The following is a 115,343-nucleotide window of genomic DNA, read 5'->3' as shown; positions in this document are numbered from 1 at the left end:
TTGCGCAGATATTGCCAAAGGTCGTTCAAGCGCTGCTGCTGCGCTGCCGCAGCGTGCGGTGCCTGATCTTTGCGAATTATCTGTTGTTGCCAATGCCACCGGTTTTGGCCCGGACATAGCCGAGCTTCATGCGCCCATAGCTCGGATCAGCGAAGTGCCAAGCATGCTTTGTGAAAAGGCTGATGGCGGTATCCTCTCGGGCACGCGCAAGCTTGATGTATTCCACTGTCTGCGTGATCCGGATGAAATTAGCTTTGCTGGCGGTGTATTTGTCGTTGTTCGATGTGAGGACGCTGTAACTTGGCGATTGTTAGAGGAAAAAGGTCACATTCTCAGCCGCAATGGTAAAGTCGCGATGATCTATCTGCCCCGTCACTTGCTGGGGCTTGAGGCTGCAACGAGTGTGTTATCAGCAGGCATCCATAATGTGAGCACGGGCGGCCTCAAGGCGGCGCATCACGTTGATCTGGTTGCCTATGCGGACCGGGATTTTGCAGAAGGCGAAGTGCTGACAATGGGGGGCCATCACCACAATATTGAAGGTGTCTCAGCGCGCATTATACAAGGAAGTGCTTTGAGTGACGAACGGCCAGCACCGTTTTATCTCGCATCAAACCAAAAACTAAAGCGCGCGGTTAAGGCTGGCAGCTATATTCTCATGGGTGATCTGGAGCACGCGACGAATGGGGAGCTGATTGCCTTGCGTGAAAAACAAGATCGTCATTTCTATCCAGCTTGATTGAAACGGGCGCTAAAGCGAACCCTATTAATTGCGGGCGCCGTCACGACGCCCGCTTTCAATGGCTAAAGAGCAGCGTTTAGCAGATCCAGTGCAGCTTGTTTGGTAAGTTGAATTGGGTTGCCGCCAGCGGTGGGATCGACGATTGCCATTTCAGCAATCAGGTTTTTGCGATCCTGATCCAATTCAAGACCTTTGATTAATTCGCTCAGTGAATTGGGCACGCCGACTTCGCTTCGCAGAGCCATGATCGCTGCAATAAACCCATCAAATCCGCCTGCAATGCCGAGATAATCTGCAAGTCGTTCAATGCGTTGCTCGATCGCTATGCGATTATGTTCAAGCACATAGGGCATAAATACCGCATTGGTCATGCCGTGATGGCTGTTGTAAAGTGCACCGATCGGATGTGAGAGCGAATGGATCGCACCCAGTCCTTTTTGAAAAGCGGTTGCGCCCATTGCGGCAGCGGCCATCATATTTGCACGCGCTTCAATATCGTCACCATTGGCATAAGCTTTTGGTAAATTTTCGAATACGAGCCTAATACCTTCAATAGCGATACCATCGGCCATTGGGTGATAGCCCGGGGCACAATAGGCTTCCAGGCAATGGGCGAGTGCATCCATGCCAGTTCCGGCTGTGATGAGCGGGGGCATACCGGTGGTAAGTTCTGGATCGGCAATAACCGTTACTGGTAGCATTTTGGGGTGAAAAATCACCTTCTTGGTTTGGGTCTCTTCATTGGTCAGCACGCCAGCGCGACCAACTTCTGAACCCGTTCCCGCTGTTGTTGGAACGGCAATGATAGGAGCAATGGCATTGCTATTGGCGCGTGTCCACCAATCGCCAATATCTTCAAAATCCCAGACAGGCCGGGTTTGTCCCGCTTGAAACGCGATTAATTTTCCCAGATCAAGCGCCGAGCCGCCGCCAAAAGCGATGACGCCATCATGCTCCCCAAAATTGAAAATTGCAACACCGGCATAAAGATTGCTTTCAACCGGATTGGGTGTGACATCGGAAAACACTGCATATTGAACGCCTGCCTTATCAAGCAGATCAAGGGTTGAAGCGACAACAGGCAGTCCGGCAAGGCCCGGATCGGTTACGAAAAGCGGCTTTTCAATACCGGCTGCTTTCAACACTTCAGGCAGTTCTTTGATGCGGCCGGGGCCAAAAAGCACAGTGGTTGGAAAATTCCATTTTGCGGACAATGTGGTCATATTGCTAGCTTCCAATTCAGATCAGATCTTTTCACGCAGGTGGAAGGATTTTGGCCGGGTAAGATTTCCATAACCAATGGTGGAAAGAGCGGCACCTTTGCCTGTGTCCTTAACGCCGGTCCATACCAGTGCCGGATCGAGATAATCGCAGCGGTTCATGAATACAGTCCCGGTTTCGAGCTGCTCACCTAAAGCAGCAGCATGATCGACATTGCTGGTCCACAGCGAAGCGGTCAGTCCGTAAATACTGTCATTCATCAGCGCTAAAGCTTCTTTGTCATCGCGTACTTTCATAATGCCGACAATGGGGCCAAAACTTTCCTCGCGCATCACGCTCATCTGATGGTCGACATTGGTGAGGACTTCGGGCGCAATATAGGGAGAGCCAGCCACATCTTCGCCGACACTCATATTGATATGCGCTTTGGCACCTTTGCGAAGCGCTTCGGATTTCTGCTCACGGATAAGATCCGCAAAACGCGCCTGCGCCATAGGCCCGAGGGTCGTCGTCTCATCTAGTGGATTTCCGACCACATATTGTCTGGTAAGATCGACAAATCCGTCCACAAAACGGTCATATATGGCTTCATGAACATAGATGCGTTCAATGCCGCAGCAGCATTGGCCTGAGTTGAAAAATGCACCGTCCACCAGATTGGCAATCGCATGGTCGAGATTGGCATCAGGCAACACATAGGCGGGATCTTTACCGCCCAGCTCCAGCCCCAGCGTCATAAAAGTTCCGGCGGCGGCTTTCTCGATTGCGCGTCCGCCGCTAACGGAACCGGTAAAGTTCACATGATCAATCCGGCCCGATGCAAGCAGTTTTTCCGTCGAACTATGGTCGAGCACAATATTTTGAAACACGCCTTTAGGAAGACCGGCCTTTGCGAAAGCCTGAGCAAAACGTTCACCGGTCAAAAGCGTTTGTGTTGCGTGTTTGAGGATCACACTGTTACCAGCCATTAATGCCGGGATAATAGTGTTTACAGCGGTCAGATAGGGGTAGTTCCATGGTGCAATCACCATGACAACCCCAAGCGGTACATGCTTTACATAGCGGCTAAACCCGTCCTTTCCTTCGGGAATATAGGGCTTTAAGGCAGTCTCCGCGATGTCGATCATATATTGACCGCGTTCCTGAACGCCGCCATTTTCGCCGCCATAACGTGTGGGCCGGCCCATCTGCCAGGCAATTTCAGGAATGATTTCATCCTGCATGGAAGCCAATGCATCAAGTGCGGCTCGACAATAATTTGCGCGCTCTGGGATCGACAGTTGGGCCCACTCCCTCTGCGCTTGCCGTGATGTCGAGACCGCCGCATTGATTTCGGCTTCGTCCGCATATGGACGCTCCGCATAGATCGAACCATCAATGGGAGAAATGATCTTTGCCGTGGCGCTCATCAGTTTTTCCTTTGCATGAAATCAGCCTGTCTTAGTAGCGCTCGAACCCGCGATGCAGTTCCCAATCGGTTACGCGGCGGTCATATTCAATCTGTTCCCAATGGGCGGTGTGAACATAATGGTTGACCACATCGTCCCCGAACGCTTCTCGCAGAAAAGCGGATTCTTTGAGCGTCACCGTTGCCTCGCGAAGCGTATAAGGAATGTCTTTTAGCTGCACATCAGCATAGGCATCGCCTTCAAAAGGCTCTTCCAGTTCAAGATTGTCGTCGATACCTTTCAGGCCAGCGGCAATTAATGCTGCGAAAGCGAGGTAGGGATTGAGGTCGGCCCCGCCGATGCGGCATTCAATACGGATGGCCTTGGTGCCTTCGCCGCAAAGTCTAAAGCCGGCAGTGCGGTTATCTTGGCTCCACATGATTTTGGTCGGCGCGAATGTGCCGGCCTGGAAACGCTTATAGGAATTGATATAGGGTGCGAGAAAATAGGTATAATCAGCGGCATATTTCAGCTGACCTGCCACCCATGAGCGCATTAGCGGGGTCATGGTATATGGGGCTTCCGGATCGAAAAAGAGTGATTTTTTGCCGTCTGCACTCCATAGCGAATTATGCACATGGCTGGAACTTCCGGCTTTGGTGTAATCATATTTTGCCATGAAAGTGATGGATTTGCCGTGTGCCTCGGCAATTTCTTTCATAGCGTTTTTCATGATCACATGACGGTCCGCCATTTCCAGCGCTTCAGCGTAACGCACATTGAGTTCTTGCTGCCCTGGACCCCATTCGCCTTTGGAATTTTCAACCGGAATTCCAGCTTTTGCCAGATGATTGCGCATGGCGCGCAATACTTGCTCTTCCTTGGTGGTGAGATGGATCACATAATCCTGAATATAAGGCGAGGAAGTTTCAAGATCTTGCCAATGTTTGGCGCGGGCGCTTTTATAGGTTTCATCAAATATATAAAACTCAAGTTCGGAAGCAAAATAGGCGCGGTATCCGCGCTCGGTCAGCCGTGCAAGCTGCTTTTTCAAGATAGCCCGTGGCGAATGGGAAAGATCTTTGTGATCACTATGATCGAGCACATCACAGAGTACGATGGCTGTTTTTTCCAGCCACGGCGTATAGCGCAAAGTGCTCAGGTCCGGTTTTATGACAAAATCGCCATAGCCCTTGTCCCAGCTTGCAGCTTCATAGCCTGCTACCGGCTCCATATCGATATCATCGGTTAGCAGATAGCTGCACCCATGCGTTTCTTCATAGCCCGATTCCACAAAGAATGGTGCATAGAAACGTTTACCTATCAGACGGCCCTGCATGTCGACAAAACATGCGAGAACAGTATCAATTTCGTCGTTTGCGACGGCCTTTTTCAATTTATCGAAAGTCAACGGTTCGGCCATGTAATGCTTCGCTCCTCACGGGAAGAAAACTGAGGGGCGCCGCGCAGCTTGGCGCGGCGCTGTTTCGTCAGGCGTAGCGGTAAGGTGCGCCAGCGTCGCGCATGGTTTGTTGATATTTTTTCAGAATTTCTACCACACGCGCATTGCGTTCGCTTTGCTGGGCAATTTCGTCCCAGAATTCCATGGCAGCGTCTTCAACCTGTTTCCATTCAGCTTCCGGAATGGTGGTGAGTTCCAGCTTACCGCCAGTTGTGCGGTAATGGGCTTCACCCCACCAATACCAATGCTGGCGATAATAATGCGAGGAATCCATGGCCAGTTTGAACAAGGTTTTAAGATGTTCGGGAACAGCTTCCCATTTTTCGGTATTGGCGAAATAAGAACCCGCCCAGGCGCCATTGATATTATTGGTGAGATAGTACTTGTTGATGTCAGCCCAACCGACCGTATAGACCTCGGTCGCGCCACACCAAGATACCCCGTCGATCTCGCCGGTCTGGATGGCAACTTCGATGTCTTCCCAAGGCAGAGTAACAGGAACAACACCAAATTTAGTCAGAAAACGCCCGCCGGTAGGGAAGGTGAAAACTCGTAGCCCCTGCAAATCCGCAACACTGCGGATCGGCTTGGTTGTAACGAAGTTACATGGGTCCCACGCTCCAGCGCTTAGCCAGGTAACGCCCGGAATTTCGCTATAGGCTTCTTCCCAGATTTCGTTAAGTCCATACCAGTTGAAAAGAACGGGCACATCGAGACTATAGCGTGATGCGAAGGGGAAATACGCTCCAAAGACCGCGACATCAACCGGTGAAGCCATGGAATCATCGTCGCTCTGAGCAGCGTCGATGGTTCCCGTCTGCACCGCACGGAACAATTCGCCCTGCGGCACGAGCTGATCGGCGGTGTAAAGCTCGATTTCCATTTCGCCATTGGCGGCTTTGTTAAAAGCGTCAATCGACGGCTTAATGACATGCTCGGCCAATGCTGGTCCGGCATAAGTTTGCAGACGCCATTTGATTGGGCTTTGCGCTTTGACATAGGGCGCCGCAAGTGTGGTGGCACCCAGTGCTCCAACCCCAGTCAGGCCAGCTTTTTTGAGGAATTCGCGTTTATTAAGCTTTATTTTCTGGCTCATGCTCATTCTCCCGTTTGATTTAGAGTTCCCTTTTGCATTGATGCTTGGTCTGGCCGTTATCGGCTCTTGTGACCCGTTTGTTATGCTCCCTCATCGTCCGCTGTACCAATTAGGGAGCCACATCGCGATTTGGGGGAAAATCATCAAAATGATTATGGTCAGCACCATCAGCAGGAAAAATGGCACGATAGATCGGTAAATATCGCCCAGCGTGACTTCCTTGGGTGCTAACGCTCGCATTATGAAGAGATTATAACCAAATGGCGGTGTGATATACGCGATCTGGCAAGTGATCGTGTAAAGAATACCAAACCAGATTGCATTGAAACCGAGGCTTTTGACCAGAGGTATGTAAAGCGGCGCGACAATGACCAGCATGGCGGTGTCGTCCAAAAACATTCCCAACACAATGAAGGACAAAAGCATCAGGATCAAAATTGTCCAAGGCGACAGATCGAAAGTGCCAAGCAAGATTTTTTCAATCGCCTTCACTGCGCCCAACCCGTCATAGACCGACGAAAAACATAGTGCCGCAAGAATGATCCAAAGAAACATGCAGGTAACAGTCAGCGTATTGCGCGTTGTTGTCTCCCACACATTTTTGGTAAGCCGACCTGTGCAAAGCGCCGCCAATGTTGCCAGCAAAGCGCCTACGGCAGAACTTTCGACTAGGCTGGTAACGCCGGTCAAAAACAGACCCATCATCGTGCCGAAAACCAAAAGCGGCAAAAGGCCCATCCGCAACAGCGAAAAGCGCTGTCGCCATGTGATTTGCTCTAGCTCTTCTTGTGGCAAACTAGGCCCGAGCTCTGGCCGCAGACGGCAGCGTATATAAATATAAAGGGCGAAAAGGCTGGCCATGAGAATGCCGGGGCCTATTCCTGCCAGCCATAATTGCAGCACAGGCTGGCGCGCAATCATTGCATAAAGCACCAGCACGACGCTGGGCGGGATCAGAATGCCCAGCGAGCTGCCAGCCTGAATGACGCCCGTCACCATAACTTTATTATAGCCGCGCTTGAGCAATTCCGGCAGGGCGACCGTGGCCCCAATAGCCATGCCCGCAACGCTCAGCCCGTTCATACTAGAAATCAGCACCATCAGGCCGATTGTACCAAGCGCCAACCCACCCCGAATTCCGCCAAACCAGACATGAAACATACGGTAAAGATTGCCCGCAATGCCGGATTCAGACAGCATGTAGCCCATGAAAACAAAGAAAGGCACGGTGATGAGCGGATACCAATTCAAGACCTGAAAAGTGGCATTGAAGGGCATTTCAAATGAGCCTTTGCCCCAGAGGAGCAGGGCGGCAAGTGATCCGACAAAGCCGATGACGCCAAACACCCGCTGTCCGGTCATCAGCAGCACCATCATGGTGGCGAACATGAAAAGGGTGATGAATTCCGAACTCATACGTGATGCCCCTCTTCAATAGCAGGGCCAGCAATGGTGTTGATTGGTCGTCCGCGTAATGTCGCCCAATCTTTGAAGAAATTTGAAACGCATTGAAGCAGAAGCAGGATAATTCCCACTGTCATAATCGTCTTGATCGGCCAGAGTAGTGGTGCCCAAGCGGTGTAATTTTTCTGATTATAAACAATGGCATAATTGGTCGATGATATGCCTCCTGCCACCATCACGCCGAGATAAAAGATGATGAACAGGATTGTGATCATATCGGTGATCACCTTTTTGCGTGGGTTGAGGCGATCAAAAAACAGATCCATGCGCACATGCGCACCCTGCTGCATGGCATAGGCACCCCCCAGAAGATAATAGGCAGAGAGAATGAATTGCGACATTTCCAACACCCAATTCACGGGTGCGCCAAGCGCTACACGGGAAAAGGTGGAGTAGAGCAGACATGCGCCAAGCGCGAAAAATAGATACATCGCGAAACGTCCGATGTAATAATTCATTGCGTCGACATATTTGACAAATAGTCTGATCGGCTTCGGCATATTCCGCTCCTTCAGCCTTTCTGTCCGGTGGGATCGTGAGAAGAGCTTTCCTCATCTTGCGATGCGATAGATGGCTCTAGCTTTTGAAAAATTGTTGCAAGCCTATCGGCCCAGTCTTTTTGCTGTGCGGCAGAGGCGATTTCATCATTGCGCAGCTCCACCATGACGCAAGGCGCATTACGGGGGCGTGCGTGGCGCTCCAATGTGTAATAAACTCGGTCGGCCGGTGAATAGGGTTGGTTTACGCCGACATTGATTGATTTATCCTGCTTTAAAGCCTCAATAAGTGGCCGCGCAATGCGATCATCCTCGTCATGGATAATGCCTATTTCCCAAGGACGTTGAGTGCCAAGATATGCGGGAGTGAACGAATGGATTGTGACAATCCATGATGGTTGCCCTTGCGCACTCCGCTTCGTGATAATCTGCTCAATACAGGCGTGAAATGGCGCATGAGATAGCTCAATCCGCTCTGCTCTCTCAGAGGAGCTGAGCGCCTGATTTCCGGGAATCAAAGTTGCTTCACTGGTTTCAGGGATCAGATCCGGAGCCTCAAGTGACCGGTTGCAGTCAATCAGCAGGCGCGAAAGCTCTGCTTCAATTACGCAAGCATTAAGCGAATCGCCCATTTGCCGTGCAACTTCCACAGCGCCCGGATCCCACGCTATATGCGCGGTCAACTCGTGCTCGTTAAGGCCCAGCTTGTCGAACCTGTCGGGTATAAAATGGGAAGCATGTTCACATACAAAGAGATAGGGACTTATTCCGCCCTCATTCGTAACGGTGACAGCTTTTGGCCATAAAAGATTATCTGCACGATCATCTCGATCATCCACCATTTTGTTGTTCCCCGCGCTGTAACTTATGTTACGTTTTTTCACTTTATGCGCTAATATGGATTATTTGATACGCATAGAATAACTTTGTCAAACAGAATTTAATTGAAAGTCGAAAGAGCGGGCTGAATGGAAAAACCAGTATCGGTAAAGTCCGGCGTGGCGGAACTCATCAATGAGATGATAGACACGATGCCCGCGGGCGAACGCAGCGCGGCGCAGACGCTGATTGCCAATTATCCCATGTTAGGTCTTAAAACAGTTGCAGAGTTTTCCGCACAATCTGGCGTGAGTTCGCCGACAATATTAAGATTTGTTAGTCGGCTTGGCTTTCAAAGCTATGCTGATTTTCAAGAGCGGTTGCAGGACGAGTTATCGGCGCAGCTCCAATCGCCTCACAATAGAAATTCTCGACGCGGTAAGGTGACAAATACTGCTCATCCCGGCGTCGCGCATACGCTTGATAATATACGGGAGACGTTTCGGCACTTAGGCGAGAAGCAACTGGGCCAAGTTGTGTCCGCGCTGTGTAATGCAAAAGGGGACGTCTATTTGGTTGGAGGTCGATTTACCGATCCTATAGCGCAATATATGTCGGGGCATATGTCGATCATTCGGCCACGTGTTTATCACTTGTCGGGTCAGGAAAGTATCTGGGTGGATCGCCTTTTGGATATGGGCAGACGCGACGTTTTAGTGGTTTTCGATATTCGCAGATATCAAGATAGTTTGCTGCGACTGGCTGAAAAAGCAAAAAGTCGCAATGTTGAGATAATTCTCATAACCGACCAATGGCTTTCGCCCATCGCCCGGGTTGCAAGGCATGTGCTCGCTGGTCGGGTGGCGGTGCCATCAGCCTGGGATTCTTCGGCTGCACTTTTTGTGCTGGCGGAAACGATCATCCGCGATATGACCAGCGTATTGGAAAAGGGCAGTGCTGCCCGCATTGCGGAGTTGGAAGCGTTACGATGATCCTTGGCGGCGCGTGATCAAGCCGCGCTAAGGAACCAAGTATGGATGGTTTGGTTATTCTTTGCGAAAGCGGAGAAAACCATGCCCCGGGCGTTCTGGAAGGGTTACCTCAAACTGTCATTGGTTACTTGCGCGGTCGAGCTCACACCTGCGACCACCGATAGCGAAAAAGTGCGATTTAAAACGATCAACGCAAAAACCGGCAACAAAGTCGTCAGCCGTTATGTTGATGCAGTAACGAATAAGCCTGTTCGCGATGAGGACGAAGTGAAAGGCTTCGAGCGTTCTGAGGGTGATTATATCATTCTGGAAGATGACGAGATCGACGCGGTTGCGCTCGAAAGTACCCGGACCATCGATATAGACAGGTTCATTCCGGCCGACAGTATAGGCTGGATCTGGTACGATAAACCACATTATCTGGCGCCGTCAGATAAGGTCGGGCAGGAGGCTTTCGCTGTTATTCGAGCTGCGATGGAATCAGCTGAGGTAGCGGGATTGGCGCGGCTGGTTATGTATCGGCGTGAACGAGCGGTCCTATTGGAGCCCCGCGATAAGGGGATCGTTTTATGGACGCTTCGTTACGGAGATGAAGTGCGCAAGCCGGAAAATTACTTTTCAAATATAGATGAAACTAAGCCCGAGAAAAAACTGCTCTCAATGGTCCGCTCGGTGATTAAGGACAAAACCGAACCCTGGGATGCCTCGTTTTTAAAAGATCCCGTTCAGCAAAATCTAAAATCCATGATTGCGGCGCGAAAGAAGAAAAGCAAAACCAAACCATCAAAATCCAAACCGGAAGCGCAGCAAAACAGCGGAAATGTTATCAATATTATGGATGCATTGCGCAAAAGCTTGGAAAAATAGGAAGACCCCTCTCGGGTAAGCGGCTTTGATAAGATTGCCGATTTTGCGAAGGGCGTCCCATTCAAGCGGCTATCATATTTCACATAGATATATTTTCATGACATAAAAAGCAAAAATCCCGGACCAAGCCGGGATTTTGAAGTGCATCTGACAGGAAAACTGGAGCGGGCGAAGGGATTCGAACCCTCGACCCCAACCTTGGCAAGGTTGTGCTCTACCCCTGAGCTACACCCGCTCGCGCCAGTTAACGACCAAAGTCATTTCCGTCAGGCAGGCGCTATATGGACCAAGTTTATGACGAATGCAACAGGGAAAATACGGAAAGCACCGTTTTTCTGAAACATTATCCACATATTGGTCTAAGTTGCTGTAAAAAAATCCTTATTCGCATTAAACCCTGTACAGATTTTGCATAATTTGCAGAATGTCATGGAATTTTGGGACAAACACGCTTCGGCCTTCACACCGGGGAAATGGGATGGACATGCCTTTGACACCTAAAGATCTTTTCGATTATCTCAGCGAACTTAACATCGAAACGACGACCGTTGAGCATCCTGCGCTTTTTACCGTGGCCGATTCGCAGCGCTTACGTGGTGAAATCCCTGGCGGGCATACGAAAAATCTTTTTCTCAAGGATAAGAAAGACAAGTTTTTTCTCGTCACTTTGGAAGAGGACGCGATCGTCGATCTTAAATCTATTCATCACATCATTGGCGCATCAAGCAGAGTTTCTTTCGGCAAGCCCGAAAAATTGATGGAATATCTCGGCGTCATACCGGGCGCGGTTACGGCATTTAGCGTCATCAATGACAAGAATAATCAGGTCGAGATGATTCTTGATGCTGCCTTGATGGAAAATGAGATCATCAACGCGCACCCGCTTACCAATGAGGCTACGACTTCGATCAAGCGGGACGATCTGTTACGTTTTCTTGAAGCCACAGGCCATAAACCGCGCATTCTCGCGGTTTCAGAAGGTGCCAAAGCCACGGCCGCGGAGTAAGCTAGGCCAATAATCTTATACATGATGCCTTGAAATTTGCAGACATCGTGACGAATTGAAAGTTTAAAACCGGCAGCAGCGCTGAGCGCCGGAAGGCATGAGGAAATCCGATGACGAGCCAGAATAATCCTTATTCAAATGCGGGTGGCCAGATGGCTGCGAATGTAACATTTGGTTCATCTTCCGCAGCGCCGAGCGCGACCGATTTGATCAAGGACACAACCACTGCAAATTTCCAGGCGGACGTTCTGGTTGAATCGCGTAAGCAGCCTGTATTGGTGGATTTCTGGGCACCTTGGTGCGGGCCTTGCAAGCAGCTCACCCCGATCATCGAAGAGGCGGTTCGGCAGGCAGGCGGGGCGGTTAAGCTTGTTAAGATGAATATTGATGAGCACCCGTCTATTGCTGGTCAGCTCGGAATTCAATCTATCCCGGCGGTGATTGCCTTCGTAAATGGCCAGCCAGCTGACGGATTTATGGGCGCGCAGCCAGAATCCCAGGTTAAAGCGTTCATCGAAAAACTGGCGGGTCCCAGCGATCAGGAAGCTGCAATCACAGAAGCGCTGGAAGCTGCGAAAGGCTTTACAGAAACGGGTGATTTTACTCAGGCCGGTCAGATTTATTCCTCAATTTTGGAGGCAGTACCGGATAATGTCGAGGCGCTGGTGGGATTTGCCGATTGTCTGCTTGAAGCGGGCGAGGAAGAGCAGGCACGCGAATTGCTGGGTGCTATTGCCGACGACAAGAAAGATATGCCTTCGGTGCGTGCTCTTGAGGCCAAACTGGCACTGGCAGAGCAGGTCAAATCCATCGGCGATCCAGCGGAGCTAGAGCGTCGTATTCAGGCTGATGCGACGGATTATCAGGCGCGCTTCGATCTGGCACAGCTTCGTAACGCGCAGGGTCGTCGGCAGGAAGCTGCAGACGAGCTGCTGGCAATCATTAAAGCCGACCGAACATGGAATGACGATGGCGCGCGCGTACAGCTTTTGCAGTTCTTTGAAGCATGGGGCAATAAGGAGCCAGCGACACTCAATGCGCGTCGCAAACTATCGTCTTTGCTTTTTTCCTGATTGGTCAAAGGCAATTAATTAAGGAGAAAACAATGCACGTGGGCAATGCTCGTTATCGGACGGGAGCGGATATTCCAGAAATGGTTCCGGTATTTCCGCTTCGTGGCGCATTGCTCTTGCCTGGCGGTCAATTGCCGCTGAATATTTTCGAACCGCGTTATCTGGAAATGGTAGATAATGCCATTTCTGGTCATCGCATCATTGGCATGATCCAGCCGCGTATCGAAGCGGGTAAGGATGAAGAAGATCAAGTCGATGAGCTAGATCAAAAAGCCCATCCGCCATTAAGCCAAATCGGCTGTCTTGGCCGTATCACCTCATTTTCTGAAACTGGTGATGGCAGGTTGCTTATTACGCTACACGGGATTTGCCGTTTCCGGGCCATTGAAGAAGTTCATTGCCGCAAGCCGTTTCGTCAGTATAAAATCGCGCCATTTCTGGCCGATCTAGGAGAAGCGCGCGAGGCTGGCGATGTTGATCGCGAAGCTTTGTTGCGAGCATTTCGCGATTATCTTGAAACACATAATCTGGAAGCAGATTGGCAAAGCATAGCACGGGCAAGCAATGAAACGCTGGTCAATGCGCTTGCGATGATGGCGCCCTTCGGTCCGGCGGAAAAACAGGCGCTCTTAGAAGCCGCCGATTTGACCACCCGGGCAGCAACTTTGATTGCTATTACTGAAATGGTTCTGGCGAAAGCCAAAGACGAGGATTATAGCTCTCGCCTGCAATAGTGCTGAGGAAAACCTATGGTTAAATCGGAAAAAATCGACAAGTTGGACGTAAAGCTGCTGGAACTGCTTGTCTGTCCGATTACTAAATCCTCGCTTGAATATGATGCCGAGCATCAGGAGCTGATTTCCAAAAAGGCAAAACTGGCTTATCCGATCCGCGGCGGGATACCTATTATGTTGCCTTCCGAAGCCCGACAATTGGACGACTAGTTGCGCCAAATCAATTTGCAGCTGCTTTTTAAGCGCGGTTATAAAATTTCTGTCGGAAGTCTATTCTTTTTCATAAATTTCGCTTTGCCGCTTGTTGCTTGCTGGATCGCTCGGTTCTATAACCCACCCGAACCTTTCAGAACGCATTGAGGCCTGTCGGTACAAAGTGTTTGACAGCTTAAAATAGAGGCTTGGCAATTATGGCATCCAGAAAACTTTTTCTCCTGCCCGGCGATGGTATCGGACCTGAAGCAATGGCTGAAGTTCGTAAGATCATCGATTTCCTCAATACAGAACTCAGATTGGGTTTTGAGACCGATGAAGGCTTGGTGGGCGGATCAGCCTATGACGCGCATGGGCAAGCGATTTCAGATGCTGATATGGAAAAGGCGCTGGCGGCCGATGCTGTCCTGTTTGGTGCGGTTGGTGGGCCAAAGTGGGACGATGTGCCTTATGAGGTGCGCCCGGAAGCTGGTCTTTTACGGCTTCGCAAAGATCTGGCTCTTTATGCAAATTTGCGTCCCGCAATCTGCTATCCTGCGCTTGCACATTCATCTTCCCTAAAGCCGGAAGTGATTGAAGGTCTTGACATTTTGATCCTTCGCGAGCTGACCGGCGGTGTTTATTTTGGCGAGCCCAAGGAAATTATTGACCTTGGCAATGGCCAAAAGCGTGGCATCGATACGCAAGTTTATGACACTTACGAAATTGAGCGGATTGCGGATATAGCGTTTGAATTGGCACGCACGCGTCGCAACAAAGTCACCTCGATGGAAAAGCGCAACGTGATGAAATCCGGAGTGCTATGGAATCAGGTGGTTACGGCTCGCCACAAGGAAAAACATTCTGGCGTTGAGCTGGAACATATGCTCGCAGATGCTGGTGCTATGCAGCTTGTTCGCTGGCCCAAGCAGTTCGACGTGATTGTGACGGACAATTTGTTCGGCGATATGCTTTCAGATGTTGCGGCAATGCTGACGGGTTCGCTTGGTATGTTGCCATCAGCCTCGCTTGGTGAGGTCGACGCAAAAACTGGTAAGCGCAAGGCGCTTTATGAACCGGTTCACGGTTCTGCGCCTGATATTGCCGGGCAGGGCATCGCCAACCCGATTGCTATGATTGCTTCGCTGGCCATGTGTCTGCGTTATTCGTTCAATTTGATCGAAGAAGCAGATCGTCTGGAAGCGGCGATTGCCAGTGTTCTCGATGATGGATTGCGTACTGCGGACATCTGGTCTGAAGGAACCACGCAAGTTGGCACCGTCGAAATGGGTGATGCGATTTTGGCAAAATTCAAATCGCTTTCGGCTTAATTTATCCAAAAGCAAAGTTTAGCCGCCCATTAGGGCGGCTTTATTTGCCAAGATTTAGATAATTAATCCGGGATTAAAATATCTGATAAGGTTCCCGCGATGATTAGCCAGATCAGGAAAAATTGAAATTTTCGGTTATTGATCTTGATAGCGGCGATGATTCCTATTGTTTCGATTATTAGCGAAATCGTTTCGGTCTTAATCTCGGCATAATCCTCAGAGGCCAGATAAAATCTGGCCTCACTGATATATTCAAGAAAATTCAGAAATATAAAAAGCGAAAAGAACCACGCTTTGCGGGATATAAAATAACGTTCGTAATCGCCATATTCGTTAACTTCGTCAGGTGTTATGGTAACACAGACGAAGAATAGACCGAATACGTAAAGTAAATCTATAATATAAGTATAGACATCGAGCTGCTTATGGCCGCTCAACATCAGATATTCCCACCAAAACTGAATTATCCAGAGGAATACAATAATGACCCAGCCAATATGCATATAGGCAATTTTATGCTTATGTGGGTTTTGGATAAATTTTGAAGCAAAAATCAATAGCCGAGACAGGCATAGGCTGATGCCCATGCCGTTAATAATCCGCATGTGAGAGAATGAATCGGCAAAACTAATCGCAGTATCGACGCTGGAAACCAAGTGTCACCTTTGTTTCGACCATATGCGCTTCTGATTACAAAACACTTCATTAAACACGGTTGCTCAAACTAATAGCCCGTTCCGGAGCAAAAGAGAATGTTTTAATGCTGTGCTCGTTTGCATTTCTTTCGTGTCGAGATAAGCCGCGGATATGAGTTTCGTCATAAAAGAGCCAATTGACCAGTTATTTTGCGGCTCAATTACCACACTCAGCAAGAAGTCCAAAATATCGCAGTGACGACATCGTCCGATTGTTTTATGTCGCTAGTTGAATATTGAGTCACTCTCGAAAGCCCCATCATGTCCCCACGTCTTTCATTCGCGCGTGAGCGCATCAATGTTCTTCTTCTCGAAGGCATCAGCCAGTCGGCTGTCGATTATTTCAAATCGTCCGGCTACACCAACGTGGTTCACCTGCCCAAAGCGCTGGATAAGGCGGAGTTGATCGAAGCTATTTCCTCTGCGCATCTGGTTGGTATCCGTTCACGCACCCAATTGACCAATGACGTATTTCAAGCTGCCCAACGTCTCATTGCGGTGGGTTGTTATTCGGTCGGAACAAATCAGGTCGAGCTGAATGCAGCGCGCAAGCGAGGGATTCCGGTTTTCAACGCGCCATTTTCCAACACACGATCGGTTGCTGAATTGGTGATTGGTGAAATCATCATGCTGATGCGGCGCATTTTCCCGCGTTCGGTCAAGGCACATGACGGCATTTGGGAAAAGACTGCGATTGGCAGCCGGGAAGTGCGCGGTAAGACCTTGGGCATTGTTGGTTACGGCAATATCGGCTCGCAGGTCGGCAATCTGGCCGAAAGTCTCGGCATGACGGTGCGCTATTTCGATATGACGGATAAGCTCCAATATGGCAATGTCATTCCAACTGAAACGCTTGACGAGCTTTTGGAAATTTCAGACGTTGTGAGCCTTCATGTGCCGTCGAATAAATCGACGGCGCGCATGATCACGGAAGCCAAACTTCGCAAGATGAAAAAGGGTGCTTTTCTGATCAATAATGCTCGCGGCACGGTGGTGGATCTCGAAGCGTTGGCACGGGTGTTGAAAGAAGGGCACCTTGCCGGGGCAGCAATCGATGTATTTCCTTCCGAACCCGCTTCCAATAAGGATCCGTTCACTTCGCCGCTACAGGGCATCGAAAATGTGATCCTTACCCCGCATATTGGCGGTTCCACTGAAGAGGCGCAGGAGCGTATCGGTTTGGAAGTCAGCCGCAAGCTGGTTGAATATTCTGACGTCGGCTCGACATTGGGTGCGGTCAATTTCCCTCAGGTGCAGTTGCCATCAAGCCATAGCGGTACGCGTTTTATGCATGTGCACGAAAATCGCCCCGGTATTTTGAATAGTTTGGTCAATATTTTCTCGACCCACAATATCAATATTCTCAGTCAGTTTCTGCAAACGGATGGTGAGGTTGGTTATGTGGTGATTGAGGCGGACGGGATGGACGGTTTGAGCAGCGATGTCTTACAGTCGCTGCGTGAAATCCCCGGAACTATTCGCACACGCCTGCTTTACTAAGTGTGCAATTTTTCTGATCTCGCGGCCCGTGAAACGCAATTAAGCGTGAACGGGCCCATATTTTTGCGTAATTTGCATAAATTGCGTGCCTATGCGCGGAAAATATTGACTCTTTTTCTAAAGAGCTTAAAAGCCCAATCGGAAAAGGAGACTCTCTCGTGAATGCATTGCGCGCATCACATAGCCTGAACGGAGTGAATGGCATCTCGGCCATGCGTCACTCTTTGGCGTTCGTTTCCAAAACCACCAAGGCCACTTGCATTAAAACGACCACCAAAACGGTCTGATCCCTTGGCCTGCTCGCCTCTCTCCCCGGGTCTGGCTCAGGGGAATGGCCCGCTGGTCGGCGGGTTTTATGGAAGCGGAGAGACAGGAGAAGTTAAATGGGATTTAAGGTAGCAGTCGTCGGCGCCACTGGAAATGTCGGGCGCGAAATGCTCAATATTCTTGAAGAACGCGGCTTTCCAGCCGATGAAATCGTGGCGCTTGCATCGCGTCGCAGCCAGGGCACAGAAGTGTCTTATGGTGACAAGACCTTGAAGGTCAAAGCGATGGATAGCTATGATTTTTCCGATACCGATATCTGCCTGATGTCCGCTGGCGGCACCATCTCCAAAGAATGGTCGCCAAAGATTGCCGCACAGGGTTGTGTTGTCATCGATAATTCATCTGCCTGGCGCTATGATTCCGATGTTCCGCTTATTGTGCCGGAAGTTAATCCGGAAGCAATTGAAGGTTTCCGCAAGAAGAATATCATTGCCAATCCGAATTGTTCGACTGCTCAATTGGTGGTAGCGCTCAAGCCATTGCATGATGCAGCTACGATCAAACGCGTTGTCGTATCGACCTATCAGTCGGTGTCTGGTGCTGGTAAGGAAGGCATGGACGAGCTGTTTGAACAGTCACGTGCTGTCTTTGTTGCTGATCCGATTTCGACCAAAAAATTCACCAAGCGCATCGCTTTCAACGTTATTCCACATATCGATAGCTTCATGGAAGATGGCTATACGAAAGAAGAGTGGAAGGTTGTTGCCGAAACCAAGAAGATGCTCGATCCCAAGATCAAGCTAACCGCTACCGCTGTGCGGGTGCCGGTATTCATTGGCCATTCGGAAGCGGTCAATATCGAGTTCGAAAAACCGATCTCTCCGGAAGAAGCGCGTGAGCTACTGCGCGAAGCCCCCGGATGTCAGGTAATCGACAAGCATGAAGATGGTGGTTATATCACCCCTTATGAGGCTGCTGGTGAAGACGCTACTTATATCAGCCGTATCCGTGAAGACATCACGGTCGAAAATGGTTTGGCCATGTGGGTTGTCGCGGATAATCTTCGTAAGGGCGCAGCACTTAATACGATTCAGATTGCAGAATTGCTGATCACCCGTGGTCTGGTTACACCAAAGGCGCAAGCGGCCTGATCTGACAAGTTGAAACATAAAAGCGTCGGAAATTCCGGCGCTTTTTATTGTTATAAATGCTGTGAGAAAAGAGCTTAGCCTATCTGCGCTTCGACTGCTTCCATGTCCTCGTCGGACATGCCGAAGTGATGGCCAATCTCATGAATAAGCACATGGGTGATTATATCGCCCAAAGTTTCTTCATGTTCTGCCCAGTAATCAAGAATAGCTCGCCGAAAAAGTGTTATTCGGTTTGGACCTTCGCCGGTTTGCATGCTGAAGCGTTCACCGATACCCTGTCCTTCGAACAGTCCAAGAAGATCAAAAGGCGTGTCTAGCCCCATATCCTCTACAATTTGCTCTTCCGGAAAATCTGCTATTTGAATAACAAGATCGCCGCACAGGACTCGAAACTCCTGCGGCAAATGGGCAAGAGCGTCGATCGCGATAGATTCGACTTCATCCAGCGATGGAGCGAGGCGTTCGCCCCAGTCGCGGCTTTGATCTTCGTGGGCCATTTCTGCCAGCCGGGTTCCTTTCAAAGCGTCCAGCCACCCGATCTGAAAGCATTTGGTCCTGCAAATATACTGGTCATTATGCCCAAGGACGTTCTTGTGCTCTTTTTTCTTCGAACGTGTCAATAGCGGACGATTTTTCCATGGTCAATCCGATGTCATCAAGACCGTTGAGCAGGCAATGACGCTTGAATTCATCGACGTCAAATGAGATCGTACCGCCATCAGGTCCCTGAATTACCTGCTCTTCAAGATCAACTGTGATGGTGGAATTGGCGCCGCGCGAAGCATCATCCATCAGCTTTTCCAGATCTTCGGGGCTGACTTTGATCGGCAGGATACCGTTCTTGAAGCAGTTATTATAGAAAATATCTGCAAATGATGTTGAGATCACGCAGCGAATACCAAAATCGAGCAGAGCCCAAGGTGCGTGCTCACGCGAGGAACCGCAGCCGAAATTATCGCCAGCAACCAGAATCTGTGCATTGCGATAAGCTGGTTTATTGAGCACGAAATCCGGATTCTCGGTGCCATCTTCATTGAAACGCATTTCAGCAAACAAGCCTTTGCTCAGACCGGTGCGCTTGATCGTTTTAAGGTAATCCTTGGGAATGATCATATCCGTATCAATATTGACGATCGGCAGAGGTGCGGCAACGCCAGTGAGCTTGGTGAACTTTTCCATGTCCAGAGCCTGTCAGTTAGGTATTACATAGTTAGTTCTGGTTTACATTAGCCTAGCGCAGAGTCAATCTTTCAGGCAGAAATGATGCTTAGGCCAAATGCAAGAGCGGCAAGAAAACCGCGTCTAATGCTTGCGCGGTTATAATAATCAGTGCACAAATCCTCTATGATCAATTCTGTTCGTCCCCGCCGCTCCGTTTTATTTGTACCAGCCGCCAATCAGCGCGCTTTGGATAAGTCACTGTCGCTTGCTGTTGATTGTGTCATTTACGATCTGGAAGATTCAGTTGCTCCAGCGGCTAAAACCGATGCACGTTGCGCGCTGGCCAGCCATATCAATGAACATCCGGATGTGAAGTTTGAGCGGATTATACGGGTCAATTCTGCCGATACGCCGTGGAGCGCAGAAGATATTAAGGCCGCCGCCTCCATGAAGGTGGATGGTATTTTATTGCCCAAGGTCGAACGACCTCAAGATGTGATTGATGCGGCCCGCAGGCTTGATCAACTTGACGCTGTGCCAGATATGAGCATTTGGGCGATGATTGAAACAGCGCGCGGTATTCTAAATGCTGATGAGATTGCAAATCTAGGTCATCGCATGGCGGCAAGGCTTGGCTGTTTTGTTGTTGGGCCTAATGATATTGCCCGCGAAACCGGTGTGCACATGCTGCCGGGCCGACCTTATCTAGTGCCGTGGCTGATGCAGATTGTGCTTGCCGCCAAGGCTGGCGGGTTGGCGGTGCTTGATGGTGTCTATAATGATTTTCGCGATCAGCAGGGTTTTGAAGCTGAATGCACGCAAGGTGCGGCGATGGGCTTTGATGGAAAGACCCTGATACATCCGGGTCAGATCGATGCCGCAAATCGTGCCTTTGGTCCGTCTCAGGCCGAGATAGAACGCGCCCAAGCGATTGTGGCTCTGTTCGCAACTCCGGAACATGCAAATAAGGGTGTTGTCTCGCTCAATGGTGAAATGGTTGAGCGACTGCATCTTGAGATGGCGGAACGACTGCTGGCAAAAGCTGGATTGAAATGACGAAAGGAAATCAACCATGAAGCTTTATCGATTTATCACAGGCCCGGATGACGCTGCCTTCTGCCATCGGGTGACGGCGGCGCTCAACAAGGGCTGGCAGCTTTATGGTTCGCCAACTTATGCTTTCAATGCGGCCACCGGGGTGATGCATTGCGGCCAGCCGGTGATCAAGGAAGTTGACGGCGTTGACTATACGCCTGATATAAAACTGGGGGAATATTGAATGAAAGGCCGGTTTCCCGGCCTTTTTGATCTTAGTTGAGACCACGTTTTTCAATCATGGCATCGGCCGTCGGCATTTTGCCGCGAAATGCCATATAAAGCTCTTCCGGATCGCGGCTTCCGCCCGCGGCATAGATATATTTGCAAAGCTTTTCCGCCAATTGTGGGTTGAAAACATCGCCCGTTTCTTCAAAAGCGTTAAACGCATCCGCATCAAGCACTTCCGACCACATGTAGGAATAATATCCCGCAGAATAGCCATCGCCGGAAAATACATGGGTAAAATGCGGGGTACGATGTCGCATAATGATCGCATCGGGCATGTCGAGCTTTTCTAAAGTCGCGGCTTCAAAAGCAATAGGGTCTGAAATTTTTTCCGCGCTGGTATGAAATGCCATATCCACCAGTGCCGAGGCGGTAAATTCAACCGTGTTGAAACCGACATTGAAACTGCGTGCGGAAAGCACTTTATTCAGCAATTCCTTTGGCATGGCTTCGCCGCTACGATAGTGAACGGCATATTTCTGCAAGATCTCTGGCACGGTCAGCCAATGTTCGTAAAGCTGCGAAGGCAATTCAACGAAATCACGCGAAACAGCGGTGCCAGCAACACCAGGCCATGTCACATCTGTGAGCAAACCATGCAGTGCATGGCCAAATTCATGAAACAAAGTGCGGGCATCATCAAGTGAGAGTAGGGCGGGTTCGCCCGCTGCAGGTTTTGCAAAATTCATCACATTATAGATGAATGGTTTTTGCCCGCCATCAAGCTTATGGCCCGATTGCAGCGAGCTCATCCATGCGCCCGAACGCTTAGACCTGCGCGCAAAATAATCGCCCAAAAACAGACCGCGCTCGCTACCATCCGCGTTAAAGACCTGAAACACGCGCACATCAGGATGCCAGGTGCTGATGCCTTTCTTTTCTTCAAAGCGAATACCAAATAAACGGGTCGCGACATCGAAAGCGGCTTGAATGATATTTTCAAGTTGCAGATAGGGTTTGAGTTCCGCTTCGTCGAAAGCAAAACGCTCAGCGCGCAGCTTTTCAGCATAAAAACGCCAATCCCAAGGGGCAAGTTTGTGATTGCCGCCATCAGTCGCAATCAGCCGCTGCAATTCAGCTTCTTCTTCCGCCGCTTTGGAACGTGCTTTTTCCCAAACCGGATCCAGCAGGTCCATCACAGCCTTTGGCGTTTTTGCCATTGTGTCGTCAAGCTTGTAGGCGGCAAAATTCACGTAGCCCAGCAATTTAGCTTTACGCTCACGCAGCTCCACCATTTCGCGCACAATCTCACGATTATCGGTTTCACCGCCATTCTCACCGCGTTTGGCCCAGGCTTTGAATGCTTGCTCGCGCAGGTCGCGATCCTGGGCGAATGAAAGGAATGGCTCGATAATTGAGCGCGAGAGCGTTACCGCCCACGCATCCGACTCGCCGCGTTGTGCAGCAGCACTTTTCATTGCATTGCGCAGAAAATCCGGCAAGCCAGCCAATTTTTCTTCATCTTTGATAAAAAGCGCCCAGCTCGATTCATCTTTGAGCACGTTTTGACCAAAACTTGCGCCTAGCCCTGCAAGTTTTTCATTGATCTGGGCAAGTTCAGCCTTGCCAGCATCATCAAGTTTTGCGCCTGAGCGGACAAAGCCCTTCCACATCTTTTCAAGCACGCGCATTGTTTCGATATCAAGATCAAGCGTGTCGCGCTGCTGGTAAAGCGTGTCGATCCGCGCAAATAGCTTCGGGTCCATCATAATGCGCGAATAATGCCGCGAGAGTTTCGGCGCAATTTCTCGCTCTAGCGCCTGAATGGTTTCGTTGGTATGGGCGCCCGCTCTTAGCCAGAAAATGGATGACAGGCGGCTGAGTGCCTGGCCTGAAAGTTGCAATGGCTTGAGGGTATTATCGATCGTTGGCGCACTGTCAGAATTTGCAATGAATTCAACCTCTTCGAGATCCTGCTGCAATGCCGCCTCGAAAGCCGGTGCAAAATCTGTGTCTGAGATGTGCTGAAATTCGGGAAGGCCCAGCGGTCCGTTCCATTGTGTGAGGGCGTGATTATAGGCAAGCTTTTCAGACATGAGTAACTCCGCTGGATATTATTATTTTTTAGACTTAGGATTTCGCTTGGCCCGGAGCAAGGCAACAATAACGCTCTGGGTTTATGGTGCAAAAAATCACTTCCTGTCTGCAGCAGGGCTTGACTTTGAAGGCCAGCCAGCGCAAATCAAGCGCGTAGCCGGATTTGATCCGAAGCTGCAAATATCAACCGGAGTTTCCACTTCCTATGCCCAGCGACAGTCATAGTCGATTGTTTCAGCCGTCAAGGCAAATCGTGATCTGATCGCTCTTGGTCGGTTTGCACGGTCTGCTTTCGACGGCGGATCGACAGAAAGGCAAGCCTATGACCAACACTGACTTCTCCCCGGAAGTTTTTGATGTTGCCAATCTCCCAGCGGCTGCAATTGCAAGCCGGCTCGCCGATATCCGAACCGGTGATGCGGTTGAGATTGTAAACCAACTTGATACCGATGATGCGATTGCTGTTATTGGCATGCTTTCGCATGATGATGGCGTGCGTTTGCTCGACCAGCCCGAGCTGGAACGCGCGCCTGAAATTCTGACCACGCTTTCTCCTAATATTGCCAGTCATTTGCTCGATGGCATGTCTGCCGACCGTGCCACTGACGTATTTCAGGAAATGGATGATGATGAGCGTGCGCGTCTGTTTCCCATTCTTGCGCCCGAAACCAAGGCTGCACTAAAAAAGCTGATGGGCTATCCGCCGAATACGGCCGGTAGTTTGATGACCATCGAATTTATCGCGGTTACGTCCGACTGGAATGTCGGGCAGACGCTCGAATATATTCGCAAGGTCGAGCGCACGCGCGAGACCGTCTATGCGATTTATGTTCTGGATCCGAAAACCCGGATTTTGCTGGGAGTAGTCAGCCTGAGGCGGCTGATTATCCGGGATCCTTCTGAGCCAATTCTGTCGATTGCGCGTGATGATGATCCGATCACCATAACACCGCTAACGAGCCGTGAAGAGCTGGCTCGTCTTTTCCGCAAACATGACCTGCTGGCCGTGCCCGTGGTGGATGAGAGCCGCCATATTATCGGAATTGTCACGGTTGATGACGTGCTGGATGCCATGACGGAAGAGGCAAGCGAGGACGCTTATCGCTTCGGTGGTATGGAAGCGCTCGACAAGCCCTATATGCGTATCGGTTTTGGCGAAATGCTGAAAAAGCGCGCTGGTTGGCTTGGAATATTGTTTCTGGGCGAAATGCTCACCGCAAGCGCTATGCAGCATTTTGAAGTGGAACTTGAAAAGGCGCTGGTATTGACCCTGTTCATTCCACTGATCATGTCATCGGGCGGTAATTCGGGTTCTCAGGCCACATCGCTGATAATCCGTGCTCTCGCCTTGCAGGAAGTGCGGTTGAAAGATTGGTGGCGCGTGGCGCTGCGTGAGGTGCCCTCTGGCCTGGTGCTGGGAAGTTTTCTGGGCCTGATCGGGGTTGCTCGCATCGTCGCCTGGCAAATGCTGGGAATTTACGACTATGGCGAATATTGGATGCTGATTGCCGCAACCGTGGGGCTGGCGCTGGTTTGTATCGTCACCTTTGGTTCGGTTACCGGTTCGATGCTACCCTTCATCCTGCAAAGGTTGGGTTTTGACCCGGCAAGTGCATCGGCACCATTTGTGGCAACTCTTGTGGATGTCTCTGGACTTGTGATCTATTTTAGCGTGGCGTTACTCATTCTGTCTGGCACTCTTTTGTAGAGGTCTGACAAATTACTGTCAGATTTATGAAATAATACGCTAAAAACACGGTTTTTAGCTTAGAAACCGGGGCAGTTGATAGCTGCCCCTTTCTAAAATGCAAAAAAACCTGTAAGAGCGCCTCATTGATTTTCCGCGCAAAAGGCGCGGCTCCCAACTCCTACAGAAGTGATCTTCATATGGAACTGCGTAATATCGCCATTATCGCTCACGTCGATCATGGCAAAACTACACTGGTTGATGGACTGTTGAAACAAGGCGGTTCATTCCGGGAAAATCAGCGCGTTGCTGAACGCATGATGGATTCGGGTGATATCGAACGCGAACGCGGCATTACCATTTTGGCTAAAGCGACGTCTGCTGTCTGGAAAGATACGCGCATCAACATCGTCGACACGCCTGGCCACGCCGATTTTGGCGGCGAAGTTGAACGTATCCTTAGCATGGTAGACGGCGTTGTCGTGCTGGTTGACTCTGCTGAAGGCCCGATGCCACAGACGAAATTCGTTGTCAGCAAAGCATTGAAACTTGGTCTGCGTCCAATCGTTGCGATCAACAAGATCGACCGTGCAGACGCTCGCCACGAGGAAGTGGTGAACGAAGTTTTCGATATGTTTGCAGCTCTTGATGCAAATGACGAACAGCTTGATTTCCCCATTCTTTACGGATCCGGCCGTGATGGCTGGATGGCTGAAAGCCCCGATGGTCCATCGGATCAGGGATTGGGCCCATTATTTGAACTTATCATCAGACACGTTCCCGCACCCGCTGTTGCTGAAGGTCCGTTCTCAATGATCGGTACCATTCTTGAAGCTGATCCGTTCCTTGGTCGTGTTATCACCGGTCGTATTCATTCCGGCACGTTGAAGCCCAACCAGCCGGTTAAGGTTCTCAATCAAGAAGGTAAGGTTCTCGAAACCGGACGCGTTTCCAAAATCCTTGCTTTCCGTGGTTTGGAACGTACCGCGATTGAAGAGGGTGTGGCAGGCGATATCGTTGCTATTGCGGGTCTGTCTAAAGGCACCGTGGCCGATACATTCTGCGATCCATCAATCAATGTGCCGATGCAAGCGCAGCCGATTGACCCTCCAACGGTGACTATGTCTTTCATCGTTAATGACAGTCCGCTTGCCGGTACCGAAGGCGACAAGGTCACCAGCCGTGTTATCCGTGATCGTCTGATGAAAGAAGCTGAGGGTTCGGTAGCGCTTAAGGTGGAAGAATCTGAAGACAAGGATTCCTTTTACGTTTCCGGTCGCGGTGAATTGCAGCTTGCGGTTTTGATTGAAAATATGCGCCGCGAAGGTTTCGAGATGAGCATTTCGCGTCCGCGCGTTGTGTTGCAAAAAGCCGAAGACGGCACTGTGCTTGAGCCGGTTGAAGAAGTCGTCATCGACGTCGATGAGGAATATTCAGGTACGGTTGTTCAGAAAATGTCTGAACGCAAAGCTGAAATGGTTGAACTGCGTCCATCCGGTGGCAACCGTGTTCGTCTGGTATTTTATGCGCCGACCCGTGGCTTGATCGGATATCAGTCAGAACTGATGACCGATACGCGAGGAACAGCGATTATGAACCGCTTGTTCCATGAATATCAGCCCTATAAGGGCGAAATTGGCGGTCGTAACAATGGCGTTTTGATTTCCAATGATCAGGGTGAGGCGGTTGCCTATGCCATGTTCAACCTTGAAGATCGCGGTCCGATGATCATCGAAGCGGGCACTAAGGTCTATCAGGGCATGATTGTCGGTATTCACAACCGTGATAATGATCTTGAAGTCAACGTTCTTAAAGGCAAGAAGCTGACCAATATGCGCGCATCCGGCAAGGATGAGGCGGTAAAGCTTACTCCGCCGATCCGCATGACACTGGAACGCGCCCTGTCTTGGATTCAAGATGATGAGCTGATGGAAGTGACGCCTAAGTCGATCCGTCTGCGCAAGCTCTATCTGGATCCTAATGATCGTAAGCGCTTTAGTAAGGCGCGCGCAAACGTAGCATAAGACATGAACGGCGCCTTCAGGCGCCGTTTCTTTTCGATGTTTAATCGGTTTTCCTTTTGATCCTAGCGTTCACCGCGCCGGTAAGGCTGCATTAATGCCTGTGGAACCCGCGCCCGACGCGCCATGACCGCCAGCGCTACAATCGACATGATATAAGGGGTCATCAGGAAAAGCTGATAGGGCACGACTTTGCCATAGACGGTTTGCAAGCGCAGCTGGAAGGCGTCAAAGAGTGCAAAAAGCAACGCACCAAACAAGGCGCGTGCCGGACGCCAAGAGGCAAAAACCACCAGCGCGATACAAACCCAGCCACGTCCCTGCATCATGGTGGGGAAGAAGCTGTTAAAGGCGGAGAGGGTAAGAAATGATCCGCCAACCGCCATCAAAGCGCTGCCAAACATGATGGTAAAGATGCGTACCCGAATCGGGTTGATGCCTTGTGCTTCTGCGGCATGCGGATTTTCGCCCGTCATTCGAATGGCGAGGCCCAATGGCGTTTTAAACAATATATAGGCAAGCACGAGAGCAAGCGGAATGGCAATCCATGTTAGCGCGGTTTGTGCACCCAGAACCTGCCCGATGAATGGAATTTTCATCAGGAATTCCGGCTGTATGGGTGCAAAAGGTGTTACGCTAGGGGGCGTGGAGGCCAGCGGCACAAGCAAGCGGAACAGGAAATAGCTTAAGCTTGAAGCAAAAAGCGTAATGCCAAGTCCAACAACATGCTGTGATAGGCCGAGCGGAACGGTAAGAGCTGCGTGTAAGAGCCCGAACATTGCACCCGATGCGGCTGCAACCGCGACGCCGACCCACAAATCTGCGCCATTGAAAACGGTTAGCCAGCCGATCATCGCGCCAAAGGTCATAATGCCTTCAATACCAAGATTGAGCACGCCCGCCCGCTCGCAAAACAATGCGCCCAGAGTGCCAAAAATAAGCGGCGTGGCGATACGCAATACCGAGACCCATAGGCCGGCTGAAAGCAGGATATCCATCAATTCGTTCATCGGGCGATCCTGTATTGAGTGAAGAACAGCGCGACCAACATGGTCAGCAGTGAAAGGGCAACGGTAACATCGGCGATGAAGGAAGGTATTCCAATTGCCCGGCTCATACCATCTGCGCCGACAAACATCGCCGCAGCGAAAAGTGCGGAAAAGATCGCGCCGATCGGGTTGAGATTGGCTAGCATGGCCACAATGATCCCGGAATAACCAAAGCCCGGTGACAGATCGGTGGTGACATATTCTTTGACACCCATAACCTGTATCGCGCCGGCAAGCCCTGCCAATCCGCCGGAAATACAAGCGACTTTGACCAAAGTGCGCCCCAGCGGAATACCAGCAAAACGCGCCGCTTGCGGGTTGATACCGGCTGCTTTGGTTTCAAGGCCAAACACCGTATATTTTTGCACATAGGCAATGATAACGGCCAGAGCGATGGCAATGAACAGCCCAATATGAAGCCGCATGCCCGACATGACTTTGGGCAAAACAGCCGCTTCAGGAACCGGCTCAGATTGCGGCCAGCCAAAGGCTAGCGGGTCTTTCATCGGCCCTTCGATCATCATTGAGACGAACAGCACTGCGACGAAGTTCAAAAGCAAAGTGGTGACGACTTCATCGACCCCAAAACGTAAGCGCAGGCCAAGCGGGATAAGCAGAAAGATCATGCCTGCAACAGCGCCAGCGATGAGTAGTGCAGGGATTAAGATCGGTCCGGGCAGCTGCAAATGCATCCCCAGCGCAACCACTGCCAATGCGCCCATATAGAGCTGGCCTTCAGCGCCGATATTCCAAAGTTTTGAACGAAAGGCCACCGCTGCCGCAAGCCCAGTCAGCATTAACGGCGTTGCACGCGTCAGTGTTTCGCTGATTGATAAGCGATTGCCAAATGCGCCAATGGCAATCTGGCGGAAGGATTCGAAAACCGGTGCGCCCGCACTTGCAACCAATAGGCCCGAAAGCACGAAAGCGCTCAATATTGCAATGATCGGGCATATGGCGACCAGCGCCACGGATCTTGTTTCACGTCGTTCGATCCGCATCAATTTAGCCCTTTCCCGCTTTGCAAATCTGCTTGCTGCCATTCACCCGCCATCATCAAACCAAGCCGCTGTGCAGAAGCGGCTTCTGCATCTATGGGGGGTGATAGTCGGCCTTTCACAATGGCCTGAACCCGGTCGGCAAGGCCGATGATTTCATCGAGATCTTCGGAAATTAGCAATACTGCCGCGCCTTGCGCGCGCGCTTCAAGAATACGCTGGTGAATGGCCGCAACAGCGCCTTCATCCAATCCGCGTGTCGGCTGGGCTGCAATTAGGATGCGCGGCGCGGTAATCAGATTACGGCCCAAAATCAGCTTTTGCATATTGCCGCCAGAAAGCAGACGAATCCGGCTATCGGGCGTGCCCCCGCGCACATCAAAATCCTTGATGATCTGATCGGTAAATTCTCGCGCAGCGTCGCGATTGACCAGAATGCCGTTGGAAAAACGCGGATCACGCGCGCGTTCAAGCACGGCATTTTCCCACAGTGTCAAATCGCCGATAGCGCCTTCGGCATTGCGATCTTCCGGGATACGCCCGACGCCTTTGGTCACGAAACTGCGTGGGTCAAATTTGCTGACCTCTTCTCCAAACATCACAAGCGAGCCTGTGGATGGGCGGCAAAGACCCGAAACCAACCGGCCCAGCGCTGTCTGACCATTGCCGGAAACGCCGATAATGCCAAGAGTTTCGCCAGCACGTACATTAAAGCTTAATTCGCTCAAACGCGCCGCACCGTTCTCAATGACAGAGATATTACGCGCTTCCAGCAGAACTTCGCCCGGCGTTGCCGCTGCTCGTGAAGGGCGCGAAACGCGACGGCCCACCATCAATTCGGCCAGCTCTTCCTTGGAGGTTTCGCTTGCTTTTCGTTCGGCAACTAGCTTGCCGCCTCTGAGCACGACAATGCGATCTGCGGCAGACATAACTTCATGCAGCTTGTGGGAAATAAAGATCAGTGAAAGACCCTGTCGCGCCATTTCTTTCAGCGTTGCAAAAAGCCCTTCGGCTTCCTGTGTGGTAAGAACCGCAGTAGGCTCATCAAGGATCAGAATATCGGCATCATTATAAAGCGCCTTGAGAATTTCAACACGCTGCTGCTCACCCACTGACAGGTCGCCAAGGCGAGCATCGGGATCGACTTTCAGGCCAAATCTTTTGGCAATTGCGGTAATTTTCTGACGCGCACCAGCTCGATCAGATTTCAGTTTCCAGAGGCTTTCGGTGCCAGTGGTGATATTTTCAAGGACCGTGAGATTGGGCGCCAGCGTGAAATGCTGATGCACCATGCCGACACCAGCATCAATAGCGGCACGCGGTTTACCTTGGGGGATTTCACCCCCTTTAACGAATACACGCCCTTCATCCGGTACATAATGACCGAACAAAATATTTATCAAAGTGGTTTTGCCAGCACCATTTTCGCCGAGAAACGCAAGAATTTCGCCGCGTTCAAGTCGTAATGATATATCATCATTGGCAGTTAATGCGCCAAAGCGCTTGGTGATGTTTTGCAGTTCAAGGACGGTGCTATTCATTGGTTCAACCCCGCTATGGGAAATTTATGCCGCCAGTGTTGTTCCTGCTCTAATCGTTTTGCAAGATTAAGCAGCAAAGCATCTGCTCCAATCGGAGCCATAAGCTGAATTGGTAATGGCATTCCATCGGCATCCTCGCCAAAAGGCATAGAAAGGGCCGGAAAACCCGAAATATTGCCCAGCGCCGCATAGGGTGCAAAGGCGGTCATCTTGTTCCAATGCGCGTCCACATCATCATGGTCCATGGCGAATGCGCCAAGCGGCAAGGGTGCGCTGGCAAGCATCGGCGTGATCAGGACATCAATATCTCGAAAAATCTGCCAGAAAGCGTGAGTGGAATTAACTGCATCATTCATTGCCGCATAAAGCGTGGTGGCAGCAAAATTGCGCCCGCGTTGGGCAACCGCGCGCGTCAGCGGTTTAAGCTTGTTTTCATCAATCGCAAATGCATCAACTGCATAAGCCAGATTGACGGAAATAATGCGATCAAAAGCACAAGCGCTGGCTTTGATCAACGGCTCCAGTTTCTCGACCGGAATTTCTACAATCGCGTGGCCCTGCGCTTCAAGCGCGCGGGCTGCATCTACAACAGCCTGCATGCGTTCAGACGCAATCGGCCAGTTGGCAAGGTCGGCGCTCACCACGCCAACGCGCAGAGATTGCCTCACATCGCCGTCCATCATTGCAGGGTCGGGCAGGAAGCTTTCGCCTTTGCCAGCGAGCAACGGCAGGAGCGTGGCGGCATCTCGGACCGAACGGCAGAGCGCAAACTCACTGGCAATGCCAGCAAGATAATTACCAAAATACGGACCCGAAGGTATCGCGCCACGGCTTGGTTTCAGGCCCACGAGCCCGCAGGCAGCAGCGGGCACACGGATGGAACCACCTGCATCGGTTGCATGGGCGATAGCGACAATGCCGCAGGCGACGGCAGACGCAGCTCCGCCCGATGAACCTGAAGGCGAGAGCGTTTCATCAAAAGGATGGCGGGCGATGGGGCCTGTGGCAGGTTTGCTGGCTAGCGCCAAGCCAAATTCAGGAACAGTTGTTGTCCCAAAAAAGTTAAGTCCTGCATTACGCAGTCTTTTTGCAAGAATGGAATCAGGCTCTGGTGGAGCATCCGCGAATGCCTGAGAGCCGAGCCGGATTGGCAGTCCCGCGCAGGGCCCGCCTAGATCTTTAAAGAGCGACGGCACGCCTTTGAATGGCGCGCTCGTTTGATCTTGATCCAACGCTTTGGCATTTTCGAGGCCCTGTTCAGCATTTAGGTGAGAAATGGCGCCCAGATGACGCCATTTTTCTGCAGCTTCAAGGGCGTGTTGCATGGCTTCTTGAGCAGATAAAATACCGGCGGCAATCGCTGTGGCGAGAGCCGTTGCATCCTGCTGCTTTATATCCCCGCTCATCTGCCCCGCACCTGCTCAGATCAGTTTGGCTCTGCCGTATTGGCCTCAAGCTTGAAAGTACCAGCCTTGATCTCAGCGCGGCGTGCTTCCATTTTCTCCACGGCTTCAGGCGTGGCTACACCTTCAACGAAAATAATATCGTTACCGCCTTCTTTCATGGTGCTGAATTCAGTGTAATCCTTGCCCGTTTTGTTGCCTGCCTTCACATCAGCGATGGCGGCATCCAGAATCGGACGGAAATACCACATAGCATTTGCGAAAACCGTGTCCGGATAGCGCGGTGTGTAATCGAGCAGCGAGCCTACCGACTTGACGCCACGTTCTTTTGCGGCATCCGCAGTGCCAATACGCTCACCCAATAAAACGTCTGCACCCGCATCGATTTGCGCAAGCCCAGCTTCGCGGGCTTTTGGTGGATCAAAGAAAGTGCCGATGAACGAAGCAGTGAACTTTGCATCCGGACGGGTTTCTAAAATGCCTTCGCGGAAAGCATTGATCAGCATATTCACTTCTGGAATCGGAACCGCGCCCACGGCACCAAAAGTGCCAGTTTTGCTCACCGAACCGGCGAGCATGCCGGCTAGATAGACCGATTCAAGATTCCAAGTGCCGAAGACACCGAAATTATCGCCATGTGGCTTGCCAGAAGAGCCCATGATGAAAGTGGTTTCTGGATAATCACCAGCGACTTGTCGGGCTTCACGCTCCACCGCATAGGATTCGCCCACAATAAGCTTGATGCCCTGTTCGGCATATTCGCGCAGCGCACGCGGGTAATCGCTGGCCGAAATGCCTTCGGAGAAGACATATTCGATCACGCCATCGTCATGAGCCTGTTGAAGGGCTTCATGCACACGTGAATTCCATGCATTTTCAACCGGTGAAGCGTGGACCCCGGCGACTTTAAGCTTTTCCTCGGCGGCAAATGCCCCGCTTGTCAGTGCAGTCGCACACATGGCCGCCGAAACGGCGAGAATGGTGCGGCGGGTAAAACGCTGTTTTCCTAGAAGTTTGGTCATATGAACCCCTCTATGGTTTTTCGGCGTGCGACATCCCGCACTCCGGCTGCTCATTTTTAAACACAAGGTTTCACAGGCAGCAGATCTATTCTTGCCTAAATGAAACTGAATTCAAGCGATAAGAAATAATTGGTCAGTTTAACGGTGCGTAATCGGCCGCGTCTACGGTTTCGGGGCGTCCTTCAATGTTCAATCTAGACACTCGCGGTGCGTTTTCAGCGATGATTTTGCCGCGTCTAACAACAGCCAAACGGTTCGCCTTCAAACGGAGTGCTTCCAGCGGATCGCGAGCCTGTAAAACAACAAAATCGGCATTACAACCCTTTGCAATTCCGTAACCCTCAAGGCCCAAAACCTTGGCAGAATTGACGGTGAGGGCATCGAAAACCTGACGTTTGCCTTCAATTGTCGTCATCTGTGCGACATGAAGCGCCATGTGGCCGACTTCGAGCATGTCGCCCGATCCCATCGAATACCACGGGTCCATCACGCAATCATGGCCAAAAGCGACATTAACACCCGCTGCCATCAGTTCTGGAACCCGCGTCATACCGCGACGCTTCGGATAGGTGTCAGCTCGGCCTTGTAGCGTGATATTGATCAACGGATTGGGTATCGCATTCATCTTCGCTTCGGCGATAAGCGCGATGAGCTTGGTTGCATAATAATTATCCATGGAATGCATGGAAGTCAGATGCGAGCCTGACACGCGACCCTGCAAACCAAAACGGACAGTTTCCGCTGCAAGCGATTCGACATGGCGCGACATCGGATCATCGGATTCATCGCAATGAATATCGACAGGCAGGCCACGTTCAGCCGCTATGCGGCAAAGGGCTTCAAGCGAAGCTGCGCCATCGGCCATTGTGCGTTCGAAATGCGGAATACCACCCACAACATCCAGCCCCATATCGAGCGAACGATTGACCAGATCAATAGCGCCGGGCGAGCGATAATAACCATCCTGCGGGAAAGCAACCAATTGCAGATCAAGGTAAGGTTTTACCTTTTCACGCACCTCAATCATCGCTTCCGCGGTTAGCAGGCGTGGATCGCTGACATCGACATGGCTGCGAATGGCAAGCAGGCCCTGACTGACAGCGAGATCGCAATAGCGAAGGGCCCGTTCAACCATCGCTTCACGGGTCAGAAGCGGCTTTAATTCGCCCCATACTTGAATACCTTCCAGCAGCGTGCCCGACATATTCAGCCTTGGCATGCCAAGCGAAAGAGTCGAGTCCATGTGGAAATGCGGATCAACGAATGGTGGGGTGACGAGCCTGTTGCTCGCATCGATTTCTTTGGCAGCTTGGTGTTCGGCATTCGAGGGCACAACGTCCTCGATTTTGCCATCCTTGACCAGAATGTCCTGCTTCTCGCGCCCATCGGGTAGATTTGCATTTCTCACGATCAAGTCAAACATCGCCAGCTCCTGATTGTTGCGGATATGAGCATAAAGTTGCAGGTCATTTCTAGATTGGCTTATACGGTCCGGACTTCTGGTGCAATGTGTTGGCAATGTCAGAAGGGTCGTCATCCGCAACGTAAAATGCTAGGGGACAAGGAAAAATTGTCACAGGGGCCTCATGTTCACCATTAGTCGCATTGAAACCTTTGCTCAGGAAATCAAGAAAAGCCGCTTTTTGGCGCTTGCTGCGCCCGTTGCCAATGAAGAGACGGCTAAGGAGTTTCTTGCGCAAAATTCTGACCCGGCAGCGACACATAATTGCTGGGCCTGGCGCATGGGGCAGAATTATCGTTTCAGCGATGATGGCGAGCCAAGCGGTACGGCTGGTAAACCTATTCTTCAGGCGATTGACGGCCAAGAGCTCGATAACATTGTGGTGCTGGTCACGCGTTGGTTTGGTGGAATTCTGCTTGGTAGCGGCGGGCTGATCCGCGCCTATGGCGGCACTGCTGCCTTATGTTTGCGCCAAGCGGAAAAGTCGGAAGTCATTCCGATGGTCGGCTTTTCCTTTGATTGTGATTTTTCCGATCATGCGCTGTTGAAAGCCCGGCTGACCTCTGTAGATAATCTTGTTATTTCGCAAGAGGATTTCACCGCTTCCGGTGTCGTTATCAAAGGAGCGATGCCAATCGCCGCTCAGGACGATCTATCCCAGCTGGTGATGGACATTACGCGAGGCAAGTCGATCATCCGATTTGATGATTGAAAGACGTTTCGCGTAAATAAGATGAGCTAGCGGAGCACGAGCGTAGGGAGCGGGCAGGCGAGCTGCGCTGGCGCAAAGCTGCCCGGCTTATCAGGGCGCAATCTATTCCGCGGCGATGAGCGGCAAATGGTTTGGTTTTGGAAATCCAACCGGATGCAAAGATACATAGCCGTCGACGATCTCAAGGACATGCGAATAAACATTTTCGCCATTTTCTAGCGTGGGCAGTCTATCCTCATGCATGATGCTGATAACCATCGCATTGGGGCATTGTTGTTTAAGCGCAGTGTGAAAATCCATCTTCGCTTGAGGGTCCAGTGCGCCGGTCGCCTCATCCAGAAAGATGATCGAGGGTTTATGAAGCAATATCCGCGCCAACATGACTTTTTGCTTCTGGCCGCCTGAAAGCACCATGTCCCAAGGGCTGCCATCGGCATCCATATCATTCATGCGGTGGATAAATTCGCCCAAACCGGCTTGGTGTAAAATAGCCGCCACACCCAGATCATTGAATTGCGCCTCATCGTCAGGCAGGCAGACAAGTTGTTTGAGCGTGACAGAAGGGAACTTTGCTTCTTGCGGCACATAGATCGTTCGGGCGTTTTCCGGATAGATGATATGGCCAGAGCCATAGGCCCAAAAACCATTTAACGCTTTGATAAATGAAGTTTTTCCTGAGCCTGAAGCACCCTTCATATAGACCCAGTCACCTTCATGAATATTGATCAGGCCCGAACGCAGGAATGGCACGTCGCTATCGGCGCTTTGCATTAATGCGAGTTTGCGTATGGATAAGCCAAAACGCGGATGCTGTGTTGAAAACTGGAAGCGATTAACACCCGAGCGCGCATAAAATTCGGTGGGTTCTTGTACATTCTCAATGGCTTGTGCCAGCCCCATCACGCGGCCTGCATTGGCGCGCAGGTTGGCAATGGCAGGCATGACCTGAATAAACCACGAGCAATCATTGATCATTGCCGCAACCAATTCCGCGCCGGTGACATAATTTCGGAAACTGACAGCGCCGCTCATATAAGGCATGAGGCCCGGAATATAGGCAATGATGCGATTGGACATGAAGCCATAGGCTTGAGAAAAAGCAAGATAAGCAGCGTCAAACCGGTTCAGCTTGTTCCATGTACCGTCAACGTCTTTGTAAAGACGTTTGTTTACGCTTCGTTGAACATTTTCGCCCTGCGATGCTGAAATCTGGAAGCTACGACGCAAAAGCGTGGTCCATTCACCACGATATGATCCTTCGGCCTTTTGCATACCAAGATTGAGCCGCTCCAGCCGACGACCAATTGTAATGGCTATATAAGTTCCGATCGGCACATAGATTATGATCGCCGCAAAAGCGAGCAATGCACCGCCATAGGATCCGAGAACTTCGAGCCCTTCAACTTCGGTCGAGATTTCAATCAGTTTTTGGCCCACAAAAAAGGCGGACAAAACAACGCCGACGATCCCCATGACAAGGCCAATAGCGCCGCCGGTCATGCCTTTTATGGATTCTTGCAAGCGCTGGTCGATATTGTCGGGCAAATCTACGCCCCTGCCTTGCTGAAGATGAAAATGGGTGTGATTGCGGTCCAGAAGCGCGTTGGAAAACCTGTCATTGAGCCATTTGCGCCATTTGCGATGCAATGTCGTGGAAAGGAAATGACGAAAACCCACCAGACAGACGTCTTTTGCCAGCATCAGCAGGATCAGAACGCCCGCATGGGTCGCCACCAGCAATAAAGGGTTTTGAACAGGTGCAGAATTCACATTGACGATAGAATTCATCAAATGGCCGGAGGCTTCGGCGACCCAAACAGTAGTTTTACTGATGAAAGCCGTCAGCAGGAAAATCGAAACTGTCAGGCTCCAGGCTTCTTTCCAGCGCTCGGAAATCCAATAAGCGCTCATTAAACCCCAAAAACTGGTCATTGCAGACACGGCAGTGCTACCCTTTGCAGACGGTGAAAGCTTGCTGTGCTGCCTTGTCATGTCCAATTTCGTTACCTCAATCACAGTTCGTAACGCTTTGTAACACATTGCAACAAACTGTGGTTAACGAAATGTTAATATTCCATACAAAACTCGATCACTTTTTCGCGCTCTCTTTATGTTTATTAAGCTAACTTATTGCTATAAAAAGATAAAAACCTTGATTGGGATTAATCGCCGCTGAGACGATTTATTCAGGTGACACTGTTTTCTTGCGGCGTTACAGAAGGAAGGATGGCTTTTCCAAGGCCTCCAAGCATAATAAATGACGGTTTTTAAAGCCGTTTGATTAGCATCAAGGCCGCGACCGCTTGGCAGGATTAGCCTCTTAGTATGGTTTGCCTATTCGCAATGGTTTCGAACGGGTTTCGAACGGGCACAAGCTGGAGAACGATCTGAAATGCGCAATATTATAATTACTCTGTTTACCGCAGCTGCGTTGTTTTTACCCGCCGCCGCGGCTCAATCTGCGAATATTGATGTTAAAATGCTCAATAAGGGTGCGGAAGGCGCCATGGTTTTTGAGCCAGCTTACATTAAAGCCAATCCCGGCGACACCATCACCTTTCTGCCGGTGGATAAGGGACATTATGTCGAGTCGGTAAAAGGGATGATTCCGGAAGGCGCGGAGCCATTCAAAAGCAAGTTGAATGAAACATTTACGGTCACAGTGACCGAGCCGGGCGCATATTTTATCAAGTGCACGCCGCATTACGCTATGGGAATGGTGGGCCTTATCGTGGTCGGGGACGATCCTGCAAATCTGGATGAAATCGTTTCAGCTAAAAAGCCCAAGCGGGTCCAGTCGCGGCTGGAAGCGGCTATCGCCAGCGCTCAGTAAGTACCAAAAATATCGGTAATTCTCTTTTATCAGCTGCTCAAAGCTTTGGATAGGTTTTGAGCGGCATACAAATTCTTGACGTTATTTTTAATTGAACTACTATATCTAGTGTTCAAGGTTCTCTCGATTCGTAAAATTGAGAGCTAAGATGGGAATCCGGTGCGGACATTAATAATGTTCAATTCCGGAGCTGCCCCCGCAACTGTGAGCGATGAGTTCTGCCCAATATGCCACCGGAAATTCCGGGAAGGCGGGAAAGAGCGATGAAGCGCGAGCCAGGAGACCTGCCCTGAACAAAACGTCCACGGGCGGGTGTCCGGCTGGCGCGTAATATATGGCAATTGCCATGATTACGGCTCGCACAACCCCGCCACTAGCTTCGGGGTGAAGAGCATGTCGAATTTAATCTACAATCATAAATTGGTTTGCCGCCGGCCCTTTGTCAGCTGGTTACGCTATTACGTCTGACCAGCAACCACATCTTTACTCAATTTTCGCGCCGTCATCACGGCGAATGATGGCGCTTTTCCTGAAAATAAGCCAGCTAATTCAAGAGGATAAAATGTCCGTCACCGTCTATAGCAAGCCTGCCTGTGTGCAGTGCAGCGCAACCACTCGTGCGCTTGATAAACACGGCATTTCCTATGCCGTTATTGATATTTCTCGCGATCAAGCGGCGTTCGATATGGTGCAAAATATGGGCTATCGTCAGGTGCCCGTAGTGATTGCTGGAGATACCCACTGGGCAGGATTTCGGCCCGATATGATTAGCGCGCTGGGTTAGTGTGCCATGGGCCAGATCGTTTATTTTTCTAGCAGTTCAGAGAATACGCACCGCTTTGTTATGCGGCTGGACATGCGCGCAGAGCGCATCGCTATGCGTTCAGTCAATGAAGGCGAAAAAGGCCTGCGGGTACGCGAACCATTTGTGCTGGTGACCCCCACCTATGGCGGTGGCGGATATAAAGGTGCCGTGCCAAAGCCGGTCATTCGTTTTCTCAATATTGCAGAAAACCGCGCTCTTATTCGCGGCGTAATCGCCGCAGGAAACTCCAACTTTGGCGAAGGCTTTGGCCTCGCCGGTAAGATTATTTCAGCCAAATGTCAGGTGCCCTACCTCTATCGCTTCGAGTTGCTGGGCACGGATGAAGATATTGGCAATGTCAGAAATGGGATGGAAAGATTTTGGACACGGCAATTATAAATCTCGAACGTCAGAATGAAAAACTACATGGCGCAGACGAGAAAACTGTGCAAACGGCACAGCGAAAATCGAATAAGTCGGATCTTGAGCTCGATTATCATGCGCTTAATGCCATGCTAAATCTTTATGACGACGAGGGGAAAATCCAGCTTGATAAAGATCGTCAGGCTGCGCGGCAATATTTTCTTCAGCATGTGAACCAGAATACTGTCTTTTTTCATAACTTGCGAGAAAAGCTCGATTATTTGGTGACAGAAGGCTATTATGAGCATGAAGTTCTGGATCAATATTCCTTCAATTTCGTGCGCGATCTGTTTGATCATGCCTATGCGAAGAAGTTCCGCTTTCCCACATTTTTGGGCGCTTTCAAATATTACACCAGCTACACGCTGAAAACTTTTGACGGCAAGCGTTATCTCGAACGCTATGAGGACCGCGTTTGCATGGTGGCTCTGACGCTCGCGCGTGGCAATGAAGAACTGGCGCGTCAAATCGTCGATGAGATCCTATCAGGCCGTTATCAGCCAGCTACGCCAACATTTTTAAACGCGGGAAAAAAGCAACGCGGCGAGCTGGTTTCCTGCTTTTTGCTGCGCGTTGAAGACAATATGGAATCAATTGGTCGCTCGATAAATTCGGCGCTGCAACTTTCAAAACGTGGTGGCGGCGTGGCGCTGAGCCTGACCAATATTCGGGAAGCGGGTGCGCCGATCAAGCAAATCCAGAACCAGTCTTCCGGCATTATTCCAGTAATGAAGCTGCTTGAAGACAGTTTTTCTTATGCAAATCAGCTTGGTGCGCGCCAGGGAGCGGGGGCGGTTTATCTGCACGCCCATCACCCAGACATTATGCGATTTCTTGATACAAAACGCGAGAATGCTGATGAAAAAATCCGCATCAAAACGCTTTCGCTGGGCGTGGTTATTCCCGATATTACTTTTGAATTGGCGAAGAATGGCGAAGATATGTATCTGTTTTCGCCTTATGATGTGGAGCGCGTCTATGGCGTGCCATTGACCGAGATTTCCGTTTCGGAAAAATACCATGAAATGGTCAATGATGCGCGCATCACTAAAAAGAAGATCAAAGCGCGCGAGTTTTTTCAAATATTGGCGGAAATCCAGTTTGAATCCGGTTATCCCTACATCATGTTTGAAGATACGGTGAACCGCGCCAACCCGATTGATGGACGCATCACCATGAGCAATCTTTGCTCGGAAATTCTTCAGGTCAGCGAAGCCAGCCTGTTCAACGAAGATCTGTCTTATCAATATCTCGGAAAGGATATTTCCTGCAATCTGGGTTCGCTCAACATTGCTGCGGCAATGGATTCTCCAGACTTTGCTAAGACTATTGAAATTGCAATCCGAGCATTAAGTGCTGTTTCCGATATGAGCCAAATCGGCTCTGTGCCCTCAGTTGCGCGTGGAAATGACGAAAGCCACGCAATCGGTCTGGGGCAAATGAATTTGCATGGCTATTTGGCGCGTGAGCGGATTTTTTATGGCTCTGAAGAGGGCATAGATTTCACCAATATTTACTTTTACACGGTGACTTATCACGCCATTCGCGCATCCAATCTCTTGGCTATCGAAGCTGGCCGCTCGTTTAAAGGCTTTGAAAAATCAAAATATGCCTCGGGCGATTATTTTGACAAATATACTGACCGGACTTGGGAGCCAGCCACTGAGAAGGTCAGGCAGATTTTTGCAGATGCCGGAATAACCATTCCGACCCAGCAAGATTGGCGCAAGCTCAAAAAATCGGTGATGGAAGGCGGTCTTTATAACCAAAATCTTCAAGCCGTGCCGCCGACGGGTTCAATTTCTTATATTAATCACTCGACCTCCTCGATCCATCCGATCGTTTCAAAAATTGAAATTCGTAAGGAAGGCAAGATCGGGCGCGTTTACTATCCGGCTGCGTTTATGACCAACGACAATCTTGAATATTATCAAGATGCCTATGAAATCGGACCAGAAAAGATCATCGATACCTATGCAGCTGCAACCCAGCACGTCGATCAAGGCCTGTCGCTAACCTTGTTTTTCCGGGATACGGCAACCACCCGTGACATCAATCGCGCCCAGATCTATGCGTGGAAAAAAGGCATTAAGACGATTTATTACATCCGCCTGCGCCAGATGGCGCTGGAAGGAACCCAAGTGCAAGGCTGCGTTTCCTGCGCATTATGAGTGAGAAAAACCATGACTATTCAACTCAAAACCACTGCCCCAGTGTCCGCTCCTATGCGCGCAATTAACTGGAACCGCATTGAGGATGACAAGGATCTGGAAGTGTGGAACCGCCTGACGGGCAATTTCTGGCTGCCAGAAAAAGTGCCGCTTTCCAATGATATTCAGTCATGGGAAACGCTTAACGCCGAGGAAAAGCAGCTGACTATCCGGGTTTTCACCGGACTAACATTGCTCGATACGATTCAGAATGCAGTGGGCGCTGTCACATTAATGGCTGATGCCGCAACTCCACATGAAGAGGCTGTGCTTTCAAATATTTCTTTCATGGAGGCGGTGCATGCGCGATCTTATTCTTCCATTTTTTCTACGCTCTGTCTGACGCCAGATGTAGATGACGCCTATCGCTGGTCGGAAGAAAACGAGTTTTTGCAAAATAAGTCGAAACTCATTTTAAAAAATTATCATTCTGGCGATCCGTTGAAGAAAAAAATCGCTAGTGTGTTTCTGGAAAGCTTTCTTTTCTATTCGGGCTTTTATCTGCCAATGTATTGGTCGAGCCGCGCCAAACTTACCAATACAGCAGATCTCATTCGCTTGATCATTCGTGATGAGGCAGTGCACGGCTATTATATCGGCTATAAATATCAATGTGCGTTGGAAAATATTGGCGAGGAAGAAAAGCAGGCGATCAAGGATTTCGCTTATGAGCTGCTGCTTGAGCTTTATGATAACGAGGTGCGCTATACGCAGGCGCTTTATGACAGTGTTGGCCTGACTGAAGATGTAAAGAAGTTTCTTCATTATAATGCAAATAAAGCGCTGATGAATCTCGGCTATGAAGCGCTGTTTCCGCCAGAGAGCTGTAAGGTTAATCCAGCCATCCTTTCGGCCCTCTCACCTAATGCGGATGAAAACCACGATTTTTTCTCTGGTTCAGGCTCTTCCTATGTGATCGGAAAGGCCGTAGCGACTGAGGATGAAGACTGGAATTTTTAACGGATAAAAACTTTGGGCCTTGCAAGAATGCGAGGCCCGATTCTGAAAAATCAGCGGTGATTAATCAAAAAATCAGTGCCGAATGGTGACAAAGTGCTGTTTAGCTACCGTGAAATTGTGATTTTTGAAGATAATGTAACAGTTAAATCGTTATAATTTTTTGCTCATATTGTTATGTTTTTCAAATGGTGTTACCCAATCCCTGACCCAGAAAGAGGTATTTGACCTCAGAAATTTCGTTAGGGATTGCTGTAAATGAGTTCCAATTCGATTGCGCCTGTCCCTAAACAGAGTGCTGATTGTGCCATTGTTTCGCGTCATTATCCGCCTCTTGTCCTTGCGGGCGATGGCGATATATCCGCTCATATGACGGTGGAAGATTATCTTGATAATTGGGCTGGAACGGACGCAACACGCCGGGCGAGCGTAAACGCTATTAAAGCCATTCTGAAGGGCGCTGTCAGGCTTGCAGGGCGCATTGCGAGCGGCTCGCTTCTTGGCGATCCAGGCAAGCTGGTGGGTGTAAACAGCGATCAGGACCAGCAGAAAAGCATCGATGTTGGTTCTCATAATCTTTTTGTTGAATTGCTGATTGATGCTGGTGTCGCAACCATTCTTTCCGAAGAGGCTGATCAGCCAATCACAGGTCAAAGTGACGGGTTGATTGCGGTTGCGATTGATCCGCTGGATGGCTCTGGCAATGTCGGCCTTGGCGCGCCGCTTGGCACGATTTTTTCGCTCATACCTGCGGATAAGGATGAGCCGTTCCTTGAGCCAGGCAATCGTCAATTGGCCGCTGGTTATGTCTCTTATGGCAATTCGGTCGATCTTGGATTTTCGGTTGGCGATGGCGTTCTTCTTGCGACCATGGACCCTACAACTGGGCAGTTCCTGATCACGCGTCGCGATGTGAAATTGCCAGCCCGCACGTCCGATCTGGCTTTCAACGCTTCTGTTTATCGGCATCTTTCCGATGGCATGAAGGCCTATATTGATGATTGTTTCAACGGAACGGAAGGTCCGCGGGGCCGCAATTTCAACATGCGCTGGCTTGGTGCCGCTGTGGGCGATATGCATCGGATTTTGCAGCGTGGTGGCTTGTTCTTTTATGTGAATGACCGCCGCAAGGGCTATGAAAATGGCCGTTTGCGGCTGGTTTATGAGGCAAATCCCATCGCTTTTCTGTGCCAGCAGGCAGGTGGAAAAGCAACCAATGGGATTACGCCGATCCTCGACATTGTTCCGCAGGCCTATCATGAGCGCTGCGGATTGGTATTCGGCGTTGCCGAAGAAGTAGACATGCTGGGCGAGTATTTCGCTCGATAACTATGGGAGTTTGAAATGGCGCGTATCACGCTGCGGCAATTGCTCGACCATGCTGCTGAAAACGGCTACGGTGTCCCCGCCTTCAATATTAATAATATGGAACAGGCACTGGCTATCATGGAAGCGGCAGACGCCGTTGACGCGCCAGTTATCTTGCAAGCTTCGCGCGGTGCGCGGGCTTACGCCAATGATATTATGCTGCGTCACATGATGGACGCGGTTACGGAAATCTATCCGCATATTCCAGTTTGCGTGCATCTTGATCATGGCAATGAAGCTGCGACTTGCATGACCGCCATTCAGGCTGGTTTTACTTCCGTTATGATGGATGGTTCGTTGAAGGCGGATGGAAAAACCCCGGCAGATTGGGATTATAATGTCTCTGTCACCCGTCAGGTTTCAGAAATGGCCCATCTTGGTGGCATTTCAGTAGAAGGCGAGCTGGGCATTTTGGGCTCACTGGAAACCGGCATGGGCGACGCTGAAGACGGCCATGGTGCAGAAGGTGTGTTGTCGCAGGAGCAATTGCTGACAGATCCTGATGAAGCAGTGAAGTTCGTGCGCGAAACTAAGGTCGATGCTCTGGCAATTGCTATGGGCACATCGCACGGCGCATATAAATTCTCCCGCAAGCCAGATGGTTCGGTACTGGCCATGCATGTGATTGAAGAAATTCATCGCAAGCTGCCAAATACCCATTTGGTGATGCATGGCTCGTCATCGGTGCCGGAAGAGCTTCAGGAAATCATCAATAAATATGGCGGCGCGATGAAGCCAACCTGGGGTGTGCCGGTCGAAGAAATTCAACGCGGTATCAAAAACGGCGTGCGTAAGATCAATATCGACACGGATAATCGCATGGCGATGACAGGTCAGATCCGTCGCGTCTTGCAGGAAGATCCGAGTGAATTTGATCCGCGTAAATACCTCAAACCCGCAATGGCTGCGATGACCAAGCTTTGCAAAGAACGTTTCGAACAGTTCGGCACAGCAGGCCACGCATCGTCAATTCGTCCGATCCCGCTTGCTGAGATGGCGAAGCGTTATCGTGATGGATCGCTGGACCCGAAATTCAGTTAAGCGTATGAAATCTAAACAAAAGGGCGGAGAATTCTCCGCCCTTTATTGTTGCGCGTGTTAAAAATTAACGTGCGTTATATTTCGCGTCAACTTCGTTGATCGCCTGTACGTTACCGGCGGAACGGCCGTTTTCATCAAAGGTCTGCGCCAAGAATGCGTCGGCAATGGTCTTTGCGACTTCGGCACCGATGACGCGTGCGCCCATAGTGATGATCTGCGCATTATTGGAAAGGGCAGCACGTTCTGCCGAATAGGTGTCATGCGTCAGTGCTGCGCGAATGCCAGGAACCTTATTGGCTGCGATGCAAACGCCAATACCGGTGCCGCAAACAATGATTGCGCGATCATAAGTGCCATCGATAACGGCAGAAGCAACGCGATCAGAAAGATTAGCATAAAACTTATCAGCGCCTGCTTCAGTATGCGAGATTTCTGAAACCTCATAGCGATCTTTCAGATGCTCAGCGAGAACCTTGGCAAGACCTTCACCGGCGCTGTCACCTGCTACTGCGATTTTCATAATTTTACTCCTTATTTCAATTAACCCGAAATTTAGTTGGCTTTGATTTTCCGGGCGCATTTGTCGAGAATGTCGAGATAGCCCTCAACCTTCCAGGCGGAACGGCCAATGAACAGTCCATCAATATGTGGGCATGCGATAAGCTCTTCACAATTACCGGGATTGACCGAGCCGCCATAAAGACAGGGGATGCGGCGGCCCAGAATGGACTGTGCAACTGCAATAATTTCGGCCTGGCGTGCATCGGCATAATCAGCCGATGCCGGGATGCCGTTTTCGCCAATCGCCCAGATGGGCTCATAAGCAAGCAGAATTTCCGCGCTCTTTTGCTCATCAGAAAGCTTGGAAAGTGCACCGCGTACTTCTCCGGCGAGCACTTCAGCCGCACGTCCGCTTTCGCGGTCTTCCAAGGTTTCGCCGATACAAATGAGTGGAATCAAGCCATGACGCACAGCGGCTTCGACCTTCAAGCCCACCGTTTCATTGGTTTCGCCAAAATGTTCCCGGCGTTCTGAATGGCCCAATTCGACAATATCAAGGTTGCAATCTTTAAGCATAAGGGGCGAAATTTCACCCGTCCATGCACCTTGATCGGCCCAATGCATGTTCTGCGCGCCAACCTTGACGGAGCTATCCGAAAGGATCTGTTTGACTTCGCGAACAGCAGTGAAAGGCGGAATGACAAAACGCTGAATATCTGCGCAGCGGTTCGCGTCGGCGGTTTTCAATGCTTCCGCAAATTGACGCGCTTCGGCAAGCGTCTTGTTCATTTTCCAACTGGTTCCGATCCAGAACTTTGACATATAAATTTCCTAGTCAGCTATTGTCAGTTTAATCCCGGCCAGTTCCAGCGGGGCTACAACATCGTTGCCGGGGGATGAATCTGTGATGATGGCGTCAAAATCGGCGAGATCGGCCATGACATGCAGCGCCAAACGCCCAAAGCGCCGGTGGTTGACCAAAAGGCAGGACCGCGGTGAAGAGGCCGTCATGGCGCGTTTGGTCCGAACCACGCTTTCATCCATGTGATAGACGGCTCTGCCGTTTACCGCAGGGCTTGAGATAAAAGCAATATCAGCACTTAAGCGAGACAAGGCCTCTTCGGTCAATAGTCCAAAATAAGCGTTGAATTTCGGCGAAAACACACCACCAAGCGCAATGAGATTGATGCCGCTCTGGCCTTTGAGATTGTCGATAATCTCGGCATTATTGGTGATGACGGTCAAAGGACGTTTTTCGCGCAGCATATTACCCAGCACCGCAGCGGTCGAACCATCATTGATCATGATCGTCATGCCCGTTTCGACCAGTTCCAGAGCTGCACGGGCAATTTTTAATTTGGCTTCTCCGTCTTGTTTTTCACGAAAGCGAAAATCGCTTTCAAATTGCGTGCCCATATCGATGGTTGCGCCGCCACGTATCTTGCGCAAAACGCCTGTTTGCTCAAGCGCATCAAGATCGCGGTGAATGGTCATTTTGGAAACGGAAAAGCGCTCTGCCAGATGTTCAAGATCAACAGCATGATTTTCAATCAACAGATTTATAATCGCCTGACGTCTATCTTCGCGTTTCATTACCCTTCCCCCCAATTTGCGCCTTTTGTCGCCTGGGGAGTATAATCACAAAATCACAAAACCATCTATAGAGAATGTGATTTTGTGATAAATTAAGACGATATTCACATGCAATCTCAGCTGCCGACCAGCGCCTTTGCGGTATGTTCATCGGTAATGAGGCCGTAGAGCCGCCCGCTTTTGAGAACGGCGCGGATTGCTTCGACTTTTGATTGGCCGCCGGCAAGGCCAATAATCCGGCTCATATCAGCATTATCAACGGAAGCGGCGATAGTGCGTGCAGTAAGCGCGGTTTCTAACGAATTGCCGTTAGCATCAAAGAAATGCCCAAGCATTTCTCCCACGCCGCCGAAAGCGGCGATTTCTTCTAATTCAGCCGGACCAACGACACCAGACATGACCAATTGCGCTTGCCGGTCGACGGTGCCGATGCCCACAATCTTAAGTTCAGCCCGGCACCCCATGTTGAAAATATTGATAACGCCTTTTTGCGCCAGCAATACTTCGCGATCTTCTGCGGTGTTGGCAAAGAAAGGCACTGGCATCACATAGGCAGGCATGCCAGTCTTTTCCGCAATGCGATGCATCACATCGTGCGGATTGGCTGCAAAATCACGCGTCAAACCGCCAAGTAATGAGACAAATTGCAGCTCATGTGCGTTGACCCGGGGCATTTGCTGAACGGCGGCAGATAGGGTGCGCCCATGGCCAAGCCCGATCACTTCATGATCGCCGTGCTCAATTTCGCGACGCAAAAATTCAGCACCGGCATTGCCAAGAGCTAGAAGCGGAATGCCTTTTTCGCCCAAATCCGGTGCAACTTCACAATATTCAAGCCCGTATTGGTCTGCAAGACGGGTTTCAAGGTCGATACATTCGGTAATATCGCCGTCAATTGTGACTTTAACTGCGCCTTCTGCAACTGCTTTTGCAATCAACCGATGCGCTTTGACCGAGGGAAGGCCAAGCCGCTTGGCTACAGCGGATTGGGTCATTCCAGCAACAAAATGGAGCCAGGCGGCACGAAGGGCCAGTGAGTGTTCTGGATCTACCATGTTCGTGACGCCTATTTCCTTATAAAAATCGTTATGATTTAAATTTTAAGATCCGCAGCGCCCGTATCGATATATGGCGCCCAGAAAGCAACGCTTTCCGCAATCTGCGGAATAACTTCGCGGTCATTCGGCTCGCGTTCCTTAAACGACAGTTCCAGACAAATTTCATTGTCTTTGGCACCGCCTTCCGTAAATGCTTTGAGCAGCGGTTCTGGTTGGATCCGGCCCTTAGCGTTAAATTCTGCGGTAAATGGACGGTGTCCGCCCTTATCCATCAAGCTTTGCTTGATATGGATGATGGGTGAGACTTTTGGTACCGCGCGTGCCCAGGCATAGGGATCATAATCATCGGGATTGGATGAAGTGATATCACCATGGTCAATATCCGCCATCATCCACATAGGGATTGTCATATTTGCGGCCGTCAAACGATCTTGAAGCTTGATGCATTCCTCAATCGTTTCACCAAATTCCCGACCAATGCTCATGGGCTCCCAGAACACATATTCAAGCCCGGCACCAGCGGCATGTTCGGCCACTTCGGCCCAGCAATCAATCGCAATTTTAATCAGCTCTTCGCGGCGAACAGGATCGTCAAAATCCTTATAGGTGAAGATCGCAAACTGTGTTCCGACAGATTTTCCACCAAGATCGCCAATGATATCGGCAAAGGTTTTGAACCAATCGACATAATAGCGGCGAACATCGGCGTCAGGATGACCAAAATGATTCAACCGTCCATAGGGGCCGGTCATGCCTGAGGTAACGCGAACGCCGGTGCGTTGCAGTGCTTTGTCCATGTCGCGGGTCAGGCGACGAATGGTTGAAGCCTGCCAGCTTGGATTGATGAACTCATGGGTGAGCTGAAGATCACGCAGACGCAGGTCACGCGCTACGGTTTCAATCAGATCGGAAGGCTCAGCAAAACGGTTTACCAGCGGGTTTGTATTGAGCGAAAGCGTAAGGGCCATGTTGTCCTCAGGCAGAAATTTTATCATTGTTGAACCACTCAATGAAAGCGGCTCGTTCAGCTTCACTTATGTGAAGGTAATGTTTGGTCCGGCGATAAAGAATATCTTCAGCGGTTTTCGCCCATTCTTTGGCAACCAGATAGCGCACTTCGGCCTCATAAAAATTGCCGCCAAAATGCCGACCTAACCCAGCGATATCGGAAGCGTTCGCTACGATTTCCTTAGTGCGCGCACCGTAAAGACGTCCATAATGATGAACCAATTTGCGCGGCATCCACGGATAATTATCACGCAGACTATTTGCGAAACTTTCATAATCGGCGTTGGGAATTTCGCCGCCCGGAAGCGGGGCATCATGGGTCCAGTCACCGCCCATTTTCGGGAAAATATGGTTAAGGCGATGCATGCCGCGTTCGGCCAGTTCGCGGAATGTGGTGATTTTACCACCAAACACATTCAGCAACGGTGCATCATTGGTTTCATCGAGGTCGAAAACATAATCGCGAGTGACAGCGGAAGGGTTGCCCTGGCCATCGTCAAACAGTGGCCGCACGCCAGAGAAGCTGTGTAGCACATCTTCGCGGCGAAGCTTTTCCTTGAAATAGCGGTTTACCGCGCTGATCAAATATTCGATTTCATTTTCATCGGCGCTGACATCTTCGGCGCGCCCCTCATAGGCAATATCGGTGGTGCCAATCAGGGCTTTGTCACCCTCATAAGGGTTGATGAAGATCACACGCTTATCGTGGTTTTGCACCAGGTAGGCGTTGGACCCGCTCCAGAATTTCGGAACGATAATGTGACTACCCTTCACCAAACGTACATTACGTGTGGATTTTGAGCTGGCGACATTGGTTATAACATTTGTCACCCATGGCCCGGCGCAATTGACGATACAACGGGCGCGGAATGTGCGCACTTCGCCGGTATCACGATTTTTGGTCTCAACAACCCATCCGCCTTTTTCACGGCGCGCCGATGTAACAGGTGTGCGGGTCAGAATGGTCGCACCCTTTTCAGCCGCACCCATCGCATTGAGTATGACGAGACGGGAATCATCGACCCAACAATCGGAATATTCAAAGCCTTTGGTATATTGATCCAAAATCGCTGCACCTTCCGGATCGCGATTGAGATCAAGCGTGCGGGTGCCGGGCAGCTTTTTGCGGCCACCAAGATGATCATAAAGAAACAAGCCAAGGCGAACCAGCCATGCAGGCCGATCTTGCGGACTGTGTGGAAGCACAAACCGCATGGGCCAGATGATGTGAGGGGCTGCATTAAGCAGTACTTCACGCTCGATCAGCGCTTCGCGAACCAGGCGGAATTCATAATATTCTAGATAACGCAAGCCCCCATGCACCAGCTTGCCAGAGCGCGAGGATGTGCCTTCCGCCAGGTCATCTTTTTCACAAAGAACGACCGATAAGCCGCGTCCTGCCGCATCACGCGCAAACCCCGCGCCATTAATACCACCGCCAATAATGAGCAGATCGTGGATTTCCGGTTCAGCCATTTCGTGCTCCTTCGGATGCCGCATCTTGCGGCGATGTCAAGTTAATTCAGGCCAGCTGATCAGCGGCAAGTCTGTCCCAGACGGGCGGCAATGCCTGTCTGGCTTGTTTATAGGCCGTAAACAATTCTGCATATCGGCCAGCAGCTTCTGGGTCTGGGGCTTCCGCAGGTCCAAGAAGCGGTGCAACCCATTCATCTATACAAGCTTCCATGTCAGTATAGGCACCGATTGCAACCGCTGCCATCATGGCGGCACCGGCAGCGCCTGCTTCTTCACGCGCAGAAACCCGCACCGGCGCATTGAGCGCGGCGCTCAACGTGCTGCGCAGAGCCCGTGAACGTGCAGCGCCGCCGGTTATGCGCAATTCACTGGGACTTTCACCCATTGCACTATAGCAATCGCGCGTTGCCATCCCCAGGCCCTCGACTACCGAGCGAACCAATTCTGGAAAGCGGTCGCGACTGGACAGGCCGATAAAACCTGCGCGCGCATAGGCATTGATAAAGGGCCCGCGTTCGCCTGCCTCGGAAATATAAGGGTGATAAAGCACCGCAGCTCGCCGACTTTCATTAAACCATTCGTCGAGACGCGGAAGAAGATCACGCAATGTGATTTCCTTGCCTGCCACTGACGATACGAGATCAGCCGCAACTTGTAGGATCCAGTCAATATTAATGGTTGCGCCCATATTGGTCTGAACCTGCGTGACCATGCCGGGTGAGGGCAATGTAATCACATAGCCGGTGCCTTCGTCGTTGAGATGAATATCAGCTACTTTTTTGGCGCGCATATGTACGCCGGTGGAGCCAATCGTTGAGCAACCCGCATCGGAATTGCCACAGTAAACGCCAGCACCAAGAGCGGTCATCACCATATCGACATAACCAAGGCTGACGGGCGTTCCGGCACGTAGACCCGAGGCTTTTGCGGCCTCATCACTTAAAGGATGGGTGATTTGCGTGCCATCAATAATTTCCGGCAAAAGATGACGGCGATGAGAGAGGCCAAGCGCATCGATCACAAGGTCATCATATTGACGGGTGCGGAAATTACCAAATGTAAAACTCGCCTCGGAAGGGTCGGTCGCGCGCACGCCAGTTAGATTGAGATAAAGCCAGTCCTTACAGTGCAGAGCCACTTCTGCATTATCAAGCAGTTCAGGACAGATCTTGTCCATATGCGCCATTTGCGGGCCTTGCTGGCAGGTATTAAGGCCGGTTCCGGTCGCTTCAAAGCGGGCGCGGTTGGAAGGCTTGGCGGCCAATTTGTTCACGGTTTCAGCAGCGCGCGCATCCAGCCAAAGCCAAGCATCGCCAACGGGCTGATTGTCTTTTCCAACAAGCCAAGTGCCATCACCTTGTCCGGTTATGGCAATTGCCGCAGTGCGCTCATCCAATCCGGGCAGCTTTTCGCCTAATCCCCGCAGAGCACTCACGCAATCAGCCCAGGTCTGAACCAGCGATTGAGTCGCTGCCCCATGTTCGCCAGTCTCATATTTGTTGCGGACTGCGGATGATTCGAGCTGACGGCCCCGGAGATCGAATGCAACAGCTTTGACAACCGAAGTGCCGGCATCAATGCCGATGATAACATCACCTTTACCACGCATTCTGAGATATGCCTCCCAAACTACTGGTCACATAATGCGCATTCCGTGACCACCATGCTGATTCACAGTGCCTGACTTTACTAAACGGGCTTTTTCTTTTCGGGAAATACCATAAGCCTGCGAGAGTGTCTGTAAAATTTTTAGCACTCAGAAGTTTTTTTCACAATGGCTATTACCAGAGATTTTATAGATAGATAATAATGTCTGATTTAATAAGTTAGATCTTATTAATAAGCGCCGGTAAGTGCGATTTTTTTGGATATATCTAATTGATATTATTAATGAAAATGTTCTGTATTGTGTTGTCCGTGCGGCGGTAAGTCGGTATGTTTTACGGTTGATTTGCACTTCGAATATGGTGCTTTATCCGTATAGATATCAGAAAAAGCCGCCGGATTTTTGCATATAAATCTAAAGATTCAAAACATCTGATTGACACGAATTGGTGTTTATAACATCATATTTGAAGTTGATAACATGCCGCTATCATATCATATGGCGCGGTTGAGTCTGAATTAGTGACATGTGAAATCTGCGTGATCTGCTTAGACGGCGACAGAAATTGCTCAAGGCGTTTGATATGAGTCCACAAACTGTACAAGCTACGCGTAAACCTGCCGGTGCTAATCGGTCCCTGATCTGGGGCATTGTGGCGGCGGTTGTGGTCGTGGGGGCAATCGGGTTTGACACTAAGGTGGTCAAGATCGGCTCTGAAGCCGATGTGCGCCAGCAAGTGTTTTCACCTGAAGCCTACGGGGCTGAAACATTCCCGCAGGTCAAATCAGATGTCGAAGGACGCGCCTTTGACGTGGTTGAGGTTGCTCAAGCTATCGCTGCCGATAAGGATGCTGCTGGTAAAAAATACGGAATTGGTAGCGTTAATCCGGTGATACCAGTCAAGTTTGAAGGCGCTGTGATTGAGCGTAAATCAAACTACAATGTTGTGCAGGTTGAGGGGCTTCCGGAAGGGGTGTCTCTGCGTGTTCAGACTGGGCCTGCCATCAATGGCACCGATCTGCGTGATGCCACAGGCACGATCGAATTTGGTCAATTCAAAAACCAGATTGAATATCAAAATGCCGGTTCTGCCATCAATAATGAGATGAAAAAGCAGATTCTCGAAAATATAGATGGTGCGGCGCTTGTCGGCCAGAATGTCTCGGTTGTCGGTGTTTTCAAACTCGTCAATCCAAAGAATATGCTTGTCACGCCTGTGGGGCTCGAAGTCAAATGAGCCAACACGATAAGATTGTTGGCAAGCATGGCGAGGTTGTTCTCGCTGCACAAAATATTGCCAAATCCTATGGGCGCATCAATGCGCTCAAGGGGGTGAATTTCGAAATCCGTAGCGGGCAGGTCACCACCCTGTTCGGCGAAAACGGCGCTGGCAAATCTACTTTGATGAAAGTCCTGTCCGGGGTGATTCAGCCAACGTCGGGCACCATTCTTCTGGATGGTGAGCCGGTCGTTTTTGCATCTTCAACCGATGCACGCGATCGCGGGATTTCGATTATTCACCAAGAGCTGAGCCTCGCTCCGAACCTTAATGTTCGGGATAATATTTTCATGGGCCGCGAAATTCGCAACGCCACTGGCGTGGATTTTGCTGAAGAAGAGCGCCAGACGCGCATTCTCATGAAAGAGCTCGAAGAAGATATTGATCCTTTGACACCCGTCGAAGAGTTGCGGCTTGGCCAGCAACAGATCGTTGAAATTGCTCGCGCACTTTCGGTCAATTCGCGTATTCTGATCATGGACGAGCCAACATCGGCGCTCAGTGCTTCGGAAGTGGAGGTGCTGTTTAAGGTCGTGCGGGATCTGACGGCGCGCGGCGTTGCTATTGTTTATATCTCGCATCATCTCGAAGAAGCTTTGCAAATTACCGATCATGCGGTTGTGCTTCGCGATGGTACCATGACCGCCTATGCGCCACGCTCGGAAATTGATCTGGAATGGATCGTGCGTAACATGGTGGGCGAGAACTTTGATCTTGGCTCGCCGCCGGAAGGTTACGACTGGGGAGATGTAGCGCTTAAAGTTGAAGGCTTATCTGTCCCTGATCCAGCTGGGGGCGATTATTCGGTCGTAGATAATATGTCGCTTGAAGTTCAAGCGGGTGAGATTGTCTGTATTTATGGTCTTATGGGTGCGGGCCGAACCGAACTTTTGGAGACTATTGCCGGACGTCTCAAACCAAGTGCGGGTCGGGTGCTGCTTAATGGTGAAGATGTCTCAGGCCTATCTATCGCACAGCGTATTGATGCGGGATTGGTTTTAGTTCCTGAAGATCGCCAGCGTGACGGCCTTGTGCAAACAATGAGTGTTGGCGGCAATCTTTCGCTGGCAAGCATTGGCGCCATTACCAAAGGCCTGTTTACCTCCAAGACGAGTGAAAAAAACTTGATCGCCAGCGCGATTGAACGGGTTCACATCAAGACAGATGGTGGCGATGCAGCAATCGGTTCGCTCTCGGGCGGTAACCAGCAGAAGGTTGTCATCGGCAAGATGTTGGCCACGGATCCGAAAGTGATTCTGCTGGATGAGCCGAGCCGTGGGATCGATATTGGTGCCAAGGCGGAAGTGTTCAAACTTCTAGCCGAGAAGGCTGAGCAAGGACTTGCCGTTGTTTACACGACCTCGGAAGTCGGTGAATGCCTGAGTATCGCACATCGCATAATTGTCATGCATCGTGGACGCGTTTCGGCCCAATTTGGCTCTGACGTTTCCAAGGAAAAGATAATGGCTGCTTCGGGAGAGGCAGTGGTTAATCATTAGGTCAACATGGTTTCCAGCCGAAATCGCATTGATCTACACACTAAATTGCGAGCGGGAGATTTGACGAAATTGCGCATTTTATCGTCATCCCGTTCAACCGTTATTATGGAGTACTGATAGAATGTCAGTCACGGGCACCAAAGGAAATGCCGCGTCTCCCGCAGGGGAAAAGCGCAAACTCAATATCGTGCAACTATTGCTCGAAGGACGTGCTTTCTTTGCGCTGATTGCTATTATCGCGGTTTTCTCAATCCTTTCACCGCATTATTTTACCGTCGATAACTTCCTCATCATGTCGTCCCATGTGGCAATCTTCGGACTTTTGGCCGTAGGAATGCTGCTGGTCATTCTCAATGGTGGTATCGATCTTTCGGTCGGATCAACATTGGGGCTTGCGGGCGTGTTTGCTGGCTTCTTGATGCAGGGTGTCAATCTTGAGGCCTTGGGCGTTATTCTTTACTTCCCCGTCTGGGCTGTTGTGCTGATCACTTGCGCGCTTGGCGCTCTTGTTGGTGCGGTTAACGGTGTTCTGATCGCCTATCTGCGGGTGCCCGCATTTGTGGCAACTCTTGGCGTGCTTTATGTTGCCCGCGGCGTTGCGCTGTTGATGACCAATGGTCTGACCTACAATAATCTCGGTGGCCGCCCAGAATTGGGCAATACTGGGTTTGATTGGCTGGGCTTCAATAAGCTTTTTGGCATTCCGATTGGGGTTTTGGTGCTGGCTGTATTGGCTATCATCATTGCAATCGTGCTTAATCGCACCGCATTTGGCCGCTGGCTTTATGCTTCCGGTGGCAATGAACGCGCGGCAGAACTTTCCGGCGTTCCTGTTAAGCGGGTTAAAGTTTCCGTCTATGTAATTTCCGGCATTTGTGCGGCGATTGCAGGTCTGGTTCTTTCCTCACAGCTTACATCCGCAGGCCCCACCGCAGGCAATACCTATGAACTTACAGCAATTGCCGCTGTGGTCATTGGTGGTGCGGCGCTTACTGGTGGTCGCGGCACGATTTTGGGCACGCTTCTTGGTGCTTTTGTGATCGGGTTCCTTTCTGACGGTCTCGTTATTATTGGCGTGTCGTCTTACTGGCAGACTGTGTTTACAGGCGCAGTGATCGTACTGGCAGTTCTGCTCAACAGCATTCAATACGGTCGGCGTTAGCTCTTGCGCCTGTCCTGCTGATAATCAGCAGGACAGGCCGGCCGTATCGAAGTTTCCATGGGGTGAATGGTTCGTCTTCTGGAAAAAATACCGTCGGGAAACCGGCACACATTAACGAATATCGTTATGGGAGTGAGAGATGTTTAAAAAAAGTATGCGCATTGTTTTTGCGGCTGCAGCATCACTGCCGCTGATCGCAGGCTCCGCATGGGCAGAAGGCCTGATCTCGATCATCGTCAATGACCCTTCCAACCCTTATTGGTACACAGAAGGCGAAATTGCTAAGAAAACTGCTGAAAGCCTCGGCTATAGTGCAGTTTACAGCGGCCACAACGGTGACACCAATACCGAAAGCAATCTGATCGACACTGCTATCACCAACAAGTCGGTAGCAATCATTCTCGATCCAGCCAATGCTGATGGTTCAATTGGTGCCGTTAAGCGCGCTATTGCTGCAGATATTCCTGTTTTCCTCGTTAACGCGGAAATCAACCAGGAAGGTCTTGCAAAGGCTCAGCTCGTTTCAAACAATGCTCAGGGCGCAGCTCTTGGTGCTTCACAATGGGTTGAAGCCGTTGGTGAAGAAGGTAAATATGTCGAACTATTCGGCTCACCTTCCGACAATAACGCAGCAACCCGCTCAAATGGTTATGAAACTGTTTTGAGCCAGTATCCAGACCTCGAAAAAGTCGGTCAGGACGTTGCAAACTGGGATCGTACCCAGGGTCACGACAAGATGCAGGCTCTGCTTCAGGCCAATCCTGACATTATCGGCGTTATCTCCGGTAACGACGAAATGGCGCTTGGTGCAATTGCTGCATTGAAAAAGGCCGGTAAGCTGGATCAGGTTAAGGTCGGTGGATTTGACGGTTCACCTGACGCTGTTGAAGCCATCAAGGCCGGTGAACTTCAATACACTGTTCTACAGCCAGTTGCAGTATTTGCTGAAGCTGCTGTCCGCCAGGCTGACAACTTTATCAAAACCGGTTCAACCGGCGTTGACCAGGAAAAGCAGCTTTTTGACTGCATCCTGATCACCAAGGATAATGTTGATAAATATGTGGCGCCGTTCGTTCTCGAACAGTAAGTCAAAACTTAAAGGACGCGGATATTTTCCGCGTCCTTTCTGAGATGGTGGCAATGAATTTGGGCAGCAAGATCACTCTTGAAAACCTTATGACCGAGCAGGTGCCAAATGATAGTAGGCATGCTCGTCAGCTAGCCCGTCGTCAACAAATCGCTGAAACTGTGATGGCCGAAGGCTCAATGCGGATTGAGGACATCACCGAGCGCTTTGGCATAAGCCTTATGACTGCGCATAGGGATGTGGACGAGCTGGTTAGCCGCGGACTTTGCCGCAAGACACGCGGAATTGTTTCGGCCGCGCCCACAAGCCTGATTGAAGCCAGCGATATTTATCGGATTAATCGTCAAACGGAAGAAAAAAAGCTGATTGCGGCGGCTGCAATGCAGTTTGTCGAACCTGGACAAGCGATATTTTTTGACGATTCCACGACCGTTTTGCAAATGGTGCCGCATTTATCGTCGCGCGCACCACTTACAGTGATCACCAATTCGCTCACTTTGATGAATGAAGCGCGAGAAATGCCCGATATCACACTGCTGGGGCTTGGTGGAAAACTGTTTAATTGGTGCAACGCCTTCGTTGGCGGCATGACAACAAGCGAGATACGTAAATTACGCGCGGATGTGGCTTTCATATCCATTGCTGCGATTACTGACGATTTGTTGTTTCATCAATCTCCCGAAATGGTTGAGACAAAACGGGCAATGCTGGATTGCGCAGCAAAACGGATTTTGCTGGCGGATCATTCAAAATTTGAACGCCGTGCTTTGCATGGCTTTGGAGCGCTGAGCGATTTTGATGTTGTAATTGTTGATGAAAATACGCCCGCTACCCATTTGGAGCGGATGCAAGCGCAGGGCATCAATGTCGTAATTGCCAGCCGTAATGAAACGGAAATCTGAGCGTTTCATAATTCATTAAACTCGCGCAATGTCGCAGCTTGCGGGTGTAAAACCTGCTGCAAATCAGGAATATGACTATGCCTTGTCTTTTGGGAATCGATAGCGGACTAACTGTTACAAAGGCAGTTTTGTTTGATGTTGATGGAACCCCATTGGCGGTTGCGCGCCGCAGGGTTACGCAGTTTTTCCCTCATCCTCACCATGTCGAACGCGATATGGATGAATTCTGGAATGCCACTGCGGATGCTATAGAGGAAGTGATCGAAAAAAGCGGTCGTCCTGCATCTGACATTGTTGCAATTGCCACTACCGCCCATGGTGATGGCATTTATATGCTGGATCGAGATCGTCGCCCACTCGGCGCAGGCATAGTTTCGCTTGATAGCCGTGCAAAAGACGAGGTTGACAACTGGCTTAAAACGGATGTTGCCCGTCAATCGATCGATATTACCGGTCAGCTCCCACACGCATCGGCTCCATCAGCAATTCTTGCTTGGATTAAAAACTATGAGCCGGACCGTTATCAACGGATTGCGCATGTTTTTGCAGCCAAAGACTGGCTGCGTTTTTGCCTGACCGGATTGATTGGCACGGATCGAACAGAAGCATCGACTTCTTTTACCGACGTGCAGACGCAGGAATATTCCAAAGACGCGTTAGCCTTGTTTGGTCTTGATGAACTTTGGAATGCCTTGCCTGAAATGAAGCGCTCCGATGAGGTTGTCGGCCATGTTTCGCAAGCCTGCGCCGAGCGTACTGGCCTTGTTGCAGGAACGCCGGTGGTTGGTGGCTTGCATGATGTGACAGCATCTGCGCTTGGGGTGGGCGGGTTGAAGATCGGTACAGTCGCGGTGGTTGCTGGCACTTATTCGATCAATGAAACGCTTTCTAACGAACCACGCGTTCATGAAAATTGGTTTTGCCGCAATGGAATTGCGCCCGGTGAATGGAATAATATGTCGATTTCCCCGGCCTCGACCGCGAATTACGATTGGTTCTTGGATAATCTTTGTGCGGTTGAACGACGCGAGGCAGAGCAATCGGGCCAATCAATCCATGATATATTGCTTCCAGAAATTGATGCAGCGTTGGCGCGGCCATCAACAGCACTGTTCCATCCTTATCTCTTTGGTTCGCCTTATGGCGCTTCTGCAAGTGGTGCGTTTTTTGGCCTGCGCGGTTGGCAAGATCGGGGCGATATGCTGCGCGCTGTGTGGGAAGGCATTGCCTTTAATCATCGCATTCATGTTGAGCACCTTAAGGGAGGTTTTGCGATTTCGAGCGCACGCCTGACGGGCGGTGTGTCGCGCAGTCCTGCCTTTGCACAAATGTTTGCCAATATATTGGGCATGCCCGTGACGGTGACTGATACGGATGAAGCGGCCGCATGGGGTGCCGCTCTTTGTGCCGGCACAGGGGTAGGGGTGTTTGATAGCGTTTACAGCGATCCACGTGATCTTGAAACGATTGGAAAAACCTATCAGCCCGACCCAGCCCGCCATGCCGATTATGAAAAGCGCTTTGCGCTATTTTGTGAAATAGCGCAGACACTGACGCCACTTTGGACCAAAATCAACGCTCTGTCTGAATGAATATAACAGCGCTTGCGCAATGGAATGTGAAAAAGCGATATGACCAATCCGATGAACAGCCGCATCGAACGGATTAAGCAACTCGAAACAGAGGGCGTTGACGTTCTCATTCTGGGCGCAGGTGTCAATGGGGCGGGATTATTTCGCGATCTTAGCGAACAGGGCGTGGATTGCCTAATCGTTGATAAGGGCGATTTTGGTTCTGGTACCAGTTCAGCACCTTCGCGCCTTATCCATGGTGGGCTAAAATATCTGGAAACTGGCGAGTTTGGCCTTGTTGCGCAATCGACGCTGGAGCGCAATCTTCTGCTCAAAAATGCGCCGCATAATGTCGAGCCATTACCGACATTCATTCCGGTATTTTCTTGGACTCGTGGCGTTTGGGCTTCTTTGCGCACTCTTTTTGGTTCTACGACCGCGCCGCGCAGTCGCGGGGCCGTGCTGATCAAAATTGGTCTGGCGCTTTATGATTATTTTGGCGCGCGCGAACGCGTTATGCCGCGACATCGCTTTTTGTTCAAAAAGTCGGCGACACGAGAAATGCCCTATATCACGCCTGCGATTGTTGCTGGCGGGATCTATCATGATGCCAAGGTCAACCAGCCGGAACGATTGGTTTATGAATTGGTCAGTGACGGGCTCAGAGCCAATCTGCGCAGTGCTGCCAGCAATTTCACTCAGCTTATCGCAGCAGAAAACGGCGTCATCAGCTTTTCTGCTCCAGATGGATTTAACTTTTCTATCAAGCCCAAATTGGTAATTAACGCAGCCGGGCCGTGGATTGATCATGTTAATGACGCGCTGGGCAAACCCACGAAGATGATCGGTGGCACTAAGGGATCACATATTCTCATAGATCATCCAGAACTGGTGCAAAGCCTCAAAGGGCGCATGATCTATTTTGAAGCGGATGATGGGCGCATTTGTCTGGTCTATGATTATCACGGGCTGGCACTGGTCGGTTCGACCGATATTCCGTTCGATGATCCGGACAATGTGCGGGCTGAAGACCCGGAAATCGATTACTTCATCGAAAGCCTACGCTCGCTACTGCCAAAGCTTAAATTTGATCGCAGCCAAATCATCTATGCCTATAGCGGTATCCGGCCATTACCAGCATCGGACGCATCCGAACCTGGCCTTATCAGCCGCGATCATTCTGCACCGGTGATCGAGCCGGATGAAACGCGACCTTTTGCGATTATTTCGCTCGTTGGCGGCAAGTGGACAACTTTCCGTGGATTTGCTGAAGAGGTGGCGGACACGGTTCTTGAGCGCTTTAAGCGTAAGCGTGTTCAATCCACCCGAAATCTTGCCATTGGTGGCGGTAAAGATTATCCGGCAGATGAGAAATCACGTCGTGAATGGGTGGCAAACCAATCGAAGCTGAGTGGGTTAAGTGCCGAGCGGGTTGAAACCTTGCTAAGACGCTATGGAACCACTGCGGTGCAGATCATTGCGCTGGAAAAGCTGCGGGGAAGTGATCTTCTGCCAGATTGCGATACGATTAGCCGTGCGGAGATTGCCTGGATCTCGCGCAATGAATTTGTGGTTCATTTGGCTGATATTGTGCTCAGACGTACCACTTTGGCCATTGATGGCGCGCTTTCGCAGGCAAATCTACGGGCAATTGCTGATATTGCCGCAGGGGAGCTTGGTTGGAATGACGAGCGTAAAGTCCAAGAAATTGCTTCTGTTACCGACGAGCTTTCGCGCCGTCATAATCTTATTTTGAGCGATCAACCTGCCAAGCGCCGTTAGGCGCGAGGCAATATTGATTAGATTGGCTTTAGTTCAGCAACTTGCTGCGGTGTAAGCGGGCGAATATCCTGTCCACGCAGCATCAGATGCAGCTTGGCGGTTTCTTCGAGTTCTTCGGTCGCATATTGCGCATCAAGCAGCGTTTTACCTGAAACCACCGGCCCATGATTTGCCAACAGGAGTGCATGCGAATGGGTTGCTTTTTCCCGAACCGCTAAAGCCAGCGCTTCATCGCCGGGTTTGTAATAGGGAATAAGCGGCAGATTGCCGACCCGCATCACATAATAGGCGGTGAGGGGTGGCAGAGCGTCTTCGGGATTTGTGTCCGCCAGAATGCTCACAGCCACTGAATAGGTTGAATGCAGATGCACGACCGCATTGTCAGTTGCGCGCATGCAATACATGCATGTGTGCAAAAACGCTTCTTTGGTCGGCTTGTCGCCAGCCTCATGCACACCTTCCGCCGAAAAGCGAGAAAGTCGCGCTGGATCGAGACAACCGAGCGAGGCATTGGTAGGCGTCATCAACATGCGTCCATCGGATAGACGAACGCTGATATTTCCAGTAGAGCCTGCCGTTAAACCACGATCAAATAGAGACTTTGCCACCGATACAATTGTATCGCGCATACGCGTTTCTTCGGACAGAATTGCGGTCATCGTACCATATCCCAAGCTTTAGTGAAAAAGTCATCGCTGCCGAAATTGCCAGATTTGAGCGCTAGGCAGACAGGGTTGGCTTCATCAAGGGTAAATACCCAAGGCACGCCGGGATCTATTTCCGGACCGATTTGAACGGTTTCAGCATTCAGAGCGTTGACGACTGCGCCGGATGTTTCACCACCCGCCACAATAAAGCGTTGATAGCCCTGTTCCGCTAGCTTTACAGCGAGCGTGGAGAGAAAGTTTTCTACCATCTCACCGGCCTCGAAACGCCCAAGTTTATCTTGAGCAATTCGGACCTGTTCGGGTTCGGTTGAGGAATAGATTAAAGCTGGATAATTGCTATTTGCCTGCGCCTTGATGAAAGCTAAAACATCATCAACGGTCAGCTTGCCTTCGGCAATTTCCAATGCATCCAGCTTGAAACTGGGTACACCCGCGGCCTGCGCATTTGCAATCTGGCGTCTGGTGGCGGCCGAGCACGAACCAGCCAGCATAATGCCATTGCCTTTGGGCGGGTTAAACTCTGCCTTACGCGCCTCGGCTGGCATTTTACCCTGACGCCGATAATTGTCAGGCAGCCCCTGAGCCAGTGCGGACCCGCCAGTAATCAACTTCAAATCTGCCATGGCTTCTCCGATCACACGAAGTTCATGATCGGTAATCGCATCAAGAATAACGATGCCGGGTTCTGCCATCAAGCTATCGCGCAGGGCATCTACACCCCTATGCACGGTTTCAAGATTGACCAATCGTACCGGCTGTTTGGTCTGTTTTTGCAATACGCGAACCAAATTGGCATCACGCATCGGCGTCAGGGGATGATCTTTCATCGGGCTTTCAGACAAAAGCTGATCGCCGACAAACAAATGGCCTTTATAAACTGTACGTTTATTCTCGGGAAAAGCCGGACAGGCTACCGTGTGCTCGACGCCTAAATCAGACATCAAAGCTTCAGTCACAGGGCCAATATTGCCTTGCTCGGTTGAATCAAAGGTCGAACAATATTTAAAATAGATTTGCTCAGCGCCAGCCCCAAGCAACACGCGGGCTGCTGCGAGGGATTGTTCGACAGCGGCCTGCGGTGCAATGGTTCGCGATTTGAGCGAGACAACAATCGCATCCGCATCACCGAAATCCTGGCCCGGCTGCGGCACGCCGACGATCTGAATGACCTTCATCCCCTCACGCGCCAGAATAAGCGCAAGATCAGTCGCGCCTGTTAAATCGTCCGCTATAGCTCCAAGCAACATAATTCCTCCCACGGATGAAGTTAATAGGCGTATTCAAGGAAAATGGGGTCAATAGAACCGCCCCAGACACTATTATACGCGTTGATCATGCGTTCTGCATCCGTCACCCCTGCGGCAACGATTTCTTCAAGCGGCGCAAGAAAATGCGTTTCATCGAAGCCATCGCTGTTAAGCTTGTTACGGTTAAGCAAGCCCAGTCGAGAAATTTTGAGCGTTTCGCGCGCGATCATCGCCACCGGCCTTCCGCGGAATTCCGTATTCAAACCCTTGGCCGGCACTTCGTTGCGCAATGCGAGAACTTCGTCAAAAGTCCAATCGCGGGTAAGCGCTTCAGCCGCATCTAGCGCCTCATCATCATAAAGAAGCCCAACCCAATAGGCTGGCAAAGCGCAAATGCGCCGCCAAGGCCCACCATCCGCGCCGCGCATTTCAAGAAACTGCTTTAGACGCACTTCGGGGAAAAGGGTTGAGAGATGATTGGTCCAATCACCCATATTGGGTACCGGATCACTGATTTCACCCTTTAATGCGCCATTCATAAATTGGCGGAAGGTGACATGAGTGCAATCGTGATACCGACCATCGCGCAGAACGAAATACATCGGCACATCAAGCGCCCATTCGACATAGTCCATAAACCCGAAATTCTCGGAAAATACGAATGGCAAAACGCCAGCGCGCTGATTGTCTGTATCGCGCCAAATATTGGAACGCCAAGAAAGCAAACCGTTCGGCTCTCCTTCGGTGAAAGGCGAGCTTGCAAACAATGCGGTTGCGATTGATTGCAATTTCATTGAAACCTGCATCTTGCGACGCATATCGGTTTCAGAAGAAAAATCTAAATTAACCTGCACTGTACAAGTGCGATACATCATATCCAAACCTTCTTTGCCCACTTTAGGCATATATTTGGTCATGATGTTATAACGTGACTTCGGCATAATGGGCGTTTCAGCCAGCGTCCATTTGGGGCTACCACCCAGACCAAGGAAGCGAATGCCGAGCGGCTCAGCAATTTCCCGCACTTGGCTCAAATGCGCGTTCACTTCGCGACAGGTTTGATGAATGGTGTTAAGCGGTGCGCCGGAAAGTTCAAACTGTCCACCGGGCTCAAGCGAAATTGCGCCCTGACCTGTAGGCTCGACCAGACCGATAATATGGCCTTCATCAATGATTGGTTCCCATCCAAGGCGCGCCTGCATGCCATCAAGAATGGCCTTGATGCCCTTCGTTCCTTCATAAGGGACCGGGCTATTATCAGCGACATAGAAGGGAAATTTTTCGTGTTCCGTGCCGATGCGCCAATCTTCTTTTGGCTTACACCCTTCCGCAAGGTAATCGGCAAGTTCTTCGACGCCTGTAAGGGCCGTTTCATCAGTCGTATCGCGCGCCATGCATTTCACCTTCAGATTAGTTTTTACAGCGTGATTGGACAAAATCGTCCAATCAAGCAAGTCTATTTCATAGAACCTGGCTAAAATGCCGTCTCTTTATTGGGAGCTCCAATCACCCAGCAGGGCTTGTACCAGGGTTAAAGCCGCAACTGCCGCAGTGTCGGCCCGTAATATACGTGGCCCCAGCGGGATGGCTGTGACAAAGGATTTTGCATGCAAGACGCGCCGCTCCTCTTCAGAAAATCCGCCTTCAGGCCCGATAAGAACACCACATGGCCCGCGCTCCAACTGGCTGAGGATCGTCAAAGGATTATGTGTTTCATGGCCTTCATCACAAAAAATCAGACGTTTGGAAGGGTCCCAATTTTGCAGAAAACTGTCAAAACGCGTGATATTTCGACATTCGGGGATAGAAAGAACTCCGCATTGTTCTGCTGCTTCAATGGCATTAGCTTGAACGCGCTCAATATTTAATTTTGATACTTGCGTATGCTGAGTAATGACGGGTTGCAAAATTCCAGCCCCCATTTCGACCGCCTTTTGCACCATATAATCCAGCCGCCCCTGTTTTAATGGTGCAAAACAATAGATCAATTGGCTGGGCGCAGGCTGAGGGCGAGTTAGCTCAATAGCATCAATAAAAAGACGCTTCTTGCCTTCCGGCCTAAGCTTCATTTTCCACTCACCGTCCCTGCCATTAAAAGCCAAAATTTCGTCACCTGCTTTCAGGCGCAGAACATGGGTCAAATAATGAGCAGCCTGTGACGTGGTTTCGACACAGGCCCCTTGGCTCAGGTCGGCTTCAACATAAAGCCGGTACATTTTATAATTTGCACGCATATGGCATCGATGGCAGAGGGCAGGGGGCCGGTCAAGACCTATGGTCCCTGCAGGTGGAGGATGATGCTGGCTCCGAAGAGATTGGCAGACTGCATCAGGATTATGGGATCGCTTTTTTTGGGGATCGATGAGAACTCAGGTCTTTTGCCTCAAAAAGTATTATGATCGCAAATTCTGGCACTAAATACGGTATTCTATCAAGACGACGCATCGTCTCAATTAGGGCGAGACCTGCTATCCTAACTGTGTGGTAAGACCAGATTAGCGGGCATCCAAGCTCGGATCGGCTATACCCCCATCCCCCGGCGATGTGTCTTTAAATATTTCGAGTAAAAACGCGACAAAGGCTCTTACATTTGGATTGCCTCGGCGACTTTCTGACCAAAGTGCGGTTATGGCACCCCTATCGGCCCAATATTTGTTCAGGACAGGAACCAGTTCACCTCGAGCAACATAGGGCGCGGCGACATAGGTTGGCGAAAGGCCGATACCGGCACCGCTAGCGACAGCGATAGCCACCGCCTCCGTATTGTCTACGGCGACGCCGGCAGTGGGTAAGATCTCGACCGTACGGTTTCCTACCTGAAACGGCCAACGCAACAGCTGCCCAGAGCTATAGTGTCGGACATTGACGCATTCATGATTTTCCAGATCCTCGATCCGGCGTGGGAGACCGCGTTTTGCCAAGTAGGAAGGTGAAGCGAACACACCAGCTCTGTTTGGACCCAGTTTGCGAGCGATCAGGCGAGAATCTTGGGGGTCGCCAATGCGGATCGCTACGTCGATACCCTCTTGTATGAGGTCACTGATTGTATCATTGACCCGAAGGTCAACCGTAATTTTGGAATGGCGTTCACGAAACAAGGCTAGCTTCGGTGCAAGCACATGTATTGCGATTGGACCCGGAGCTGCAAGTTTGATAGGTCCAGCGGGTTCTCCACGCACTGCCGCGGCGACTTGCTCAATTTCCTCGGCATCACGCAGGAGGCGCAGTGCCCGTTCATGCAGAATGAGTCCTTCTGGTGTCAAGCTCAGCGAGCGCGTCGTACGAGCGAATAGTTTGAAACCCAACCGCTCCTCGAGTCTCTGAATACTTTTGCTCACCGCGGAAGGCGAAATTGACAGCGTACGCGCTGCAGCTGAGTAGCTCCCCAAGGAAGCCGCTCGCGAAAATGCGACCAATCCTGCCAGCCGGTCAATCCCAATTTGTTCCATAAGGGAACAATAATAACGAGGTCAGCCCTCATTATCAATCTGGAGCTGCCTGTTATATTGATTTTGAAAGGCCTTAAACAGCCACATCGGAGAGCCCAATGCAGAACGATAGGACAATAGCAGCAGTCACCGATCCAAACCTTCTAATTGGACAGTCTGTCTTGGTTTTTGGAGGTACATCAGGCATCGGCTTGGCCACTGGGGTCGCGGCCAAAGCGGCCGGCGCTGCCGTCACTATCGCTGGACGGGATCGCGATCGCGTAGCGCAGATTGCTCATGCGCACGGGTTTGCCGGGTGGTTTGCGGCCGAGATCAGCGATCCTGAAGCGATCCGGCAGGGCCTCTCTGTGATCGAGCGGGTCGATCATCTTATAGTATTAGCAGGTGGGCTAAACATCGGGAAGGTGATGGAGGCCGACATCGGCATGCTTCGGCGCGTCTATGACGAACGTATCTGGTCTGTGGTTCATATTCTACGAGCGCTTGGCGAAAGGCTGACAGATGATGCTTCCATTACGCTGGTGTCTGGTGCGTTGACCCAACGCCCTGACGGCAACGGTACGGCAATCGTTGCCAGCGCCTGTGCGGCCTTGGAGGTGCTTGCGCGCGGCCTTGCGTTGGAACTGGCACCACGTCGGGTAAACACGCTCTCGCCTGGCCCCATCGATACGCCTTTGATTGGCAAGGCGATGGGTAATCAGCGCGACGCCTATATGAAGATGGTGGCTGAGAGCCATCCTTTACATCGGTGGGGGACTGCCGAGGAGGCGGCTAATGCGGTGTTGTTCCTGATGGCCAACCGCTACATGAACGGCGCAGTTCTTCACATCGACGGTGGCTCTCGCCTTTGACGAAGCAGTCGCTGTCTCCGTGCCACAGCGATAAGCCATGGATATTCGCGCTACCCGGTCTTGGACAATTCCTACCGGCGCCCCGGGGACACCTCTATATCACGGATAAGACGACCTGACCGGATCGCCAGTCATCCAGTTGCACAGAATAGGAAAAACAACATGATTACGCTTTACTATCACCGTGGTGCATGCTCGACTTCAAATCATTTCGCGCTAGAGGAAGCAGGGATCGACTATCAAGCAATTGAGGTTCATCTTGACCGGTTGGACGACCCGATCGCAATTAAGGTGCGCGAACTGAATCCGATGGCAATGACCCCAGTTCTGGTTCTGGAAGACGGCACGGTCCTAACCCAAAATGCGGCAACATTGGCTTATATTGCGGATCTCGTGCCGGAGAAAAAACTACTTCCTGCCCGAAGCTCAATCGACCGGGTACAGGCTGAAGGCTGGCTTTCGTTTGTTGCTTCGGATCTACATCCGACTCTGATCGAATACATCTACAAGGCGCTGTCCGCGACCGAAGAGGAAAGAGAAAGGACGAAAGCCCTTTATGACAAACGCGTGTCACGGCGCTTGAAAGTTCTGGAAGACAGGCTCGCGGATCGCGAATATATATTAGGCAACCAGTATTCAGTCATCGATGGCTACGCGTTGATTGTGCTGAATTGGTCGGAGCCCGCGGAAGTCGATCTCAACCCCTATCCCAATATCTGCGCTTACATGGAGCGTCTCGAAGCACGTCCAGCGATCCGCCGCGTGCGCGAGGCCGAGGGGAAAATTTCCTGGTAAAAGTGCGCTCATGCTCTGCTGCTAAAATTGGATACCATCGTCAGTTCACTGTATCAGTCCAAAGCCCATTCGATTTGCAGGCCTCTAAGCCAGTCAGATCAGTGTCAAAGGTCGGCTTTAGAAACAACCGAGGTCTCGGTTTGTCCCCTGGAAGGGGGATGTTAGAAGCCGGATGTTTCAGATATATGAACCACGCGCCTTCACAAATTGGGCGTCGACGATAGGAGGAATTTATGTTTAATCGGACCGCTTCGGCTATTATCGCAGTTATGTTGGTATCCGGCACGGCAGCGGCGGCGGAAGAAATTACGATCGCCACAAATATTGCCAATGTGCCTTTTGAATTTGAGGATGCCAGCGGCAATCTGCAAGGATTTGAAGTCGATCTGGTTAACATGATCGCAGAGCGTATCGGCAAGACAGCCACATTCACGCAAATGCCTTTCAATAGCTTGTTTTCCGCAGTGCAGTCTAGCCGCGCAGACATTGCGATTGGATCGATCACCATTACGCCGAAGCGACTTGAGTCAGTCTCGTTTACGCAGCCTTTCTATGATGCCAATCAATGCTTGACGGTTGCTACATCTGGAGGAATTGAAGGCTTCGATGGCTTAGAAGGAAAAGACGTCGCAGTTATCACTGGAACCACCGGTGAGATCTGGGCCTCTGAAAATGAAGAGAAATATAAATTCGGGACAATCAAACGGTATGATGGAAATGCCGAGCCGATGCTGGATATTGCGACTGGCCGTATTGCGGGATTCATCCATGATTGCCCAATCGATGAATATTACATTCGTGACAAGCCACAATACAAAATCGTAGCCACGATTCCGACAAATGAGCAGTTCGGCCTGATGCTGCATAAGGATAGCGCACTTCTTAACGATGTGAACGACGCCATCACAGCGCTTAAAGAAGAAGGTCAAATGGAGCGTTTACATAAGAAATGGTTCGGAACCGAAGCAGCAGCCGGTTCTAGTACTTTGACCGTGCACCCCATCCCTACGAACTAATCACTTTCATTTCAGGCTAAAATGATGGCCTCTTTTTAGAGGCCATCTCTATGTTGGGCTTTTGCCGACTACTGAATAAATGCAATGACATTGGTGGTGTGAATGGATTTTATGACAACTTTCGTGAATGCCGGCGTGCTTACCCAAGCGGCTCCGTTGCTTCTGAAAGGCTTCGGCCTTACGGTAGTTCTAGGGGCAACAAGCCTGATCTTCTCCTTGGTTCTTGGCCTGATTTTGGTGTTGATCCGCCTTTATTCGCCCCATGTCACACGCTTTCTGGCAATAGCCTATATTGATTTGTTTCGTGCGATACCACTCCTTGTTTTACTGGTGCTGATTTATTACGCTTTGCCCTTCGTCGGCGTTCGCTTGTCCTCCTTTTGGGCTGCGACTGCAGCGCTCTCACTTGTCGCATCGGCCTACATGGCAGAAACTTTCCGTGCTGGTATTGAGGCTGTTTCTCGTGGCCAGTTTGAGGCGGCGCAAGCGCTCGGCTTATCCTGGCCACGTATGATGCTCGATATTATCTTGCCGCAGGCTATGCGTATGGTCATACCGCCTGCAACTGGCGTTGCCGTTGGGTTGATCAAAGACACAGCACTTGCCTCTGTCGTCGCTCTGCCGGACTTGCTTAAACAAGCAACCCAAGCGCAGGCCTTTTATGCCAATCCCTCGCCATTGATCGGCGCCGCAGTATTATATCTTTTGCTTTTGCTGCCGCTTGTTCGCGTCGTTAATTGGCTTGAGTCCAAGCAGAAGCGCTCTCGTTGAAACATAAGACGAACTATCACGCGGCAAATGGGGAGAGATATATTATGGATCAAAACGCGCAGCAACGGAACGACGCAGATGTAATTATAAAGATCGAAAAACTGCAAAAGCATTATGGCGATTTCCATGCTCTCAAAAGCATCGATCTGTCGGTTAAACGGGGTGAAGTTATCGCCATAATCGGATCGTCCGGATCCGGAAAGTCTACGCTGATACGGTGTATAAACCTTCTTGAAATCTTCTCTTCTGGTTCAATCACTGTGGGCGGTGTACCCGTCATGCAGGGGAAAAACCTTGCTAGGGTACGAGCTGAAGTCGGTATGGTTTTTCAACAGTTCAATCTATTCCCGCATATGACAGCGCTTCGTAATGTAGCAATTGCACCCGTACGAGTACGCGGATATTCATGGGGCGATGCTGAAGCGAAAGCAAAGCAATTACTTGAGCGGGTCGGACTCGCCGAGCATGTGTACAAATATCCCGATCAGCTTTCAGGTGGCCAGCAGCAGCGTGTGGCAATTGCTCGCGCTCTTGCCATGGAGCCCGCTGTCCTGCTTTTTGACGAGCCGACATCCGCACTTGATCCCGAAATGGTTGGGGAAGTCCTAGATGTTATTCAGCAATTAGCGAAAACTGGTGTAACGATGCTGGTTGTTACGCACGAAATGTCATTCGCTCGGCGTATCGCAGACCGGGTTTTGTTCATGGAGCGCGGCGCTATCATTGAGCAGAATGATCCGGATAGCTTCTTTGACAATCCCCAAACGGAGCGTGCCAAGTTTTTTCTCAGTTCGATCGTCCGCTCTACGGAAAACTGACTGTTCTTCCGATATCTCCCTCTTGCAAAGGCAAATCTATGAATATTTACCCGTCTTTTTCGATTGAAGCTCGGCCACAGGTACAAGCGCTGGCCAGCTCGCTTATTCGCGAGGTTGCCAATAGCGCGATGGGACGGGCGGATGTCTTGCCTTTCTGGTTCGGAGAATCGGACGATCCAACCCCAGACTTCATCCGTGAAGAAGCGGCACGTTCTTTGCAGAACGGAGAAACTTTCTACTCGCAGAATTTAGGGCGCCCTTATTTCCGTGAGGCAGTTGCGCAATATCTGAGCGACCTCCATGGTCGTCCTGTTGAAGCGGAGCGGGTGGCAGCGGTTGGCTCTGGTGTTTCCGGACTTATGATTGCCTCGCAGCTTTTGCTTTCACCCAATGATAAGGTCGTTGTTATCACTCCCCTTTGGCCGAATGTTTGCGAAATTCCGCATATACTCGGCGCCTATGTGGAGCGTGTGGCTCTAGAGGTGGTGGAAGGAAAGTGGTCGTTGGACCTAGATAAATTGATCAGTGCCTTGACGCCGGACACTCGTGCCCTTTTCATCAATTCGCCTAATAATCCCACCGGTTGGACCATCGATGAAGGGGGTATTACAACAATTCTTAGTCATTGCCGTAAGCACGGTATCTGGATCATTGCAGATGATGTCTATGAACGATTAGTATATAATCCCATCAAACATTCAGCACCTTCGTTCCAGTCCTGCTATCAGGAGGGTGATCGTATTTTGTCAATCAACAGCCTCTCCAAGGCCTGGTCGATGACAGGGTGGCGCGCAGGTTGGATTCTCGCACCGAAGGTCCTTTCCGATGATCTTGCCAAGCTCATTGAGTATAACTTTTCTTGCATTTTCGAACCTTCCCAGCGGGCTGCAACCATTGCACTTAAACAAGGGGAGGCTGAGGTCGGGAAACTGCGCCAGCATCTCACGCATACACGGGCATTATTACAAAATACGCTAGAAGGTATTGATGGAGTCGAAGTTCCCGATGCAGGCGGCGCGATGTACGTCTTCTTCCGTGTTAATGGGTTTGACGACACTTTGGCTCTTGCAAAAAAGCTTGTAAACGAGGTTGGACTCGGACTTGCACCCGGTGGCGCATTTGGGCCCGAAGGAAATGGCTGGTTGAGATGGTGCCATGCGGTCCAGGAAGACAAGCTGCTCGCTGGAGTTGACCGTTTCTTATCATTCATCAGTACTTGTCGATGATTTCACTAAGCGGCAGCGATGGTAGGGCTGAATACGTGTAACTTTCGTATAAATGCTGCTATGCGTACTAGATATGCAGCAGCGGCACTTCTCAATGCAATACAAAGGATCTTTGGAATTCCATGGTCCCAGCAGGGCCAATTGAATCAGTAGGGTTTTCAGGTTAGAAATGAAGTTATGCCTTAATTGGTGATCGGCATCATTGTTGTTTCGCGTGATCAGCGGGGAGAGGGCGAAATACGATATGAGAGCGGATGAAACAAACGATTTCGCAAAATATAATAAGTCTATAGCTGCCCTAGTTGAGGAATTGGATAATCCCAATTTCGAAAGTAGCTTTGTGACCACCTTGCGAAAATTTGTTCCTTTTGATCTCGCCATGATATCAATTTACGATCGTGACAGCGTCTTCGCTCCCGATTGTGCAATTCCTTTAGGGATATGTGAGGATGTGCTCGCAAAATATTATGCGGCAACATATCGGTATAGCCCGTTTTTTCAAATGCATAAGCGGGGACTGCGTAGCGGTATCTATCAAATGGAAAAGTTGGCGCAATCGTCGATCCTGAAAAAGCCGACACGTAATATGGATATTCTGGAAATCGACCATGGTGAAGAGGTCGGATATAGCACTATTGGATGGCCGAAGCGCTTGCGGGAAATCGGCCTAGCAATTCCTCTTTCGAACACTAAAACGGCTCAGATTGCTCTCTATCGCGTCGGTGCTTCGGATTATAGGACGAGGGAAGTAGAGAGCCTCAATGCAGTTTCGCAAGTTATGGGATCGCTTTATCGACGCTTCCGCGCGAAGGCTGACGAACGGCGGCAACGACCTCAATCAATGGTTTCTCAATCATTACAAGAGCTGGCCTTGCATACATTATCTCCGCGCGAGCAGGAAGTGGTTACTCGCATCGTGGAAGGACATTCCGGCGAAAACATCGCACGTATTCTGGGTATCGGGGAAGAAACTGTTAAAACACACCGTAAGCGAGCGTATCAGAAGCTCGGGGTGAAATCTAATGTGGAGCTGTTTGTTCTTTTGATCAGCTATATGCAAAGAAACCAATGACTACGGTCGGTCGTTTGCGCGGCTATGTTGTAAAGTAACAGTCTCTCTTGACAGTGAGCATCAGGTCGGGACCCCAGTTGGTTCTGACAGCCCTTGGCTTTTCCCAATTCTCAGGTCATTCAAATCATTGCCGAGAATTCGCTAAAGTGTTTTGGCGTCGTGTCGCGACTTCGAGCCCACGTGGCGGTGCGCCATGAATTTCCAGATTGCGCACAGATTTACCGAGAAAATCCGTGCTATGACAACGACTAGAAAGCGGTCCGGCACCTGTTCTGTGAAATCAGGATGCCTGTCTTAGAGTCGGCGACGATGGAAATGCTTGCCTGAACGTTGCCTCTTTACAACACCCACAGGTGATTTCGGAACTTATGCTCTAAAGAGGCGTTGGAAAACCGTTCGTTCAGTTGCGAGTAACTTTTCCATGTGTAACTGACAACGCCGGAGCGATTCAGTGGCAATAATGACCACCTATCGCTGGGTTCGATATTTGACGCCAAACAGATAATCCCCGAAAGAGTTGTCCACCATGTCTGCTAAACATGCCGCATTACTGACTGTCCTGATGGTTTCTGCGATCATATTCATGGCAGTGGGCATGTTTTCCGTTGACGCGGGAGATCACATGGTAACAACCGACGGATACGGGATTTCAAACCGGCATTAAGCTGTTACGCATTCGGGACTAACTGCGCGCTTAATCTTTTCCTGCTCTTTGCCTGTAGCGTAAATTCGAAACGCGTTCGCGCTCCTCGCTAATATTTTTGTCATGCAGTGCCTGTTCGACAAAACGGATATGTTTTTGAACAGCTTCCCGCGCAGCTTGCGGGTTACCACAAATCACAGCGTCAGAAATGGCTCGGTGCTGCGTCAACAGCGTCTCCGATAGGCCGGGATGGCTGTAAATCAGGCTGCGATTGTAAAAAACGCCATCTTTTAAGAGCTGATAGCAGGATCGTAGCGTGTGCAGCAGCACAATATTATGCGCGGCTTCGCCAATGGCATTGTGAAATTCGACATCAAGCTGCGCGCCTTTATCAAATTCGTTTGCGTTATGCGCGATCTGCATTTCGTCGATTATGCCTGAAAGCAGGGCTTTATCGGCCGATGTGGCGCGTAACGCAGCAAATTCTGCTGCAATGCTTTCGATTTCTCTGCGATATTCTAAATAGTCGGACGTTGCTTTTCGGTGGGGCGCAAAGAGCCGGGTTACGGGTTCACTAAAAACCTGTCCGATAGCATCGGCAACAAAGGTTCCGCCTCCGTGTCGCGAGATGAGCAGACCCGACTGTTCAAGCTGTTTTAGCGCTTCACGTAAAATCGGACGGGAAACATCTAGCTGGCGGGCAAGTTCTCGCTCGCCGGGCAGACGGTCCCCGCCACGCAAAACGCCCTCCAGAATCAAAGCTTCGATTTGCCTGACGACATCGTCCGCCGTCCGGCTTGACTGTATGCGTGAAAATATTGTCTCGCCCATAGGGACTCCGATTAAAGACGGGGGACGCTACCATTTTCCCAATAGGGAATAGGTCCATAAAGATCAGTCAGATAATCAATAAAGATACGAACTTTTGCGGGCAGAAACTGTTTGGACGGGTAGACAGCGTGAATAGCGGTATCCCGCGGCGCAGAATAATCGGGCAATACATGAACCAGCCGGCCTTCTGCCAGTTCAGCTCCAATATCCCATGTTGAACGCTGCGCAATGCCAAGTCCCGACAGCACCGCCTCTCGCACCACTTCGCTGGAATTGGTTTGCAACGGGCCGACGGGGCGAATGGTTGTAAGCCCGCCGGGTCCCTCAAGGCGCCATGGCTCATTATTATGCGGCGCAATACAGATATGGTTTTCCAGATCTTCAAGCCCTTCGGGCATTCCATGTTCTTGAATATAGGATGGGGCCGCGACAAGGATACGACGCACCGGAGCGAGCCTTCGCGCCACAAGGGTTGAATCCGGCAAAACGCCTATCCGAATGGCAAGATCAAAACCTTCGCCGACTATATCGGTCATCTCATCTGAAAGTTCCATATTGATTGTCAATTCGACATTATTGCGCATAAAGACTGCCAGATAGGGCGCAATATGCATACGTCCGAAGGTTGTTGGGGCGGAAATTTTGAGGGTTCCGCGCGCGTCGGCAGATTTCCGCGCAAGAAATGCCTCTGCTTCCTCGATGCTTTCAAGGATTGTGACCACGCGGCTATAATAGCCATGCCCTGCTTCCGTAAGCGCGATGCGGCGGGTTGTGCGCTGCAAAAGACGAGTGCCAAGCCGTTCCTCCAGCCGACCCATGCGTTTTGAAACGACTGCCGGTGACAAGCCAAGTTCGCGGGCTGCTGCGGACATGCTGCCCGTTTCGACCACTTTTGCAAAAATCTCCATATCTGCGAGACTGCTCATCATGCACTGTCGTCCTTTCAGCAATCATGCGGTGTATTTAGCCGAAGCAAATCTTTAGCCGCAAGAGCTAGGGTGGGCTTACGCATTGAGCCAATTGTGAACGTGAAGATCTGGTAAATCATTATTACCACTTGACGGGCGCCGTGGCTGGTGCACTTTAGATCTAATGAATTCAGGGGGAAGCCATGAGCGGATTGATCATGCCCGCGCCCGATAGCTCGGTGCTGGAGCGGCGCGAGCAAATTGTTGCGGATCTGCGCGCCATTGTGCCGGGCGAAGGCGTTGTTGATGCTATCAATGCCATGCGGGTTTTTGAAACCGATGGTCTGACAGCGCATCGTCAATTGCCACTGGTCGTAGTATTGCCGGAGACGGTTGATCAGGTCGCAAGAATTCTACGCTATTGCTATGAAAATGAGATCCGTGTGGTACCGCGCGGAGCGGGAACTTCGCTTTCCGGCGGGGCTATTCCGCTAGAAGATGCGGTGTTGCTGGTCATGTCGCGTTTTAATCGCATTCTAGAAATTGATTATCCCAATCGCGTTGCGATAGTGCAGCCGGGCGTGACCAATCTTGGCATTACCAAAGCGGTGGAGCATGAAGGCTTTTATTATGCGCCCGATCCCTCGTCGCAGATTGCCTGTTCCATTGGCGGCAATGTGGCTGAAAATGCAGGCGGCGTGCATTGCCTGAAATATGGTCTCACCGCCAATAATGTGCTTGGCATTGAAATGGTGCTGATTACCGGCGAGGTGTTGCGCCTTGGGGGCAAACATCTTGATAGTGAAGCCTATGATCTGCTGGGGCTTATCACCGGTTCAGAAGGCTTGCTAGCTGTCGTGACTGAAGTCACGGTGCGTATATTGCAAAAGCCTGAAACTGCGCGCGCCGTGCTCATTGGTTTTCCATCGAGCGAACAGGCTGGCCAATGCGTTGCTGATATTATTGGTGCGGGGATCATTCCCGGCGGCATGGAAATGATGGACCGGCCGGCGATTCACGCTGCCGAAGATTTCGTGCGTGTTGGCTATCCGCTTGATGTGGAGGCATTGCTGATTGTTGAGTTGGATGGCCCGCCGGTTGAGGTCGATCATCTGATCACACAGGTTGAAGCGATCGCGCTTCAAAACGGGTCGACGACCTGTACGATCTCGCAATCAGAAGAGGAGCGTCTGGCTTTTTGGGCGGGACGCAAAGCGGCTTTTCCTGCGGTGGGGCGCATTTCGCCCGATTATCTGTGCATGGATGGCACTATACCGCGAAAAGAATTGCCAAATGTTTTGGCCGGCATGCGGGAGCTCTCAAAGACTTATGGATTGCGGGTTGCCAATGTTTTTCATGCGGGTGATGGAAATCTGCATCCGCTCATTCTCTATGACGCGAATATTCCCGGCCAATTGCGTGCGGCAGAAGATTTTGGCGCAGATATTTTGCGTCTCTGCGTCAAGGTCGGCGGGGTTTTGACTGGCGAACATGGGGTAGGGATAGAAAAGCGCGATCTCATGCCCGTCATGTTTAACGAGGTGGACCTTGATCAACAAATGCGGGTCAAATGCGCGTTTGACGAAAAGCATTTGCTCAATCCGGGTAAAGTTTTCCCACAATTACGCCGCTGCGCCGAACTTGGACGCATGCATGTGCATCGGGGCGAATTGGCGTTTCCCGATATTCCACGGTTTTGACAATGAGTGATATAAATCTGATCAAGCCGCGAGACGAAGCGGATGTACTGGAAACAGTCCAATGGGCATTGGCAAATGGCGAAGCACTTGAAATCATTGGACATGGCTCAAAGCGCATGATCGGCCACCCGATTGAGGCCAAGCATATTCTTGATGTGTCGGGCTTAAACGGAGTCACGCTTTATGAGCCTAATGAGTTAGTTCTATCAGCCAAAGCTGGAACGCCGTTAGCAGAAATCGAGCAGTTGCTGTTCGATAATGGGCAATGTTTTCATTTTGAACCAATGGATTACGGCCCACTTCTTTCGGGAGAGTCGGGCGGTGGCACTTTGGGCGGAATGTTGGCAACAAACCTTGCCGGGCCGCGGCGGATTAAGGCGGGGGCCGCACGCGATCATATATTGGGTGTGCGGGTGGTTTCTGGGCGCGGTGAATTATTCAAATCCGGCGGACGGGTCGTAAAAAACGTGACCGGCTATGACCTTTCGAAAGGCATGGCCAATTCTTGGGGAACGCTAGGCGTTGCTACGGAAGTGACATTCAAAGTACTTCCACGACCTGAAACAGTTGCAACACTTGCGCTCCGTGGTCTGGATGATGAAACTGCCGCACGTGCCATGGCAATGGCTATGGGATCGCGAGAAGAAGTAGCATCTGCCGCCCATTTGCCGCCCAGTGTTGCATGGCGATTTCTTGGCGGCCAGCTCGGCGGTGATGCGGCAACGATTTTGCGTATTGAGGGCTTTGCTCCATCGGTCAAGCACCGCATTTCCCGTTTGCAAACAATTTTTTCCGGCATGGGCCCCGGGGTAGGATCCCGTGCAGGGAATACGGAAATTCTCGAAGAGGCGGAATCCCTTCAATTCTGGGCCGAAGTGCGCGATGTCTTGCCCTATGTCAAAAAAGGCGATCAACGCGCCATTTGGCGGGTTTCAATGGCGCCCATGCAAGGTTGGCAGATGGTTGATGAATTTCGGCGCTATGCGGGAGTGGATGCCTTTTATGATTGGCAGGGTGGGTTGATCTGGATGCGTATGGAGGCAGACCCGGAGGCAGAAATTTTGCGTCGATTGATCGCCAAATATGGTGGTGGGCATGCAACCTTGGTGCGGGCGACAGAAAATACGCGCAATAAAACTGCCATTTTTCAGCCGCAAGAGGCAGCGCTTGCGGCGCTTACGCAGCGATTGAAACGGCAATTCGACCCTCAGAATATTCTTAACCCTGGGCGAATCTATCGAATTCCGGCTGGTGCCTAGATCATGCAGACCAATTTTAGCCCAGAACAATTGCTTGATCCTGGTGTGAATGAAGCCGAAAAAATTCTGCGCAAATGTGTGCATTGTGGTTTCTGCACCGCGACTTGTCCGACCTATGTAACTTTAGGCAATGAGCTCGATAGCCCGCGTGGGCGCATATATCTGATCAAAGATATGCTCGAAAATGACCGACCCGCTGATGAACAGGTTGTGCGTCATATCGATCGTTGTCTTTCATGCCTTTCTTGCATGACAACATGTCCGTCTGGCGTCCATTATATGCATCTTATTGATCACGCTCGCGCTCATATTGAAAAGACCTATAAACGTCCCTTTATAGATCGGGTGCTGCGTGGAATATTGGCGGGCGTGTTGCCCTATCCGGCGCGGTTTCGCGCTGCCTTACAGCTGGCTAAGTTTGGTCGCCCGTTCGCGCCACTGTTTCGTAAAAGCCAATCATTAAAGCCACTCGCCGCTATGCTGGCACTTGCGCCGCAGAAATTGCCAGTTGCGAAAACACAATTGGGCGAGGATGCACCCAAAGTGAAGCGCGGGCGCGTGGCAATGCTTGAAGGTTGCGTCCAGCCCGTGCTCGATCCGGGGATTAATCAGGCTGCAAAACGTTTGCTGCATCGGCTGGGCGTGGAAGTTATTACGCCGCCAAAAGAAGGCTGCTGTGGTTCGCTGGTTCATCATATGGGGCACGAAGAACGCGCGCTCGCGCAAGCGCGGCACAATATCGATCTTTGGATAAATGAGATAGAAAATACTGGGCTTGATGCAATCATCGTCACCGCATCGGGTTGCGGCACAACTATCAAAGATTATGGCTATATGCTGCGCCTAGATCCCGATTATAAGGATAAGGCTGCGCGGGTTTCGGCGCTTGCTAAAGATGTTACAGAATATCTCGCAAGTCTGGATCTGCCTCAGCCGAAATTACCAGTAAAGCTTAAAGTTGCCTTTCATTCTCCCTGCTCAATGCAGCATGGCCAGAAGATTGATCAGGAGCCTAAAACTCTGCTCGGGAATGCAGGTTTTGAAGTTTGTGAGCCTTGGGAAGGGCATCTTTGCTGTGGTTCGGCCGGAACTTACAATATTATGCAGCCGGAAATTGCGACCACGCTGCGGGATCGTAAAGTAAAAAATATTGAAGCCACGGGCGCTGATTTGATTGCTACCGGCAATATTGGCTGCATGACCCAGATTGCTAGCGCAAGCCAATTGCCCATCGTGCACACGGTTGAATTGCTTGATTGGGCCTATGGCGGACCAAAGCCCGAGGCGCTTTCGGACCCCGGGCTTTCATAGGCCTATTTGAAATCTGCTCTGAATATTCAGAGCGCTACAATGTTCGGATCACGCCCAATGCGACCATCAGCACGATCAAGTTTTGTGATCTCATCATGGTCGGTGCCATTGAGCTTGAAATCAAAAATTTCAAAATTCTCTTTCATACGCGAAGGCGTCACCGATTTGGGAATGACAATGTTTCCGGTCTCAATATGCCAGCGTAAAATCACTTGAGCGACAGATTTTCCGTGGGATTTTGCGATGGACTGGAGTATTTCATTGTCCAAAATTGTTCCTTGGCCCAATGGGCTCCAAGCTTCTGTGGCAATATTGTGCTTGCTATGGAATAGCCGCAGCTCATCCTGCTGGAACTGTGGGTGCAGTTCGATCTGGTTGATCACTGGATGCAAGCTACTTTCTTTAAAGATCCGTTCGAGATCTGAGGTGCGGAAATTTGAAAGACCCACTGATTTAATCCGACCTTCTGCCTGAAGTTCACCAAAGGCGCGCCAGGTATCCATGAAGAGATCGCGTGATGGTACGGGCCAGTGGATCAGATAAAGATCAACATAATCAACGCCGAGGCGCTTAACGCTTTCGTCGAAAGCCTTGAGGGTTGATTCATATCCTTGATCAGCGTTCCACAGCTTTGTGGTCAGGTAAATTTCTTCGCGTGGAATGCCGGAATTGCGAATGGCCTCGCCCACGCCTTCCTCATTGCCGTAAATTGCAGCAGTGTCGATATGGCGATAACCGATTTTCAACGCTTCGCTGACTGCGGCCACCGCTTCATCATTTTCGACTCTCCAAACGCCGAAACCGAGCTGTGGAATGCTTTTGCCATCATTTAGTTTCACCGTCGGTACGGTCATCTTTAATCCTTCCCTCATTATTATACTGATTTGTAAACAGCATAAGGGTGTTCGCCAAAAAAGGAAAAGCCCTTTTAGGAAGAAAATAACTTATTTTACTGGGGAAACTTTAACATGATTTGCCGGCTGCTTTCGCTTAGAATAGCAGCCGGCAGATGTCATAAATATGAAGCCTAGCGCACGACGACACGCGTTCCCACGGCAACACGTTCATATAGTTCGGTCACATCTTCATTGCGCATACGAAAGCATCCCGAAGACATGGCTTTGCCTATCGTCCATGGCTGATTGGTACCGTGAATACGATAAAGCGTTGAGCCCAGATAAAGCGCACGTGCACCTAACGGATTGTTGATGCCGCCTTTCATCTGAACGGGCAAAATACGTCCTTTTCTGCGCTCCCGCTCTCGCATGGCTTTAGGCGGTGTCCATGTTGGCCATTTGGCTTTACGGCTGACCGTTTGGGTGCCTTTCCAACCAAAGCCATCCCGGCCAATCCCGACACCATAGCGCCGTGCTTTGCCATTTGCTTCTACATGGTAGAGAAAACGATTAGCGGTATCGATCACGATAGTGCCTGGTTTTTCCGGTCCCGAATAGGACACCGTTTGCGGCAGATAGATGGGATCCATCGACCGCTGCTGTTTACGCACAGTTTTGGCGGGGTTTGCTGCGGGCCGCTGTTGAGCCGCCTTCTGATAACGTGGCTTTGCAGCAGCATTGGGTGTAGTTTTTTGCCGGGTGGCTTTCGATTTCTGTGTCTCTTCTGTTTTTGGCTTTGGCGAAAACGGCCTGCCGCTAAGAAGCTGCGCAAGCCAAGGAGCGGCAACATCGCTACTGACTTTTACAGGTGGCTGATTGGCATAACGATCATTGGCGAATGCCATGCTCGTGCTGACAGCAGATACAAGAATAGCTGCAATCGATCCGATTAAAAGAAGATGGCGTGGTTTCATTTTGCCTGTCCCTCCCTGTATCGCATTTGCGCAATAATTGTTTGTTTCCTGTTTCTCTCGTAAGAAATCACTAAATGTCTGGGTCTATTCTGGGCTGTAAAAGAAATATAAAAGTAAACACGCGCATTGTTTTGCGCGAATTTGCCTGCAAACTGAGGTTGTGGTTAGCAGCTCCTTGCGTGACATGATTAAAAACCGATGAATATCAAAGGCGATGAATGAGCGATCCAGCGATGAAAAAAACCGGACTAATGAGCGATAGTGCAGGTGTTCAGCGCTGTTTTTGGTCAGGGACACAGCCGGATTACATTGCCTATCACGACGAGGAATGGGGCGTTCCGGTCAATAGTGACTTTCGGATTTTTGAAAAAATCTGTCTCGAAGGCTTTCAATCCGGCCTGTCTTGGCTGACAATATTGCGCAAGCGCGAAAATTTTCGTGCAGCCTTTGATGGTTTCGATTTTCATCGTGTCGCGCGTTATGATGAGCGGGATACGCAAAGACTTCTGGCCAATAAAGGCATTGTGCGTCATCGTGGAAAAATCGTCTCGACGATCAATAATGCAAATCGCGCTTTGGAACTCGTGGCAGAAAAAGGCTCACTTGCAGCTTATTTCTGGTCATTTGAACCCAGTATTGAAGAGCGTCCGGCAAAGATTGATTATGCGACTTTGGTCGCAAATCCCATAACAGAAATGTCGATAAAAATTTCAAAAGATCTCAAAAAACGGGGATGGTCGTTCGTCGGGCCGACAACTATCTATGCTTTTATGCAGGCCATGGGATTGGTCAACGATCATATAGAAGGTTGTCATTGCCGGGAAAAAGTGGAGCAGTTGCGGCAGAGTTTTGTAAGACCAGTATGAGCCTGTATAGATAGTTTATCGAATTGAAACGTGCAGAATTCAATTTCATGGTCTTGCCGTTATTTCCCGCACTTGCCGCACCGGGCATGATGGGTTAGGAAACCGGCAACGAATTCTCCGGGCTACTCCGGTGTAACATGAACAAATTCAGTGATTAGGCAGGAAAAATGGCCGATAAAGCGGACAGGATGAAAGCGCGGCTTCCGCGCGGGTTTGTCGATCGTGTGCCGGACGATCTGCGTGCCGCAGAAAATATGATGGCAACCATCCGCGAAGTCTATGACCTTTATGGTTTTGAGCCGGTGGAAACGCCCATCGTCGAATATACGGATGCGCTGGGTAAATTTTTGCCTGATCAGGACCGGCCCAATGAAGGTGTGTTCTCATTTCAGGATGATGATGAGCAGTGGCTTTCACTCCGTTATGATTTGACAGCACCTTTGGCCCGTTATGTTGCGGAAAATTACGAGAGCTTGCCAAAACCCTATCGTAGCTATCGCAATGGCTGGGTATTTCGTAACGAAAAGCCCGGTCCGGGCCGTTTCCGCCAGTTCATGCAGTTTGATGCCGACACTGTGGGCGCGCCGAGCGTTTCTGCAGATGCCGAAATGTGCATGATGATGGCCGATACGCTGGAGCGTTTGGGCATCAAGCGCGGCGACTATGTCATTCGGGTTAATAACCGCAAGGTTTTGGACGGGGTTCTGGACGCGATCGGCCTTGAAGGCGAGGCCAATGCTGGAAAGCGGCTCAATGTTTTGCGCGCCATAGACAAGCTGGACAAGTTTGGCCTTGAAGGTGTGCGTCTTTTGCTGGGCAAAGGGCGTCTGGATGAAAGCGGTGATTTCACCAAGGGTGCTCAGCTTTCTGATGACGCAATCGACAAAGTGCTGGCCTTTACTGCCGCCGGCGGTGCGGATGGCGAAGAAACGATCACTAATCTGCGCGCGGTTGTGGCCGGTAACACCAAAGGCGAAGAAGGCGTTGCAGAACTCGCTGAAATGCAAGCTCTCTTTACTGCGGGCGGTTATGAAGGCCGCGTAAAGATCGACCCTTCAGTCGTGCGCGGCCTGGAATATTACACTGGCCCGGTTTTTGAAGCGGAATTGCTTTTCGATGTGACCAATGAAGATGGCCAGAAGGTCGTGTTCGGTTCTGTCGGCGGTGGCGGACGTTATGATGGGCTTGTTTCGCGCTTTCGTGGCGAGCCGGTCCCCGCAACGGGCTTTTCTATCGGTGTCTCTCGTTTGATGACAGCGCTTAAAAACCTTGGCAAACTTGATGTATCCGACACAGTTGGCCCGGTTGTGGTTCTGGTCATGGATAGGGATTCAGCAAGTCTTGGCCGCTATCAGAAGATGGTCTCTAATCTGCGTCAAGCGGGCATTCGCGCTGAAATGTATGTCGGTGGTTCCGGCATGAAAGCGCAGATGAAATATGCAGATCGCCGCAACGCACCTTGCGTCGTTATTCAAGGTTCTCAAGAGCGTGAAGCTGGTGAAATTCAGATCAAGGATCTGATTGAAGGCAAGCGTCTTTCGGCAGAAATTGAAGATAATGTGACCTGGCGTGAAAGCCGCCCGGCACAGATCACCGTCAAGGAAGACGCGCTGGTTGAAGTGGTTCGTGAAATCCTTGAAGCGCAGGCGCGCGATCGCGCACAACGACAAAGTAATACGCAATGACGCGATCAGAGACACTCTCGCAGCGTGCTTCTTTTTTTGAACGTCTGTGTGAATATTTTCAGGTGAATGACGCTGAACTGGTGCAAATTCCGTTGATCCAGCCCGCTGAGCCATTTTTGGATACGGCGGGCGAAGATATGCGTCGGCGCATTTTTCTCACCGAAAATGAAAATGGCGACAGCTTGTGCTTGCGTCCGGAATTTACCATTCCTGTTTGCCGCAATCATATTGAACTCAACGCCGCAACGCCTAAGCGCTATGCTTATATTGGCGAAGTATTTCGGCAAAGGCGGGAAGGTCCGGCAGAGTTTTTGCAAGCGGGTATTGAGGATCTCGGGGCTGAGGATGAGGCTAAATCCGATGCCCGATCAATTGCCGATGCGATGGCCTGTGTGCAAATTGTTGCACCACGCGCTGAACTGGAAATTCTGTTAGGGGACCAGTCGATCTTTGCTGGAGTGCTAAAAGCACTTGATCTGCCGCAAGGCTGGCGAAAAAAATTGCTACGGGCATTTGGTGATGAAAACACGATGCAAGCCGTAATAACAGAATTAACTGGCGGAAAGCGCAGAGACCCATTGCCCGAGGCTCTGACCGCGCTGGTCCATGCTGGCGATGAGATAGAACTTGCGCAGTTAATCGAGGCTGAGATGCTCGAAGCGGGAATTTCCCCAAGTGCGGGCCGCACACCTGTCGAAATTGCGCGACGATTGATCGAGAAAGAAGAGCTGTCAGTGGCTCGTTTTCCGCCTGCTGCCGTTGAAGTGATGAAGCGCTTTTTGTCAATCAGTGTTTCGCTGGACACGGCAGTTATCACTCTACGGGCATTTGCGGCGGATAATGCGCTTGATCTTGGCGGCGTATTGCAAAAATTTGAGGCCCGGATTGAAGCAATGATGGCTGCCAATATTCCGGTAGAAGATATAACATATCAGGCCTCCTTTGGCCGTCCGCTCGATTATTATACCGGGCTGATTTATGAAATTCGTCAGGCGAAGTCAGAACCCGCTCGTATTTTAGCTGGTGGCGGTCGATATGATCGGCTCCTAACCATGTTGGGCGCGAATGAAAATATTCCCGGTGTCGGGTTTTCCATCTGGCTGGATCGGCTTTCTGCGCTTGCGGGAGAACAATCATGAGTCTCACTCTGGCGCTTCCATCCAAAGGTCGGCTCAAGGCACAGACGCTCGCAGTCCTGACCCAAGCAGGATATAATATTATTCTGCCTGATGATGAGCGAAACTATCGTGCTCGTATTGAGGGCGATACGAATCTCGATATTCTATTTCTTTCGGCATCGGAAATTGCACGTGAACTGGGCTATGGCAGCGTAGATCTGGGCGTCACGGGCGAAGATCTCATTCGCGAGACTTTAGCGCATCCGGATGAACGCGTGGCAATCGAAGCGGAGCTTGGTTTCGGGCATGCGGATGTTGTTGTGGCTGTGCCGGAAGTCTGGCGTGATGTTACCACCATGGCCGATCTTGATGATGTGGCGGCCGATTTCCGACAGCGACATGGTCGACGTTTGCGCATTGCTACGAAATATTGGCGCTTAACGCAGCAATTCTTCTCGCAAAAACATGGCATTCAGGTCTATCGCATTGTCGAGAGCCTCGGAGCTACTGAAGGTGCGCCGGCGGCTGGATCTGCTGATATGATTGTGGATATTACATCCACCGGTTCGACCTTAAAAGCCAATCGGCTGAAAGTGTTGGACGATGGCATTATTCTGCGTTCTCAGGCTTGTCTTGTTTCTGCACGACGCAGCCGTGTTGATGTGCGCGTGCAGGAAATAATCCAGCGCATTCGCGAAGGATTGGCAAGAGGCTGATCATATTTGCATGATCATATTTAAATGATCATACTTATCTGGGAATTATAAAGCCGGCCTGATATTCAGGCCGGACTTTTTTTATATTTTTGCTCTGCTGCCAATCAATCCATAATAGACGATATATATATAACAAAGGATCGGCATCAAAAATGCATATTGAATGCCCACCACATCGGCCAATGCACCTTGGAAAAGCGGTATAATAGCTCCGCCGACGATCGCTAGGCACAAGATTCCGGAGCCTTGGCTCGTATTGTTACCAAGTCCGCGCAGGGCGAGGCTAAAAATCGTTGGGAACATGATTGAATTAAACAGTCCCAAAGCCAGCACCGACCACATTGCAATTTGGCCCGTGCTAAAGACCGTAAAGACGAGCAGCAGGATTGCTGCAAAGCCATTAAACGCAAGCATTTTGCCATCAGCCACATAGCGCATGGCGGCAGCGCCTATAAAGCGCCCTATCATTGCACCGCCCCAGAAATAAGTGACATAATGTGCGGCTCGCATTTCACTCAGATTGCCGATTTCTGGTTCGCTGAGGAAATTGACTAGAAAGCTACCAATGCTAACTTCAGCACCGACATAAAGGAACAGGCCGATTGCGCCCAGAACCAGGTGGGGATAATGCCAGGCAGAACCTTGCACCGGCTGATCGTTATTTTGCTCTTCCGCCTCGACATTCGGAAGCTTTAATGCGGCAAAAATGATCGCATGTAGCAGAAGCGTCAGCGCAAGCAGCAGATAAGGAAATTGAACAGCGTTACTCTCGGCGCTGGCGCTTTCATTGGTTGCCGCTGCCAGAATAAGAAAGGCGCCAAAGAGCGGGGCAAGAGTGGTTCCGAGCGAATTGAAAGCCTGTGTGAGCGTAAGACGACTGGAAGCTGTCTCAGGGGCGCCGAGGACAGTCACATAAGGATTGGCGGCCACTTGAAGAATGGTCACCCCAGAAGCGAGAACAAATAACGCTCCGAGAAATAGCGGATAAACCTGTAATTTAGCTGCGGGAATGAATAGGGCACACCCAATTGCAGCGATCATTAATCCGCTTACAATGCCCCATTTATATGTAATCCGCTTGACCAACGCACCGGCTGGCAGAGAAACAATGAAATAAGCACTGAAAAAGCAGAACTGGATCAGCATGGATTGGGTATAATTGAGCTGAAATACGTTCTTCAGATGTGGAATCAAAATATCATTCAGCGAGGTGATAAATCCCCACATGAAAAAAAGCATGGTTAGGCTTGCGAGCGCGAAATTAAATTTCTTGCTCGAAGGTCCGTCGCTCGGCGGAGCGACGTTCGTGCTGAAAAAGAGGGTCATTTTTTCTCTAAATATTGAAGGGGGCTATAGGTCTAAAAATGCGCTTTCGCCGGCAATTGCCGCTGCATTAAACGACAAGTTCAGCTTACGCAATGCCTAAAATTAACCTTTTATTCTGATTTTAAAGAAAAGACCGGACAATTATGCCCGGTCTGTTCCTTATTTTATAGGAATATCGGGGACTTAGTCGCGTTTTGCATCCACTGAAATCGCGCCCGGGCCCTGCAATGCCAAAAGGAAAAAGCCACCAGCGACTGCAAGGTTTTTCAAAAAACCGGTTTGATCGAATGGCATGAAATGGCCGACAAAGGCCGCAGCGATCGTAAAAACACCCAGTAAAACGGCTGCGATCCGGGTTTGAAGACCGATAAGCACAGCAAGGCCACCTAAAAGCTCAAGCAGCCCTACAAATATGGCGGTCGCGAACGGAACAGGCAGTCCGATACTGGTAAAATAACCAGTCGTTGCACCTAAAGCCATCAGTTTAGAAAAACCTGCTGGTATAAAAAGCAATGCCAGAAGGATACGGGCGAGTAGTAACACGCCAGAATTATTGTTTGCTGTTGTTGTCGCTGACATTAGTGATCTCCATTTTAAGCTGGAGACAAAATAGCCTTAATTCATTGTTCTCGATAGAGGGTAATCAACGACAGATTGTATTCTTTGATCGAACAGCTAATGCGGTGAGGTCATCTTTTCTGGCTGTACAAGACGGTCATAATCTTCATCCGTCACCAAACCTGTTTTGAGAGCTTCCTCACGAAGTGTCGTTCCATTTTTATGCGCAGTCTTGGCGATCAAAGCGGCATTATCATAGCCAATTTCGGGCGCCAGCGCCGTTACTAACATAAGTGAGCGGTCCAGCAGATCTTTAATCCGGGCTTCATTCGCCTCTATACCTTTAATGCAATGATCGGTGAAAGATATCATCGCATCACTGAGTATACGGATTGACTGTAGGACATTATAAGCAATCACAGGTTTGAATACATTGAGCTCGAAATGACCCTGACTGGAAGCGAAGGTCACCGCGCTATGATTGCCAAAGACCTGAGTTGCGACCATGGTAAGTGCTTCGGCTTGTGTAGGATTAACTTTGCCCGGCATGATGGAGGAGCCGGGTTCGTTTTCTGGTAGGTTCAATTCACCCAATCCCGAACGGGGGCCAGAGCCAAGAAACCGAATATCATTGGCGATCTTGAAAAGATCTGTGGCCAGAGCATTCAAGCTGCCATGAAAATTCGTCAATGCGCCGTGGCTGGCCAGAGCTTCGAATTTATTTGGCGCTGTCTTAAAGGGAAGTCCGGTAATCTCGCTCACCGCTTCGGCGAAACATGTATCAAAGCCTTTTGGCGAGTTCAAACCAGTGCCGACCGCGGTTCCCCCCTGCGCCAGCAGATAAATATCAGAGAGAGCATCTTCTATACGGTGGCGTGAATATTCCAGTGCTGCGCGATAGCCGGAAAACTCCTGCCCAAGAGTGAGGGGGGTGGCATCCTGTGTGTGCGTCCGGCCGATCTTTATGATGTGGCTGAAGGCGTTTTCTTTCTCCCGCAGTGCGTTCGTAATGTGATCTAAAGCCGGAAAAAGTCGGTTAACCGTTTCCGTGGCTGTCGCAATGTGCATTGCCGTTGGAAAAGTGTCATTGGATGACTGGCTCATATTCACATGATCATTGGGGTGAACAGGCTTTTTGGAGCCCAGTTCTCCGCCCAAAAGCTCAATAGCGCGGTTCGAAATCACCTCATTGGCATTCATATTGGTCTGGGTGCCTGAACCGGTTTGCCAGATGACTAGTGGAAAATGTTGGTCAAGCTTGCCTTCAATAATTTCTGTAGCGGCAACGGCAATCACTTCGCCAAGAACCTGATCAAGCTTGCCTAATTTCACATTGGTTTCCGCTGCAGCCCGTTTGACAATGCCCAGAGCGTGCACCAAAGGCACAGGCATGCGCTCGTTACCTATTTTGAAATTATGCAATGAGCGCTGAGTTTGAGCTCCCCAGTAACGATCCGATGCAACTTCAATAGAACCGAAAGTGTCGGTTTCTTTGCGGGTGCCAGCCATTCGGGTCTCCTGCTCATCAATTAAAATCAAGCGCTAGGGATAATCAATAAGAACATTGCTCTAAAAATGCAAAGTCAGAACGATGAATAATCAAAATCGGCGCTTTCCAAAGAAGGCCCGAAGCCGCTCTAGGCCCCCTCTAAGCCTCTAAAGAAACCTTTCAAAGAAAGGCAAATAGGCTGCTCATTCATTCTCGTCCTGATCGTCGCCTTCTATTTCCTTAATCCAGGCAATAGGGTCAACTTTTTGTTGGATTCGGCTGCTCAGATAGACCCACCAACCGGTGTCAGTCTCGTCCCAATCACCTCCCGCAAGCTGCAATTGAGAGAGTGAGCGGAACTGGCCGATTGATTCATTGCGCTGATCATTATCATCCATCCACACAACGGTGATTTTACGACCGTCTTTAGGCGCTGAAACTATTGGCAGTTCTTTACGCATGCGGGTCTCCCATACAAAGCTTCATCATGAAGGGATTAGAATAGCGCACAGAGAAGGGGGGGCAAGTTAGATGGATGTCGTACAAAGGAAGGTAAGCACGAATGCCTACCTTCCCTGTCGCCCGAGACAGGACTTCCTAAGCGGGGGGCAAAGGGGAAGTCCATCCCGGTGAACTCTGATTGAACATAAAAACAGGAGCATGTAAATCAGAGAAATTGAACCTGCTACTTTAGGCAAGGCTAAATAACACAAGGAAAGAAATGAAAGCAATGCCAATTAGTTACATATCGTAAGAAATTCAGTGAATTTTCTACTAATATAAGGCTTAGTGGGCCGATTGTCAGGCTTTGAAAATCTGGTATCAAAATCTGAGGGATTTGCTTTGCATTGAATCGAAAAGAAAGCCCCTGACACAGGGTCAGGAGCTCTATTATGGACACAGGCGATAACGCCTGTGCCGACCAATGTCCGGACTGACTTCTTAGAAGTCCATTCCGCCCATTCCGCCCATGCCGCCAGGCATGCCAGCAGGAGCAGCATCCTTTTTCGGCAGTTCGGCAATCATTGCTTCCGTGGTGATCAGCAGGCCAGCAACCGAAGCTGCGTTCTGCAGAGCAGTACGGACAACCTTGACCGGGTCAACAACACCAGCCTTGATCAGGTCACCATATTCACCATTGGCAGTGTTGTAGCCGAAGGTTTCGGATTCGTTTTCAAGGATTTTGCCGACGATGATCGAAGCTTCTTCACCAGCGTTGGTCGTGATCTGGCGGGCAGGAGCCTGCAAAGCGCGACGAACAATGTTGATACCAGCTTCTTGATCAGCGTTTGCACCTTTCGAGGTGATCTTGACCGAAGAGCGCAGAAGTGCAGTACCGCCACCAGGAACGATGCCTTCTTCAACCGCAGCGCGGGTTGCGTTAAGAGCATCGTCAACGCGGTCTTTCTTCTCCTTCACTTCGACTTCAGTTGCACCGCCAACGCGGATTACTGCAACACCGCCAGCGAGCTTAGCCAGACGTTCCTGAAGCTTTTCGCGATCATAGTCCGAAGTGGTTTCTTCGATTTGCTGCTTGATCTGACCAACGCGAGCGTCGATTTCAGCCTTCTCACCAGCACCATCAACGATGGTGGTGTTTTCTTTGGTGATCGAAACTTTCTTGGCGCGGCCAAGCATGTCGAGCGTGACGGTTTCGAGCTTGATGCCGAGATCTTCGGAGATGACCTGACCGCCGGTGAGGATCGCGATGTCTTCGAGCATTGCCTTGCGGCGATCGCCGAAGCCAGGTGCCTTAACAGCAGCAATCTTCAGGCCACCGCGCAGCTTGTTGACAACGAGGGTTGCCAAGGCTTCGCCTTCAACATCTTCAGCAATGATGACGAGTGGCTTGGAGGTCTGAACAACAGCTTCGAGAACTGGCAGAAGAGCCTGAAGGTTCGAAAGCTTCTTTTCGTGCAGAAGGATGTATGCGTCTTCCAGATCCGCAACCATCTTTTCTGGGTTGGTTACGAAATATGGCGACAGGTAACCGCGATCGAACTGCATGCCTTCAACGACTTCGAGTTCGGTTTCAGCGGTCTTGGCTTCTTCAACCGTGATGACGCCTTCATTGCCGACTTTCTGCATTGCATCAGCGATCATCTTGCCGATTTCGGCTTCGCCGTTGGCGGAAATGGTACCAACCTGTGCAACTTCTTCAGAAGTGTTGATCTTGGTTGCTTTGCTAAGCAGATCAGCGACAACTTCATTAACGGCCATATCAATGCCGCGCTTGAGGTCCATCGGGTTCATGCCAGCAGCAACAGCTTTTGCGCCTTCCTGAACGATAGCCTGACCAAGAACAGTAGCGGTAGTGGTACCGTCACCTGCAGTGTCATTGGTCTTGGAAGCTACTTCGCGCAGCATCTGTGCGCCCATGTTTTCGAACTTATCTTCAAGTTCGATTTCCTTGGCAACCGATACACCGTCCTTGGTGATGCGCGGAGCGCCAAAGGATTTGTCGATAACAACGTTACGGCCTTTAGGGCCAAGCGTTACTTTAACAGCATCTGCAAGGATATCGACGCCGCGCAGCATTTTTTCGCGCGCTGTACGACCGAATTTTACTTCTTTAGCAGCCATTGTTTTCTCTCCTGGGAATTTCCCGGTCAGATTATGGTGATTACTTTAAGGATGACGGCCAATTAACCGATGATACCGAGAATGTCGGATTCCTTCATGATCAGCAGATCTTCACCGCCGATTTTCACTTCGGTACCTGACCACTTGCCGAAAAGGATCTTATCGCCAGCTTTGACTTCCAGAGGGATCAGCTTGCCAGCTTCATCGCGCGCACCAGCGCCAACAGCTACGATTTCGCCTTCCTGTGGCTTTTCCTTAGCGGTGTCAGGGATAATGATGCCGCCAGCAGTCTTTGCTTCCGATTCGACGCGACGCACGACAACGCGGTCGTGAAGCGGACGGAAATTGATCTCAGCCATGGTATAACCCTTGGTGTTGTAGATGTTGAACCTATCGAGCCGACCGGCTCGCGCTGTTAGCACTCACACGCAGCGAGTGCTAACGTGTTTCCGAGATAGAATTTCATTGCTGGTTTGTCAAGGATGGATGGTGGCTTTTCCCGAGTGGATGAGCGCTTTTTCAGGCCCAGAAATCGCCGGAAAATCGGGGCAATTTATTGATATGGAAATCGCTAACACAGAATACAAGAACAGGGTGCTTGTGAACGCCACTAACGCCTTTGTTGGTTAACGATAGATGATCATTATGAGCCTTGCTCTGAATGAACATTTTAAGTCATTCGCGCCTGTGTGGTGACATGTCGGTCGAGTTGGGTTAAGGAAGCCCCGTCGTGCGCGCTGTAGCGTGTGCCAAATTCTAGCGGCCAGCCATTGCATTTGCGATTGGGCCTCCAACCATTGCTGGCGCAAGCCGGATTAGCAGACTGAGGATTGTGATGAAATTGCCCGTGTGCCTGGACGATCTTACGGACGGTTATGATGCTCTTTTCTGTGATGTCTGGGGCGTTTTGCATAATGGTGTTGAATCATTTCCTAGCGCAATTGCGGCTTTAAAGCGTGCGCGGGAAAAAGGCCTTACCGTTATTCTTGTGACCAATGCGCCGCGGCCATATCCAAGCATTGCTGCGCAAATTTCTCTGCTTGGTGTTCCTGATGATGCTTATGATCATATTGTTACGTCCGGTGACGTAACCCGTGATCTGATTGCGGAGGGCCCGCGCAAGGTGCTGCATATTGGCAGTGAGCGCGAGCTTGCCATTTATGATGGCCTTGATGTGGAACTGGTCGAGGAATTTGAAGCTTCTGGTGTTGTCTGCACCGGTCTTTACGATGATGAAACAGAAACGCCTGAAGATTATACGGAATTGTTGAAGCGTTTGCGTTCTCGCAACTTGCCGTTCATTTGTGCCAATCCCGATATAATGGTGGAGCGTGGAACGCGTCTTATCTGGTGTGCTGGGGCATTGGCGCGCGATTATGGCCAGCTTGGCGGTCGTATGTTGATTGCAGGTAAGCCGCATCGTCCGATTTATGAAGCGGCAATGAAGGCGGTTACCGAAATTCGTGGGCAAGCGGTGGATAAGTCGCGCATTCTTGCCATTGGCGATGGAGTGCTTACCGACGTTAAAGGCGCTGCGGATTATGGCACCGATGTGCTTTATATTTCCGGCGGCGTGCACGCTGCGGATTATTCCACAGACGGCAAGATTGATCATGATGCGATGGAAAAGTTTTTGCAAAAGCACGGCAATGCTCCCGTCGCCTCTCTTTATGCACTTGTCTGACGGTTTTGCGAGTTGCTTTCGCCCATGAAGACAGAAATCCAGCGCGTTGCAGAAACAGCTTCCTTTCCAAAGGAACTTCGGGGCTGTGTGGTTGCTATTGGTAATTTCGATGGCGTGCATCGCGGTCATCAGGCAGTGCTTGATCGTGCGCTGGAGCTAGCGCAAGAACAGGATCGCCCGGCGGTGGTGCTGACTTTCGAGCCTCATCCGCGCAGCTTTTTCCGGCCAGATGAACCTGTTGAGCGGTTAACGGATGCAGGTGAAAAAGCCGAGATTTTGCGGGTTATGGGGTTTGATGCGGTGGTTGAGCAGGCATTTACTGCGCAATTTGCCGGAATTTCCGCAGAGGAATTTATCCAGCGCATTCTCGTTGAGCAGTTAGGCGCGCAATGCGTGGTTGCTGGTTATGATTTTCATTTCGGCAAAGCGCGGCGTGGTACCCCCGAGTTTTTGCAAAAAGCGGGGGAGGCGTCCGGCTTTAAGGTCTCGCTTGTGGATGCTTATCATGATGAGGGCGGAGATATCGTATCCTCAACCCGCATCCGTTCATTGCTTTGCGATGGCGAAATAACTCAAGCCTCGGGTCTTTTGGGCTATCGCTATCGGGTGAGCGGCGAAATCATTCATGGCAAAAAGCTCGGTCGGACGCTTGGTTTTCCCACCGCCAATATGGCTGTAGAAGGCCATGTCAGCATGAAATACGGCATTTATGCCGTGCGTTTCAGGCGTGCAAACGGAACACTTTATGACGGCGTTGCAAGTCTTGGCCGTCGGCCAACCGTTACCAGCAACGGTGTTCCGCTGTTAGAGACGTTTCTTTTCGATTTTTCCGGTGATCTTTATGGCGAGATTTGTGCTGTTTCGTTTTTTGGTTTTTTGCGGGGTGAAGTAAAATTCGATGGCCTTGAGCCACTTATTGCGCAAATGAAGCGGGATGAAGAAGAGGCGCGCGCGCTTCTCAGTGGAGTGCAGCCAATTTCAGCGCTGGATCAGATACTGTCTTTTGACGCGCAATCTGATCTATAACGACATGATTGGTGAAATTTCAGATGATCCCTGGCAAGTTTCTTGCCATCTACCTCTTTATTCCTGCCAAACTGGTTGCTAAAAGCGAGCCCATGATGATGGATTTTCGGCAAGTTATAATACGAATTATTGGCCCGGCCTTCCTTTAAGCCTTGATCGCCCTGCCTGATGGCAGCGCATGGCAGGAAGGTCCGGGATCGAACGGCTGCGACCGTCGCAGTTCATCTGTTTCAGACTTCTGCCCGCTTATGCGGGATTGACAGGCAAACATAAAATGACCGAAACCACCGCCAAGATTGATTATTCCAAAACCCTCAACCTGCCGCAAACGGAGTTTCCGATGCGCGCTGGCTTGCCTGCACGAGAGCCTTTGCTGGTGCAGCGCTGGGAGGAAATGAACCTTTACAAAAAGCTGCGCGAAGACGCCAAAGATCGTCCTCTCTATGTGCTGCATGATGGCCCACCCTATGCCAATGGCAGTATTCATATTGGCCATGCGCTCAATAAAATTTTGAAGGATGTGATCACGCGCTCGTTCCAAATGCGCGGTTACAATTCAAATTACGTTCCGGGTTGGGATTGCCATGGATTGCCGATTGAGTGGAAAATCGAAGAAAAATATCGTGCGCAGGGCAAGAACAAGGACGAGGTAGCAATCAACGAATTCCGTAAGGAATGCCGTGAATTCGCTTCGCATTGGATCAAAGTCCAGACTGAAGAATTCAAACGCCTCGCTATTTGCGGTGATTTTGAAAACCCCTACACAACCATGGATTTTCATGCGGAAGCGCGGATTGCGGGCGAGCTGCTAAAATTTGCATCTTCCGGCCAGCTTTATCGCGGCTCAAAGCCGGTGATGTGGTCTGTGGTCGAACGCACAGCATTGGCGGAAGCAGAAGTCGAATATCACGATGTTGAATCGGATATGATCTGGGTGAAATTCCCGGTCGCGACTGCTGGTGATCTGGCGGGAACCTATGTTGTTATCTGGACGACCACACCTTGGACAATCCCGGGCAACCGCGCTGTCGCCTATTCGCCAAATGTTGAATATGGGCTTTATGAAGTCACGGAAGCGGTAAATGATTTTGGGCCGCAGGCCGGTGAAAAGCTGATTTTTGCCGATCAATTGGCAGGAGAATGCTTTGCTAAGGCAAAGCTTGAGTTCAAGCGTATTCGCAGTGTGAATACTGACGAACTTAATAACATAACACTGGAGCATCCGCTTAAAGGTTTTGGTGGCGGATATGAATTTATCGTTCCGCTGATCGCTGGTGATCACGTTACCGACGATGCAGGTACGGGCTTTGTCCACACCGCTCCCAGCCATGGCCGTGAAGACTTTGATGTTTGGACCGACCATGCGCGGGAACTAGAAGCGCGCGGCATCGACCCCGCCATTCCTTTCCCGGTTGATGATGCTGGTTTCTACACCAAGGACGCACCGGGATTTGGTCCGGACCGTGAAGGCGGCCCAGCACGTGTTATCGATGATAATGGCAAGTCGGGTGATGCTAATAAATCGGTCATTGCTCAGCTTATCGCGTTCGATAAACTATTCGCACGTGGCCGGCTGAAGCACTCCTACCCGCATTCCTGGCGCTCGAAAAAACCGGTCATCTTCCGCAACACGCCGCAGTGGTTCGTCTATATGGACAAGGACCTTGGTGACGGCACTACACTTCGTTCGCGTTCGCTCAAGGCGATTGACGATACACGTTTTGTACCTTCTGCAGGCCAGACACGTCTGCGGGCGATGATTGAAAGCCGTCCGGATTGGGTACTGTCGCGTCAACGTGCATGGGGTGTGCCGATCTGCGTTTTTGTCGATGAAGATGGCAATATCTTGCAGGATGAAGCGGTCAACAAACGTATTCTTGAAGCATTCGAGGCAGAAGGTGCGGATGCTTGGTTTGCTGATGGTGCACGGGAGCGTTTCCTTGGGGACCGCGCAAGCGAAGCTTGGGTACAAGTCCGCGATATTCTCGACGTGTGGTTTGATTCTGGCTCCACCCACACATTCACCCTTGAAGACCGTCCGGATATGAAATGGCCAGCGGATGTCTATCTGGAAGGGTCCGATCAGCATCGGGGCTGGTTCCATTCTTCTCTTCTCGAAAGCTGCGGAACGCGCGGACGCGCACCTTATGATGCTGTCATCACTCATGGTTTCACCATGGATGAGCACGGCAAGAAAATGTCAAAATCGCTTGGCAATACGGTTACACCACAGGATGTGATCAAGGATTCCGGCGCTGATATTTTGCGTCTGTGGGTCATGACCACCGACTATTGGGAAGATCAGCGGCTTGGTAAAAACGTCATCAAGACCAATATTGATGCCTACCGCAAGCTGCGTAATTCGATCCGCTGGATGTTGGGCACATTGGCCCATGATGAAGGTGAAAATGTCGAATATAGCAAGCTGCCCGAACTCGAACGGCTGATGCTGCATCGTCTGGCAGAACTCGATGAACTGGTTCGTACGGGCTATGATGCGTTTGATTTCAAGCGGATTTCCCGCGCTCTGATCGATTTTATGAATGTTGAACTGTCGGCATTTTATTTCGATATCCGCAAGGACGCACTTTATTGCGATGCGCCCTCAAGCTTGCGTCGTAAGGCGGCTCTTCAGACCGTGCGCGAGATCTTTGACCGCGTGACCACATGGCTGGCCCCGATGCTTCCATTCACCATGGAAGAAGCCTGGCTTGATCGTTACCCGCAGGCATCATCCGTCCATTTGGAGCAGTTCCGCAACATTCCAGCTGAGTGGCGCGACGAGGTGCTGGCGCAGAAATGGCGCAAAGTTCGCAATGTTCGTCGTGTGGTCACCGGTGCACTGGAGCTGGAACGTGCCGATAAGCGGATCGGTTCTTCACTGGAAGCGGCGCCGACTGTTTATATTGCGGATAAGAGCTTGCGTGATTCGCTTGCTGGCCTCGATTTTGCTGAGATCTGCATAACCAGTGACATTAAAGTCGTGGATATGGAAGCGCCCGCAGATGCGTTTACGCTGGATGAAGTGAAGGGGGTAGCGGTTGTGCCAACACCTGCAACCGGGCAGAAATGCGCGCGTTCATGGCGTTATACAACGGATGTCGGGTCCGACCCGGAATTCCCTGATGTTTCAGCGCGTGATGCAGCCGCATTGCGTGAATTGAAAGAATTAGGCAGGCTTGAATAGTGCTTAATTGAAGTATGGGCGTGTGCGGAGCCCATACTTCTTTTATGGCAGGGCTTGTCTTATCCATGCTCGCCGTGATGAAATGGCAGGAAATATCGCGATTGCCGCAAGGGTTGCTCTGATGTAAAAGCACTCCTTGAATGAAGGTGCAATCTGCCTTGGAGTTGCCCGTTTTGTGCGGCAAGGGTAAGAAAAGCTCAAACCGTGATCAGGGCGAGCGTAAAAGAAGTGGCGCTTATGAAGATTGAACGAGTTCTGGTATTAATGACAGCGGTGGGAAGCCTTACGCTTGCTGGCTGCGTGTCATCGCCGACATATGGTACCGACAAAACAGCGGGCGCCCAGCTCCTTGATGACGTTTCGAACATGGCGAGCTTTGGTCAGGGCAAAAACAAAGAGCGCATCAATTATAAACCGCGTCCGGAACTTGTCCGTCCTGGAGATGGAGAGAAGGCGGTTTTGCCTCCTCCGCAGCAAAGTGTTGCCAGCGCTGGCGATCCATCGTGGCCCGAATCGCCAGAAGAGCGGCGTAAGCGTCTCCGCGATGAAATCACGGCAAATCGCGATAATCCTAATTTTGTTTCGCCGATTGAACAGGATGGGGTAACTTCATCCGGTAACCGACCGTTGCTGGCAAGCGGCAGCAGTCGCCGGGAAGATTATGCCACCCGCACTCCTACGGCCGATCCTGCCCGTGTTGCTGCTTTAAAAAAAGCACGCGCCGAGCAGACGCACGGTTCATCGACCACTCGCCGTTATCTGAGCGAGCCGCCCTTGACCTATCGAGAGCCAGCCCCAACCGCCGCAGCTGGGGATTTGGGCAAAGATGAGGCTCAAAAAGAGCGTGAACGGAAAAGGGCCGCCGGTGGTGGAAGCAAAGGCTGGCGTGATTACATGCCGTGGAATTAAATTCACAAATTCTAGCCTGAGGATCTCAGTTTTGCAGCGCCGCAAAGGGTGCAATCTGGGAATGATTGGGTGAAATATGACCGATGAGCATTTTGCCCTGTTCTAAGGCTAGCTGCCCCTTCGCTAAGGGATGATATAGGGCGATTAATGACGTGCAGTCCGTAATGATCGTCGGCGCTAGATTATCGTTTGTCTTGGAAAAAATCCTTGAGGATCAGCCGAGATTGTTCTTCAGCGAACCCGGAATAAGTGTCGGGAACGTGATGGCAGGTGGCTTGCGTATAAAAACGAGGCCCGTGCTCAACACCGCCACCTTTGGGGTCTGATGCACCGTAATAAAGCCGCCTTATCCGGGCGAAGGAAATGGCGGCAGCGCACATGGCGCAGGGCTCAAGCGTGACGTAAAGATCGCATTCGATCAGCCGTTCCGATTGCAATATCCGGCCTGCCTCCCGTATTGCCAACATTTCCGCATGGGCGGTGACGTCATTTAATTCGCGCGTTCTATTGCCCGCTTGGGCGATAATTTGCCCTTCGCGCACGATAACCGCGCCGATTGGTACTTCTCCACGAGCGCCCGCAGCGTTAGCCTCTTCCAAGGCTAAATCCATGGCAGTTAGAGATTTAATCGATGATATCGCCGGTTTCTTTTTCACCTCGACCTCATTTCTTGATCTGAGCGGAAATTTTACTCGCAAGCTCTTGAGTGATTTGTTACTGCATAAGTTCCGAAATCGAAACCGATTTGCGAAGAGATTTATACGGCGCAGGTGATCCCCATTGTTGTCGGCCGAATTATTAACGGCGAGACACCACCGCAGCGCAGCTGAGAGGCCAACACCAAATGAGTACAGACGACGATAATAAGGGCGGAAAACGCCCGCCTCATGGACGAGGTGAAAAGCGGGGTGGGGAACGCGGTGATGGTGGAGCGCGTAAGCGCGCTACCCCATCCAGATCTGCTCCCCGCTCCTTTGATGATGCCGCAGATGTGGGCGAACGCATTGCCAAGCGGCTTGCGCGGGCAGGCATTGCGTCACGGCGCGATGCAGAAATGATGATCTCCGCGGGCCGAATTGCCGTCAACGGTAAAGTGCTGGAAAGCCCGGCGGTGAACGTTCTGCGCACCGATAAGATTACAGTTGATGGTAAGCTTATTAAACCTACAGAGCGCACTCGATTGTGGCTTTATCACAAGCCTGCCGGGCTTGTAACGACCACGCGCGACCCGGAAGGTCGTCCGACGGTTTTTGATGCTTTGCCGGAGGGAATGCCCCGCGTTCTCTCTGTAGGCCGGCTAGATATCAATACCGAAGGGCTATTGTTGCTCACCAATGATGGTGGCCTCTCACGGGTGCTTGAACTTCCATCAACGGGCTGGTTACGTCGTTATCGGGTTCGTGCGCATGGCAAGGTCACACAGGCTGAGCTTGACGAATTGAAAAACGGTATCGCGGTCGATGGCGTATTCTATGGGGCGGTGGAAGCCACATTGGAACGGGAACAGGGCGCCAATGTCTGGTTGTCGGTGGGCCTGCGCGAAGGGAAAAATCGGGAAGTTAAGAATATTCTCGGCGCTTTAGGGCTTACGGTCAGCCGTTTGATCCGCATTTCCTTTGGTCCATTCCAGCTCGGCGATCTTGAAGAAGGTGCAGTGAGAGAAATTCGCGGACGGACTTTGCGCGATCAGCTCGGCGAACAGCTTGTTCAGGAATCGGGTGCCGATTTTGATGCGCCAATCCACAATGAATTCTCTAATTCCGCAGTTCAAGGATTAACGCGCCGCGAAGTTGAGGTCTCTCAAGCCGATAGTGATCGTCGCGGGCCGAAAGAACGTGAATGGATCTCTAGCTCTCCTCAACGCCGGAAAGGCCGGGAAGCGAAAACGGAAAAAATCGAACCGCGTCGCCGTGGCAATACAAATGTTTGGATGGCTCCGGGTGCGCGTCCTCTGGGCGAGAAAGCTGCAGCTCGATCAGCGGCGCGCTTAAACCCTTTGACCCCGCATCGCCCAGCCAAACCAAGTGGGGATATGAAGTTACGCCCGCGTCGCGAAAATGATGAAGAGCAAGTTCGCCGTACGCCTCGCGATAATGAAGGGCGTCGCCGTGCCCCACAGGATGAAGAAACGCGGTCGCGACGCTCAGAGACGTCGGGTGAACAGCGTCCAAAGCGCTTAGGTAAGCGCGAGCGTGCAGAAGCAAAATCAGATTTTGCTGGGCGCTCTACTGGCCGATTTGAAGACCGCAAATTTGGAAAACCCGCAAGCCAGCGCGATGAACCGCGTCCAGCAGGTCGGGGAAAAGGTAGCGCTAGCGATAAGGGTCGACCAAACCAAGGCCCGAAAGGCGCGGGCAAAGGACCGGACCGGGGCGGAAACCGTCCAAATGGCGGAAAGCCACGAGGTAGACCAGGAGGCGGCGGTGCGGATCGTCGGAGGTAAGTTTCGGGGTCGGCCGCTAGTAACACCGGCCAATTCTTCCATCCGTCCGACAACCGATCGTACCCGGGAAAGCCTGTTTAATATTTTGGCTCATAGTTTCTCCGGTAAGGTTGAAGATGCGCGCGTTCTTGACCTGTTTGCCGGTACGGGAGCGCTGGGGCTTGAGGCCTTGTCGCGTGGTGCCCGCTATGCAATCTTTGTCGAAGAATCGGCAGAAGGCCGCGGATTATTGCGGCAAAATGTGGAAGCGTTCAGCTTGCAGGGACATAGCAAGATTTTGCGTCGCGATGCGACGCGGCTGGGCGACAGAGGCACAATCGAACCTTTCGATCTTGTGTTTGCTGATCCGCCATATGGACGCCGAATGGGTGAAAAAGCGCTTTTATCGGCGCTGGAAGGCGGATGGCTTAATCCTGATGCGCTTTTGGTGCTTGAAGAGGATGCGGAGGCTTCATTAGCTTTGGACGATAGATTCGTCGTGCACGAAGAACGTAATTATGGTGGAACGATTATCCGTTTCATTCGCTGGAAGTCTGATTAAATACTTCCGCTAAATGCAATTCATCCGGCCCACTTCTAGGTGGGACGTTAATGGGAGATGTCGTTTGGTGCAAAAGTTTTCCGCCCGGCTCTTTTTCTCAGCACTAAGTGTGTCTTGTGCTTTATCGTTCAGCACGATGTCTGCATTCGCACAAGAGGCAGCCCCGGCAACCAATAAGACTGCCGAAGCCGCGCCAGCAGCAGCTTTGCCGAAAATCGAATTATCGGATGATGTAGCCAGTTTCACGCTTGATAACGGCCTCAACGTAGTGGTTATTCCTGATCATCGAGCGCCCGTTGTCACGCAAATGATCTGGTATCATGTAGGATCCGCAGATGAGGGGCCTGGGAAAACAGGTATTGCACATTTTCTTGAACATTTAATGTTCAAAGGTACTAAAAATCATCCTATCGGCGAGTTTTCAGCCCAAGTTGCGGCTATTGGCGGGCAGGAAAATGCCTTCACCTCATATGATTATACGGCCTATTTTCAAAGGGTTGCTTCGGACGCGCTTGAAATGGTCATGTCATATGAAGCTGACCGTATGGCTAATCTGATCCTGGATGAAGAAGCAGTAAAAACCGAGCGAGAAGTTATTATTGAAGAGCGCCGGATGCGGGTGGATTCAAACCCGGCAGCAATGTTGATGGAAAATACGGATGGCGTACTTTTCTATAATCACCCTTATCGAAATCCGGTGATTGGCTGGAGGCAAGAGCTTGAGCAGCTCGGTCTTGAAGATGCAATTAATTTCTATGAACAATATTATACGCCTAACAATGCAACCTTGATAATTACGGGCGATGTGACGCCCGAACGCGTCCGTGAGCTGGCGATGAAAACATGGGCGAAGGTGCCGCGCCGGGCAGAAGTTCTGCCGCGAGAACGACCTCAAGAGCCCGCCAAACATGCTGCACGTGTGGTTAGCTTGCACGATGATCGGGTTAGTACGCCGTCATTTCGCATTTCATGGCTGGTGCCGTCTTATTCCAATGAGAAACGCTTTCCCAATGCAAAGGAAGGCGATGCGCCAGCACTTGATTTGCTAGGCGAAATTCTTGGCGGCTCGCTTCGCTCGCGTCTCTATCAAGAATTAATCGTAAAGCAGGGCGTTGCCGCAAATACGGGCGCAAGCTACGGCGGTGATGCGCTCGATGATGGTACATTTTCGGTCTATGGTTCGCCCCAGAACGGAAAGACGTTAGCTGAAGTTGAGCAAGCGGTGCGGGCAGAAATAGAGCGTATTATTCGTGATGGTGTCTCCGAGACTGAGCTTGATCAGGCACGCAATCGCTATCTCAAGGCAGTAATTTTTGCCCGCGATAGTCAGGCGGGTATGGCTCGGATTTACGGTTCATCTCTTTCAATCGGACAAACGATTGAAGATATTCAAAATTGGCCCGAAATTATCAAGGCTGTGACAGTTGAACAAATAAAAGATGTGGCCACGCGTTATCTGGTCGAGGATCAATCGGTAACAAGTTACTTATTGCCTCCTAACACGGAGCCGGAAAACGCTCGGGACAATCCCGATATGTCGTCTGATACAGACAGCGGAATAGATGCAGGGGGCGCAACCCAATGAATGGCATGATGCGTAAGTTTGATAAATTGCCGCTCGCTTCACGTCTTGTGATCGGCGCTCTGTTCGTCATTCTGACGGCGTTTAGCCTGCCAGCGAAAGCTATTGAAATTCAGGAAGTGGTCTCGCCCAAAGGTATCCGTGCTTGGTTGGTTGAAGATAGATCCGTTCCGCTCGTTTCTATGAAATTTGCCTTTGAAGGCGGCACTTCTCAGGATCCTATTGGCAAGGAAGGTCTTGCTAATTTGATGACCGGACTTTTTGACGAAGGCGCAGGCGACCTTGATTCAGATAGTTTTCAAGAACGTATCGACAATCTCGGCGCAGAAATGAGTTTTTCCGCTTCGGCTGATTCCGTATCGGGCAGCGTGCGCATGCTGGAAGAAAATCGCGATGCAGTGACCAATCTTGTCGCATTGGCGGTTAATAAGCCTCGGTTTGATCAACCGGCCATCGACCGAATTCGCCAACAAATTGTTGCCAGCATTGAGGCTTCCCAACGCAATCCTTCCACGATTGCATCACGAAAATTCTCTGAAGTTCTTTATGGAGACCATCCCTATGGTCGGCCGGACGAGGGAACGGTTAAGTCCTTAGAAACAATCAGTCGCGACGATCTTGTTGATTTTCATCGTAAAAATTTCGCACGTGATCATCTCACTATCGGGGTAGTGGGCGCAATAAATGCCGAAGAACTGGGCCAGATGCTCGACCGGATATTTGGCGATTTACCAGCCATGTCAGAATTGGTGCCAGTGCCGGATGCAAAGCTTGCACTTGGAACGACGACCAGCCTGAACTTTGATGTTCCGCAAACGTCGCTAAGCTTCGTTTACCCCGCGATTCCGCGCAAAGACCCGGAGTTTTTTGCAGCCTATCTGCTCAACCATATTTTGGGTGGAGGCTTTACCTCTCGTCTTTATGCGGAAGTGCGCGAAAAGCGCGGTTTGGCTTACTCCGTTTCGTCCCGTATGATGATGCGCGATCATGCCAACGCCTTGATGATCGCGACGGCAACAAGGCCAGAAAAAGCCCAAGAATCGCTCAAGATTATCCGAGAGCAAGTGGCAAAAATGGCTAATGAGGGACCGACAGAAGAGGAACTTGAGGCCGCGAAGAACTTTTTAAAGGGCTCTTATGCAGTCAATAATCTGACTTCGTCTGTTGCGATAGCTGATACTTTGGTGGGGCTGCAGGAGGCGGAACTTCCACGCGACTATATTGATAAACGTGCTGAGTTTATTGATGCAGTAACGCTTGAGGATGTGAAAGCAATTGCTAAGAAACTTCTCAATGCAGAACCTGCAATTCTTATTTACGGGCCCGCTCAATCATAAAAATCGGTTTGGAAAACAGCATGGATAAGAGCCAACCAACCAATCCCCGAATCGGTGTAGCCTTTGGCGGGGGTGGTGCGCGTGGTATTGCTCATATCCATGTCGTCGAAGTGCTTGAAGAACTTGGTTTGAAACCGGTTGCCCTTGCGGGCTCTTCCATTGGCTCGATCATTGGCACTGGCCTTGCCAGTGGTATGACTGGCAAAGATCTTCGCGATTATATGAGCGATATTTTTACCCATAGGGCTGAAATAGCGCGTCGTATCTGGCGGACGCGACCAGAACGCTGGGCAGAATTTCTCAAGGGCGGTTTCCGGGTCAGTCAATTTAGCATTGAAAAGGTTCTTGAGGCTTTCCTGCCGCCTGATTTGCCCATAAATATCGAAGATCTCCAAATTCCTTTAAGCATTACTGCATCGGATTTTCACGCTGCCAAGGAAGTCATTATCGAGAGCGGAGAGCTGCGTTCTGCTTTGGCTGCGTCTTGCGCCATTCCACCAGTTTTTCGCCCGGTCTGGCGAGACGGGCGGATTCTCGTGGATGGAGGTTTGTTCAATCCGGTTCCTTTTGACCTATTATTTGATAAAGCGGACATTGTGATTGGCGTGGATGTTGTCGGAACCCCAGTAGGCGCGGATGATTATATGCCTTCAACATTTGAGGCAGTTATCGGCAGCAATCAGTTGACGATGTGCGCCATCATGGAAAATAAATTCCGACTTCACCCGCCTCATATTTTCCTTCGTCCCAATGTCGAACGGATCGGGCTGCTCGATTTCACAAAGTTTGAACAGGTGCTTTCGCAAAGTGCAGGTGTGCGTGATGAACTCAAGCGTGCGCTGGACGTAGTTCTGACGTCAAGATAGACCATTCTTCCTGGGGATAATGCGGGACAATCTTGAAGAGCAAACCTATATAGGGGAAACGCCCTATTTGCTCATGATTTGGATATTATAATGATTTCAGACAATTCACCCGACACACTTATTGATTTTGCATCAAGGCTGGTTGATGCGGCTAAGCGCGCTGGCGCTGATCAGGCGGATGCGGTGGTTGTCCGAGCGCATTCGCTTAGTGTTTCAGTTCGGCTTGGCGCGGTTGAAGGAACGGAATCGTCTGAAAGCGATGATTTTGCATTGCGGGTGTTTGTTGGTCGGCGTGTTGCGAGCGTCTCTGCCAATGCGGGAAGTGATCCGGATCGGCTCGCTGAACGCGCGGTAGCTATGGCGCGGGTGGCCCCAGAAGATCCTTTCGAACAATTGCCGGATCCTGATCTTTTGGTGAAAAATCCACGTGATCTTGATTTGTTTGATCCGACGGAAGTTGACGCGGCCCGCTTGACGGAAGACGCGCTTGCTGCGGAAGCAGCAGCACGCGCCGTCGCTGGCGTGACCAATACTGGCGGGGCCGGTGCATCGGCCAGTTTAGGCGGATTGGTGCTGGTTACTTCGACGGGCTTTGTTGGGCATTATTCATCCACCCGTTTCGGACGCTCGGTTTCGGCGATTGCCGGCGAGGACACCAATATGGAGCGCGATTATGATTTCAGTTCGCGGCTTCATTTTGCCGATCTCGATACGCCCGAAGCAATCGGCAGGCGGGCGGGAGAACGTGCCGTGCGCCGGTTGGGTGCAAGAAAGGCGAAAACCGGACCAGTAACGGTTGTTTTCGAACAACGTCTGGCGCGTGGCATTGCAAGCCATTTGGCCAGTGCAATCAACGGCGCTTCGGTGGCGCGCAAAACGAGTTTTCTTCGCGATAGTCTGGGCAAACAGATTCTTCCGCAAGGAATGCAAGTGACGGATAATCCATTGCGTCTGCGCGGCGGGTCTTCACGTCCTTTTGATGGAGAGGGCATAGAAGGACAACCCCTGATGATGGTAGAGGATGGGGTGTTGCGACATTGGTTGCTGGGCGGGTCGAGCGCGCGCGAATTGGGTTTGCCGACTAACGGGCGCGGAGTGCGTTCTGGTTCAGGCGTTGTTCCTGCATCGACAAATTTTGCGATTGAACCGGGTACACAATCGCCGGAAGATTTGATCCGTTCCGTCGGTACCGGTTTTTACGTCACGGAGGTTTTTGGACGGGGTGTTGATATGATCACTGGCCAATATAGTCGCGGCGCTTCCGGTTTCTGGATTGAAAACGGAGAGCTTGCTTACCCTGTCAGCGAGGTTACAATTGCCTCTAACCTTAAAGACATGTTCCTCAATATGACACCGGCTTCTGATATTGATCGCAATTTCGGAATGACCGCACCGACACTCGTAATCGAAGGCATGACACTTGCCGGAAATTGAGAAACGAAGAGATATTCACGCCGAACTGGAATTGCTGCGCCATGCGGCGCGGGAGGCCGGTCGAATTGCTATGAATTATTTCGGTCAGTCCCCTGAAGTATGGCTGAAAGATGGGCGTTCGCCGGTGAGCGAGGCGGATATGGCTGTCGATGCCTATCTTCGGGAGGTTTTGCTTGAGGCGCGACCGGATTATGGTTGGCTTTCCGAAGAAACGGTTGATGACCGAGTCTCTGCAACCCGGCAACGGACCTTCGTTGTCGATCCGATTGATGGAACGCGAGGGTTTATCGCGGGTCAGGACCAATGGTGCATCAGCGTTGCGATCATTGAAAACGGCAGGCCGCTGGCGGGGGTATTGCAATGCCCTGCACGCGCTGAAGTGATTGAAGCGGGCAAGGGAATCGGTGCATTCCAGAACGGTATGCCCATACGCACCCATCTGCCGGCTGCTGGCGAAAAGCTTATCATCGCATCACCCCGCCGTATGGTTGATACGCTGCCACCGGCATGGCGGGAGCGCGTCACGATGCAGGCCTATGTGCCTTCTTTGGCCTATCGGATAGCGATGGTAGCGCGTGGCGAAGTTGCAGGCACCTTCATTCGGCCAAATTCAAATGATTGGGATCTGGCGGCGGCTGATCTCATTCTTGCGGAGGCGGGCGGGGCTATCCTTGGTGATAACGCTTTGCCTCTTATATTTGGAAGTACGCAATCATCACACGGAGCTCTTGTGGCTGCGAGTGGAAATCTCCTACAGGAGATGTTGAATGTTGTAGCAGAGTGGCCTCTGGGCTAATGATGCTGCGAACCAATTATGTAAGGGATATTATTGTTATGAGTGCCGAAGGCGACAAGAAACAGCTTCTTCATCTGGTATTTGGCGGGGAGCTGAAAACGCTCGGATCCGTGGAGTTTCGTGATCTAGATCAGCTCGATATTGTCGGCATTTATCCCGATTACGAAACCGCAAAAAGAGCCTGGGCAGCTAAGGCGCAGCAAACGGTTGATAATGCCCATATGCGGTATTTTATCGTTCACATGCACCGTTTGCTTGATCCGGATAACCCAGAAAACACGGCAGCTTAAAGCCGCTTGTTGAGATGCCGGGGCGCTGAGCATCTTTTAAAACGCCTCTAACACCCCGGCAGCAATTGTATGAGTGATAACCCAAATAGTCAGGCAAGGTCTGCGAAGCCGCAGCGCCGCGAGGGCCTCTTCAAGAAGTTTTGGAGGCGCATACGTGGTCCGCTTGCTCGGTCGGAAACGGTCAAATCTCTGCTGGTTTGGCTAATCGTTGGCTATTTGAAGTTGGTTTTCAAGACCAATCGGCCTCTTGAAAAATCGACGGATCCCGAGACGGTAACCCGTCCGTTTTCGCCATTTATTGTCACTTTCTGGCATGGTCAGCATCTGATGGCGCCTTTCATTAGGCCATCGGGCGAAGACGTTGTATCGATGTTTTCGCGCAGCGCCGATGCCGAGTTGAATGCTAAAGTTGCGGAAAAACTCGGGCTAATTATCGTGCGTGGATCGGGCGGCCGGCGCAATTCGGCCAGCTCTAATAAGGGCGGAGCGCGCGCTTTATTGACGCTAAAAAATGCACTGATTAAAGGCCAATCTGCATCAATGATTGCAGATATAGCGCATGGTGGCGCACGAGAAGCTGGACAAGGTATTATTTTACTTGCGAAACTCTCGCGTAGACCGATTATACCTGTTGCCTATGCTTTTTCACGCAGACATGTTTTGGAAAAGACATGGGACAAAACCACAATTCCCTTACCGTTTGGCCGTTCTATGATTGTATGCGGTGAGCCAGTATGGGTAGATGCCGATGCCGATGAGGCTCAATTGGAAGAAAAGCGGATGGAATTGACGCGCCAGCTCAACGATGCGACCGCGAAAGCTTATACCGCATTGGAGAATGCGAAATGAGTGAACGCTGGGCAAGAAACATGTTATCGGCCTACCGCTTCCTCGGTTCTGCGGCCTATCCTTTTATCGGGCCCTATCTTGCTTATCGCACATCGCGAGGAAAAGAAGAGCGCGCGCGCCGAGGCGAGCGCTATGGAAAAACCAATATTCCCCGTCCGCAAGGACCGGTGATTTGGGCACATGCAGCGAGTGTGGGCGAGTCGGTCGCGATGACCCCTCTGGTGGAAACCATTGCTTCCACCGGTATTCATATTGTCATGACCACGGGTACAGTAACATCCGCTCAGCTCGTCGCGGATCAGCTGGGTTCTAAAGTCATTCATCAATATGCTCCGCTGGATTTAAGGCCTGCGGTGAATAAATTTCTTGATCATTGGAAACCCGATCTTGTGATCGGTTGTGAATCGGAAATCTGGCCCACCACCATTCTCTCCGTGGGTGCGCGCCATATTCCGCATGTCTTGGTCAATGGACGATTATCCGACCGGTCATTCGCTGCATGGCAGAAACGCCCCGAACTGGCGGAAGCGCTGTTTGAAAACTTTGCCCATGTTATTGCTCAATCTGAGCTGGATGGTGAACGTTTTCGCAAATTGGGTGCAAGACCCGTGACCGTATCGGGCAATTTGAAAGTGGATACCGCACCTGCGGCAGCGGATCAGCAAGCTTTGGCGGATTTACAACGACAGATCGCGGGCCGCCGCACATGGGCGGCAATTTCCACTCATGAAGGTGAGGAAGAAATCGCCGCCGAAGTCCATAAAATGCTACAGGTGCGCTATCCTCATCTGGTCACGATTATCGTACCGCGCCACCCGGCCCGAACTCCGGAAATTCTCGCAATGTTGGCAGAAAAGGGGTTAAAAGTCGCGCAGCGAAGCACCGGCGATATTATTGATGGCGAGACGAATATTCTTTTAGGCGATACAATCGGCGAAATGGGCCTTTATCTTCAGCTGACAGAAATCGCCTTCATCGGCAATTCATTGACAAAAGAAGGTGGTCATAATCCGCTTGAGCCAGCGATGATGGGGACGGCGGTATTAACTGGCCGAAATGTTCAGAATTTCCGGGAATCTTTCCAGCGACTGATCAAAAATGGCGGCGCGCGGGTGGTAAAAGATCGCAACATGCTCGCCGGTGCGATCAACTTTTTGTTTAATAATCCGCAACATTTGCGATCAATGATCAATGCCGGTGCCAACACTGTTAAAGATATGCGCGGCGCGCTTGATCGCACGCTGCTTGCATTAGAACCATTTATCCAGCCGCTAATTTTGCAAGCACAATTACCAGATAATAATAACGGGCTTGCCGTTGTGTCGGGCAGACGGTGATATGGTGGGCGACGCTCCACCATTCTGGTGGGAAAAGCCAGATTGGCGTGCAAGGCTACTGACCCCCTTAGCGGGGATTTACGGTGCAGTGTCACGAAGGCGGCTCGTTAAATCGGTCCCACCAAAAGTGGCTGCGCCGGTACTTTGTATTGGGAATTTTACCGTTGGCGGAGCGGGCAAGACGCCCACTGCGATCGCTATCTCCAAAGCTGCTTTGAAACATGGTTTGAAGCCGGGAATTGTCTCCCGCGGATATGGCGGCAAATATAAAGGCTTGCATCTGGTTGATCCGGAAAACGACACTGCGCATTATGTGGGGGATGAACCGCTATTGCTTGCGCGCCACGCTCCGGTTGTTCTCAGCGCGAACCGATATAGGGCTGCGAGCCATTTAATTGAACAAGGCTGCAATTTTATTGTTATGGATGACGGCTTTCAGAGCGCGCGCCTTCACATGGATTTTGCACTTCTCGTGGTCGATTCCATGCGAGGCATTGGAAATGGCAGGGTCATCCCAGCCGGGCCATTGCGGGCACCGCTAATAGATCAACTGCGGAAGACCGATGCACTTTTGCGTATTGGATCGGGTGGGGAGGCGGATTTTGTTCTACGGCAAGCATCGCGCGCTGGACGCCCCACCTATGATGCACAACTTATCCCTTCCTCTGCAAAGCTTATAGCCGGGCAAAAATGGCTGGCCTTTGCAGGGATCGGAAATCCGGAAAAGTTTTTTGCAAGTGTTCGGCAGGCGGGCGGGAAAATCGTCGACACCTGCATATTTCGAGATCATCATCTTTATCTTCTGGACGAAATCAAAGCCTTGGTTAGCCAGGCAGAGCGGGGGAATTTGGGGTTAATTACCACCGCCAAAGATTATGTACGCATAGCGACTATGCCTGGCTTGCCGGAGACTGTTCTTGACAGAATAACGGTTCTGGATGTCGAACTCGAATTTGATCGCAAAGAAGCGGTCGATCTGATTATCAAAACCACAATAGAGCGTTATCGGTCGCGGATAGCGTGTTAAACTGACGCCGCGTTGAACTATTCCGCCTGATGAGAGTTGGCAGCTGCCACAACGGGTCTGCGAGGTTTCAGAGGCTGAACGACTTCAAATCTCGGTGCGGGTGGCGTCAATCCATAATTTCTGATGGCAGAATCAACCGCCATTAAAATGGCATCTCTGCAATCAATATCGTCGACAAAACTCGGCACCCAATAGCGAATTGCATAACTCACCCCTTCGGGATCATAGGAAAGGGTGCGCACGTCTGGTTCACGCGATTGCATGATAATTGGCGTAGATTTAGCCGCTTCAGATAAGATCTGTTTCGCTGTCTCAACGGGGATCTCGTGTCCGAGAATTACTTCCACACTCGCTCGATAATGTTTGCGAGGAGCGCTGTAATTGGTCAGTCGCTGCCGCGAAATCTGGCTATTGGGCAGGATCATATAGGTATCATTGCGCGTTGCTAGACGGGTAGTTCGCCAGCCAATCTCAATGACGCGGCCGCGGATTGTGCCGTCAAACTCCACCCAGTCGCCGATGCGAAACGGCGCTTCTAGCCCTAAAGCTATCCCTGAAAAAACGTCTGCAAGTACGTTACGAATTGCAAAGCCCAAAATAGCAATAATCAGACCGGAACTTGCGAGCGCACCACCTGCGGACTGTCCCAAAAGCATGGCGACGGTGGCAAAGGTTGCAGTCAGAAATAATGCGGCCGTAATCAGCTCACGCAACAATTTTGGGGATTTGCGCCGGTCGGGAGATGTTCGTTTTAAGGATGAGCCGATTAGCCGAGCTGCCAACCATGCGGCGGAATAATAAATACCCGCAACGCTCAATTTTCTAAGGCCGCTCAGATCAACATGCTGAGCAAGGTGCTGAGCCAAAAGATCGTGGAAAAGATAGATTGCTACGCAAATAGCGAGTGTAACTGTCGGGGAAATGAATAAGTAATAATTTGTTTTGTCTTTCAAATAGTGTCTCCATCCTGATAGTTGGCCACAGATCCGCATGTGCCAGCGGAATTGGTTCTAGCGATTTGCCAGACCAGCCCGCTACACAATGAAAGCAGCCCGCGCAGAGCGATGCGCAGGCGGCATTCCATCAAATTGAGAAAACCTGTAAGCTATTACAGGTGTTATATCATTTATTCCCCGTCGACACAATTATCCCATGGCGGGGCGCGGAGGCTGTCTTTGGGGGGCGACACTATCATTCTCAATAATTTGTTGCTTACAAGGCCCTAAAAAGGCCTAAGAAGGCGTAGCCCACCTAACTCTATCGCCATAAGAGGATATGCGGATGAATATCAAAGCCCAACCGCCAAAAATTTCTATCGCTGAACGACAGCAGCGACTGGCAAGATTGCGCCTCGTACTAGAAAAACAAGGTATTGGGGCAATTTTGCTCGGTTCCACTGAAAGTCTTTTCTATTATACTGGGCTAAGTTGGCAGGCGAGTGAGCGTTTTTTGGGCGCTATCATCACTCCGACTGAACTTATTTATATTGTGCCAGCATTCGAGCTTAGTCGCGTGCAAAGCATGCCACATCTTCCAGGCGATATTCGCATCTGGCAGGAAGAAGAAAATAGCGCGGCTTTAGTGGCATCGCTGCTCAAACGGAATGAGTTGCTCGCCATTGATGATGCCGTGCCGCTATTTGTTTATAATGCATTGAAGCAAGAACTGGGTGCAGAACGACTGCTCGACGGTGGGCCGATCATTCGCGAGCAAAGGATTTGTAAAAGCGCTGCGGAAATCGAAATTATTCAATATGCCATGGATCTCACTATGGAGGTCCAGCGACGGGCATATGATTATATCCGCCCGGGCGTTTCGGCTTCCGAAGTTGTGCGTTTTATTGATGAACAGCACCGCGCACTAGGCTCTACGGGGTCAAGCTTTTGTATCGTTTCTTTTGGGGTGGTAACCTCGCTGCCACATGGCGCAGAGGGCGAGCAGTTTTATCAGTCTGGCGATGTTATTCTCGTCGATACAGGGTGCCGCATTGATGGTTATCATTCCGATATTACGCGCACCTATATGAAAGACCCGGCAGATGATGAATTTGCGCGCATCTGGGCTATTGAGCGTGAGGCGCAACAAGCCGTGTTTGAGGCCGCGCAACTTGGGGTCGCATGTTCCGATTTGGATACGGCAGCGCGCGCAGTGCTTGTCAAACACGGCCTAGGACCGGATTATAAATTGCCTGGTCTTCCACATCGGGCAGGTCATGGGCTGGGGCTTGAAATCCATGAGGCGCCCTACATTGTTCGTGGAAATTCATTGCCGCTGACGGAAGGCATGTGCTTTTCCAATGAACCGATGGTTGTCCTGCCGGACCGGTTCGGCGTAAGGTTGGAGGATCATATTTTCATGACAGCCGAAGGGCCGCGATGGTTCACCTTACCTGCAAAAAGCCCGACCGAACCCTTTGGCCATCCTCACGCGCCTGAAAAGGATCAGCAATGACGAAGCGGACAAGCTCCAGTGTGAGTGAGCGCAAGCGCGGATCAGGCGTAAAAATGGTTTATGACCTGCTGCGCGACGAAATACTGGATCTGGTTTTGCCGCCGGGCAGTCCTATCGATGAGGTGCAACTGGCTGAGCGGTTTAACGTGTCGCGCACACCCATTCGTGAGGCTTTGGTACGACTGGCGAGTGAGGGGCTGATCGATACGCTGCCTAATCGCACGACATTGGTATCGAATATCGATTTTCTGAATATGCATACATATTTCGATGCGCTCACTTTGATGTATCGTGTGACGACCCAACTTGCTGCTAAAAATCACAGGCCCGAAGACTTGGAAATTATTGCCGCCCATCAGGTTGAGTTTGCGGCTGCGGTAGAGGCGCAAGATGCATTGGCGATGATCTCGACCAATGCCGCCTTCCATTTCGCAATAGCTGAAGCGGGGCGAAATCCTTATTTTGCAGGGCTTTTCAAACGGTTGCAGGATGAAGGTCGGCGCATATTGCGCCTTTATTATCAGTCTTATGAAGATCGCCTTCCCAAACGTTTTGTCGAAGAACACGAAGAAATCATCTCTGCAATTTCTAATCGTGATACGAAATTGGCCGAGGAACTTGCTCGCGCCCATGCAGAACAAATTGTCAATCAGGTGCAGAAATTGGTCATGCGAGGGGATCGCCTTGAAATAAGCATTTAGCTATGCATTTTTTATGTCGACAAATAAAATACAAAGGGTAATATAAAAATGACAGGGCTTGCGCATGCGAGTGCGCATTGACCGACTGTATTTTGGTGAACGGCAGGGCGCTGTTTTCTGCTGATGAATGGCGTGACGATGCAAAGCTAAGTTGAGGAGATTAAAATGGCGGCCGATATTTTTTCCGGTGTAATTCCCGCATTGATGACCCCGTGTAAGGAAGATCGCACACCTGATTTTGATGCGCTGGTGCGCGTAGCCAAAGAGCTGATTGCAGATGGCATGTCGGCAGTGGTTTATTGCGGATCGATGGGGGATTGGCCGCTGCTTACCGATGCGCAGCGTATGGAAGGTGTGGAACGGCTTGTGCAAGCGGGTGTTCCCGTGGTGGTCGGCACCGGTGCAGTTAACACCGCATCCGCCGTCGCCCATGCCGCACATGCGCAGAAAGTTGGTGCGAAGGGCCTTATGGTCATCCCGCGGATTTTGTCACGCGCTTCGGTTATTGCGGCGCAAAAGGCGCATTTCAAGGCCATTCTTTCGGCCGCGCCCGATCTTCCCGCCGTAATCTATAACAGCCCATATTATGGCTTTGCCACCCGTGCCGATCTGTTTTTTGCAATACGTGCCGAACATCCAAACTTGGTTGGATTCAAGGAATTTGGCGGAGCGGCGGATATGCGTTATGCGGCGGAAAATATTACCAGCCGCGACGACGATGTAACGCTGATGATCGGCGTTGATACAACGGTATTCCACGGCTTTGTCAATTGCGGTGCAAAAGGCGCGATTACCGGTATTGGCAATGTTTTGCCCAAGGAAATCATTCATCTGTGCAACCTCTCGCAGGCGGCAGCCAAGGGTGATGCTGATGCGCGTCAGCGTGCTCAGGAACTTGAGCAAGCTCTGGCAATTCTTTCCTCCTTCGACGAAGGTCCTGAACTGGTTCTTTATTTCAAATATTTGATGGTTCTGAAGGGCAAGAAGGAATTTGAGCTGAATTTCAATGAGACGGATGAGCTCAATGACAGCCAGCGTGGCTATGCCAAAGCGCAGTTCGAGCTGTTCAATAGCTGGTATTCGGAATGGAGCC

At 50.8% G+C, this 115,343-nt stretch carries 105 protein-coding genes, 1 tRNA gene and 1 riboswitch (2 of these 107 cut by a window edge); of the genes, 63 read left to right on the top strand and 43 right to left on the bottom strand.

Going from position 1 to position 115,343, the window contains the following annotated elements; all coding sequences use genetic code 11:
* Nucleotides 1-739: the 3' portion of an NAD(P)H-dependent oxidoreductase gene (locus C7374_RS07160; protein WP_111574915.1), read on the top strand. The gene continues 650 nt to the left of window position 1, outside the view; only the last 739 of its 1,389 coding nucleotides appear in the window; its start codon lies beyond the left edge, outside the window; the stop codon is at nt 737-739.
* Nucleotides 740-804: 65 nt separating this feature from the next.
* Here the strand turns inward: C7374_RS07160 and C7374_RS07155 are convergent, their stop codons facing one another.
* From C7374_RS07155 to C7374_RS07125, 7 genes are all read right to left on the bottom strand, one after another.
* Nucleotides 805-1,965, bottom strand: coding sequence for an iron-containing alcohol dehydrogenase (locus tag C7374_RS07155; protein ID WP_111574914.1), 1,161 nt, complete (start codon nt 1,963-1,965; stop codon nt 805-807).
* A 21-nt stretch (nt 1,966-1,986) separates the two neighbouring features.
* Nucleotides 1,987-3,372, bottom strand: a complete 1,386-nt coding sequence (locus C7374_RS07150) for an aldehyde dehydrogenase family protein (RefSeq protein WP_111574913.1) — start codon at nt 3,370-3,372, stop codon at nt 1,987-1,989.
* Nucleotides 3,373-3,403: 31 nt separating this feature from the next.
* Nucleotides 3,404-4,774, bottom strand: coding sequence for a glutamine synthetase family protein (locus tag C7374_RS07145; RefSeq protein WP_111574912.1), 1,371 nt, complete (start codon nt 4,772-4,774; stop codon nt 3,404-3,406).
* Nucleotides 4,775-4,841: 67 nt separating this feature from the next.
* The gene (locus C7374_RS07140) at nt 4,842-5,909 is read right to left on the bottom strand and encodes a TRAP transporter substrate-binding protein (RefSeq protein ID WP_111574911.1); all 1,068 of its coding nucleotides are present in this window, start codon (nt 5,907-5,909) and stop codon (nt 4,842-4,844) included.
* Nucleotides 5,910-5,999: 90 nt separating this feature from the next.
* Complete coding sequence (locus tag C7374_RS07135) at nt 6,000-7,325, bottom strand: TRAP transporter large permease (protein ID WP_111574910.1); 1,326 nt, start codon at nt 7,323-7,325, stop codon at nt 6,000-6,002.
* Complete coding sequence (locus tag C7374_RS07130; protein ID WP_111574909.1) at nt 7,322-7,873, bottom strand: TRAP transporter small permease subunit; 552 nt, start codon at nt 7,871-7,873, stop codon at nt 7,322-7,324. The genes C7374_RS07135 and C7374_RS07130 overlap by 4 nt, the downstream gene beginning before the upstream one ends.
* A gap of 11 nt (nt 7,874-7,884) precedes the next feature.
* Complete coding sequence (locus C7374_RS07125; protein ID WP_111574908.1) at nt 7,885-8,712, bottom strand: N-formylglutamate amidohydrolase; 828 nt, start codon at nt 8,710-8,712, stop codon at nt 7,885-7,887.
* Between the two features lie 126 nt (nt 8,713-8,838).
* On the opposite strand from C7374_RS07125, the gene C7374_RS07120 reads away from it, so the two are divergent.
* Entirely contained in the window at nt 8,839-9,681 is an 843-nt protein-coding gene (locus C7374_RS07120; RefSeq protein ID WP_111574907.1) for a MurR/RpiR family transcriptional regulator, read from the top strand.
* An 81-nt stretch (nt 9,682-9,762) separates the two neighbouring features.
* Nucleotides 9,763-10,548 (top strand): non-homologous end joining protein Ku, encoded by a 786-nt coding sequence (gene ku, locus C7374_RS07115; protein ID WP_111574969.1) that lies wholly within the window; start codon nt 9,763-9,765, stop codon nt 10,546-10,548.
* Nucleotides 10,549-10,708: 160 nt separating this feature from the next.
* Here ku and C7374_RS07110 read toward each other — a convergent pair.
* A tRNA-Gly gene (locus C7374_RS07110) sits at nt 10,709-10,783 on the bottom strand.
* Between the two features lie 249 nt (nt 10,784-11,032).
* On the opposite strand from C7374_RS07110, the gene C7374_RS07105 reads away from it, so the two are divergent.
* The 5 genes from C7374_RS07105 to leuB all read left to right on the top strand — a co-directional run bounded on the left by C7374_RS07105 (nt 11,033) and on the right by leuB (nt 14,884).
* Nucleotides 11,033-11,554 (top strand): prolyl-tRNA synthetase associated domain-containing protein, encoded by a 522-nt coding sequence (locus C7374_RS07105; RefSeq protein ID WP_111574968.1) that lies wholly within the window; start codon nt 11,033-11,035, stop codon nt 11,552-11,554.
* 110 nt (nt 11,555-11,664) lie between these two features.
* Nucleotides 11,665-12,627, top strand: a complete 963-nt coding sequence (gene trxA, locus C7374_RS07100; protein WP_111574906.1) for a thioredoxin — start codon at nt 11,665-11,667, stop codon at nt 12,625-12,627.
* 32 nt (nt 12,628-12,659) lie between these two features.
* Nucleotides 12,660-13,361, top strand: a complete 702-nt coding sequence (locus C7374_RS07095; RefSeq protein ID WP_111574905.1) for an LON peptidase substrate-binding domain-containing protein — start codon at nt 12,660-12,662, stop codon at nt 13,359-13,361.
* Nucleotides 13,362-13,376: 15 nt separating this feature from the next.
* Complete coding sequence (locus tag C7374_RS07090) at nt 13,377-13,571, top strand: Trm112 family protein (RefSeq protein WP_111574904.1); 195 nt, start codon at nt 13,377-13,379, stop codon at nt 13,569-13,571.
* 200 nt (nt 13,572-13,771) lie between these two features.
* The gene (leuB, locus tag C7374_RS07085; RefSeq protein WP_111574903.1) at nt 13,772-14,884 is read left to right on the top strand and encodes a 3-isopropylmalate dehydrogenase; all 1,113 of its coding nucleotides are present in this window, start codon (nt 13,772-13,774) and stop codon (nt 14,882-14,884) included.
* A 62-nt stretch (nt 14,885-14,946) separates the two neighbouring features.
* On the opposite strand, the gene C7374_RS07080 is transcribed toward leuB, so the two are convergent.
* Entirely contained in the window at nt 14,947-15,540 is a 594-nt protein-coding gene (locus C7374_RS07080) for a hypothetical protein (protein WP_210205088.1), read from the bottom strand.
* Between the two features lie 300 nt (nt 15,541-15,840).
* Here C7374_RS07080 and serA point away from each other — a divergent pair, with 300 nt between their 5' ends.
* Together serA and C7374_RS07070 are read left to right on the top strand one after the other, a co-directional pair.
* Complete coding sequence (gene serA / locus C7374_RS07075; protein WP_111574901.1) at nt 15,841-17,079, top strand: phosphoglycerate dehydrogenase; 1,239 nt, start codon at nt 15,841-15,843, stop codon at nt 17,077-17,079.
* A gap of 383 nt (nt 17,080-17,462) precedes the next feature.
* Nucleotides 17,463-18,497: an aspartate-semialdehyde dehydrogenase gene (locus tag C7374_RS07070; RefSeq protein ID WP_111574900.1), complete on the top strand. Its 1,035-nt coding sequence runs from the start codon at nt 17,463-17,465 to the stop codon at nt 18,495-18,497.
* Between the two features lie 74 nt (nt 18,498-18,571).
* On the opposite strand, the gene C7374_RS07065 is transcribed toward C7374_RS07070, so the two are convergent.
* Both C7374_RS07065 and leuD read right to left on the bottom strand, forming a co-directional pair.
* On the bottom strand, nt 18,572-18,994 hold the full coding sequence (locus C7374_RS07065; protein WP_111574899.1) for a metallopeptidase family protein: 423 nt from the start codon (nt 18,992-18,994) through the stop codon (nt 18,572-18,574).
* A gap of 76 nt (nt 18,995-19,070) precedes the next feature.
* Nucleotides 19,071-19,676, bottom strand: a complete 606-nt coding sequence (leuD, locus tag C7374_RS07060) for a 3-isopropylmalate dehydratase small subunit (RefSeq protein WP_111574898.1) — start codon at nt 19,674-19,676, stop codon at nt 19,071-19,073.
* Between the two features lie 165 nt (nt 19,677-19,841).
* On the opposite strand from leuD, the gene C7374_RS07055 reads away from it, so the two are divergent.
* Both C7374_RS07055 and C7374_RS07050 read left to right on the top strand, forming a co-directional pair.
* A complete protein-coding gene (locus tag C7374_RS07055) occupies nt 19,842-20,714 on the top strand; it encodes an HpcH/HpaI aldolase/citrate lyase family protein (protein WP_111574897.1) in 873 nt (290 codons plus the stop codon).
* A 16-nt stretch (nt 20,715-20,730) separates the two neighbouring features.
* Nucleotides 20,731-20,937, top strand: a complete 207-nt coding sequence (locus C7374_RS07050) for a DUF1737 domain-containing protein (RefSeq protein WP_111574896.1) — start codon at nt 20,731-20,733, stop codon at nt 20,935-20,937.
* Between the two features lie 31 nt (nt 20,938-20,968).
* On the opposite strand, the gene C7374_RS07045 is transcribed toward C7374_RS07050, so the two are convergent.
* Nucleotides 20,969-23,017 (bottom strand): M3 family metallopeptidase, encoded by a 2,049-nt coding sequence (locus C7374_RS07045; protein ID WP_111574895.1) that lies wholly within the window; start codon nt 23,015-23,017, stop codon nt 20,969-20,971.
* A gap of 46 nt (nt 23,018-23,063) precedes the next feature.
* On the opposite strand from C7374_RS07045, the gene C7374_RS16370 reads away from it, so the two are divergent.
* The 3 genes from C7374_RS16370 (at nt 23,064) to typA (ending at nt 26,729) form a co-directional block, all read left to right on the top strand.
* Nucleotides 23,064-23,243 (top strand): hypothetical protein, encoded by a 180-nt coding sequence (locus C7374_RS16370; protein ID WP_245412597.1) that lies wholly within the window; start codon nt 23,064-23,066, stop codon nt 23,241-23,243.
* Between the two features lie 97 nt (nt 23,244-23,340).
* Nucleotides 23,341-24,726 (top strand): magnesium transporter, encoded by a 1,386-nt coding sequence (gene mgtE / locus C7374_RS07035; protein ID WP_111574894.1) that lies wholly within the window; start codon nt 23,341-23,343, stop codon nt 24,724-24,726.
* A gap of 179 nt (nt 24,727-24,905) precedes the next feature.
* Nucleotides 24,906-26,729 carry a translational GTPase TypA gene (gene typA / locus C7374_RS07030; RefSeq protein WP_111574893.1) on the top strand — a complete coding sequence of 608 codons (1,824 nt, stop codon included), beginning with the start codon at nt 24,906-24,908 and terminating at the stop codon, nt 26,727-26,729.
* A gap of 62 nt (nt 26,730-26,791) precedes the next feature.
* Here the strand turns inward: typA and C7374_RS07025 are convergent, their stop codons facing one another.
* The 6 genes from C7374_RS07025 to C7374_RS07000 form a co-directional block, all read right to left on the bottom strand.
* Nucleotides 26,792-27,736 (bottom strand): ABC transporter permease, encoded by a 945-nt coding sequence (locus C7374_RS07025; RefSeq protein ID WP_111574892.1) that lies wholly within the window; start codon nt 27,734-27,736, stop codon nt 26,792-26,794.
* Complete coding sequence (locus tag C7374_RS07020) at nt 27,733-28,776, bottom strand: ABC transporter permease (protein WP_111574891.1); 1,044 nt, start codon at nt 28,774-28,776, stop codon at nt 27,733-27,735. The genes C7374_RS07025 and C7374_RS07020 overlap by 4 nt, the downstream gene beginning before the upstream one ends.
* Nucleotides 28,776-30,314: an ABC transporter ATP-binding protein gene (locus C7374_RS07015; RefSeq protein WP_111574890.1), complete on the bottom strand. Its 1,539-nt coding sequence runs from the start codon at nt 30,312-30,314 to the stop codon at nt 28,776-28,778. Before C7374_RS07015 ends, C7374_RS07020 begins: the two co-directional genes overlap by 1 nt.
* The gene (locus tag C7374_RS07010) at nt 30,311-31,720 is read right to left on the bottom strand and encodes an amidase (RefSeq protein WP_111574889.1); all 1,410 of its coding nucleotides are present in this window, start codon (nt 31,718-31,720) and stop codon (nt 30,311-30,313) included. The genes C7374_RS07015 and C7374_RS07010 overlap by 4 nt, the downstream gene beginning before the upstream one ends.
* A 20-nt stretch (nt 31,721-31,740) precedes the next feature.
* Nucleotides 31,741-32,739, bottom strand: coding sequence for a BMP family protein (locus C7374_RS07005; RefSeq protein ID WP_111574888.1), 999 nt, complete (start codon nt 32,737-32,739; stop codon nt 31,741-31,743).
* Nucleotides 32,740-32,872: 133 nt separating this feature from the next.
* Nucleotides 32,873-34,162, bottom strand: coding sequence for an amidohydrolase family protein (locus C7374_RS07000; protein WP_111574887.1), 1,290 nt, complete (start codon nt 34,160-34,162; stop codon nt 32,873-32,875).
* A 163-nt stretch (nt 34,163-34,325) separates the two neighbouring features.
* On the opposite strand from C7374_RS07000, the gene C7374_RS06995 reads away from it, so the two are divergent.
* On the top strand, nt 34,326-34,913 hold the full coding sequence (locus C7374_RS06995; RefSeq protein ID WP_111574886.1) for an IMPACT family protein: 588 nt from the start codon (nt 34,326-34,328) through the stop codon (nt 34,911-34,913).
* A gap of 102 nt (nt 34,914-35,015) precedes the next feature.
* On the opposite strand, the gene C7374_RS06990 is transcribed toward C7374_RS06995, so the two are convergent.
* Complete coding sequence (locus C7374_RS06990; RefSeq protein ID WP_111574885.1) at nt 35,016-36,905, bottom strand: ABC transporter ATP-binding protein/permease; 1,890 nt, start codon at nt 36,903-36,905, stop codon at nt 35,016-35,018.
* Between the two features lie 400 nt (nt 36,906-37,305).
* On the opposite strand from C7374_RS06990, the gene C7374_RS06985 reads away from it, so the two are divergent.
* The 7 genes from C7374_RS06985 to fba all read left to right on the top strand — a co-directional run bounded on the left by C7374_RS06985 (nt 37,306) and on the right by fba (nt 44,550).
* Entirely contained in the window at nt 37,306-37,746 is a 441-nt protein-coding gene (locus tag C7374_RS06985) for a pseudoazurin (RefSeq protein ID WP_111574884.1), read from the top strand.
* A gap of 98 nt (nt 37,747-37,844) precedes the next feature.
* A riboswitch (cobalamin riboswitch) is annotated at nt 37,845-38,052 on the top strand.
* Nucleotides 38,053-38,308: 256 nt separating this feature from the next.
* Entirely contained in the window at nt 38,309-38,530 is a 222-nt protein-coding gene (gene nrdH / locus C7374_RS06980; protein ID WP_111574967.1) for a glutaredoxin-like protein NrdH, read from the top strand.
* 6 nt (nt 38,531-38,536) lie between these two features.
* The gene (gene nrdI, locus C7374_RS06975; RefSeq protein WP_111574883.1) at nt 38,537-38,950 is read left to right on the top strand and encodes a class Ib ribonucleoside-diphosphate reductase assembly flavoprotein NrdI; all 414 of its coding nucleotides are present in this window, start codon (nt 38,537-38,539) and stop codon (nt 38,948-38,950) included.
* Nucleotides 38,932-41,145: a class 1b ribonucleoside-diphosphate reductase subunit alpha gene (gene nrdE / locus C7374_RS06970; protein WP_111574882.1), complete on the top strand. Its 2,214-nt coding sequence runs from the start codon at nt 38,932-38,934 to the stop codon at nt 41,143-41,145. The genes nrdI and nrdE overlap by 19 nt, the downstream gene beginning before the upstream one ends.
* 12 nt (nt 41,146-41,157) lie before the next feature.
* Complete coding sequence (nrdF, locus tag C7374_RS06965; RefSeq protein WP_111574881.1) at nt 41,158-42,144, top strand: class 1b ribonucleoside-diphosphate reductase subunit beta; 987 nt, start codon at nt 41,158-41,160, stop codon at nt 42,142-42,144.
* Nucleotides 42,145-42,510: 366 nt separating this feature from the next.
* Complete coding sequence (locus C7374_RS06960) at nt 42,511-43,470, top strand: class 1 fructose-bisphosphatase (protein WP_245412601.1); 960 nt, start codon at nt 42,511-42,513, stop codon at nt 43,468-43,470.
* A gap of 15 nt (nt 43,471-43,485) precedes the next feature.
* Entirely contained in the window at nt 43,486-44,550 is a 1,065-nt protein-coding gene (gene fba / locus C7374_RS06955) for a class II fructose-bisphosphate aldolase (RefSeq protein ID WP_111574879.1), read from the top strand.
* A 64-nt stretch (nt 44,551-44,614) separates the two neighbouring features.
* On the opposite strand, the gene derI is transcribed toward fba, so the two are convergent.
* The 7 genes from derI to C7374_RS06920 all read right to left on the bottom strand — a co-directional run bounded on the left by derI (nt 44,615) and on the right by C7374_RS06920 (nt 51,795).
* Nucleotides 44,615-45,070, bottom strand: coding sequence for a D-erythrulose-4-phosphate isomerase (gene derI / locus C7374_RS06950; RefSeq protein WP_111574878.1), 456 nt, complete (start codon nt 45,068-45,070; stop codon nt 44,615-44,617).
* Nucleotides 45,071-45,102: 32 nt separating this feature from the next.
* The gene (locus C7374_RS06945) at nt 45,103-45,873 is read right to left on the bottom strand and encodes a triose-phosphate isomerase (protein WP_111574877.1); all 771 of its coding nucleotides are present in this window, start codon (nt 45,871-45,873) and stop codon (nt 45,103-45,105) included.
* A 9-nt stretch (nt 45,874-45,882) separates the two neighbouring features.
* On the bottom strand, nt 45,883-46,644 hold the full coding sequence (locus tag C7374_RS06940; protein ID WP_111574876.1) for a DeoR/GlpR family DNA-binding transcription regulator: 762 nt from the start codon (nt 46,642-46,644) through the stop codon (nt 45,883-45,885).
* A gap of 116 nt (nt 46,645-46,760) precedes the next feature.
* Entirely contained in the window at nt 46,761-47,699 is a 939-nt protein-coding gene (locus C7374_RS06935) for a sugar-binding transcriptional regulator (protein ID WP_111574875.1), read from the bottom strand.
* Nucleotides 47,700-47,737: 38 nt separating this feature from the next.
* A complete protein-coding gene (locus C7374_RS06930; RefSeq protein WP_111574874.1) occupies nt 47,738-48,670 on the bottom strand; it encodes a TIM barrel protein in 933 nt (310 codons plus the stop codon).
* Nucleotides 48,671-48,677: 7 nt separating this feature from the next.
* Entirely contained in the window at nt 48,678-50,186 is a 1,509-nt protein-coding gene (locus tag C7374_RS06925) for a glycerol-3-phosphate dehydrogenase (RefSeq protein ID WP_111574873.1), read from the bottom strand.
* 46 nt (nt 50,187-50,232) lie between these two features.
* Nucleotides 50,233-51,795 (bottom strand): FGGY-family carbohydrate kinase, encoded by a 1,563-nt coding sequence (locus C7374_RS06920; RefSeq protein WP_111574872.1) that lies wholly within the window; start codon nt 51,793-51,795, stop codon nt 50,233-50,235.
* Nucleotides 51,796-52,375: 580 nt separating this feature from the next.
* On the opposite strand from C7374_RS06920, the gene C7374_RS06915 reads away from it, so the two are divergent.
* The 7 genes from C7374_RS06915 (at nt 52,376) to C7374_RS06885 (ending at nt 61,074) form a co-directional block, all read left to right on the top strand.
* Nucleotides 52,376-53,029, top strand: a complete 654-nt coding sequence (locus tag C7374_RS06915; RefSeq protein WP_111574871.1) for a DUF2291 family protein — start codon at nt 52,376-52,378, stop codon at nt 53,027-53,029.
* Nucleotides 53,026-54,570 (top strand): sugar ABC transporter ATP-binding protein, encoded by a 1,545-nt coding sequence (locus tag C7374_RS06910; RefSeq protein ID WP_111574870.1) that lies wholly within the window; start codon nt 53,026-53,028, stop codon nt 54,568-54,570. Before C7374_RS06915 ends, C7374_RS06910 begins: the two co-directional genes overlap by 4 nt.
* 121 nt (nt 54,571-54,691) lie before the next feature.
* Complete coding sequence (locus tag C7374_RS06905; RefSeq protein ID WP_111574869.1) at nt 54,692-55,732, top strand: ABC transporter permease; 1,041 nt, start codon at nt 54,692-54,694, stop codon at nt 55,730-55,732.
* A 139-nt stretch (nt 55,733-55,871) separates the two neighbouring features.
* On the top strand, nt 55,872-56,819 hold the full coding sequence (locus tag C7374_RS06900; protein WP_111574868.1) for a D-ribose ABC transporter substrate-binding protein: 948 nt from the start codon (nt 55,872-55,874) through the stop codon (nt 56,817-56,819).
* Nucleotides 56,820-56,872: 53 nt separating this feature from the next.
* Nucleotides 56,873-57,721 carry a DeoR/GlpR family DNA-binding transcription regulator gene (locus C7374_RS06895; protein WP_111574867.1) on the top strand — a complete coding sequence of 283 codons (849 nt, stop codon included), beginning with the start codon at nt 56,873-56,875 and terminating at the stop codon, nt 57,719-57,721.
* A 77-nt stretch (nt 57,722-57,798) separates the two neighbouring features.
* Nucleotides 57,799-59,313: an FGGY-family carbohydrate kinase gene (locus C7374_RS06890; protein ID WP_111574866.1), complete on the top strand. Its 1,515-nt coding sequence runs from the start codon at nt 57,799-57,801 to the stop codon at nt 59,311-59,313.
* A 39-nt stretch (nt 59,314-59,352) separates the two neighbouring features.
* Nucleotides 59,353-61,074, top strand: a complete 1,722-nt coding sequence (locus C7374_RS06885) for a glycerol-3-phosphate dehydrogenase/oxidase (RefSeq protein ID WP_245412596.1) — start codon at nt 59,353-59,355, stop codon at nt 61,072-61,074.
* Between the two features lie 17 nt (nt 61,075-61,091).
* Here the strand turns inward: C7374_RS06885 and otnC are convergent, their stop codons facing one another.
* The 5 genes from otnC to C7374_RS06860 all read right to left on the bottom strand — a co-directional run bounded on the left by otnC (nt 61,092) and on the right by C7374_RS06860 (nt 66,438).
* A complete protein-coding gene (gene otnC / locus C7374_RS06880; protein ID WP_111574865.1) occupies nt 61,092-61,733 on the bottom strand; it encodes a 3-oxo-tetronate 4-phosphate decarboxylase in 642 nt (213 codons plus the stop codon).
* On the bottom strand, nt 61,730-62,989 hold the full coding sequence (gene otnK / locus C7374_RS06875) for a 3-oxo-tetronate kinase (protein WP_111574864.1): 1,260 nt from the start codon (nt 62,987-62,989) through the stop codon (nt 61,730-61,732). Before otnK ends, otnC begins: the two co-directional genes overlap by 4 nt.
* Before the next feature lie 20 nt (nt 62,990-63,009).
* Nucleotides 63,010-64,383, bottom strand: a complete 1,374-nt coding sequence (locus tag C7374_RS06870; RefSeq protein WP_111574863.1) for a glutamate--cysteine ligase — start codon at nt 64,381-64,383, stop codon at nt 63,010-63,012.
* 96 nt (nt 64,384-64,479) lie between these two features.
* A complete protein-coding gene (locus C7374_RS06865; RefSeq protein WP_111574862.1) occupies nt 64,480-65,223 on the bottom strand; it encodes a 16S rRNA (uracil(1498)-N(3))-methyltransferase in 744 nt (247 codons plus the stop codon).
* Between the two features lie 261 nt (nt 65,224-65,484).
* On the bottom strand, nt 65,485-66,438 hold the full coding sequence (locus C7374_RS06860) for a LysR family transcriptional regulator (RefSeq protein ID WP_111574861.1): 954 nt from the start codon (nt 66,436-66,438) through the stop codon (nt 65,485-65,487).
* 98 nt (nt 66,439-66,536) lie between these two features.
* On the opposite strand from C7374_RS06860, the gene C7374_RS06855 reads away from it, so the two are divergent.
* From C7374_RS06855 to C7374_RS16150, 8 genes are all read left to right on the top strand, one after another.
* Complete coding sequence (locus C7374_RS06855; protein WP_111574860.1) at nt 66,537-67,289, top strand: SDR family oxidoreductase; 753 nt, start codon at nt 66,537-66,539, stop codon at nt 67,287-67,289.
* 162 nt (nt 67,290-67,451) lie between these two features.
* Nucleotides 67,452-68,084, top strand: a complete 633-nt coding sequence (locus tag C7374_RS06850; RefSeq protein ID WP_111574859.1) for a glutathione S-transferase family protein — start codon at nt 67,452-67,454, stop codon at nt 68,082-68,084.
* Between the two features lie 233 nt (nt 68,085-68,317).
* On the top strand, nt 68,318-69,100 hold the full coding sequence (locus tag C7374_RS06845) for an ABC transporter substrate-binding protein (RefSeq protein ID WP_111574858.1): 783 nt from the start codon (nt 68,318-68,320) through the stop codon (nt 69,098-69,100).
* A 102-nt stretch (nt 69,101-69,202) separates the two neighbouring features.
* Entirely contained in the window at nt 69,203-69,871 is a 669-nt protein-coding gene (locus tag C7374_RS06840) for an amino acid ABC transporter permease (protein WP_111574857.1), read from the top strand.
* Nucleotides 69,872-69,915: 44 nt separating this feature from the next.
* The gene (locus C7374_RS06835; RefSeq protein WP_111574856.1) at nt 69,916-70,689 is read left to right on the top strand and encodes an amino acid ABC transporter ATP-binding protein; all 774 of its coding nucleotides are present in this window, start codon (nt 69,916-69,918) and stop codon (nt 70,687-70,689) included.
* Between the two features lie 38 nt (nt 70,690-70,727).
* On the top strand, nt 70,728-71,915 hold the full coding sequence (locus C7374_RS06830) for a pyridoxal phosphate-dependent aminotransferase (RefSeq protein ID WP_111574855.1): 1,188 nt from the start codon (nt 70,728-70,730) through the stop codon (nt 71,913-71,915).
* Nucleotides 71,916-72,159: 244 nt separating this feature from the next.
* Nucleotides 72,160-72,987, top strand: coding sequence for a helix-turn-helix transcriptional regulator (locus C7374_RS16235; protein WP_111574854.1), 828 nt, complete (start codon nt 72,160-72,162; stop codon nt 72,985-72,987).
* Between the two features lie 526 nt (nt 72,988-73,513).
* Entirely contained in the window at nt 73,514-73,651 is a 138-nt protein-coding gene (locus tag C7374_RS16150; RefSeq protein ID WP_170130218.1) for a hypothetical protein, read from the top strand.
* Between the two features lie 30 nt (nt 73,652-73,681).
* On the opposite strand, the gene C7374_RS06820 is transcribed toward C7374_RS16150, so the two are convergent.
* A complete protein-coding gene (locus tag C7374_RS06820; protein ID WP_111574853.1) occupies nt 73,682-74,461 on the bottom strand; it encodes an FCD domain-containing protein in 780 nt (259 codons plus the stop codon).
* 11 nt (nt 74,462-74,472) lie between these two features.
* Complete coding sequence (locus tag C7374_RS06815) at nt 74,473-75,390, bottom strand: LysR family transcriptional regulator (protein ID WP_111574852.1); 918 nt, start codon at nt 75,388-75,390, stop codon at nt 74,473-74,475.
* Nucleotides 75,391-75,572: 182 nt separating this feature from the next.
* Between C7374_RS06815 and C7374_RS06810 the strand changes: the two genes are divergently transcribed.
* Genes C7374_RS06810 through glcF form a run of 3 tightly spaced genes read left to right on the top strand, consistent with a single transcriptional unit; the run spans nt 75,573 to nt 79,639 of the window.
* On the top strand, nt 75,573-77,069 hold the full coding sequence (locus C7374_RS06810; RefSeq protein WP_111574851.1) for an FAD-linked oxidase C-terminal domain-containing protein: 1,497 nt from the start codon (nt 75,573-75,575) through the stop codon (nt 77,067-77,069).
* A 2-nt stretch (nt 77,070-77,071) separates the two neighbouring features.
* Nucleotides 77,072-78,328 (top strand): glycolate oxidase subunit GlcE, encoded by a 1,257-nt coding sequence (gene glcE / locus C7374_RS06805; protein ID WP_111574850.1) that lies wholly within the window; start codon nt 77,072-77,074, stop codon nt 78,326-78,328.
* 3 nt (nt 78,329-78,331) lie between these two features.
* Nucleotides 78,332-79,639: a glycolate oxidase subunit GlcF gene (gene glcF, locus C7374_RS06800; protein WP_111574849.1), complete on the top strand. Its 1,308-nt coding sequence runs from the start codon at nt 78,332-78,334 to the stop codon at nt 79,637-79,639.
* Between the two features lie 26 nt (nt 79,640-79,665).
* Here glcF and C7374_RS06795 read toward each other — a convergent pair whose 3' ends face one another.
* A complete protein-coding gene (locus C7374_RS06795) occupies nt 79,666-80,493 on the bottom strand; it encodes an aldo/keto reductase (protein ID WP_111574848.1) in 828 nt (275 codons plus the stop codon).
* A 173-nt stretch (nt 80,494-80,666) separates the two neighbouring features.
* Nucleotides 80,667-81,449: a L,D-transpeptidase gene (locus C7374_RS06790; RefSeq protein WP_111574847.1), complete on the bottom strand. Its 783-nt coding sequence runs from the start codon at nt 81,447-81,449 to the stop codon at nt 80,667-80,669.
* A 218-nt stretch (nt 81,450-81,667) separates the two neighbouring features.
* On the opposite strand from C7374_RS06790, the gene C7374_RS06785 reads away from it, so the two are divergent.
* The 4 genes from C7374_RS06785 (at nt 81,668) to hisG (ending at nt 85,834) form a co-directional block, all read left to right on the top strand.
* The gene (locus C7374_RS06785; protein WP_111574846.1) at nt 81,668-82,315 is read left to right on the top strand and encodes a DNA-3-methyladenine glycosylase I; all 648 of its coding nucleotides are present in this window, start codon (nt 81,668-81,670) and stop codon (nt 82,313-82,315) included.
* A gap of 167 nt (nt 82,316-82,482) precedes the next feature.
* A complete protein-coding gene (gene hisS / locus C7374_RS06780; RefSeq protein ID WP_111574845.1) occupies nt 82,483-84,000 on the top strand; it encodes a histidine--tRNA ligase in 1,518 nt (505 codons plus the stop codon).
* Nucleotides 83,997-85,139 (top strand): ATP phosphoribosyltransferase regulatory subunit, encoded by a 1,143-nt coding sequence (locus C7374_RS06775; RefSeq protein WP_111574844.1) that lies wholly within the window; start codon nt 83,997-83,999, stop codon nt 85,137-85,139. Before hisS ends, C7374_RS06775 begins: the two co-directional genes overlap by 4 nt.
* A complete protein-coding gene (hisG, locus tag C7374_RS06770) occupies nt 85,136-85,834 on the top strand; it encodes an ATP phosphoribosyltransferase (RefSeq protein WP_111574843.1) in 699 nt (232 codons plus the stop codon). The genes C7374_RS06775 and hisG overlap by 4 nt, the downstream gene beginning before the upstream one ends.
* Before the next feature lie 81 nt (nt 85,835-85,915).
* Here hisG and C7374_RS06765 read toward each other — a convergent pair whose 3' ends face one another.
* From C7374_RS06765 to groES, 6 genes are all read right to left on the bottom strand, one after another.
* Nucleotides 85,916-87,160, bottom strand: a complete 1,245-nt coding sequence (locus C7374_RS06765) for a sugar MFS transporter (protein ID WP_210205087.1) — start codon at nt 87,158-87,160, stop codon at nt 85,916-85,918.
* 183 nt (nt 87,161-87,343) lie between these two features.
* Nucleotides 87,344-87,739: a DoxX family protein gene (locus tag C7374_RS06755; protein ID WP_111574841.1), complete on the bottom strand. Its 396-nt coding sequence runs from the start codon at nt 87,737-87,739 to the stop codon at nt 87,344-87,346.
* A 96-nt stretch (nt 87,740-87,835) separates the two neighbouring features.
* Nucleotides 87,836-89,227, bottom strand: a complete 1,392-nt coding sequence (fumC, locus tag C7374_RS06750; RefSeq protein ID WP_111574840.1) for a class II fumarate hydratase — start codon at nt 89,225-89,227, stop codon at nt 87,836-87,838.
* A 183-nt stretch (nt 89,228-89,410) separates the two neighbouring features.
* Nucleotides 89,411-89,668 carry a hypothetical protein gene (locus C7374_RS06745; RefSeq protein ID WP_111574839.1) on the bottom strand — a complete coding sequence of 86 codons (258 nt, stop codon included), beginning with the start codon at nt 89,666-89,668 and terminating at the stop codon, nt 89,411-89,413.
* A 481-nt stretch (nt 89,669-90,149) separates the two neighbouring features.
* The gene (gene groL, locus C7374_RS06740; RefSeq protein WP_111574838.1) at nt 90,150-91,790 is read right to left on the bottom strand and encodes a chaperonin GroEL; all 1,641 of its coding nucleotides are present in this window, start codon (nt 91,788-91,790) and stop codon (nt 90,150-90,152) included.
* Between the two features lie 62 nt (nt 91,791-91,852).
* Nucleotides 91,853-92,149: a co-chaperone GroES gene (gene groES / locus C7374_RS06735; protein WP_111574964.1), complete on the bottom strand. Its 297-nt coding sequence runs from the start codon at nt 92,147-92,149 to the stop codon at nt 91,853-91,855.
* 476 nt (nt 92,150-92,625) lie between these two features.
* On the opposite strand from groES, the gene C7374_RS06730 reads away from it, so the two are divergent.
* The 4 genes from C7374_RS06730 (at nt 92,626) to C7374_RS06715 (ending at nt 98,596) form a co-directional block, all read left to right on the top strand.
* The gene (locus C7374_RS06730; protein WP_111574837.1) at nt 92,626-93,474 is read left to right on the top strand and encodes a TIGR01459 family HAD-type hydrolase; all 849 of its coding nucleotides are present in this window, start codon (nt 92,626-92,628) and stop codon (nt 93,472-93,474) included.
* A gap of 24 nt (nt 93,475-93,498) precedes the next feature.
* Complete coding sequence (locus C7374_RS06725; protein WP_111574836.1) at nt 93,499-94,500, top strand: bifunctional riboflavin kinase/FAD synthetase; 1,002 nt, start codon at nt 93,499-93,501, stop codon at nt 94,498-94,500.
* 274 nt (nt 94,501-94,774) lie between these two features.
* Nucleotides 94,775-97,687 (top strand): isoleucine--tRNA ligase, encoded by a 2,913-nt coding sequence (gene ileS, locus C7374_RS06720; RefSeq protein WP_111574963.1) that lies wholly within the window; start codon nt 94,775-94,777, stop codon nt 97,685-97,687.
* Nucleotides 97,688-97,924: 237 nt separating this feature from the next.
* The gene (locus tag C7374_RS06715; RefSeq protein WP_111574835.1) at nt 97,925-98,596 is read left to right on the top strand and encodes a hypothetical protein; all 672 of its coding nucleotides are present in this window, start codon (nt 97,925-97,927) and stop codon (nt 98,594-98,596) included.
* A 182-nt stretch (nt 98,597-98,778) separates the two neighbouring features.
* Here the strand turns inward: C7374_RS06715 and C7374_RS06710 are convergent, their stop codons facing one another.
* Nucleotides 98,779-99,207 carry a nucleoside deaminase gene (locus tag C7374_RS06710; protein WP_111574834.1) on the bottom strand — a complete coding sequence of 143 codons (429 nt, stop codon included), beginning with the start codon at nt 99,205-99,207 and terminating at the stop codon, nt 98,779-98,781.
* Between the two features lie 233 nt (nt 99,208-99,440).
* Here C7374_RS06710 and C7374_RS06705 point away from each other — a divergent pair, with 233 nt between their 5' ends.
* The 11 genes from C7374_RS06705 (at nt 99,441) to lpxK (ending at nt 111,098) form a co-directional block, all read left to right on the top strand.
* Nucleotides 99,441-101,039, top strand: coding sequence for a pseudouridine synthase (locus C7374_RS06705; protein ID WP_111574833.1), 1,599 nt, complete (start codon nt 99,441-99,443; stop codon nt 101,037-101,039).
* Nucleotides 100,984-101,580 carry a 16S rRNA (guanine(966)-N(2))-methyltransferase RsmD gene (gene rsmD, locus C7374_RS06700; RefSeq protein ID WP_111574832.1) on the top strand — a complete coding sequence of 199 codons (597 nt, stop codon included), beginning with the start codon at nt 100,984-100,986 and terminating at the stop codon, nt 101,578-101,580. Before C7374_RS06705 ends, rsmD begins: the two co-directional genes overlap by 56 nt.
* A 136-nt stretch (nt 101,581-101,716) precedes the next feature.
* Nucleotides 101,717-103,165 (top strand): M16 family metallopeptidase, encoded by a 1,449-nt coding sequence (locus C7374_RS06695; protein ID WP_111574831.1) that lies wholly within the window; start codon nt 101,717-101,719, stop codon nt 103,163-103,165.
* The gene (locus C7374_RS06690; RefSeq protein ID WP_111574830.1) at nt 103,162-104,499 is read left to right on the top strand and encodes a M16 family metallopeptidase; all 1,338 of its coding nucleotides are present in this window, start codon (nt 103,162-103,164) and stop codon (nt 104,497-104,499) included. Before C7374_RS06695 ends, C7374_RS06690 begins: the two co-directional genes overlap by 4 nt.
* A gap of 20 nt (nt 104,500-104,519) precedes the next feature.
* Nucleotides 104,520-105,365, top strand: coding sequence for a patatin-like phospholipase family protein (locus tag C7374_RS06685; protein WP_111574829.1), 846 nt, complete (start codon nt 104,520-104,522; stop codon nt 105,363-105,365).
* 90 nt (nt 105,366-105,455) lie between these two features.
* Nucleotides 105,456-106,799 carry a TldD/PmbA family protein gene (locus tag C7374_RS06680; RefSeq protein WP_111574828.1) on the top strand — a complete coding sequence of 448 codons (1,344 nt, stop codon included), beginning with the start codon at nt 105,456-105,458 and terminating at the stop codon, nt 106,797-106,799.
* Nucleotides 106,786-107,595: a 3'(2'),5'-bisphosphate nucleotidase CysQ gene (locus tag C7374_RS06675; RefSeq protein ID WP_111574827.1), complete on the top strand. Its 810-nt coding sequence runs from the start codon at nt 106,786-106,788 to the stop codon at nt 107,593-107,595. The genes C7374_RS06680 and C7374_RS06675 overlap by 14 nt, the downstream gene beginning before the upstream one ends.
* A 38-nt stretch (nt 107,596-107,633) precedes the next feature.
* The gene (locus tag C7374_RS06670; RefSeq protein ID WP_111574962.1) at nt 107,634-107,885 is read left to right on the top strand and encodes a DUF4170 domain-containing protein; all 252 of its coding nucleotides are present in this window, start codon (nt 107,634-107,636) and stop codon (nt 107,883-107,885) included.
* Nucleotides 107,886-107,954: 69 nt separating this feature from the next.
* Nucleotides 107,955-108,734, top strand: a complete 780-nt coding sequence (locus C7374_RS06665) for a lysophospholipid acyltransferase family protein (protein ID WP_111574826.1) — start codon at nt 107,955-107,957, stop codon at nt 108,732-108,734.
* Complete coding sequence (waaA, locus tag C7374_RS06660) at nt 108,731-110,071, top strand: lipid IV(A) 3-deoxy-D-manno-octulosonic acid transferase (RefSeq protein ID WP_111574825.1); 1,341 nt, start codon at nt 108,731-108,733, stop codon at nt 110,069-110,071. Before C7374_RS06665 ends, waaA begins: the two co-directional genes overlap by 4 nt.
* A 1-nt stretch (nt 110,072) precedes the next feature.
* Nucleotides 110,073-111,098, top strand: a complete 1,026-nt coding sequence (lpxK, locus tag C7374_RS06655) for a tetraacyldisaccharide 4'-kinase (RefSeq protein WP_111574824.1) — start codon at nt 110,073-110,075, stop codon at nt 111,096-111,098.
* A 17-nt stretch (nt 111,099-111,115) separates the two neighbouring features.
* On the opposite strand, the gene C7374_RS06650 is transcribed toward lpxK, so the two are convergent.
* Nucleotides 111,116-112,051, bottom strand: a complete 936-nt coding sequence (locus C7374_RS06650) for a mechanosensitive ion channel family protein (RefSeq protein ID WP_245412595.1) — start codon at nt 112,049-112,051, stop codon at nt 111,116-111,118.
* Nucleotides 112,052-112,379: 328 nt separating this feature from the next.
* Here C7374_RS06650 and C7374_RS06645 point away from each other — a divergent pair, with 328 nt between their 5' ends.
* The 3 genes from C7374_RS06645 to C7374_RS06635 all read left to right on the top strand — a co-directional run.
* On the top strand, nt 112,380-113,549 hold the full coding sequence (locus C7374_RS06645) for a M24 family metallopeptidase (RefSeq protein ID WP_111574822.1): 1,170 nt from the start codon (nt 112,380-112,382) through the stop codon (nt 113,547-113,549).
* Nucleotides 113,546-114,250, top strand: a complete 705-nt coding sequence (locus C7374_RS06640) for a GntR family transcriptional regulator (protein ID WP_111574821.1) — start codon at nt 113,546-113,548, stop codon at nt 114,248-114,250. Before C7374_RS06645 ends, C7374_RS06640 begins: the two co-directional genes overlap by 4 nt.
* A gap of 165 nt (nt 114,251-114,415) precedes the next feature.
* A protein-coding gene (locus C7374_RS06635; RefSeq protein ID WP_111574820.1) for a dihydrodipicolinate synthase family protein crosses the window boundary here: on the top strand, nt 114,416-115,343 show its 5' portion. 35 nt of this gene lie beyond the right edge of the window; only the first 928 of its 963 coding nucleotides appear in the window; the start codon lies at nt 114,416-114,418; its stop codon lies beyond the right edge, outside the window.

The sequence above is a fragment of the Falsochrobactrum ovis genome (genome assembly GCF_003259955.1).
Lineage (GTDB): Bacteria > Pseudomonadota > Alphaproteobacteria > Rhizobiales > Rhizobiaceae > Brucella > Brucella ovis_A.
Note: the sequence above shows the minus strand (reverse complement) of the source record. Positions and strands in the feature narration are given on the sequence as shown.

Coding starts and splice junctions, on each gene's coding strand:
- C7374_RS07155 (WP_111574914.1), bottom strand. CDS start 1,965: ATGACCACATTGTCCGCAAAATGGAATTTTCCAACCACTGTGCTTTTT.
- C7374_RS07150 (WP_111574913.1), bottom strand. CDS start 3,372: ATGAGCGCCACGGCAAAGATCATTTCTCCCATTGATGGTTCGATCTAT.
- C7374_RS07145 (WP_111574912.1), bottom strand. CDS start 4,774: ATGGCCGAACCGTTGACTTTCGATAAATTGAAAAAGGCCGTCGCAAAC.
- C7374_RS07140 (WP_111574911.1), bottom strand. CDS start 5,909: ATGAGCCAGAAAATAAAGCTTAATAAACGCGAATTCCTCAAAAAAGCT.
- C7374_RS07135 (WP_111574910.1), bottom strand. CDS start 7,325: ATGAGTTCGGAATTCATCACCCTTTTCATGTTCGCCACCATGATGGTG.
- C7374_RS07130 (WP_111574909.1), bottom strand. CDS start 7,873: ATGCCGAAGCCGATCAGACTATTTGTCAAATATGTCGACGCAATGAAT.
- C7374_RS07125 (WP_111574908.1), bottom strand. CDS start 8,712: ATGGTGGATGATCGAGATGATCGTGCAGATAATCTTTTATGGCCAAAA.
- C7374_RS07120 (WP_111574907.1), top strand. CDS start 8,839: ATGGAAAAACCAGTATCGGTAAAGTCCGGCGTGGCGGAACTCATCAAT.
- ku (WP_111574969.1), top strand. CDS start 9,763: ATGCCCCGGGCGTTCTGGAAGGGTTACCTCAAACTGTCATTGGTTACT.
- C7374_RS07105 (WP_111574968.1), top strand. CDS start 11,033: ATGCCTTTGACACCTAAAGATCTTTTCGATTATCTCAGCGAACTTAAC.
- trxA (WP_111574906.1), top strand. CDS start 11,665: ATGACGAGCCAGAATAATCCTTATTCAAATGCGGGTGGCCAGATGGCT.
- C7374_RS07095 (WP_111574905.1), top strand. CDS start 12,660: ATGCACGTGGGCAATGCTCGTTATCGGACGGGAGCGGATATTCCAGAA.
- C7374_RS07090 (WP_111574904.1), top strand. CDS start 13,377: ATGGTTAAATCGGAAAAAATCGACAAGTTGGACGTAAAGCTGCTGGAA.
- leuB (WP_111574903.1), top strand. CDS start 13,772: ATGGCATCCAGAAAACTTTTTCTCCTGCCCGGCGATGGTATCGGACCT.
- serA (WP_111574901.1), top strand. CDS start 15,841: ATGTCCCCACGTCTTTCATTCGCGCGTGAGCGCATCAATGTTCTTCTT.
- C7374_RS07070 (WP_111574900.1), top strand. CDS start 17,463: ATGGGATTTAAGGTAGCAGTCGTCGGCGCCACTGGAAATGTCGGGCGC.
- C7374_RS07065 (WP_111574899.1), bottom strand. CDS start 18,994: ATGGCCCACGAAGATCAAAGCCGCGACTGGGGCGAACGCCTCGCTCCA.
- leuD (WP_111574898.1), bottom strand. CDS start 19,676: ATGGAAAAGTTCACCAAGCTCACTGGCGTTGCCGCACCTCTGCCGATC.
- C7374_RS07055 (WP_111574897.1), top strand. CDS start 19,842: ATGATCAATTCTGTTCGTCCCCGCCGCTCCGTTTTATTTGTACCAGCC.
- C7374_RS07050 (WP_111574896.1), top strand. CDS start 20,731: ATGAAGCTTTATCGATTTATCACAGGCCCGGATGACGCTGCCTTCTGC.
- C7374_RS07045 (WP_111574895.1), bottom strand. CDS start 23,017: ATGTCTGAAAAGCTTGCCTATAATCACGCCCTCACACAATGGAACGGA.
- mgtE (WP_111574894.1), top strand. CDS start 23,341: ATGACCAACACTGACTTCTCCCCGGAAGTTTTTGATGTTGCCAATCTC.
- typA (WP_111574893.1), top strand. CDS start 24,906: ATGGAACTGCGTAATATCGCCATTATCGCTCACGTCGATCATGGCAAA.
- C7374_RS07025 (WP_111574892.1), bottom strand. CDS start 27,736: ATGAACGAATTGATGGATATCCTGCTTTCAGCCGGCCTATGGGTCTCG.
- C7374_RS07020 (WP_111574891.1), bottom strand. CDS start 28,776: ATGCGGATCGAACGACGTGAAACAAGATCCGTGGCGCTGGTCGCCATA.
- C7374_RS07015 (WP_111574890.1), bottom strand. CDS start 30,314: ATGAATAGCACCGTCCTTGAACTGCAAAACATCACCAAGCGCTTTGGC.
- C7374_RS07010 (WP_111574889.1), bottom strand. CDS start 31,720: ATGAGCGGGGATATAAAGCAGCAGGATGCAACGGCTCTCGCCACAGCG.
- C7374_RS07005 (WP_111574888.1), bottom strand. CDS start 32,739: ATGACCAAACTTCTAGGAAAACAGCGTTTTACCCGCCGCACCATTCTC.
- C7374_RS07000 (WP_111574887.1), bottom strand. CDS start 34,162: ATGTTTGACTTGATCGTGAGAAATGCAAATCTACCCGATGGGCGCGAG.
- C7374_RS06995 (WP_111574886.1), top strand. CDS start 34,326: ATGTTCACCATTAGTCGCATTGAAACCTTTGCTCAGGAAATCAAGAAA.
- C7374_RS06990 (WP_111574885.1), bottom strand. CDS start 36,905: ATGACAAGGCAGCACAGCAAGCTTTCACCGTCTGCAAAGGGTAGCACT.
- C7374_RS06985 (WP_111574884.1), top strand. CDS start 37,306: ATGCGCAATATTATAATTACTCTGTTTACCGCAGCTGCGTTGTTTTTA.
- nrdH (WP_111574967.1), top strand. CDS start 38,309: ATGTCCGTCACCGTCTATAGCAAGCCTGCCTGTGTGCAGTGCAGCGCA.
- nrdI (WP_111574883.1), top strand. CDS start 38,537: ATGGGCCAGATCGTTTATTTTTCTAGCAGTTCAGAGAATACGCACCGC.
- nrdF (WP_111574881.1), top strand. CDS start 41,158: ATGACTATTCAACTCAAAACCACTGCCCCAGTGTCCGCTCCTATGCGC.
- C7374_RS06960 (WP_245412601.1), top strand. CDS start 42,511: ATGACGGTGGAAGATTATCTTGATAATTGGGCTGGAACGGACGCAACA.
- fba (WP_111574879.1), top strand. CDS start 43,486: ATGGCGCGTATCACGCTGCGGCAATTGCTCGACCATGCTGCTGAAAAC.
- derI (WP_111574878.1), bottom strand. CDS start 45,070: ATGAAAATCGCAGTAGCAGGTGACAGCGCCGGTGAAGGTCTTGCCAAG.
- C7374_RS06945 (WP_111574877.1), bottom strand. CDS start 45,873: ATGTCAAAGTTCTGGATCGGAACCAGTTGGAAAATGAACAAGACGCTT.
- C7374_RS06940 (WP_111574876.1), bottom strand. CDS start 46,644: ATGAAACGCGAAGATAGACGTCAGGCGATTATAAATCTGTTGATTGAA.
- C7374_RS06935 (WP_111574875.1), bottom strand. CDS start 47,699: ATGGTAGATCCAGAACACTCACTGGCCCTTCGTGCCGCCTGGCTCCAT.
- C7374_RS06930 (WP_111574874.1), bottom strand. CDS start 48,670: ATGGCCCTTACGCTTTCGCTCAATACAAACCCGCTGGTAAACCGTTTT.
- C7374_RS06925 (WP_111574873.1), bottom strand. CDS start 50,186: ATGGCTGAACCGGAAATCCACGATCTGCTCATTATTGGCGGTGGTATT.
- C7374_RS06920 (WP_111574872.1), bottom strand. CDS start 51,795: ATGCGTGGTAAAGGTGATGTTATCATCGGCATTGATGCCGGCACTTCG.
- C7374_RS06915 (WP_111574871.1), top strand. CDS start 52,376: ATGAGTCCACAAACTGTACAAGCTACGCGTAAACCTGCCGGTGCTAAT.
- C7374_RS06910 (WP_111574870.1), top strand. CDS start 53,026: ATGAGCCAACACGATAAGATTGTTGGCAAGCATGGCGAGGTTGTTCTC.
- C7374_RS06905 (WP_111574869.1), top strand. CDS start 54,692: ATGTCAGTCACGGGCACCAAAGGAAATGCCGCGTCTCCCGCAGGGGAA.
- C7374_RS06900 (WP_111574868.1), top strand. CDS start 55,872: ATGTTTAAAAAAAGTATGCGCATTGTTTTTGCGGCTGCAGCATCACTG.
- C7374_RS06895 (WP_111574867.1), top strand. CDS start 56,873: ATGAATTTGGGCAGCAAGATCACTCTTGAAAACCTTATGACCGAGCAG.
- C7374_RS06890 (WP_111574866.1), top strand. CDS start 57,799: ATGCCTTGTCTTTTGGGAATCGATAGCGGACTAACTGTTACAAAGGCA.
- C7374_RS06885 (WP_245412596.1), top strand. CDS start 59,353: ATGACCAATCCGATGAACAGCCGCATCGAACGGATTAAGCAACTCGAA.
- otnC (WP_111574865.1), bottom strand. CDS start 61,733: ATGACCGCAATTCTGTCCGAAGAAACGCGTATGCGCGATACAATTGTA.
- otnK (WP_111574864.1), bottom strand. CDS start 62,989: ATGTTGCTTGGAGCTATAGCGGACGATTTAACAGGCGCGACTGATCTT.
- C7374_RS06870 (WP_111574863.1), bottom strand. CDS start 64,383: ATGGCGCGCGATACGACTGATGAAACGGCCCTTACAGGCGTCGAAGAA.
- C7374_RS06865 (WP_111574862.1), bottom strand. CDS start 65,223: ATGCGTGCAAATTATAAAATGTACCGGCTTTATGTTGAAGCCGACCTG.
- C7374_RS06860 (WP_111574861.1), bottom strand. CDS start 66,438: ATGGAACAAATTGGGATTGACCGGCTGGCAGGATTGGTCGCATTTTCG.
- C7374_RS06855 (WP_111574860.1), top strand. CDS start 66,537: ATGCAGAACGATAGGACAATAGCAGCAGTCACCGATCCAAACCTTCTA.
- C7374_RS06850 (WP_111574859.1), top strand. CDS start 67,452: ATGATTACGCTTTACTATCACCGTGGTGCATGCTCGACTTCAAATCAT.
- C7374_RS06845 (WP_111574858.1), top strand. CDS start 68,318: ATGTTTAATCGGACCGCTTCGGCTATTATCGCAGTTATGTTGGTATCC.
- C7374_RS06840 (WP_111574857.1), top strand. CDS start 69,203: ATGGATTTTATGACAACTTTCGTGAATGCCGGCGTGCTTACCCAAGCG.
- C7374_RS06835 (WP_111574856.1), top strand. CDS start 69,916: ATGGATCAAAACGCGCAGCAACGGAACGACGCAGATGTAATTATAAAG.
- C7374_RS06830 (WP_111574855.1), top strand. CDS start 70,728: ATGAATATTTACCCGTCTTTTTCGATTGAAGCTCGGCCACAGGTACAA.
- C7374_RS16235 (WP_111574854.1), top strand. CDS start 72,160: ATGAGAGCGGATGAAACAAACGATTTCGCAAAATATAATAAGTCTATA.
- C7374_RS16150 (WP_170130218.1), top strand. CDS start 73,514: ATGTCTGCTAAACATGCCGCATTACTGACTGTCCTGATGGTTTCTGCG.
- C7374_RS06820 (WP_111574853.1), bottom strand. CDS start 74,461: ATGGGCGAGACAATATTTTCACGCATACAGTCAAGCCGGACGGCGGAC.
- C7374_RS06815 (WP_111574852.1), bottom strand. CDS start 75,390: ATGATGAGCAGTCTCGCAGATATGGAGATTTTTGCAAAAGTGGTCGAA.
- C7374_RS06810 (WP_111574851.1), top strand. CDS start 75,573: ATGAGCGGATTGATCATGCCCGCGCCCGATAGCTCGGTGCTGGAGCGG.
- glcE (WP_111574850.1), top strand. CDS start 77,072: ATGAGTGATATAAATCTGATCAAGCCGCGAGACGAAGCGGATGTACTG.
- glcF (WP_111574849.1), top strand. CDS start 78,332: ATGCAGACCAATTTTAGCCCAGAACAATTGCTTGATCCTGGTGTGAAT.
- C7374_RS06795 (WP_111574848.1), bottom strand. CDS start 80,493: ATGACCGTACCGACGGTGAAACTAAATGATGGCAAAAGCATTCCACAG.
- C7374_RS06790 (WP_111574847.1), bottom strand. CDS start 81,449: ATGAAACCACGCCATCTTCTTTTAATCGGATCGATTGCAGCTATTCTT.
- C7374_RS06785 (WP_111574846.1), top strand. CDS start 81,668: ATGAGCGATCCAGCGATGAAAAAAACCGGACTAATGAGCGATAGTGCA.
- hisS (WP_111574845.1), top strand. CDS start 82,483: ATGGCCGATAAAGCGGACAGGATGAAAGCGCGGCTTCCGCGCGGGTTT.
- C7374_RS06775 (WP_111574844.1), top strand. CDS start 83,997: ATGACGCGATCAGAGACACTCTCGCAGCGTGCTTCTTTTTTTGAACGT.
- hisG (WP_111574843.1), top strand. CDS start 85,136: ATGAGTCTCACTCTGGCGCTTCCATCCAAAGGTCGGCTCAAGGCACAG.
- C7374_RS06765 (WP_210205087.1), bottom strand. CDS start 87,160: ATGACCCTCTTTTTCAGCACGAACGTCGCTCCGCCGAGCGACGGACCT.
- C7374_RS06755 (WP_111574841.1), bottom strand. CDS start 87,739: ATGTCAGCGACAACAACAGCAAACAATAATTCTGGCGTGTTACTACTC.
- fumC (WP_111574840.1), bottom strand. CDS start 89,227: ATGGCTGGCACCCGCAAAGAAACCGACACTTTCGGTTCTATTGAAGTT.
- C7374_RS06745 (WP_111574839.1), bottom strand. CDS start 89,668: ATGCGTAAAGAACTGCCAATAGTTTCAGCGCCTAAAGACGGTCGTAAA.
- groL (WP_111574838.1), bottom strand. CDS start 91,790: ATGGCTGCTAAAGAAGTAAAATTCGGTCGTACAGCGCGCGAAAAAATG.
- groES (WP_111574964.1), bottom strand. CDS start 92,149: ATGGCTGAGATCAATTTCCGTCCGCTTCACGACCGCGTTGTCGTGCGT.
- C7374_RS06730 (WP_111574837.1), top strand. CDS start 92,626: ATGAAATTGCCCGTGTGCCTGGACGATCTTACGGACGGTTATGATGCT.
- C7374_RS06725 (WP_111574836.1), top strand. CDS start 93,499: ATGAAGACAGAAATCCAGCGCGTTGCAGAAACAGCTTCCTTTCCAAAG.
- ileS (WP_111574963.1), top strand. CDS start 94,775: ATGACCGAAACCACCGCCAAGATTGATTATTCCAAAACCCTCAACCTG.
- C7374_RS06715 (WP_111574835.1), top strand. CDS start 97,925: ATGAAGATTGAACGAGTTCTGGTATTAATGACAGCGGTGGGAAGCCTT.
- C7374_RS06710 (WP_111574834.1), bottom strand. CDS start 99,207: ATGGATTTAGCCTTGGAAGAGGCTAACGCTGCGGGCGCTCGTGGAGAA.
- C7374_RS06705 (WP_111574833.1), top strand. CDS start 99,441: ATGAGTACAGACGACGATAATAAGGGCGGAAAACGCCCGCCTCATGGA.
- rsmD (WP_111574832.1), top strand. CDS start 100,984: ATGGCGGAAAGCCACGAGGTAGACCAGGAGGCGGCGGTGCGGATCGTC.
- C7374_RS06695 (WP_111574831.1), top strand. CDS start 101,717: ATGTCTGCATTCGCACAAGAGGCAGCCCCGGCAACCAATAAGACTGCC.
- C7374_RS06690 (WP_111574830.1), top strand. CDS start 103,162: ATGAATGGCATGATGCGTAAGTTTGATAAATTGCCGCTCGCTTCACGT.
- C7374_RS06685 (WP_111574829.1), top strand. CDS start 104,520: ATGGATAAGAGCCAACCAACCAATCCCCGAATCGGTGTAGCCTTTGGC.
- C7374_RS06680 (WP_111574828.1), top strand. CDS start 105,456: ATGATTTCAGACAATTCACCCGACACACTTATTGATTTTGCATCAAGG.
- C7374_RS06670 (WP_111574962.1), top strand. CDS start 107,634: ATGAGTGCCGAAGGCGACAAGAAACAGCTTCTTCATCTGGTATTTGGC.
- C7374_RS06665 (WP_111574826.1), top strand. CDS start 107,955: ATGAGTGATAACCCAAATAGTCAGGCAAGGTCTGCGAAGCCGCAGCGC.
- waaA (WP_111574825.1), top strand. CDS start 108,731: ATGAGTGAACGCTGGGCAAGAAACATGTTATCGGCCTACCGCTTCCTC.
- lpxK (WP_111574824.1), top strand. CDS start 110,073: ATGGTGGGCGACGCTCCACCATTCTGGTGGGAAAAGCCAGATTGGCGT.
- C7374_RS06645 (WP_111574822.1), top strand. CDS start 112,380: ATGAATATCAAAGCCCAACCGCCAAAAATTTCTATCGCTGAACGACAG.
- C7374_RS06640 (WP_111574821.1), top strand. CDS start 113,546: ATGACGAAGCGGACAAGCTCCAGTGTGAGTGAGCGCAAGCGCGGATCA.